Below are 85,695 nucleotides of genomic sequence, written 5' to 3' on the forward strand. Positions count from 1 at the left end.
GAGGCTGACGACGGACGGGCCCAGATGGTGGCGGATGAACCGAAGCTCCGTCAGTAACGTCCTGCTCGTGCGGCGGGAGACGGCAGCCGTCCCGGTGGATACGCGGAGTGGGACCGACCGCATGGCCGAGTTGACCGAGCCGACCGAGCCTGCCCTGCCGGACAACTGGGGCCGGTGGGGAGCCGACGACGAACTCGGTACGCTCAACCTGATCACCGCCGCCCCGCCGCGCATCCACGGCCTGACCGGCGCCCCGGTTTCACTTGGCCATGGTGACGTGGTGTCGAAGGAGTTCGACTCCGGGTTCCGAGTTGTACGCCGAGAACCCGCCGGACAGGTCGCGGATCTGCTGGACGCAGCGCGATGCGCCGATCTCTCTGGCGAGGGCGAGGGAACGGCAAGCCAGCTCCGCGGCCTGCTGGACCTCGCCCCCGGCCAGCAGGCTTTCCGCTTCGTAGGCGAGGAAGACCGCTTTTGTCTTGTCCCGGGTGCTGGGCAGGAGACTGACGCCCTGGGTGATCTCATCATGCGCGCGGCGCGGTCGGCCGAGATCGATCAGGCATCTGCCGGTGTCCACCGACAGGTCGGCGTGGCTCATCCAGGCGCACCAGCCGGGGGCCTCCTCGGCGGTCGAGTTGAGGAGTCTCTCGGCTCGCGCGAGTTCGCGGTAGCAGTCCCGGGCTTCGCCGAGCATCGCGTGTGCCCGCGCCTTGCGCAGAAACAGTAGGGAGCGGGCCGTGGGGTTCATGGTGCGCGAGAGCGCGTGGCCGAGGCAGTCGACGGCGGCGCGGGGCCGGCCGAGCCAGATGCTCTGGTAGGCGATGTCGGAGAGTGCCCCGGCGCCCATGTCGGTGTTTCCGGCCTCATGGGCGCAGTGCACGGCAGCATGCCAGTAACGGTTGGCCGCCGCGTGGCGCTCATGATCGAACCGATGCCAGGCGACGGTCTGGGCGAGGGCCGAGGCCAGGGTGTGCAGGCGCTTGCCCAAGGCGCGGTTGTAGCTGCTGTGCTCCAGCAGGTTGACGACGGTTTCCAGGTGCCCGTCCAGAAGGGAACCCGTGTGCTGACGGTGAGCCGTAGGCATGCTGGTGAGGCCGTGGGCCGATTCCTCCAGCCAGCCGACGAACGCGGGGTCCACCGGGCGTCCACCGGTCACGCCGCCGGCCGGCACTGGTTCGATCGTGGCCCACTGGAGGGCAAGAGAGCCGACGGCGGCCGGAGTGACGGCCAGGAAGGTACGGCGGTCGACGGCCATCAGTACGGCCTTTCTCAGAACGGCGACGGTCAGCCCGGCCCCGAGGGAGGCGGACGTCTCGTGGCCGGGAAGCCAGTGAGGCCAGCCCAGAGCCGTCGCCTGTTCGTAGGGGATGTCCAGGACATCGGACAGGAGCATCTGGGAGAAGTCGTCCGGGACCACGCGCTTCTCCCACAGGGACACGCGCTGCCGGGACGTGCCGGCGCGCAGACCGCGGCGCCGGGCGGCGTTCCTCATCTGCCGGGCGAGGTCGGACTGGGACCAGCCGCGCGTCCATCGCGCGTACGCCAGAGGATGCCGGATGAGTTCGTCCACTCTCTTATGAAAGCAGTCGGGTGCCCACCCCACCGGTCGATCCGAAGGAGGGAGACGACAGGGGGATGACACCCGAACGATGGTGCGAGCGCGGCCTGTTGCTCTGTAATCGGATGCGGATCACCGATTCCGCACAGGTGGCAGCCGCCCGGCCGACCGCCACTGCACAGAAGGGGAGGAACAGCGCATGGCGACGCGTGCACTCCAGGCTCCGTGGGCGATGCGGCTGGTCACCGACCGGCTTCCGGTCCGCCCGCCGTCGTACGCGACGGTGACGCTCGACCCGGTCACGCAGACCGCTCGCTACACCGACACCCTCGGCCAGGCCGTCGAGATGGGCAAGCACGGCACCTCGAAGACGAACGGCACCGCGTCGATGTCCGGGGGCGGTGACGGGCAGAGACCTCCGGAGCAGACACAGGACGACAACATCACCGACTACGAGTCGGACTGACCGATGGCCTTCACCGTCCTGGTCCTCACCGCGCTGGAAGACGTCACCGCGGACTGGGTCATCGCCGCGCTGAACGAGCGTGAGGTGGCTGTCGCGCGCGTCGATCCCGCCGACATCGGGCCCGGCCTGACCTTCGGGTTCCGCATCGGTGCTGACGGCCCGGCGTGGGGCGGCCGGCTGCGCACCGCGAGCCGGGAGGTGGAGCTGGATGAGGTGGCGGCGGTGTACTGCCGCCGCCCCACCCCGTACGGCGCACGGTTCGAGCACCTGCCGCGGCAACAGCGCGAGTTCGCCGCTGCCGAGGCAAGGCACGGGCTCGGTGGCGTCCTGTACCACCTGACCCGTGCGACGTATGTCAACCACCCCTCAGCGGTAACGCGCGCCGACTTCAAGCCCTCGCAGCTCCAGCGGTTCGTCGGGTTGGGCCTCGCGATCCCGCCAACCCTCGTCACCAACGATGTCGAGGCGGCGCGGAAGTTCGCAGCCGACCACGAACGCGTGATCTGCAAGACGTTCCGCGGCCTGCCTCCCGGCGGCGACGGGCGCACCGGGGCGATCTGGGCCCAGCGCGTCGATCCACAGACCTTCGACGCCGCACTCGCGGTGACCGCACATCTTTTCCAGGCCGAAGTCCCCAAAACGGCCGACGTGCGGGTGACCGTGGTCGGCCGCCGGGTGTTCGCCCAGCAGGTCGCCGCTCCGGACGGTGCCTTGGACTGGCGCAGAGGCGACTGGGGCGAGCTGGTTCACGCCCCGATCACCGTTCCGTCCCCGATCGAGGCCGCCCTGCACAGCTATCTGGAGTCGTTCGGCCTGATCTTCGGCTGCTTCGACTTCGCTCTCACCGGGGAGGGGGACGACCCGGCGCACTGGACCGCGATCGAGTGCAATCCCAATGGCCAGTGGGGCTGGCTTCCGGACGCGCCGGCCATCACGACCGCGTTCGCCGACATCCTGAGCACGGAAGGAGGCGGCAGACGATGACGATGCCGGCCGATCTGGAGCAGGACGCCCAACGGCTGCGGGAGGCGATGGCGGAGGCACTTGCCGAGGACGGCGTCCTTGCCGATCCGGCCTGGCGGCAGGCCGTGGAGACGGTGCCCAGGCATAGGTTCGTGCCGGGTTTCTATCTGCCCGCCGTCGAACGGGACGGGCATGGGCTGACGGTGTGGGAGCCGGTCACCGCGGGACTCGACCACGGCCGGTGGCTGGCCGCCGCGTACTCCGACACCACGCTCATCACGCAGTTCGACGGCGACGAACCCGACTGGACGCGGCCCGCCGCACGCCACGGTGGAGCACCGACCTCCTCTTCGACGCTGCCGTCGCTGGTCGTACGAATGTGGGCAGACGCCGAGGTCACCGAGGGGCACACGGTGTTGGAGATCGGTACCGGGACCGGCTACTCGACCGCGCTCGCCTGCGAACGGCTCGGCTCCGCCGATATCACGAGCATCGAGGTGGACCCGCGCCGGCTGGAGTCGGCCGCGAACGCGCTGTACGGGTGTGGTTACACCCCGACCCTCGCCGTGGCCGACGGACTGTACGGGTACTGGCCCGAAGCGAAGTTCGACCGGATCGTCGCCGTCTGCTCCTTCCGCGCGGTGCCCCCGGCCCTGCTCGGTCAGGTTCGGCCGGGCGGGAAAATCCTGCTCACCCTGTCGGGCTGGCTGTACGGGTACGCCCGTGTCCTGCTCACCGTCGCCGAGGACGGCACCGCTGAGGGCCATCTGCTGGGCGGCACCGTGTCCTTCATGCCGGCCCGCACGCACGCGGCGCCGGCATTCGGCAACCCCGCCCACTGGGCCGCGGAACTGCCCGGGAAGTCCCGCAGTGCGCGGCACAGCCCCGAGCGGGTCAGCGCCGCGACCGAGGAGGCGTTCCACCTGCGGTTCCTCGCCCAGAGTGCCGTGTCCGACGCCCAGATGACCACCATCGACGAGATCGTGCACCTGGTCGACGTCGTCACCGGCTCGGCCGCCACCCTCACCCCCCACGACGGCGCATGGCAGGTGCGTGAGTGTGGCCCGGTGAAGCTGTGGGAGTGCGTCGAGCGTGTCCTGGACGCCTACGACGCGGCCGGCCGGCCGGGGCCGGAGATGTTCAGACTGCACATCCACGACGGCGGGCAGCACCTGCGGCACCCGCGGATGCCCTGCCTGAAACTGCCCACCCCGTAGGGGCGGAGTACGTCGTTGTCGGAGGCGAGCCGGCCGTGTTCGGTCAGGCGGTGGAGCGTGCCCGGCACTCCGTGGAGGTGGGGCTTTCGTACGCGCAGTACGGCGTGCTCGGTCCTGCGCGGGAACGGCCACTGGCGGAGCGGCATTCGGACGTGTTCGGCGCACAGGGGTGGCAGGGAGTTGATGGATCTCCCCGGCCACGTCGGAGGAGAGTCGTCGCGGCGCCAGTCGATGACTGGCCGGCCCTGCTTGCACGCGAGCCGGGGGCCTTCGCGCCGAACCCGACGGTCAACTCGGCTTTGCGCGGCCCCGGATCGGTGCTTCGTGCCGCGGCGTAAGGGGTGGCGAGGCCGGCGCTGCACGGTCCGTACGTCGTGCCCGACCGTGCCCGCGACGATCTCGTGCGCGTTGTCCGCCATGGCGAGGGGCCGGCCGCGTGGCTCCTTCCGGTTCGGCCGGGAAAAACCGGCGGATGTGACATAGCGGTGGAACGATTTCCGCCCGCGGGCCGCGCAACAGAACTTTCTGAACCGCTCCGACCCGGCGCCGACCAGCAACTAAGCGCCTGGCACGGCCGGCTGGCCGTCAAGGCCCTCTTGTAATGAACGCGTCAGAAACCAGATCCTTCCGCTTGTCCGAGCAGCGCACCACCTAAGCAGGAGGACCTGACCATGGCAGTGACGCACGGAACCCGGCTGCGGATCGTCGCAGTGCTCTCGGCCGCAGCAACGGCGGCCGGCCTCGCTCTGACAGTCACCCCGGCCCAGGCCGCACCCGCCGAAGGCCGCATCATCGGCGCAGGCGCCCCGAATGCCGTGAAGGACAGCTACATCGTCATCCTCAGCGAGCGTTCCGGTACGAAGTCCTCGTCCAGCGAGGGCAGACGCCTCATGACCCGCTACGGCGGTGAGGTCTCGCACACCTACCGCGCCGCGCTCAACGGTTACGCCGCCAATCTGAGCGAGACCGAGGCCAAGCGGCTCGCCGCCGACCCCGCGGTGGCCCAGGTCGTCCAGGACACCACCGTCAAGGCCTCCGCCACCCAGGTCAATCCGCCGTCCTGGGGCCTCGACCGCATCGACCAGGCGAACCTGCCCCTCAACGGCAGCTACACCTACCCGGACTCGGCCGGCTCGGGCGTCACCGCCTACGTCATCGACACCGGCGTGCGCATCACGCACGTCGACTTCGGTGGCCGTGCCTCCTACGGTTACGACGCGATCGACAACGACATGATCGCCGACGACGGCCACGGCCACGGCACCCACGTCGCCGGCACCGTCGCGGGCACCAGCTACGGCGTCGCCAAGAAGGCCAGGATCGTCGGCGTACGCGTCCTCAACAACGCCGGATCCGGCACCACCGCACAGGTCGTCGCGGGCGTCGACTGGGTGACCGCCAACGCGGTGAAGCCCGCCGTCGCCAACATGAGCCTCGGCGGCGGCGCCAACACCGCCATCGACACCGCCGTCCGCAACTCGATCGCCTCCGGCATCACCTACGCGGTCGCCGCGGGCAACAACGGTCTCCCCGCGTCGAACTACTCGCCCGCGCGCGTCTCCGAGGCGATCACCGTAGGCGCCACCACCAGCACCGACGCCCGCGCCAGCTATTCCAACACCGGCTCGCTCGTGGACCTGTTCGCGCCGGGCTCGGCCATCACATCCGCCTGGCGGACGAGCGACACCGCCTCCAGCTCCATCTCCGGAACCTCGATGGCGAGCCCGCACGTCGCCGGCGCCGCCGCCATCTACCTCGGCAACCACACCACCTCGTCGCCCTCGCAGGTGTCGAGTGCCCTGGTCGCCGCCGCCACCCCGGGTGTTGTCACCAACCCCGGCACCGGCACGCCCAACCGGCTGCTGCGCGTCATCCCGTAGCCGGACTGGCCGGGGGTGCCACTGGGCTCCGGCCCCGTGGCACCCCCGGTGCGTTCCCCGGATCCGGACCCCCGTCCCCAGGTGGACCTCCCAGGTGGGGCGGGGGGCTCTGAGAGACTGTGGGGGATGACCGGAACCGTACCCACCTCCCCCCTGCGGGGGCGCGCCGAGATCGATCTCGGGGCGCTCCGCGGCAACGTCCGCGCCCTGCGGGCGCGCCTCGCGCCCGGCGCCGGCCTGATGGCCGTCGTGAAGTCCGACGCCTACGGCCACGGCGCGCTGCCCTGCGCGCGGGCCGCGCTCGACGCCGGGGCGGCCTGGCTCGGGACCGCGACACCGCACGAGGCGCTCGCGCTGCGTGACGCCGGGATCCGGGCCCCGATCCTGTGCTGGCTGTGGACCCCCGGCGACCCCTGGCGCGAGGGCGTCGAGGCCGGCCTCGACATGTCCGTGTCCGCGATGTGGGCCCTGCGCGAGGTGACAGAAGCCGCGCGGGAGGCCGGGCGCACCGCACGGATCCAGCTCAAGGCGGACACCGGGCTCGGCCGCAACGGGTGCCAGCCCGCCGACTGGCCCGAACTCGTCGCCGCCGCCCGCGCCGCCGAGGTCGCGGGCACCGTCCGCGTCACCGGCCTGTGGTCGCACTTCGCGTGCGCGGACGAGCCCGGCCACCCCTCGACGGCGGCGCAGCTGGAGGTGTTCCACGAGCTGGTCGGGTACGCCGAGAAGGCGGGCATCGAGCCCGAGGTCCGGCACATCGCGAACTCCCCGGCCGCCCTCACCCTCCCCGAGTCGCACTTCGATCTCGTACGGACCGGCATCGCGCTCTACGGCATCTCCCCCAGCCCCGAACTGGGCGTCCCCGCCGACTTCGGGCTGCGTCCCGTGATGACGCTCGCCGCTTCCGTGGCACTGGTGAAGCGGGTCCCCGAGGGGCACGGCGTCAGTTACGGCCACCGGTACCGCACCCCCGCCGAGACGACTCTCGGTCTGATCCCCCTCGGGTACGCGGACGGTGTCCCGCGCCACGCCTCCGGCCGGGGCCCCGTGCTCGTCGGCGGCGCGGTGCGGCGGGTGGCGGGGCGGATCGCCATGGACCAGTTCGTGGTGGACCTCGGTACCGGCCCGGACGCCGACGCCGTGCGAGAGGGCGCGCCCGCCGTCCTGTTCGGGCCCGGGGACAACGGCGAGCCGACCGCCGCCGACTGGGCGGAGGCGGCCGACACCATCGCATACGAGATCGTGACCCGGATCGGTCCCCGCGTTCCCCGCGTCTATGTGGACGCGGCGGATGGGCATGAAGAGGGTGTCGGCGGAGACGGACGAGGAGCGGGACGTTGAGCGAGCGCACAGCGGGGGACCTGGCGTCGGCCGCCGCGAGGGCGGCCGAGGCCGCCGACGGCGGAGGCAACTGGCGGCTGGCCGGTATCGCCGGCACGGCGATAGGCGTGATCGCCGCCGGCGCCGCCGCGGGCGTCGCCATCGAGCGGCTGACCGTGGGCCGGGGCATGCGGAAGAAGGCCCGGCTCGCACTCGACTCGGCGGGACCGTACGGCGCGCTGCGCGGCACCCCCGGCACGGCCGTCGCCGACGACGGCACCGAGCTGTACTTCGAGGTCGACGACGTCGACCCGCAGACCGGCGCGGGCGCCCCGCGCCGCCGCAGGCTCTTCGGCCGCAAGGCCCCGGCGCCCGTCACCGTCGTCTTCAGCCACGGCTACTGCCTCAGCCAGGACTCCTGGCACTTCCAGCGCGCCGCCCTGCGCGGTCTGGTGCGGACCGTCTTCTGGGACCAGCGCAGCCACGGCCGCTCCGGCCGGGGCGCGGCGCAGCAGGGCCCGGACGGTGTGCCCGTCTCGATCGACCAGCTCGGCCGCGACCTGAGGGCGGTCATCGACGAGGCGGCGCCCGAGGGCCCGATCGTCCTCGTCGGCCACTCCATGGGCGGTATGACGATGATGGCGCTCGCCGGCCACTGCCCCGAACTCGTACAAGACCGGGTCGTCGGCGCCGCGTTCGTCGGGTCCTCCAGCGGCAGGCTCGGCGAGGTCAGCTTCGGGCTGCCGGTGGCGGGTGTGAACGCCGTACGCCGCGTCCTGCCCGGCGTACTGAAGGCGCTCGGCTCGCAGACCGAGCTGGTCGAGCGGGGCCGGCGGGCCACCGCCGATCTCTTCGCGGGCCTGATCAAGCGCTACTCGTTCAGCTCGAAGGACGTGGACCCGGCGGTGGCGCGGTTCGCCGAGCGGCTGATCGAGGGGACGCCGATCGACGTCGTCGCGGAGTTCTATCCGGCGTTCACCGAACACGACAAGTCGGACGCGCTGCCGGTCTTCGCCGACGTCCCGGTGCTGGTGCTGGCCGGGGACCGCGACCTCGTCACCCCCAGCTCGCACAGCGAGGCCATCGCGGACCTGCTGCCGGACTCCGAGCTGGTGATCGTGCCCGACGCCGGCCATCTGGTGATGCTGGAGCATCCGGAGGCCGTCACCGACCGGCTCGCGGACCTGCTGGTACGGGTGGGCGCCGTCCCGTCAGCCACTAACGTGGGTCTCTATGGAAGCACCGCACAGCCCGGCAGCTGAGACCGGCGACCGCACGGCCGCGACGGCCCGTATCACCGCCCGTGTCACCGTCGACTCACCTGAACGCATGAGCGAGCTGGGCCGCAGGCTCGCCGCCCTGCTGCGCCCCGGTGACCTGGTGATGCTCACCGGCGAACTCGGCGCGGGGAAGACGACGCTGACCCGTGGTCTGGGCGCCGGGCTCGGCGTACGCGGCGCGGTCACGTCGCCGACCTTCGTCATCGCCCGGGTGCACCCCTCCCTGGCCTCGGGGCCGCCGCTCGTGCACGTGGACGCGTACCGGCTCGGCGGCGGTCTGGACGAGATGGAGGACCTGGACCTCGACGTGTCGCTGCCGGACTCGGTGGTGGTCGTGGAGTGGGGCGACGGGAAGGTCGAGGAGCTGTCGGACGACCGGCTGCACGTGGTGATCGACCGTCTCGTGGGGGCCGCGGATCCGCTCGTTCCCGAGGACGACCGGCGCGAGGTCACCCTGACGGGCATCGGCGGGCGCTGGTCCGGCGTCGACCTGGCAGCACTCGCCGGCTGAGCCGCTCGCGGCGGCGACGGGGGCTCTCACCACGACCGTGCGTCCGTGCTTTCCGACAAGACGTCGGTAAACTCTTGCATGTGCCGTGCGGCGCGTGGTCACATGGTAAACGAGATTTGGTTAGGTCTACCTAACCAAGCTTGCCCCCGGAGCCTCAGGAGGCATCCATGCCGGCATCAGAGAGCACCGAAACGCGACCGTCGCAGCCGGCGGTCCCGTCTCCCGATCCCTCGTCCGTGTCGATGAGCGATCTGCTGGCATCGTGCGCGGCGGCCAGCGCCGTATCGACCCCGCCGGCCGAGGCACGTGGCGACACGGAAGCGGAGGACGCCGCGTAGGCCCGTACCGGAAGCGCCACGGGACCACGCACCACGTACTGCGGACTAAGGGACCACGACGATCTTCGAACCGACCGTCGCGAACGCCCACATCGCGTCCCCGTCCGCCGTTCTCATCCGCACGCCGCCCGTCTTCAGCGCCGGGTCCGGGCTCGCCATCGACCCGTCGACCGCCGAACTGAACCCGATCGCGACCCGGTCCACGCTCGCGAACCGCACCACGTGCTCGATGTCCACACCGTCCGACCCGGTGACCTTCTCCGACCGCGACGTGACCTTGTACGTGCCCGGCGGCGGGCTCACCGTGCTCGGCATGACCGCGAAGGTCCGGGGCTTCTGCCCCGTTTTGCCCGCCAGCCACACGCGCTTGGCGTCCAGCGCGTAGACGACGCGGACACCGCTGCCCGACTTCGGGGGCAGCGCGTGCGCGTCCTTCTTCTTCTCCGGTGCGGGGGTGGCGGAGGCCGAGGAGCTGGGCTTCTTGGGCGATGCGAGCTGGTCCGGCACATTCGCCGACGCCTGGTACGCGAGGAAACCGACGCCGGCCACGGCCAGCGCGGTGAGCCCGGCCACGAATCCCGAGCTGCTCCTGGACACGTTGATCCACCTCTCGTACGTACGTCTCGGTGGTGACGGTAGCAGCAGGCGGGAGAGGGGACAGGGCGCCGTGCCCGGTGCCGGGAGCCGTAGGCTGTTTGTGTGCTCCTGCTCGCCGTTGATACCGCCACGCCAGCCGTCACCGTCGCCCTCCACGACGGTGTCTCCGTCCTCGCCGCCGAGAGCCAGGTCGACGCCCGCCGGCACGGGGAACTGCTGCTGCCCGCCGTCGACCGTGTACTCGCCGAGGCGGGTCGCGCGCTCGGCGCGGTGACGGACCTGGTCGTCGGTGTGGGCCCCGGCCCGTACACCGGACTGCGCGTCGGCCTCGTCACCGCCGCGGCCTTCGGCTCGACCCTCGGGGTGCCGGTCCGCGGACTGTGCACGCTGGACGGGCTCGCGTACGCCGCCGGACTCGACGAGCCCTTCGTGGTGGCGACCGACGCGCGCCGCAAGGAGGTCTACTGGGCGCGGTACGCCGACTCCCGCACGCGGCTGACCGAGCCCGCGGTCGACCGGCCGGCCGACATCGCGGCGGAGCTGGCCGGACTGCCGGTCGTCGGAGCGGGCGGCGCGCTCTACCCGGAGGCGTTCCCCGACACCCGTCCCCCCGGGCACCAGTCGGCCGCCGCGCTCGCGTCCCTCGCCGCGGAGAGGCTCGCGGCGGGCGACACCGACGGGTTCCTGCCGCCGCTGCCGCTCTATCTGCGCCGCCCCGACGCGCAGGTGCCCAAGAACTACAAGGTGGTCACTCCCCGGTGACCGACGCGACCGACGCCACCGATACGACCGGGCCGAGCGGGCCGACCGGACGGACCGGCCCGACGCTGCGCGAGATGCGCTGGTGGGACATCGAGACCGTGCTCGCCCTGGAGTACGACCTGTTCCCCGAGGACGCCTGGTCGCCCGGCATGTTCTGGTCCGAGCTGGCCCACGCGCGCGGCCCGGCCGCCACCCGCCGCTACGTCGTCGCCGAGACCCCCGAGGGCCGGATCGTCGGCTACGCCGGACTCGCCGCCGCCGGCGGTCTCGGTGACGTACAGACCATCGGCGCCGCCCGGGACCAGTGGGGGACCGGGCTCGGCTCGCGGCTGCTCACCGATCTCCTCCAGCACGCCACCGCCTTCGAGTGCGAGGAGGTGCTGCTCGAAGTACGGGTGGACAACCCCCGCGCGCAGAAACTCTACGAGCGTTTCGGCTTCGAGCCCGTTGGCTTCCGCCGGGGCTACTACCAGCCGGGCAACGTCGACGCGCTCGTCATGCGCCTGTCGTTGCTGGACGGCCCCCACGGACAAGGAAGAACTGAGATCCATGGCTGACGAACCCCTCGTCCTCGGCATCGAGACGTCGTGCGACGAGACGGGCGTGGGCATCGTCCGCGGTACGACCCTCCTCGCCGACGCCATCGCCTCCAGCGTCGACGAGCACGCCCGCTTCGGCGGTGTCGTCCCCGAGGTCGCCTCCCGCGCGCACCTGGAGGCGATGGTGCCGACCGTCGAGCGCGCGCTGAGGGAGGCGGGGGTGAGCGCCCGCGACCTCGACGGGATCGCGGTCACCGCCGGCCCCGGACTGGCCGGCGCGCTGCTGGTCGGGGTGTCGGCGGCGAAGGCGTACGCGTACGCGCTCGGCAAGCCGCTCTACGGCGTGAACCACCTCGCCTCCCACATCTGCGTCGACCAGCTCGAACACGGGCCGCTGCCCGAGCCGACGATGGCGCTGCTCGTCAGCGGCGGGCACTCGTCGCTGCTGCTCGCGCCGGACATCACCGCCGACGTGCGCCCCATGGGCGCGACCATCGACGACGCGGCGGGCGAGGCCTTCGACAAGATCGCGCGCGTGCTCCAGCTGGGCTTCCCGGGCGGCCCGGTGATCGACCGGCTCGCGCGCGAGGGCGACCCCGCGTCGATCGCCTTCCCGCGCGGACTGACCGGCCCGCGCGACGCCCCGTACGACTTCTCCTTCTCCGGGCTCAAGACGTCCGTGGCCCGCTGGATCGAGGCGAAGCGCGCGGCGGGGGAGGACGTGCCCGTACGGGACGTGGCGGCGTCCTTCCAGGAGGCGGTGGTGGACGTGCTGACGCGAAAGGCGGTGCGCGCCTGCAAGGACGAGGGCGTGGACCATCTGATGATCGGCGGCGGTGTCGCCGCCAACTCCCGGCTGCGCGCGCTGGCCGCCGAGCGGTGCGAGCGGGCGGGCATCCGGCTGCGGGTGCCCCGGCCCGGCCTGTGCACCGACAACGGCGCGATGGTCGCGGCGCTCGGCGCGGAGATGGTGGCGCGGAACCGGCCCGCGTCGGACTGGGACCTGTCGGCGGACTCCTCGCTGCCGGTGACCGAGACGCACGTACCGGGTCAGGGCCACGCGCACGGCCACGACCATGTGCACGAGGTCAGCAAGGACAACCTCTACACATGACGGTCGCGCTGATGTGGGAGGCCAAGGCCGCGCCCGGACGGGGCGCGGAGCTGCTGGCGTGGGCCCGGTCGTGTTCGCTCGACCCGGCCCCGGAGCGCCGCGAGACGCTCACCGCGCCGGGCGGCCGGGTGCTGGTGATGACCTGGTGGGACGCCCCGTACGACGCGGAACTGCCCGAGATCCCGGCCCCGGCGGGCGAGTTGGTGGCCCGCCCGGTGCACCGCTGGCGGTTCGAGACGGCGGAGTAGCGGCCGGGCCCGCCCGATCGGCCCGGCCCGCGCGGTCACGTCACGTCACGTCACGGAAAGCGGACGGTGACGGTGAGGCCGCCCGGCTGCCCGGTCCGGGAAAAGTTCCGGGAAAGGTCGCGGCGTGTGTCGATCCGGGCCCCGCCCGTTCGACGCAAGGGTGAGAGGCGGGGAACATCCCGCACACCGGCACACCCGCACACCGAGGAGTCACCATGCCGCGCTATCTGACCACCATCCACCTGGACGAGAACAACGTTCCCTCCGAGGGCCCCAGCGCCGAACTGATGGACCGCATGGGCGAGCTCATCGAGGAGATGAACAAGGCCGGCGTCATGCTGGAGACCGCCGGGCTCACCCCGTCCGCGCAGGGCACCCGTGTCCTGTGGTCCGGCGGGAAGATCTCCGTCACCGACGGGCCCTTCACCGAGGCCAAGGAAGTCATCGGCGGCTACTCGATCCTCCAGGCCAAGAACCAGGCCGAGGCCGTCGAGTGGAGCAAGCGGTTCCTCCAGATCCACGAGGACACCTGGACGATCTCGGTCCAGGTGCGCGAGATCGGCGAGTAACCGCGGGGCCGCACGCCCGCCACCCCGCGCTGGCGTCCGTCCGCCCTCGGTGTTCTGATGGGTGGCCGTGACGGCAGACAGTGGCAGCGCGGGCGCGGTGGAAGCGGTATTCAGGATCGAGCAGGCGAGGATCATCGCTGCCGTCGCGCGCATCGTGCGGGACGTCGGCATCGCCGAGGAACTGGCGCAGGACGCCCTGGTCGCCGCGTTGGAACAGTGGCCGGAGTCGGGTGTCCCGGACAGACCGGGAGCCTGGCTCATGGCCACGGCCAAGCACCGTGCCATCGATCTCGTACGCCGCCGTGAGACGTACTCGCGCAAGCTCGCCGAGGTCGGCCGCACCCTGGAGGAGACGGCCCCGCCGCCCGAGCCCGCCGAGCCGGACGACATCGACGACGACCTGCTGCGGCTCGTCTTCGTCTCCTGCCACCCCGTGCTGTCCACCGAGGCGCGCGTCGCGCTCACCCTGCGGCTGCTCGGCGGACTCACCACCGACGAGATCGCCCGCGCCTATCTGGTGCCGGAGTCCACCGTCGCCCAGCGCATCGTGCGCGCCAAGCGCAGCCTCGCCAAGGCCGGGGTGCCCTTCGAGGTGCCGTACGGCGCGGAGCGCGACGCGCGCCTGGCGTCCGTGCTGGAGGTCATCTACCTCGTCTTCAACGAGGGCTACTCCGCGACCGCCGGGGACGACCTGCTGCGCCCCGGCCTCTGTGAGGACGCGCTGCGGCTCGCGCGCGTACTGAGCGGGCTGATGCCCGGCGAGCCCGAAGTGCACGCCCTGGCGGCCCTGCTGGAGTTCCAGGCGTCCCGTACGGCCACCCGTACCGGACCCGACGGCGCGCCCGTCCTGCTCGCCGACCAGGACCGCTCGCGCTGGGACCGGCGGCTGATCCGCCGCGGCGCCGAGGCCCTGACCCGGGCGAGCGCGGTGGACGGGGCCCCCGGCCCGTACGCCCTCCAGGCCGCGATCGCCGCGTGCCACGCGCGGGCGGTGACGTACGAGTCCACGGACTGGGCCGCGATCGCCGCGCTGTACGGGCGTCTCGCCGCGCTCAACCCGTCGCCCGTCGTGGAGCTGAACCGCGCGGTGGCCGTCTCGATGGCCGACGGGCCCGAGGCCGGCCTGGCGCTGGTCGACGCGCTGGCGGCGGAGCCCGCGCTCAAGGGCTACCACCTGCTGCCGAGCGTGCGCGGGGATCTGCTGGCCAGGCTGGGCCGCACGGAGGAGGCGCGGGCGGAGTTCGTACGGGCGGCCGGACTGACCCGCAACGAACGGGAACGCGCGCTGCTGGAGGAGCGGGCGGCCCGGACCCGGTGAGCCCGCGGCCCCCGGACCCGGTGAGCGCGCTGCCGCGACCGTGGAGGCGGGGGCTCACTCCTCGGGCAGCGCCCGGCCCGTCTCCAGCAGCGTCTTGAGGCTCGACAGCAGCGCCGGCCAGCCCTCCCTGACGCTCGACAGGATGGTGGAGCCCGGCTGGAAGCCGTCGTGGATCACGGTCAGCTTGACCGTCGACCCCACCGGCTCGATCTCGAAGGTCACCGTCGACCGCCCCTCGGCCGCCGCCCTGACGCGGTACTCCTCGCCGAGGCCGGTCGCCTCGGCGAACTCCGGCGTCATGGTGTGCCAGGTGTAGGCCAGCCTGCGGTACGGCTCCGACTCCACCACGATCTGCCCGGGGTCGGTGATCTTGACGCCGAACTGCTCCCAGGACATCTCCGACCCGGCCCGCCAGTCCGACTCGAAGGTCACTCCCCAGTAGCGCCGGGTGAACGCCGGGTCGGTCAGCGCCCGCCACAGCTTCTCGGGGGTGGTGTTGATGTGGATGACGTACACGAACGCGGTGTCGTTGTCCTTCGTGGTCATGGTGCTGTCCTCCAGTGCCGTCTTGAGGTCCGCGAGGGCGCTCGCCCGCCCCCGGTCGTACTTGTCCATCCAGCGGTCGGCGATGGCGTTGATCGGTACGGCGTTGAGGTAGTGCAGCTTCTCCCTGCCGCGCCGGACCGTCGTGACGAGATGCGCCGCCTCCAGCACCGCCAGGTGCTTGCTGACCGACTGCCTGGCCATGTCCAGCCCGGCGCACAGCTCCCGCAGACTCTGCCCGTCGCGGGCGTCGAGACTGTCGAGCAGCCGGCGCCGGCCCGGGTCGGCCAGCGCTCTGAAGACTTCGTCCATCACCCGTCACCTTCAATATGCAGCCATCCGGCTGCCTATAATTTAGGCAGCCGGATGGCTGCATGTCAATCGACGCCAGCAGGGGGCAGGGCAGGACGGGACGGGGCGGGACCGGGCAATAAGCTCGCCGTATGTCTCGCCGCACCCCCGCGCTGCCGCCGCCCCCGCCGCCCGTACACATACGCACCTGGCCCGACGACCAGGCGATGCTCGCCGACCGCGCGGGCATCCTCGGCTGGCTCGTCGGGCGGAGCATGGGGTTCGCACGGCTCGCGCAGTTCCTGCTGCTCGTCGCCGGGGTGCAGTTCGGCTGGCTGATGGTGGGCGGGGCGCTGAAGGCACTGGACGATGAGGCCGTCGATCCGCTCGGCGTGATCATGGGCGGGCTCCTTGCGGCGTTCGGTCTCGGTGCCATGACCGCCGCCGGGATCGTCCTCGGCCTGCTGCTGCGCCGGGACCACGCGATGCGCGGGCTGACGCGGCAGTGGGCGGCGCTGGCGAGCGACCCGGTGCGCGACGCGCGCCTGCGGCTGCCTGGCGTGAGCCTGTGCTGGCTGCTCACCTCGTTCCTGACCGGGGCGTTCGGTCTGTGGCTGTCCCTGGACACGCCCGCGAGCGCGCGCCGGGGCCAGGACACGTACGCGGAGGTCGTGTACCTGATGGGCGCGGGCACCCTCTTCTGGATCGCCGGGCTGATCGGCGTCACCAAGGCCGTCACGCACTACCGGTGGGCCGTCCGGCTGGTCACGGCCAGGGCGACTCCCGCCGGGTGACCGTGCCGGGCGCGTACCGAGCTCCGTACCCCCAACGGGCTCAAGCGGTGCTCACCGCTGAAACCGCGAAAATCGTGGTATTCCGGGGGCGCGAGTGGCGCGTGTTGTCCGGATACGTCCCGAAGTCCGCACCCGCTCCCTGAGGCCGTTCCTACGCCTCCCGTTCTATCCTGGGTGGAACGCATGCGCCATTTCATGGGGTGAAGGGGCGGCGGATGAACTGGCTGTGGTGGATATTCGTCTTCTTCATGGTCGGTGGCTTCAGCTGGGTCGCCGATACGGGCCGGAGCGCGCTGCGCACCCGGCACGAGCGAAGAGTGGAGCGTCTCAAGCTCGTCGAGGGCGGCCGGCTCGCCCTGGAGGAGTCACACAAACCGCCGGAGCCCGTCTGCGGGTGCACGCACCATCTCGCCAAGCACGACAGGCAGGGCAAGTGCCACGAGCGCGTGGAAGTGGCGACGGCCTGGGACGAGAACAGGAAACCGAAGCGGTACGAGCCGGCGCAGTGCAACTGCCAGCAGTACATCGGCCCGCAGCCGCTCTCGCGGATCTACGCGGACGACATCACCGACCTGGACACGGCGATCCTGGACGCCCAGCTCAAGGCCACCGAGCCGAAGAAGCCGGCGGAGTCGGAGAAGACAGAACCGAGTAAGTCCCCGGAACCGAGTAAGCCGCCGGAACTGAAAAAACCGTCCAACGGGCCGACCGAGTCCACGGAGCCGAAGTCCGGCGGGCCCCGGATGGAGAAGGACGGGGACTGACACCGGCCGCCGCAGGGGTGTGGCGTCGGGGCGCTCTCAGTCGGCCGGGTCCGGGTCCGGCGCGCCGCTGACCGCCCCGAACAGCACCACGGGCTCCTCCGCGTCCGGCTGCCCCACCCCGACCGCGACCAGACGTCCGCCCACCCGCCATGTCTCCAGGTCGCCGAAGTAGCCCAGTTCGCACAGGGACGCGTAGAACGGCGGCACCGGCTCCCCGGCCAGATGACGGTCGGCGTACACCGACAGCCCGACGGTCCGGTGCGCGCCCCACCGGGCGTCGAGGGCGTGGACGACGCCCCACAGTTCGGTCTCGTACGCGTCGAGGACGGTGTCGTGGACCTCGAAGTCCTCGTCCTCGTAGAAATCCGCGCTGACCCGCAGCGCCACGATCGCGAAATCCGCCCCCGACCCGGACCTGCCCGGGTCCACGCCGTCCGGCCAGGGCGGGGCGTACGGGGCGGTGGCGAGGCGCTCGACGGCGGCGGTCCGCGCGTCGACCGCCGCCTTGAAGGCGAGCGCGTCGCGTGCCGCCGCGTCCGGAGCCCCGCCGGTCACAGCTTCGGCCGGTCCGCGGGGGTGGCCAGTGGTGCCAGCGCCCCCGCGTCGGCCAGCGTCTTGTGCGCGGCGAGCACCGCGTCCGTGGTGGTGCCCACATTCAGTACGACTCCGCCCGGCCCGGCCTTCAGGCGTGGCGCGGCGAAGTCCGCGGGCACCCGCGCGGCCCGGTTCGCCGACAGGAAGACGGACCAGCCGGCGCGCGGGTGCGAGGCCCGCAGACCGTAGGCGGACCTCAGGGCGCCGAACAGCTCACGGTCGTGGGCGCCGCCGGTGTCCGCGTCCCAGACCCCGGCCACGGCGGCCAGCGCCTCCGGGAGCCGGTCCGCGAGGGGCGCGGCGGCGTCCGGCGAGCCGGGGAAGAGCAGCAGTGTCGCGCCGAACGGTGTGTACCCGTCCGTACCGCCCGCCCCCACCCTGAGCTGCGCGTATCCGCCGTCCTGCCGCCTGGCCACGACGACGGCCGTGCGGCCGACGACGTCCGCGTCGTCCTGCGGGTTCGCCGCGTCCACCGCCGCCGCGAAGGCGCCGATGTCCCGTGGCACGGCCTCGCCCGGCGCGGCGCCGTCGGTGTCCCACCGCCAGTCCGCCAGGTCACCGGCCGACAGCTCGGTCAGCCGCCCCAGCAGGTCCAGCCAGCGGCCGGCCAGCTCCTCGCAGGACTCGGGCCTGGGGCCCCAGGACGCCTTCACGATGGTTTCGCTCGCCATGCCCGTCACTCCCGAGACTCCGATGGTGCTTCCGGCTGTCGCCGCTCGCCGCTGCCCGCCGCCGCGCACGTGCCGCTACGGTTTCCACGGCGTGTGTACGACATCCACGTCCACCCCAGCATCGTCGAACGCCTTCTGCGCTGCGTCGGCGGCCTGCTTGTTGGAGAAGTTCCACTCGACCGGCTTGCCGTTCGCCACCCGCACCTGGCGCCGCGCCTGTTCGACCCACTTGGTGGCCTGTGCGGGTTCCAGGGTGCCATCCGGACGGACCTTGCCCCCGTACCCGAACTTCGCCTCCTTGTACTTCTGCCCGGCGGAGTCCCAGCCGTCGAAGTCGACGTCGCGGCCGGTGTCCGGGTCCTTCACCCCGTACTCCTTGCCGCGCTTCACCCCGGAGACCTGCTCCTGGAACCGCATCCAGCGCTCCATCGCGGGGCCGTACGCGACCGACTTCTTCGTCTTCCACTTGCCGTCGCCGAGATCCTTCGAGCCCTTGCGCGGATTCTTCAGATCGCCGTACCAGGACGGCTTCTTCCACTTGGCGACCGCCTTCTGGCCGGCTTCGCGCTTGGCCGCCTGCGCGTCGGCGGCGTCCTTCTTCGCCTGCTCGGCGGCGTCGATCTCCTCCTGGCTCGCGCCGTCGCACTTCTTCTCGAACGGCAGGAGTACGGGGACGCCGCCCGCCCGGTAGACCGCCACGGTCCGCCCGGCCGCGTTGACGCCGCCGCCGAGCGAGGGCCGCTGGGCGGCCGGTCCGCCGGAGCCGCCCGTACCGCCGGGGAGGCCGCCGATCGGGCCGGAGCTGATCACACAGCCCTTCTCCGCCAGCTCCTTCTCGGCGTCGTCGGCGTGCTTCCGCGCCTCCTTCGCCGCCTCGTCGGCGGCCTTGACGTCGCCCTTCGCCGCGGCCTTGCGGGCGCGGTCGGCGGCCTCGCGGGCCTTGTCGGCCGCCTTGCCGAGTTTCCCGAGCTTGCCCAGCTTCCCGGCCTTGCCGAGTTTCCCGCCGACCTTCGCCGCGTTGTAGCCGGGGATGAAGATCGATCCGACGTTCCACACGACGTCGGTGACCGCCCGGGTCTTCTCCCCGTTGTTCCAGCGGTCGCGGACCTCGTCGCCGACGAACATGTCGTCGCCGGCCGTGATCACCGTGTTGACGGACGCGCCGCCCCAGTCGGTCAGGGCGTCGAGGTAGTCCCCCTTCGCCCACTTGTCACCGGCGTCCTTGGAGTCCTCGGACCACTTGTCGCCCAGGCCGCTGCCGTACTCCTTGAGGCCGTCCCAGGTGCCGCCCGGGTCGGTGACGAGGTCCCAGACGCCGGTGACGTCGCCCCAGACGCCGTCCACGAAGAGGCCCTTGACGACCTGGCCGCCGCGGTCGGCCGCGCAGGAGAAGAAGCTCCAGCCCCCGCAGTCCTCGGCCTTCTCCCCGCCGTCGCCGTCGTTGCCGGCCGCGGCCTCGTCGCCCTCCCAGCCGGGCTCGTCCGCCGCGGCCTCGTTGCGGTCCTCGTCGGTCTCGACGCCGACGGGGACGGTGCCGCCGTTGTCGTTCCGCGAATCGCCGGGGTCCCCGGGATCGCCGGGGCCGGCCGGGTCGCCGTCGGCGCCGTCCCGGCCGTCGCCCGCATCGGCGGAGTCGCCGCCGCCGGCCGGGCACGCCGCGCCCGTGATCGAACAGACCGCGGACCGGAGGCCGTTGGACATCTGCCCGCCGACACCGCTCGCCGTGAGCCCGACGATGATCGCGGCGACGAGGACGAACAGCCCGAGGTATTCGAGCGCCGTCTGGCCCCCGTCGCTCCGCCACCTGATGAACCGGGCGAACGAGAACGGCCGGTGCTCCGCACGCCGTTCGGGGGCGAGCCGCAGCCACTCCCGGCTGCCGGGGTGCCACAGGAAGACCAGGATCAGCACCGGCAGCACGAGTTGGGTGAAGCCCTGGAAGGAGCCCTCGGTGATGTTGGAGACGCCGCCCAGAACCAGCCACGCCTGTACGGCGATCAGGGCCCGCCACTCCCACGCGCCGCCGGTCCACAGCCGCCGGGACAGCAGCCATCCCGCGGTGCCGGGCGCCGCCGCCCACACGGTCAGACCGATGAGTTCGGCGTCCACCGCGTCCGCCGCGGCGGCCGACAGGAGCAGGCCGATTCCGCCCAGCACGGTGAAGCCGAAGAGCGCGTGGACCAACCACCGTGCGACATGCAGCAGTTGAGGCATGTCGCGCCGCCCGGCGGGATCGGGTGGCGTCCACGCGCCGTCGTACGCCGGTGTTCCCCCGTAAGAAGCCATTTCTCGCCCCAACCACCCTCGCGATACGCGGCGTTCCGGCGGCACACGTCAAACCGCCCCGACAGCGGAGCTTATGGCTGGAACACGTCAAAAGGCAGGGGTCCAGAGCCCAATAACGTCTCAAATACGCGCCGGCGCAAGGCGATTCGCGAGCAATTGGCCGGGATCGGGGTGGCTCAGGCAGGCCGGCCGAGCAGCATCGTGGGCGCGCCCGCGACCCGGGTCAGGAAGACCGTGGCCGATTCCCGCCCCTGGAGCTTCATCCTCCGCCGCAGCTCCTCCGGTTCGACCGGCGAGCCGCGCTTCTTGACCGTCAGGATGCCGACGCCGCGCTCGCGGAGCAGGGCCTTGAGGCGTTTGAGGTTGAACGGCAGCTCGTCGGTGATCTCGTACGCCGTGGCGTACGGCGTGGGGCGTCGTTCGTCCGCCGTGATGTACGCGATCGTCTCGTCGATCAGCCCGCCGTCCAGCTCGTCGGCGACCTCGGCGACCAGATGGGCGCGGATGACGGCGCCGTCGGGCTCGTACAGATAGCGCCCGACCTCTCTGACCGGCGGGTCCGGCAGGCCGCGGCCGGTCAGGGTGAGGCCGGCCGGGAGCAGGGTGGCGCGCCGGGCACCGGGCGTGATCGCACCCGGCCGGGACTCGGGCCCGGATCCCGGACCCGCTCCCTGCCCCGTCGCGTGGTGCCAGAGCACCGCCTCCTTCACGTCACCGCCGTCGGAGATCCACTCGGCCTCGAAGTCGTCGGGGACCAGCTCGTGCGGGATGCCGGGCGCGATCTTGATGCCGCCGGCGCCGACCGCGCGTACCGCATCGACCGCCCAGGACAACGGCGGCGAGTACGCCTCGGGATCGAAGATCCGCCCCCGGCCGCCACGTCTGGCCGGGTCGATGAAGAGGGCGTCGGGGGGCGGTGCGGCGGCCAGGTCGTACGTCATGACGTCCGCGCGCACGACCGTCGCCGGCGGGGCGTCCGGCGCCAGCGTACGGACGTTGAGCGCGGCGATCTCGCAGGTCACGGGGTCGCGGTCGACCGCCGTCACGGCGAACCCGGCGCGAGCCAGCTCGATCGCGTCGCCACCGACGCCGCAGCACAGGTCGGTGATCCGCGCGGGGCCGCCGGCCCGGAGGCCGATGTCCCGGAAGCGGCCCGCCCGGTGGGCGGCGACCGAGGTGCGGGTGGCCTGTTCCACGCCGTGCGGCGTGAAGTACATGCGGTACGCGTCCCGTTCGCCGAACTTCGCGACCGCCCGCTGCCGCAGCCGGGCCTGCGCGAGGGCGGCCGAGACCAGTTCGGCGGGGTGGTCGCGGCGCAGCCGGGTCGCCAGGGCCAGCTCCTGCGCCGGGTCGTGGTCGCGGAGGGCGGCGAGCAGGGCCTGGCCCTCGTCGGAGAGCAGCGGCGCGAGCGACGGCGGCGGCGGGGACGGCGGCGGTGCGGGGGAGGGGGTGCGGTCGGTCACCGGGCCATTGTGGGCCAGCCGGGGGACCGCCGGCGCTCCCCGGCGGTGTCGGCCGGGCGCGTGGGCCGCGCGCTGACAGGATGCGGCGCCATGCAACTAGTAAGACAAAACGAAGAAAAGGCCGCAGGGTGGCAGAAAAGTCACCCTGGCGTACGGACGCGCGCGGTCGTCGCCGTACTCCTGATCGCCGCACTCGGCTCCGCCTGTGCGGGGGAGCCTGGCGACCGGGGCGGCGGAGGCCGCAGCGGCGACGGCGGTGGCGGTGGCGGCGGACCCGTCGAGACCGCCTCCGAGAGACCGGGCGGCCGGGCGGGCCCCGACGCCGTGCGGAAAGCGGACGCCGCGAAGAAGGCCGAAGCCCTGAAGAAGGCCGACGCCCTGGAAAAGGCGGACGCGAAGAAGGCCGAGGCCGCCGTCGCCAAGGCCCAGGCGCGCCGCGCCGTGGCCGCGAAGAAGTGGAAACTCGCCAAGACCCCGCTCGCCGCGCCCCCGCCGCCCGCGGTGAAGCCGAGGGTCACCACGCGCAAGGGCTTCGAGGTCACGGGCGGCGCGACCCTCCCGCCGGTCTTCACCAGAGTCCCGACGAAGGAGAAGGTCGTCTTCCTGACGATCGACGACGGCGCCGAGAAGGACCCCGAACTGCTGCACATGATGACCGAGTTGAAGATCCCGTACAGCGCCTTCCTCAGTGACTACGTCATCCGCGACGACTACGCCTACTTCAAGAAGATGCAGGCCCGCGGTGTCTCCCTGCACAACCACACCCTCACCCACCCCTACCTCCCCGGACTCTCCTACGAGAAGCAGAAGCGGGAGATCTGCGGCCAGCAGGAGAAGATCGAGAAGCGGTACGGCAAGCGGCCCGAACTCTTCCGCCCGCCGTACGGCAACTACAACGCCGCCACCCTCCGCGCCGCCAAGTCCTGCGGCGTCAAGGCGGTGCCGCTCTGGTCGTCCGAGGCGTTCCCCGACCACATGGAGTGGCGCGAGTGGGACCGGGACCTGCACCCCGGCGACATCGTCCTCACGCATTTCCGCGGGAAGCAGGAGTGGAAGGGCTCGATGCCCGACATGATCCGGCACGTCATGAAGAAGATCACGGACAAGGGTTACGCGGTGGCGAAGCTGGAGGACTACGTCTAGGGAAGCGGGCGGGCGCGTCCGGAGGGGGGTCGTCCGAACGCACTGCCGCCGGGCCTCGACTGGCACTCAGCTTGACCGAGTGCTAATCGCGGTCATAGTGTCATGTCTGGCACTCCCCACTGGAGAGTGCCAATGCGTGACAGGACAGGTCCGGCACCCGCGACGACGGATCGTGCCCGGTCACGCCACCCAGACAGTTAACCCCGTGAGATCTCCGAAGGGGGAGGTCGGATCGTGACGACCGCCAGCACCAAGGTTGCCATCAAGCCGCTCGAGGACCGCATTGTGGTCCAGCCGCTCGACGCAGAGCAGACCACGGCCTCTGGCCTGGTTATTCCGGACACTGCCAAGGAGAAGCCCCAGGAGGGCGTCGTCCTGGCCGTCGGTCCGGGTCGCTTCGAGAACGGCGAGCGTCTTCCGCTCGACGTTTCCGTCGGCGACGTCGTTCTGTACAGCAAGTACGGCGGTACTGAGGTGAAGTACAGCGGCGAGGAGTACCTCGTCCTCTCGGCTCGCGACGTGCTCGCGATCATCGAGAAGTAATCCTCACAGTCCCGCTGTGAAACTGCGCCCCTGGCCCCCGCATCGCCGGGCGGTCCGGGGCGTAGTTCGTTGTTCGTTCGAGAGGACAAGAGAAAGCTCCCATGGCGAAGATCCTGAAGTTCGACGAGGACGCCCGTCGCGCCCTTGAGCGCGGCGTCAACAAGCTTGCCGACACGGTGAAGGTGACGATCGGCCCCAAGGGCCGCAACGTCGTCATCGACAAGAAGTTCGGCGCCCCCACCATCACCAACGACGGCGTCACGATCGCCCGCGAGGTCGAGCTCGACGACCCGTACGAGAACCTCGGCGCCCAGCTCGTGAAGGAGGTGGCGACCAAGACCAACGACATCGCGGGTGACGGCACCACCACCGCCACCGTGCTGGCCCAGGCGCTGGTCCGCGAGGGCCTGCGCAACGTCGCCGCCGGCGCCTCCCCGGCCGCCCTGAAGAAGGGCATCGACGCCGCCGTCGCCGCCGTCTCCAAGGAGCTCCTGGACACGGCCCGCCCGATCGACGACAAGTCCGACATCGCCGCCGTCGCCGGGCTCTCCGCCCAGGACTCGCAGGTCGGCGAGCTTATCGCCGAGGCGATGGACAAGGTCGGCAAGGACGGTGTCATCACCGTCGAGGAGTCCAACACCTTCGGCCTGGAGCTGGAGTTCACCGAGGGCATGGCCTTCGACAAGGGCTACCTCTCGCCGTACATGGTGACCGACCAGGAGCGTATGGAGGCCGTCCTCGACGACCCGTACATCCTGATCAACCAGGGCAAGATCGGCTCCATCCAGGACCTGCTCCCGCTGCTGGAGAAGGTCATCCAGGCGGGCGGCTCCCGGCCGCTGCTGATCATCGCCGAGGACGTCGAGGGCGAGGCGCTCTCCACCCTCGTCGTCAACAAGATCCGTGGCACGTTCAACGCCGTCGCGGTCAAGGCCCCCGGCTTCGGTGACCGCCGCAAGGCCATGCTCGGCGACATCGCCACCCTCACGGGCGCGACCGTCATCGCCGAGGAGGTCGGCCTCAAGCTCGACCAGGCCGGTCTCGACGTACTGGGCACCGCCCGCCGCGTCACCGTCTCCAAGGACGACACGACCATCGTCGACGGCGGTGGCGACAGCACCGAGGTCGCCGGCCGCGTCAACCAGATCAAGGCCGAGATCGAGTCCACGGACTCCGACTGGGACCGCGAGAAGCTCCAGGAGCGCCTCGCGAAGCTGGCCGGCGGCGTGTGCGTGATCAAGGTCGGCGCCGCCACCGAGGTGGAGCTCAAGGAGAAGAAGCACCGTCTGGAGGACGCCATCTCCGCGACCCGCGCCGCGGTCGAGGAGGGCATCGTCTCCGGTGGTGGCTCCGCCCTGGTGCACGCCGCCAAGGTGCTGGAGGACGGCCTGGGCAAGACGGGCGACGAGGCCACCGGTGTCGCGGTCGTCCGCCGCGCCGTGGTCGAGCCGCTGCGCTGGATCGCCGAGAACGCCGGCCTGGAGGGCTACGTCATCACGGCGAAGGTCGCCGAGCTGGACAAGGGCCACGGCTTCAACGCCTCCACCGGCGACTACGTCGACCTGGTGAAGGCCGGCGTCATCGACCCGGTCAAGGTCACCCGCTCCGCGCTGGAGAACGCCGCTTCCATCGCCGCGCTGCTCCTCACGACCGAGACCCTGGTCGTCGAGAAGCCCGCCGAGGAAGAGGCCGACGCCGGTCACGGCGGCCACGGCCACAGCCACTGACCTTCACCGGTCACCGGCACGCGGTACGCGACCGAGGCCCGGCGCCCCTTCGGGGGAGCCGGGCCTCGGCGCGTTCCGCCGTACGTACCGCGCGTCAGGCCGAGTGCGGCAGCGACGACGGGTGTACGGGATCCTCGAACGGCAGCCCCTTCGTGTACCGCTCCACCTCGTCCAGCGCCTGATCCGTCATCCGGTGGATCTCACCGCCCAGCGAGCCCGCGACATGCGGCGTCAGCAGCACGTTCGGCAGGTCGTACAACGGCGAGGCGGGGAGCGGCGGTTCGGGGTCCGTCACATCCAGCACCGCGTTCAGCCGGCCGGAGACCAGATGCGGCAGCAGCGCGTCCTCGTCGACCAGCGAGCCGCGCGCGGTGTTGATCAGCGTCGCCCCGTCCGGCATCGCGGCGAGCTGGGCGGCGCCGATCATACGGCGGGTCGCGGGGACCTGCGGCGCGTGGACCGACACCACGTGGGCGCGCGCGCACAGCTCGATCAGCGGCACCGGTTCGACGCCGAGCGCCGCCGCCTCGCCGGCGGACACGTACGGGTCGTACAGCAGGACGTCGAAGTCGAACGGCCGCAGCAGTTCGATCACCCGGCGGCCGATCCGGGACGCGCCGACGACGCCGACCGTACGGCGGTAGTTGCCCACCCCGGCCAGTTCCCCGTGCCAGTCGTGCGGACCGCGCACCTCCCGGTAGCGGTGCGCCGAACCGAGGACCCGCTTGCCCGCGAAGAGGATCGCGGCCAGCGTGTACTCCGCGACGGGATGGGCGTTGGCCGCCGCCGCCGAGGCGACCGTGATGCCCCGCTCCCAACAGGCGTCTGTGACATGGTGCTTGACGGTGCCCGCGGCGTGCACGACCGCCCGCAGCCGGGGGGCGGCCGCCAGCACCTCCGCGGTGATCGGGGGCGCGCCCCAGCAGGTGATCAGCAGTTCGGCGTCCGCGAGCGCGGCTGCGACGGCGGGGTCGAGCCCGGGACCGGTCAGCGTGTGCGCGACGAGCCGCGGATCGGTCCGTACGAGAGCGGTCAGCCGGTCGAGACGAGCGGGGGAGAACAGCTGTTCCGCGATGCCCGGACTCATCGAGAGCAGCGCGGACGGCCGGTTGTCGGTGGCGTCGTGCATGGTGGAAGTCGGTCTCCTCTGTGGGTCGTCCGCCGTGGGTCGTCCGCGTACGTCGAGCGCGCCCCCGCCGGTTACTGCGGGCCGTACTTCCGTCCCGTCTTCGACGTGAGCCCGCCGAGCAGCCCGCGCGGCGTGAGCTTCACCGCGCCCATCAGCGCCTTGTAGCGCGGATCGGGCACCGACACGGTCTTGCCGCGCGCCAGGTCGGCCAGCGCCGCCGTCACCAGCTTGTCCGCGTCCAGCCACATCCAGTTGGGGATGTTGTCCGTCCCCATCCCGGCCCGGTCGTGGAACTCGGTCCGGGTGAAGCCGGGGCAGAGCGCCATCAGCCGCACCCCGGTCCCGGTCAGATCCCGGGCGGCCCCCTGGGTGAACTGCACGACCCACGCCTTCGACGCGCCGTACGTCCCGCGCGGAACGAACGCCGCCACCGACGACACGTTCACCACACCTCCACGCCCGCGCTCCCTCATTCCGGCGACGGCGGCCGACGTCAGCCGCAGCACCGCCTCGCAGTGCACCTTCAGCATGGTCAGCTCGTCGGCCATCGAGACGTCGAGGAACCGGCCCTTGTTCCCGAACCCCGCGTTGTTGACCAGCAGATCGATGGGGTGCTTGCGGTCGTCGAGACGCTTCTCGACCGCCTCGATGCCCTCGTCCGTCGCGAGGTCGGCGGTCAGCACCTCCGCCTCGATGCCGTGCAGATCGTGGAGTTCGGTGGCCTGGCGCCGCAGGCGCTCGGTGTCGCGGGCGACAAGCACCAGGTTGTGGCCGCTTCCCACCCCGCCGGACTGGGAGGTACCGCCCGCGGCGAGCCGCCGGGCGAAGGCGGCGCCGATCCCCGCTGTCGCGCCCGTAATCAAAGCAGTCGTCATAGGGCGCACGTTAGACGGTCGCACGACCGGTGCGAGCGACCGTCCGACCGTCGGAAGCACGTACCGAATCGGAAGCACGTACCGAACCCCGCCGCGGGCACACGTCAGTTGTGCGGTACGCGCCCGGACGGCGCTATGTGTCGGAGACGGCCTGGAGAACGTCGGCGGTGTCCGCGCCGGCCCGGCCGTCGCCGTACTTGGCCACGTACTCCCGCGCGATCCTCAACCCCTCGGCGTGCAGGGCCTCTCCGGCGGCCAGCACCCGTGGCAGCAGTTCGCGCTCGGTGGTCACCGCCCGGAAGGCGAGCGCCACCGTCACGTCGTGGTCCGGCCGGTGCACGATCTCGATCGCGTCGCCCGCGCGGATCTCGCCGGGCACGACGACCCGGAAGTACGCGCCGGTGACGCCCTGCCGGGTGAACCGCCTGACCCAGCCCTTCTCGCCGAGGAAGCCCGCGAACGTACGGCACGGGATCCGGCCGCTGGTCGCCTCCAGTACCAGATCCGGGCCGATCCGCCAACGCTCCCCGATCTTCGTCCCGTTCAGATCGGCCCCGGACGTCGTGAGGTTCTCGCCGAAACCCCCGTTGGCCAGCGGACGCCCCAACTCCCGCTCCCAGAAGTCGAGATCCTCCCGCGCGTACGCGTAGACCGCCTGGTCGCTGCCGCCGTGATGGCGCAGATCGCATACGGCGTCGCCCACGACACCGCTGCCGCCGACGCCCTTGAGGCCGGGATCGCGCACCGCGACCGGGCCGTCCACCGGACGCTTGTCCATACCGGTCGCGCCGCCGGGCGCGTCCGTGTACCCGACGGCCCGGGGCCGCCCCACATTCACGGTCAGAACCTTCATGACCGGCACGCTAACTCCCCGGCCCCGCGTCGTGCCTCTCAAATGCTCCGCCCCTCATTTCTCGATGCCTCCAAGTTTCCCTTATGTTTGAGGGGTGATCGAAGCCCGTCACCTCCGTGTCCTGCGCGCCGTCGCCGCCACCGGCTCCTTCTCCGCCGCCGCGCGCGAGCTGGGGTGCACCCAGCCGGCCGTCAGCCAGCAGATGAAGGTCCTCGAAGCGTCGGTCGGCACGACCCTGCTGATCAGAACCGGCCGCGCGATGCGCCTCACCCAGGCCGGGGAGGCGCTGGTACGTCACGCGACGGGCATCCTGTCGGGGCTCACGGCCGCCGAGGAGGAGGTCGCGGCCATCGCGGGCCTGCGCGCCGGGCGGGTCCGGCTGGTCTCGTTCCCCAGCGGCAGCTCCACCCTGGTCCCCACCGCACTGGCCGCCCTGCGCGCCGCCCATCCGGGCACCCGCGTCTCGCTCGTCGACGCCGAACCGCCCCGCTCCGTCGAGATGCTGCGCGACGGCGACTGCGATCTGGCGTTGGCCTTCCGTTACGACTCCACCGGCGGCGCCGAGGAGTGGGACGATCTGGTCGTACGGCCGCTGCTCACCGACCGGCTGGTGGGGCTGCTCCCCGAGGGCCACCGGCTGGCCGGGGCCGGGACCGTCGCGATCGGGGACCTCGCCGACGAGGCCTGGATCGCGGGCTGCCCGCGCTGCCGCCACCAACTGGTGGACGCCTGCGAGAGGGCGGGGTTCACGCCCCGTATCGATTTCGCGACGGACGACTATCCCGCTGTGATCGGCCTTGTCGGGGCGGGGCTCGGGGTCGCCTTCCTGCCGGAGCTGGCCCTGGAGTCGGTGCTGCCGAAGAGCGCCCGTACCGTCACCGTCGAGCCCGCCGTCCGGCGGGAGATCGTCGCGCTCACCCTGCCCGATCTGGCGCGGGTCCCCGCGGTGGCGGCGACGCTGGACCAACTGGAACGGGCCGCCTCGCGCTGACGCGGTTCCTCCGGGCGGAGCCCCTTGCCGAGGTCCCTCCGAGGTTCCGTCAGGGTCCTGACGGGGTCCCGCCGGGAGTGCAGGAACGTTTCTGCATCGCTTTGTCGCGGGTCAGGCGCGGTCCGACCCGTTCGCCCCCGAGGTCGAGATCAGCCGGGTGCGGGCGCGTCCCATCAGTTCCTCGCGTTCGTCCTCCGTGAGCCCGCCCCACACGCCGTACGGCTCCCGCACCGCCATCGCGTGCGCCGCGCACTGCGCGCGTACCGGGCATCTCATGCAGACCTCCTTGGCCGATGTCTCGCGGGCGCTGCGTGCCGCGCCCCGTTCTCCCTCCGGGTGAAAGAACAGCGAACTGTCGACGCCGCGACAGGCCGCGAGGAGCTGCCAGTCCCACAGATCTGCGTTCGGTCCGGGAAGGCGTGAGAAATCTGCCATTGCTCATGTCCCCTTGAATCCGTGGAGGCGGATACGGGCCGTGAGGCCCTGTCTTCCTGGTCGGGCGCAGGGCCTCTGATGCGCCCTGGCGCGCCGGGTTACGAGCGCGGCGTGCTCACCACACCGTTCTCACGACCGTACATCTGCTGTGTAAGTAGATGTAAATATGACTCATTGCGAATCTAGCCACAGACACCAAAAAAAGGGAAGAAATGACGCTAAATGGGGCATAGCTCAGAGTGATCGGGTGGTGACCTGCGAGGCTCTGCTCTGTGTGCGCGTCCTCACGTAGAGTGCCGAAGGCGATTCCGGACCCGTAACTCTTTCGAGTGACCGTCGTTGAGTGGTCGAGGCGGTTGAAGGAAGAGGCGATCGGGCACATGTCCGATGGCGTCAATCGCACAGGTGACCACATGTACTCAGCCTGGAGGCTCAACGTGACGCGCATCAGCTGCGGAGGGCGGCCATGACATCCGTCCTCGTCTGCGACGACTCCCCGCTTGCCCGAGAGGCGCTGCGCCGCGCGGTTGCGACCGTGCCCGGTGTCGAGCGCGTGACGACGGCGGCCAACGGTGAGGAAGTTCTCCGCCGGTGGGGCGCCGACCGCTCGGACCTGATCCTGATGGACGTGCGCATGCCCGGTCTGGGCGGCGTCGAGACCGTCCGCCGACTGCTGTCCGCCGATCCCGGCGCCCGGATCATCATGCTCACGGTCGCCGAGGACCTGGATGGTGTCGCCCTCGCGGTCGCCGCCGGTGCCCGCGGCTATCTGCACAAGGACGCGTCCCGCGCCGAGTTGCGCGCGACCGTCACCCAGGCGCTCGCCGATCCGACGTGGCGGCTCGCCCCGCGCCGGCTCAGGTCGGCCGAGATGGGCGCCGCGCCCACGCTCACGGCGCGTGAGATCCAGGTTCTCGAAGGCATGAGCCACGGCCGGTCCAACGCGGAGATCGGGCGCGAGCTCTTCCTCTCCGAGGACACGGTGAAGACGCACGCCCGCCGGCTGTTCAAAAAGCTCGGCGCCTCGGACCGCGCGCATGCCGTGGCTCTCGGATTCCGCTGGGGCCTGGTCCGCTAGGTCCTGTCTTCAAAGTCCCGCCTGGCCCGCGACGCCTGGCACGGCACCTCGCCGCGTTGTCGGACTCGGCCGAGTACGCCCGGTACGACCCGGTCCTCCGCCTTGCGATGCACCGCACCAGACGCCGCCGGCCCCGCCCTGCGGGCGGACGGCGCTACTTTGAAGACAGGCCCTGGCTCCGACGCCGGCCGGGGCCCGAGGTTGCCTGGTCGCAGCGGTACGGACAGCTCGTCCGGAGAGTCGCGGAACCCCGTCCGCCGTGCGGTGGGCGGGGCGGCGTAGAGGGTCATCGGTGCCCGTACGCCACAGTTTCCCGCCCGATGCCGCATCCTTGAGTTGTGGAGTTCCTCGGGGACGAGTCGGGCGAGCGGAAGGGGAGGGCGCAGGAGATGGGTTCCTCCGCACCTACTCATAACGCTTCGGTGCACAACTATGAACGCGGTGCCACGGATCCGCAGCGGCCGAGGCACCATGGTCCGATGCGCGATGACGAGACCACGGTGATCGGTGCGCTCGTTCACCGTGCCGTCGAGGGGGACGGGCGTGCCACGCACGATCTCCTGGCTCATGTGCATCCACTCGCGCTGCGCTACTGCCGCACCCGGCTGAACCGACTGCCCGGTGACGCACGGCACTTCACGGAGGACCTCGCGCAGGAGGTCTGTGTCGCCGTGCTGATGGCGCTGCCGCGCTACAAGGACACCGGAAGGCCCTTCGAGGCCTTCGTCTTCGCCATCGCCGCGCACAAGGTCGCCGATCTCCAGCGGGCCGCCATGCGGCACCCGGGGTCGACGGCGGTGCCCTCGGACGAGATGCCCGAGCGGCCCGACGACTCCCTCGGCCCGGAGGAGCGCGCGCTGCTCAGCAGCGACGCAGAGTGGGCCAAGAAGCTCCTCGCCAACCTCCCGGACAACCAGCGCGAGCTGCTCGTGCTGCGGGTCGCCGTGGGGCTGACCGCCGAGGAGACCGGCCAGATGCTGGGGATGTCGCCGGGCGCGGTACGGGTCGCACAGCACCGGGCGCTCAGCAGACTGCGCGCGCTGGCCGAGCAGTAGGGCGCGGCCCGCGGGGCCCGATCGCGGCGGTCGCGGGATCCGATCACGGCGGCCGGGGGAACTGATCATGGCGACCGTGGAATGAGACCCCCGTGGCGCCCGTTAGCATGGACATCCGCACCGATCAAGGCCATCTGGGGAAGGTGTCATGACTGCAAACGTCGACGGAGTGCCCGAGAAGTTCGCGACGCTCGGGCTGACATACGACGACGTGCTGCTGCTGCCGGGCGCCTCGGAGGTGCTGCCCAACCAGGTCGACACCGCGTCCCAGGTCTCCCGCAACGTACGCGTGAACATCCCGCTGCTCTCGGCCGCGATGGACAAGGTCACCGAGGCGCGCATGGCCATCGCGATGGCCCGCCAGGGCGGTGTCGGTGTGCTGCACCGCAACCTCTCCATCGCCGACCAGGCCAACCAGGTCGACCTCGTGAAGCGCTCCGAGTCCGGCATGGTCAGCGACCCGATCACGGTCCACCCGGACGCCACGCTCGGCGAGGCGGACCAGCTCTGCGCCAAGTTCCGCATCAGCGGCGTCCCGGTCACCGACCGCTCGGGCAAGCTCCTCGGCATCGTCACCAACCGTGACATGGCCTTCGAGTCGGACCGCTCGCGCCAGGTGCGCGAGGTCATGACGCCGATGCCGCTGGTCACCGGCAAGGTCGGCATCTCCGGCGTGGACGCCATGGAGCTGCTGCGCCGGCACAAGATCGAGAAGCTGCCGCTGGTCGACGACGCGGGCATCCTCAAGGGCCTCATCACCGTCAAGGACTTCGTCAAGGCGGAGAAGTACCCGAACGCCGCCAAGGACGCCGAGGGCAGGCTGCTCGTCGGCGCCGCCGTGGGCGCGAGCCAGGAGGCGCTGGACCGCGCCCAGGCGCTGGCCGAGGCCGGGGTCGACTTCCTCGTCGTCGACACCTCGCACGGCCACAACAGCAACGCGCTGAGCTGGATGTCCAAGATCAAGTCGAGCGTCGGCGTGGATGTCATCGGTGGCAACATCGCCACCAGTGACGGCGCCAAGGCGCTCATCGACGCCGGTGTCGACGGCGTCAAGGTGGGTGTCGGCCCCGGATCCATCTGCACCACGCGCGTGGTCGCCGGCATCGGTGTCCCGCAGGTCACGGCGATCTACGAGGCGGCGACCGTCTGTATCGGCGCCGGTGTCCCCGTCATCGGCGACGGCGGCCTCCAGTACTCGGGCGACATCGGCAAGGCGCTCGCCGCCGGCGCCAGCACCGTCATGCTCGGCAGCCTGCTCGCGGGGTGCGAGGAGTCGCCCGGCGAGCTGCAGTTCATCAACGGCAAGCAGTTCAAGTCCTACCGCGGCATGGGCTCGCTCGGCGCGATGCAGTCGCGTGGCCAGGCCCGCTCGTACTCCAAGGACCGCTACTTCCAGTCCGACGTCTCCTCGGACGACAAGCTCGTGCCCGAGGGCATCGAGGGCCAGGTGCCCTACCGGGGCCCGCTCGGCGCCGTACTGCACCAGCTCATCGGCGGGCTGCGGCAGACGATGGGCTATGTGGGCGCGGCCTCCATCGACGAGATGGAGCGCAAGGGGCGGTTCGTCCGGATCACGGCGGCCGGTCTCAAGGAGAGCCACCCGCACGACATCCAGATGACGGTCGAGGCACCGAACTACAACCAGCACTGAACCCCCTCCCCATGCCGCCGGTGGCCACTCACCGGCGGCATCGGTGTGTCGGGGATACTGGGACGGCTGACGCAAGAGGAAAGGCCCCACATCGTGACTGAGATCGAGATCGGCCGCGGCAAGCGCGGACGCCGCGCGTACGCCTTCGACGACATCGCCGTCGTCCCCAGCCGGCGCACCCGCGACCCGAAGGAGGTCTCGATCGCCTGGCAGATCGACGCCTACCGCTTCGAACTGCCGTTCCTGGCCGCCCCCATGGACTCCGTGGTCTCGCCGAGCACCGCGATCCGCATCGGTGAGCTCGGCGGTCTTGGTGTGCTCAACCTCGAAGGCCTGTGGACCCGTTACGAGGACCCGCAGCCGCTGCTGGACGAGATCGCCGAGCTGGACGAGGCGACCGCCAACCGCAGGCTCCAGGAGATCTACTCCGCGCCGATCCAGGAAGAGCTGATCGGGCGGCGCATCAAGGAGGTGCGCGACTCGGGCGTGGTCACGGCCGCCGCGCTCTCGCCGCAGCGCACCGCGCAGTTCTCCAAGGCCGTCGTCGACGCCGGGGTGGACATCTTCGTCATCCGCGGGACCACGGTCTCCGCCGAGCACGTCTCGGGCGCGGCCGAGCCGCTGAACCTGAAGCAGTTCATCTACGAGCTGGACGTCCCGGTCATCGTCGGCGGCTGCGCCACGTACACCGCGTCGCTGCACCTGATGCGCACCGGCGCCGCCGGTGTGCTGGTGGGCTTCGGCGGCGGCGCCGCGCACACCACCCGTAACGTGCTGGGCATCCAGGTGCCGATGGCGACGGCGGTCGCGGATGTGGCCGCCGCCCGGCGCGACTACATGGACGAGTCCGGCGGCCGGTACGTGCACGTGATCGCGGACGGCGGTGTCGGCTGGTCCGGCGACCTGCCCAAGGCCGTCGCCTGCGGGGCCGACGCGGTGATGATGGGCTCCCCGCTGGCGCGGGCGAACGACGCGCCGGGCAAGGGGCACCACTGGGGCATGGAGGCCGTCCACGAGGACGTGCCGCGCGGCAAGCTGGTGGACCTGGGCATCGCCGGGACGACCGAGGAGATCCTGACCGGTCCCTCGCACAGCCCGGACGGCTCGATGAACTTCTTCGGCGCGCTCAAGAGGGCGATGGCGACGACCGGTTACAGCGAGCTGAAGGAGTTCCAGCGCGTCGAGGTGACGGTCGCGGACTCGCAGCACAGCCGCTGAGAGTGACGGGAGGGTGCCCCGGACCGCACGCGGTCCGGGGCACCCTCGTCCCGTCTCTCAGGCCCTGTGCGGCGAACGTCGACCGGACGGGCCCCGGTTGACGATCAGGCCTTCTTGGCGCCCGAGAACGCGGCGAAGGCGGCGAGGGCGAAGAAGAGGAACGTCATCGCCTCCTTGCCCGCGTTCCACGCGTCCGTCAGCAGGCTGAAGTGGTCGAACAGCATCTCCGTCGTCGACAGGTCCAGCTCCTGCGCACCGATGATCGCGATGCCGAAGATCTGGCCCAGGTAGACGGCGGCGAGCGCGAACACGGCGCTGACCACGGCGAGGATCGGGTTGCGTCCGCCGACCTTGCCCGCGACCAGACCGATGACGAAGCCGACACCGATGGCGGCGAAACCGATCTCGCTCTCGATGGCGCCGGCGATTCCGCCGTAGATGGCGGCGGCGGCGATCGCGGTACCGGCCGCGGCGGCCAGACCGAGGCCCACGTTGTCGCGGACCGGCGGCGCCGGGGCGAACGGGTTGCCGGGGCCGGGCGGGACGGCGCCGCCGGCGAACGGGTTTCCGGGCGGCGGAACAGACTGGCTCATGTGAAGAATCCCCCAAGGAATGCCCGCACCGTTGTGCGAGCGCCCTGGACCATAGCAGTCCGCCACGACAGCGCCGCAGGCATTTCCCGGGCGGTGGAGGGCGGGTGCGCGGCGGGGGAGGTCCAGGGCGTCGTCGCCTCAGAGGCGGTACGCCGCGCCCGCCGGGCTCGCTCCCCGGGTGTCGAGCAGCAACTGCGCCTTCACGGCGAGACCTTGGAGGTCGTACGTGCGGTGGTGCTGGAGCAGCACCGTCAGATCCGCCTGCGCGGCGGCCTCGTAAAGAGAGTCGGCGCGCGGGACCGGCAGATCCCGTACGCGCCAGTCGAGGACGTACGGGTCCTGGTAGCTGACGGTCGCGCCGAGGTCCATCAGCCGGCAGGCGATCTCGGTGGCCGGTGAGCTCTCCTGGTCCGCGTGGTCCGGCTTGTAGGTGACGCCGAGCAGCAGGACGCGGGCGCCGCGGGCGGACTTGCCGTGCTCGTTGAGGAGCGTGGCGCAGCGCTGGATCACGTACTGCGGCATACGGCCGTTGATCTCCTGGGCGAGACCGACCATCCGCAGCGGGTGGCCGGGGGTGCGGCCCGCGTGCGGGAGGTAGCTGGGGTCCATGGGGACGCCGTGGCCGCCGACGCCGGGGCCGGGGCGGAAGGCCTGGAAGCCGAACGGTTTGGTCTCGGCGCACCGGATGACGTCCCAGAGGTCGACGCCGAGGTCGTGGCAGAGCACGGCCATCTCGTTGACGAGGGCGATGTTGACGTGCCTGAAGTTGGTTTCGAGGAGCTTGACGGTCTCCGCCTCGCGCGGTCCGCGCGCGCGGACGACCTTGTCGGTGAGACGTCCGTAGAAGGCGGCGGCCGATTCGGTGCAGGCGGGGGTGAGTCCGCCGATCACCTTGGGGGTACCGGCGTGACTGTGGGTCCGGCGGCCCGGGTCGAGGCGGCTGGGGGAGTAGGCGAGGTGGAAGTCGCGTCCGGCGCGCAGACCGGAGCCCTCTTCCAGGATGGTGCGCAGGAAGCCCTCCGTGGTGCCGGGGACGGCCGGTGATTCGAGCAGCACGGTGGTGTGCGGGCGCAGCCGGGCGGCGAGGGCGCGCGCGGCCTCGCCGACGGCGCTGAGGTCGAGCGTGCGGTCGGGGCCGAGCGGGGTCGGCGCGCAGATGACGGCGGTGCGGACCCGGCCGAGTTCGGTCGGGTCGGTGGTGGGCCGGAAGCCGCCGGAGAGCATGCGCCGGACGTCGGAGGGGGTGAGTGAGCCGTCGACCGGGGTGCGGCCCGCGGCCAGTTCGGCGACGGGGCGTGGATCGGTGTCGTACCCGATGGTCTCGATGCCGGCGGCCACGGCGGCCTGGGCGAGGGGCAGGCCGAGATGACCGAGTCCGATGACGGCGAGGTCTGCGGGCATGTGGGCCGTCCTTTCCCATAACCGGAGGAGACAGGGGGCGCAACCCGTGTGGACAGAACGAGGGAGCGCAATGTCAGACTAGGCGTAAATATGACCGATATGCGTCATTACATGGCCGTACATGGCGGGACATATCTGCGGATTTCCTGGGCCTGATCCGATCTTCGGCCGGCGTTGTCCACAGCCGGTGGCTGAAGTCGTTGAGTCCGGACAGAATCGAAGAGCCCGAACAACACGGGGGGAGACGGGAGGCAGCGGTGAGGACAGCGACACTGGGACCGGAGGAGCGCGCCACGGCTCTGGCAGGTATGGCCGAGCGTGAACTGGACGTGCTGGTCGTGGGCGCGGGTGTGGTGGGCGCGGGGACCGCGCTCGACTCCGTGACCCGCGGGCTGGCGACGGGGCTCGTGGAGGCCCGCGACTGGGCTTCCGGCACATCGAGCCGGTCGAGCAAGCTGATCCACGGCGGACTGCGCTATCTGGAGATGCTCGACTTCGGGCTCGTCAGGGAGGCGCTGAAGGAGCGCGGACTGCTGCTGGAGCGGCTGGCCCCGCATCTGGTGAAGCCGGTGCCGTTCCTCTACCCGTTGCAGCACAAGGGCTGGGAGCGGCTCTACGCGGGATCGGGCGTCGCGCTGTACGACGCGATGTCGGTCTCCTCGGGCCACGGCCGTGGCCTGCCGGCGCACCGGCATCTCTCCCGCCGGCACGCGCTGCGCGTCGCGCCCGCGCTCAAGAAGGACGCGCTGGTCGGCGCGTTGCAGTACTACGACGCGCAGATGGACGACGCGCGCTATGTGGCCACCCTGGTGCGTACGGCGGCGAGCTACGGCGCGCATGTCGCCAGCCGGGCCCGGGTGGTCGGCTTCCTGCGGGAGGGCGAGCGGGTCGTCGGAGCCCGCGTGCGGGACGTGGACGGCGGCGGTGAGTACGAGATCCGCGCCAAGCAGATCGTCAACGCGACCGGTGTGTGGACGGACGACACGCAGGCGCTGATAGGTGAGCGCGGACAGTTCCACGTCCGGGCGTCCAAGGGCATCCATCTGGTCGTCCCCAAGGACCGTATCCACTCCTCGACCGGACTGATCCTGCGGACCGAGAAGTCGGTGCTCTTCGTCATTCCCTGGGGCAGGCACTGGATCGTCGGCACCACCGACACCGACTGGGACCTCGACAAGGCCCACCCGGCGGCCTCCAGCGCGGACATCGACTATCTCCTCGAACACGTCAACTCGGTCCTCTCCGTACCGCTGACGCGTGACGACGTGGAGGGGGTGTACGCCGGGCTGCGCCCGCTACTGGCCGGCGAGTCCGACGCGACGAGCAAGCTGTCACGCGAGCACACGGTGGCGCACCCGGTGCCGGGCATGGTCGTCGTGGCGGGCGGCAAGTACACGACGTACCGGGTCATGGCCAAGGACGCGGTGGACGAGGCGGTGCACGGGCTGGACCAGCGGGTCGCCGCCTGCGTGACGGAGGACACCCCGCTGCTCGGCGCCGAGGGCTACCGCGCCCTGTGGAACGCGCGAGCGGGGATCGCCGCGCGGACCGGACTCCACGTGGTGCGCGTGGAGCATCTGCTCAACCGGTACGGGGCGATGGTCGAGGAGCTGCTGGAGCTCATCGCGGCCGACCCCCGGCTCGGCGAGCCGCTGGCCGCGGCCGAGGACTATCTGCGGGCCGAGGTCGTCTACGCGGCGTCGCACGAGGGGGCGCGCCATCTCGACGACGTCCTGACGAGGCGCACGCGGATCTCGATCGAGACGTTCGACCGCGGGACGCGCAGCGCGCGCGAGTGCGCCGAGCTGATGGCGCCGGTGCTCGGCTGGGACAAGGACCAGATCGAGAAGGAGGTCGAGCACTACCGCAAGCGGGTGGAGGCGGAGCGCGAGTCGCAGCGCCAGCCGGACGACCTGACGGCGGACGCGGCGCGGCTCGGGGCGCCGGACATCGTGCCGCTGTGAGGTGCGGGAGTGCCCCGGAGGGGCTTTTGAGGTGATGTGAGGCGACAGGGGTGCCTGATGCGATCCTTCAGGGGATTGTTTCGGGCGCCCCTGTTCGAGCCCCGAACAGGGGCATGACCAGCGGCGCCATCCCCCGCACCCGGCCCAACGGCCCCTCACCGCGCCCCGCGTGGGTCCTCGTCCCGGCTGATGCCGGACCCGGGACCATCGCATACGCCGGAGTGAGGGACAATGAAGGCTCTGTCAGGGCGCGTTACCGCGCCGAGCGCGGGCAGGCGTCAGGCGCGGGCGGACACCAGGGATCGCAGAGGGGACGCATGGCGGAGGCGGAGCAGTCACGGGACACGGTGCGAAAGCCCCGGAACGGCACTGACGGCACTGACGGTGCGGACAACACGGACGACACCGGGAGCGGCGCCGACGGGACCACCGAGGGGCGCCTCCTCGCGGGACGGTACCGGCTCGGCGAGGTGCTCGGCCGCGGCGGAATGGGCACGGTGTGGCGGGCTGTCGACGAGACGCTGGGCCGTACGGTCGCCGTCAAGGAACTGCGCTTCCCCACCAGCATCGACGAGGACGAGAAGCGCCGGCTGATCACGCGGACGCTGCGCGAGGCCAAGGCGATCGCCCGTATCCGTAACAACGGGGCCGTCACCGTCTACGACGTCGTCGACGAGGACGACCGGCCGTGGATCGTCATGGAGCTCATCGAGGGCAAGTCCCTCGCCGAAGTCGTCCGCGAGGACGGGGTCCTGACCCCGAAGCGCGCCGCCGAGGTCGCGCTCGCGATCCTCGACGTGCTGCGCTCGGCGCACCGCGAGGGCATCCTGCACCGCGACGTGAAGCCGTCCAACGTACTGATCTCCGAGGACGGACGCGTCGTCCTCACCGACTTCGGCATCGCGCAGGTGGAGGGCGACCCCTCGGTCACCTCGACCGGCATGCTCGTCGGCGCTCCCTCGTACATCTCGCCGGAGCGCGCCCGCGGCAAGAAGCCCGGCCCCGCCGCCGACCTGTGGTCGCTGGGCGGGCTGATCTACGCGTCGGTCGAGGGCTGCCCGCCGTACGACAAGGGGTCGGCCATCGCGACCCTCACCGCCGTCATGACCGAACCGCTCGACCCGCCGAAGAACGCGGGCGCGCTGGAAGAGGTCATCTACGGCCTGCTGGCCAAGGACCCGGCGCTGCGGCTCGACGACGCGGGCGCGCGGGCGCTGCTCCAGGACGTCATCGACACCCCCGACCCCTCTGAGCTGCCCGAGCCGGCGGCCGACGCGACGCGGGTGGTGGAGCTGCCGCCGCTTCCCCCGGAGCCCGCTCCCCGGTCGAAGGGCCGGACCAGGAAAGGCGCCGGGGGCGTCGGCGTGGCCGCCGCCTCGGGCGCGTCCGGTGCGTCCGGTGCCGGGTCGAAGCCGGGCAGGGCGCCGGTCGCGGGTGCGGGAGCCGGGGCGGGGGCCGGCGGTTCGGCCGCCGCCATGTCGAGCTCCGCACCGGGTGCCGCCCCGGCGCCGGCCACCGGCACGGCCGGGACCACGACCACGCGGGCGTCGCTCACCGATGTCGTCCCGCGCCGCACGCTGATGATCATCGCGGCGGTCGTCGCGCTGGCGGTCCTGTCCGTCGTCCTGGTCGTCGCGCTCAACGGCGACTCCGACAAGGGGGCCGGGGGAGAGACGGGCAAGGACGACACCGCGGCGTCGGCCGGCGCGACAGCGGGTGACGACGCCAAGGGCGGCACCGGCGACACGTCGGGCAAGGACGAGCAGCAGGATTCGGCCAAGGACAGCGGTGGCGACAAGCCGTCGGACGGCAAGCCCTCCGACGGTGAAACCGGCACCGACAACTCCGGGCCGGGCTCCGACGGCTCGGACTCCGGCCCGGGTTCGGACGGCAAGGGCGTGCCCGAGGACTTCAAGACGGTCACGGACAAGCAGTTCCACTTCTCCATGGCGATGCCCGAGGACTTCAGGCGTACCGGTACGGCCGGGCAGAGTTCGGGCGGCATCTACAGCGAGGACGGTGAATTCCCCCGTATCCAGGTCGACTTCAACGCCAAGCCGAGCAACGACGCGAAGCGCGCCTGGGAGCAGCTCGAAACCCAGATAAAAGGCAGCCTCGGCAACTACAAGCGCCTCGGCATCACGTCCGTCGAGTTCAACGGATATCCCACCGTCGCCGACTGGGGATTCGAACGCGATCAGGGCGGCGAGCGCGTGCGGGTGCTCAACCGCGGCTTCAAGGCCGACGCCACCCACGGCTACGCGATCATGATCACCTGCAAGGCGAGCGACTGGGACGACGACGAGTGCCGGACGCTCCGTGAGACGGCGTACAGCACTTTCAAGCCGACCGACTGACAGCGGCTCGCGGCGTGAACGTGACGCGGTGGCGAGAACTCGTGGGCGGTACAACCCGTTCCGGTGATTGATGCGACTCTCTGTGAGACCGCCCGCGTCATGACCCGGAACGGGCCGTGGCCGGTACCGGCCCGGTGCGCCGGGGCGTACGGGCCCGGGTTGCCGGGAAGGTTAGGACCTGTGTTGCCCTGACCCGGCGGCATATTTGTGTGCGGCCACGTATCGTGAGAACTCGCGGACCGTACGCAGTCACAATGGGCCGGTAAACGACCGGAATTGGCGGTTTCGCGAGGTCTCCGATGACCCGGGGACCCAGGGACAGCGCGCTTGGTGGGAGGCGTCGTGGACGACTACGCGGGACGGGTGCTTGCCGACCGCTACCGCCTGCCCCTGCCTCCGTCCGACGAGTTCGACCTCGTCGAGACGCGTGCGTTCGACACGTACAGCGGGCAGGAAGTCCTCGTCAGGCAGGTGCCGTTGCCCGAGGTCGTGGACGCCGAGATGGTGGACCCGGACGGTGCGGCGGCCGCGCGGCGGGTCTCGGGCGGCCGTACGACCCGCAGGCCCACCGACCCGGCGGTCCGGCGCGCGATCGACGCCGCGCAGAGCGCCGCCCAGATCCCCGACCACCCACGGCTCGACCAGGTCTTCGACGTGTTCGCCGAGAGCGGGTCGCTGTGGATAGTGAGTGAACTCGTCGCGGCCAGGCCGCTGGCGGCCCTGCTCGCGGAGAAGCCGCTCAACCCCTACCGCGCGGCCGAGATCGCCTCGGACGTGCTCACCGCCGTACGGGTGCTGCACGCCCACGGCTGGACCCACCGGAACATCACCATCCGCACCGTGCTCGTCTGCGACGACGGGCGCGTGGTGCTCACCGGCCTCGCGGCGGGCGCCGCCGAGGAAGCGCTGTGCGGCTACATGCCGGTCCCGCCCACGCCGGGCGAGGGCGGTTTCGAGGCCGGCCACCGACCCGCCGGTGAGATTCCGGGTCCCGTGCCGGGCGCCGCGCGGACGCCGGGCCCCGAGCTGGGACCGGCCACGGACGGCCCCGAGACGGCGGGCCTGCCGGGCGCGGGCCCGGGTGTCGTGGGCATCCCGGGCGGGCGTACGGGCACCTCCGAGGCGCTGCCGCCGGGCACCGGGGCGCTGGGCGTACCGGTGGGGCCCGCGTCGCCGGGCCGTGCCGCGCTGGAGACGGCCCGCTCCGCCGACGGTCCGTACGGGGACGGCTCGTACGGCGACGGGTCGTACGGTGACCGCTCGTACGGCGAAGTCCCCTACGGAACCGACGCGTTCGGGCGGCCCGTCGCGGGCCGCGGCCCGGACACCGGTGGCCCGGACACGGACACCGAAGGCGGTCAGGACGGCCCCGACGGCCCCGACACGCGGGGCGGTACGGCTCCGGCCCCCGTCGTCCCGTACACCGGACAGCCCGCCCTGCCGGCCAACCCTTCCCGCAGCGGCCCGGCGGACACCCGCGCCGCGCGCGCCGGAGCCATCGCCGCCTACCGCGCCGGTGCGCGCGCCGCCGCCCGCGTCACCGAGGACCAGCAGCGCGACACCGGCACCCTGCCCGTCCAGCGCCCCGTGCATCTGTCGGACCCCTCGGCGCCCGGCCGGAGCGGTTCGCCGGACAATCCGCCGGGCGGCCCTTCGGCCGGTGCCGCCGGACCGTCGCAGGGCGAGGGCCGCGACCCCGACTGGTGGGCGATGCCGCCCCGCGAGATCGACCCCTCCGGCCACCGGCCGTACGACGACCGGGCCGACGACGACCACGACACGGACGACGACGACCCGCACCCGCCCCGCCGTGTCCAGCTGGCCGGCACCTGGCACGACGGTCCCACCGGCGCCGGTGACGGCTCCCGCCCGCTCTCCGCGGGCGGCGGCGACCCCTACCGCCGGTCGCCGGGCGGCCACGACGCTCCCGCGCTGCCCCCGGCCGGCGGCTCGTCCCCGTACCTCCGCCAGGCGGACGCGGGCGGCACCGGCGGAACAGGCGGCGGCGGAACGGGCGGTGGCAGCTGGCACGGCTCAGGCACCGGCGACGCCATGCGCGCCGACTCCCGGCGGCAGTCCCCGAACCTGCCCGCGGTCCCCGGCCCCGCCGTACCGGCCGGCCGCTGGGACGAGGTCGTCGCGGGCGGCACGACCCCCGCGTACCGGGGTCCCGCGACCCCGCTCGCCGCCGAACGCGCCCGCCAGGCACGGATAGCCGTCGTCGGCGCCGTCACCGAGCGCTGGGCACCCGAGCAGGCCGGCCCGGTGCACGAGAACTGGCAACTCGCCCCGCCCATCGGCCCGTCCACCGACCTGTGGGCACTGGGCGCGCTGCTCTACCGCGCCGTCCAGGGCCACGCCCCGTATCCGGAGGAGAGCGCGGCCGAGCTGGTCCAGCTCGTCTGTGCCGAGCCGCCCGCCTTCGCCGAGGAGTGCGGCCCGCTGCGCCCCGTCGTGGAGTCGCTGCTCCGCCAGGACCCCACGGAGCGGCCGGACTTCGAGGAGCTGCGCGGCTGGCTGCGTTCGCTGGTGCGCTCGGCCCCCGAGCCCGACGCCGGTCTCGACGTGGTCGCCGTGCCCTCCGTGGACGAGCGGCTGCCCATCGTGCGCCGCAAGGGCGAGCTGGTCCGCAAGCGCCGTGGCCGCCGTGGCGACGGCAGGCACCGCCACAAGAAGGGCAGGGAACGCAAGGAGAGGGGCGGCAGGTCCGAGCAGCGCGGGGCGCCGCGCGCCTCGCACGGCGAGACGTACGTCGAGCCGCGCCGCGAGCACGAGGAGCGCGCCTACGGCCAACGGGACCACCGGGACGAGGACTTCGGCGACAGGGAGTACCGCGAGCCGCGCGAGCGGTCGGGCGGCGGCGGTTCGCGCGGGCCGCGCTCGCTCGGACGCGTCCTGCTCGTCGTGATCCTCGCGCTGATGGTCGCGGCCATCGCCTTCGCCGTGATGTTCCTGCCGAAGGCGGGCGAGGAGGGCTCGGGGGACGGCGCCGCGTCGAACCCGAGCGCGCCGGGCACACCGCAGCCGCAGAACCCCGACACGACTCCGGACAGCGGCGGCGACAAGCCCGGTGACCCCGACTCCTCGAAGACGCCGCAGACCTCCGGGCCGCCGGCGGACCTCGCGGACGGCTACGTCCTGCGCGAGGACGCCGAGGGCTTCGACATCGGCGTGGACAAGAGCTGGCAGCGCCGCCCGATCAACGACAGCGGTCAAGTCCGCTACGGACGGGGCGACTTCACACTCATCGTGGTGCCGGGCCGGGACACCGTGGCCGACAACGGTGACGATCCCCTGGCCTACCAGCGGGAGAAGGAGCGGGAGTTGCAGCCCTTCCGGGACTCCTCCTGGGCCACCTCCTCGGGGCTGCGCCGGATCGACGTCGGCCAACAGCCGATGGCTGAGGGCCAGTTCACCTGGCAGAACAGCAGCGGTCAGGAGGTCTACGTCCGCAATCTCGCCATGATCGTCAAGGACAGCTACCACATCATCCAGGTCATCGGCCCGGAGGACGAGCGGGACAAGGTCTCCGAGATCTACCAGCAGGCCATCGGCTCCTACCGGATCACCGGCTGACGGACCGACAGGCCGCAGGGCGACGGGCCGAGTACGCCCTGTTCCGAACCCCCCCCGCCCGTTCCCTCGTCTGTGTCACGGTGCGGTTTCAGGCGCGGGGCCCTGGTTCCGTGTCCGCGCGTCCGCTCCGTAACCTGTGATTCCGAGGAACAGGCGGGGGCACGTGGAAGAGTCTGTGGAAACACGCGCGGGACTGGTGCTCGCCGGGCGCTACAAACTGGCCGAGGCCATCGGCAGCGGCGGCATGGGCCAGGTGTGGCGGGCCGACGACGAACTGCTCAACAGGACCGTGGCGATCAAGGAGTTGACCGCCGCCCTGTACGTCACCTCCGCCGACCGCGCCGTACTGCACGCCCGCACCCAGAAAGAGGCCAGGGCCGCGGCCCGGATCAGCCACCCCGCCGTCGTGACGGTCCACGACGTGCTCGACCACGGCGGCCGGCCCTGGATCGTCATGCAGTACGTCGACGGCCCCTCGCTCGCCGACGCGGTCGCCGACGGCCCCGTCGTGGTGAGGGAAGCGGCCCGGATCGGCCTCCAGGTGCTCGACGCGCTGCGCGCGGCGCACGGGGCCGGGGTCCTGCACCGCGACGTGAAGCCCGGCAACGTCCTGCTGGCGCGGGACGGCCGGGTACTGCTCACCGACTTCGGGATCGCCGCCATCGAGGGCGACTCGGCCATCACCCGCACCGGTGAGATCGTCGGCTCCATCGACTACCTCGCGCCCGAGCGGGTGCGCGGCCACGATCCCGGACCGGCCTCCGACCTCTGGGCGCTGGGCGCGACGCTGCACACGGCGGTCGAGGGCACGTCACCGTTCCGCCGTACGTCCGCGGTGGCCACCATGCAGGCCGTCGTCACCGAGGACCCGCCGGCCCCCGTACGCGCCGGGCTGCTCACCCCGGTGATCGCCGCGCTGCTCCACAAGGACCCCGAGGCCCGCCCGGACGCCGCCGAGACCGAGCGGATGCTGCGGGACGTGCTCGACGGACGGGAGCCCGAGGCGCCGACGTCGAGGGTGACGGAGGGGGAGCGGCGGCAGGCCGCGGGTCCCGTGCCGTCCCCGTCCCACACACCGCCTCCCGGGGGCCACCACCCGCAGTACCAGCACCAGCAGGCCCCGGCGCCGTACCCCTCGCCGTACGGTCACACGCCCCCGAACGCCTATCAGCAGCCGACCGGGCCGCAGACCAACCCGTCCGCCGGGAAGGGCCGTTGGCGGGCCGTGCTCGTCGCGGTCGTCGCCGCCGCGCTGATCGGCGGTGGCGTCGGCTACTACGCGCTCCAGCAGGCCGGTGACAAGGACGATCCCGGCACGAGCGCCGGTGCGAACCCGGACGACGGCAAGGACCAGAACGCGAACGGCGACTCCGGTTCCGGCTCGGACTCCGGCTCCGGTGACGAGGCCGACTCGTCCGGGACCGACACCGACACCGACACCGACACCGACACCGACACCGACTCCGCCCCCGTCCCGGACGGATGGAAGCGGGTGGACGATCCCGCCGGCTTCAGTCTCCTCGTCCCCGAGGGCTGGGAGCGGCAGATGAACGGCGACCAGATCGACTACACCCCCGACGACGGCGTCCACTTCCTGCGGATCGCCGTGGACACCTCGCCGGACTTCCAGGACCCGTACCACCACATGAAGGACATGGAGAAGAACGTCGACGGCCTGCCCGGGTACCAGCGGATCGAGCTGGGTCCCAACACCTTCCGGGGCCAGACGAAGGCCGCGCTGTGGGAGTTCACCTGGACCGAGAAGGACGAGAAGGAGGTCTACGTCGGCCCGCGCCGCGCGATCGACCAGATGTTCTTCTCGGCCGACGGCTCGACCGAGTACGCGCTCTACATGTCGGGCCCCGCCGCGGACTGGTCCCGGTCGCAGTTCGACATCATCCTGGGCGGCTGGCAGGCGGGCACCTCCGGCGGCTAGGGCCTGTCTTTCGGATCAGGCCGGGCTCGCGGTCCCTGGCACGCACGTTCGCCGCGTTGTCGTCGGTCGGCATGGCTCCGCCATGCCTCCCTCCTCCGCCTTGCGATCGCACGCACCAGACCCCGCTCCCTGATCCGGCCTGATCCGAAAGACAGGCCCTGGCGGAGCCGATGTCACGGCTCTGCACCCGCTGTCGTCCCCCGGTGGCTATCGCGGCGCGCCATCCGTAAGGATGTGGGCATGACGAACGATGGGGGACGGGCGAACGAGCCCACCAGCTACGGACTCCGCCCGCCGCAGCCGCCGGGGCAGCACCAGCCGCCGCAGGGGCAACAGCAGCCGCCGTACCAGCCGCACCACGGGCAGTCGCAGCCGCCGCAGGTGCCGCCCCAGGCCCCCCACGGTTCCCCGTACCAGCCGACGCAGGCGAACCGGCACCACACCCCCGCCGAACCCGACCCGTCGGTGGGCCGTCTGCTGGGCGGTCGCTACCGGCTCGTCTCCCGGCTCGGGCACGGCGGCATGGGAACGGTCTGGCTGGCGCACGACGAGATCGTGGACCGCGACGTCGCGGTCAAGGAGCCGCGCGTCCCCGAGCATCTGGGCGCCCAGGAGCGCGACACCGTACACCGGCGGATGCGGCGCGAGGCCAGCTCCGCGGCCAGGATCGACCATCCGTCCGTCGTCACCATGCACGACGTCGTCGTCGAGGACGACAAGCCGTGGATCGTCATGGAGCTGGTGCGCGGCCAGTCGCTCGCCGACCGTCTTCAGGAGGGCACGCTCGACCCCCGCGAGGCCGCCAGGATCGGGCTCGACGTACTGAACGCGCTCAACGCCGCCCACGAGGCGGGGGTGCTGCACCGCGACGTGAAGCCGGACAACGTCCTGCTCGGGCGCGGCGACCGGGTGGTGCTGAGCGACTTCGGCATCGCCCAGGTCGAGGGCCAGCAGGGACTCACCGAGACCGGCGCGTTCGTCGGCTCACCGGAGTTCATCTCGCCCGAGCGGGTGCTCGGCCAGCGCCCCGGGCCCGAGTCGGACCTGTGGTCGCTGGGCGTCGTGCTGTACGCGGCGGTCGAGGGGATGTCCCCGTACCGCCGCTCGAACATCCCTGCGACGCTCCAGGCCGTGCTGTCCGCCGAGCCGCAGATGCCGGCCCGCGGGTCGGGCGCCTTCGGCACGGTCGTGATGCAGCTCCTGCGGAAGGACCCGGCGGCACGGCCCACCGCCGCCGAGGTGCGGGCGGTGCTGGAGTCGGTGGCACGTCCGCCGCAGCTCTTGCCGGAGGCGACCAGGCTCTACCAGGGCGCGGGCACTGCGGGCGGACCGGCCGGCAGCAAGTGGGTCCCGCCGGTGCTGCACCGCAACCGCCCCGCCCAGTACGGTCTCGGCGCTGGCGTGCTCGCGGTGGCCCTCGTGCTGGGACTGGTCTTCTTCAACCCGTTCGCGGGCGACGAACTGCCGGAGGGCTGGGAGGTCCGCTCCGAGGTGGAGATCCTCGACGCCAAGATCGCCGTGCCGGAGGACTACCGGCGCTCCCAGGAGAGCCTGACCGAGGACAGCCGCGTCACCTTCCGGGATCCGAGCGGCGTCTTCACCGTCTCCATGGACCAGGTCCAGAAGAAGCCGGACAACGAGATCCTGCCGGCCGAGAAGGCGGCGTGGGAGAAGTACTACGAGGACGGCGGCGACAACGGTACGGAGATCAAGGAGGCGGAGTACGAGAGCCGGGAATCGTCGTTCGCGGGCTCGGACAAGGCCTTCGACAACGTCGTCGACTTCGTGCCGTACGGGGACTCCTCCGAGGATCCGATCCGCTACCGCTACCACGAGCTGATCGTCCCGGGCACCGACGAGGTGCACTGGCGGCTGCGGGTGGCGATGCCGGCCGAGGGGGACGCGGTGACGGACGGGGAGGAACTCTTCTCCGACGTGGTCGAGCATCTGCAGATCGAGAGCAAGTACCTGCCCTGAGTACCTGATCAGGGCTTATGTGCCAGTGATCACTGGCGCGTTCACGGCCGCCCGCCCGATGGTCGGCGGGTGGCCGGCGAGCAGGTGGCGAAAAGGTGTTACCCGCGGGTACCCAAAGTCCCGGAGGCGGCATACTCTCGCCCTCATGACGGACTCACAGGCCCCCACGACCAATCCCGTGGCTCCGGTGCCCGCGGGCGTGCGCACCGCCGCCGACGTGGTCACTCCCGAAGTGCTCGCCCAGCTCGTCAGGGGTGTCGTGGGTTCCGGGCTCACCGCGAACCACACCCCGTCCACCGGCGAGAAGCTGGCCGACCTGCCCGAGTCCACCCCCGAGGACGTCGCCAAGGCGTTCGCGCGCGCCCGCGCCGCCCAGCCCGTGTGGGCGGCGACCTCCGTACGACGGCGGGCCGCCGTCCTGCTCCGCTTCCACGACCTGCTGCTGGAGCGCCAGGCCGAGGTGCTCGACCTCGTCCAGCTGGAGACCGGCAAGGCGAGGCTGCACGCGCACGAGGAGGTCCAGGCCGTCGCCGTCGCCGCGCGCCACTACGGGCTCAAGGCCGCCTCGTATCTGAGGCCGCGGCGGCACACCGGCGCCGTACCCCTGCTGACCAAGGTCACCGAGCAGCGCCAGCCGCGCGGCGTGGTCGGCCAGATCGCCCCCTGGAACTACCCGCTGGAGCTCTCCGTCGGCGACGCCCTGCCCGCCTTCGTCGCGGGCAACGCCGTGGTGATGAAGCCCGACACCGAGACCGCGCTCACCGCGCTGTGGGCGCGTGATCTGCTGATCGAGGCCGGACTGCCCGCCGGGGTGTTCCAGGTGGTGCTCGGTGAAGGGCCCGTCATCGGGCCCGAGGTCGTCGAGCGCGGCGACTACGTCTCCTTCACCGGCTCCACGCGCACCGGCCGCGAGGTCGCCCAGCGCGCGGCGAGCCGGCTGGTCGGCGCCTCGCTCGAACTCGGCGGCAAGAACGCCATGCTGGTCCTGCACGACGCCGACATCGAGAAGGCGGCGGCCGGCGCGGTGCGCGCCTGCTTCTCCACCGCCGGTCAGCTCTGCATCTCCATCGAGCGGCTGTACGTCCACGAGTCGGTCGCCGACGCGTTCGTGGAGCGGTTCGTCGCCCGTACGAAGGCGATGCGGCTGGGCAGCGCGCTCGCCTACGGCGCTGACATGGGCTCCCTCGTCAGCGAACGCCAGCTGCGGACCGTGACCAGCCATGTCGAGGAGGCCGTCGCCAAGGGCGCCACGGTCCTCGCGGGCGGCGTGGCGCGGCCCGACATCGGACCGTACTTCTACGAGCCCACCATCCTGGAGGGTGTCGAGGCGCCCATGTCGGTCTGCACGGAGGAGACCTTCGGGCCGCTCGTCTCCGTCTACCGGTTCGGCGACGAGGACGAGGCCGTCGAGCTGGCCAACTCCACGCCGTACGGCCTCAATTCGAGCGTCTGGACGCGCGACGGCAGACGCGGGCACGCGGTCGCCGCCCGGCTGCGCACCGGCACGGTCAACATCAACGAGGGATACGCCCCGGCGTACGGCAGCGTCCGGGCCCCGATGGGCGGCATGAAGGAATCCGGCCTCGGCCGCAGGCACGGCTCCGAGGGCATTCTCAAATACACCGAGGTACAGACCGTCGCGCAGCAGCGCGTGCTGCCGATGGCTCCGTCGATGGGCATGGACGACGAGAAGTACGCGGCGTTCATGACCAGGAGCCTGCGCGCGCTCAAGGCCTTCCGGCTGCGCTGATCCGACGAAGGAGAGCCGATGTCACGGGACACCCATGCCGACGAGCGGGGCGAACACGGCCACCAAGACGGCCACGACTACGACGTCATCGTCGTCGGGTCCGGCTTCGGCGGCGCGGTCTCCGCGCTGCGGCTGACCGAGAAGGGGTACCGCGTCGGTGTCCTCGAAGCCGGCCGCCGCTTCACACCGGGCACCCTCCCCAGGAACTCCTGGGACATCAAGAACTATCTGTGGGCCCCGGCCCTCGGTCTCTTCGGCATCCAGCGGGTCCATCTGCTCGGCAACGTCATGGTCCTCGCGGGCGCCGGTGTCGGCGGCGGCTCGCTCAACTACGCGAACACGCTGTACGTGCCCCCGAAGCCGTTCTTCGAGGACAAGCAGTGGGCCGGCATCACCGACTGGCAGGCCGAACTCGCCCCGTACTACGACCAGGCGCGGCGCATGCTCGGTGTCCGGCTCAATCCGACCATGACGCCCTCGGACGTCCATCTCAAGGCGACCGCACAGGCGATGGGCGTGGGTGACACCTTCCATCTGGCGCCGGTCGGCGTCTTCTTCGGCGACGGCCAGGACGCCGACGGTACGGCGGTGGCCGAGCCGGGCGCGTCCGTCGGCGACCCGTACTTCGGCGGCGCGGGCCCCTCCCGCAAGGCCTGCGCCCAGTGCGGCGAGTGCATGACCGGCTGCCGCCACGGCGCCAAGAACACCCTCAACGAGAACTATCTGTACCTCGCCGAACAGGCCGGCGCGGCGATCCGCCCCATGACGACCGTCGTCGACATCACCGAGGACCCGGCCGGCGGCCATCGCGTCTCGACCGTCCCCACCCACCGCCGCAAGTCGGCGCCACGGGTACTGACGGCCCGTCATGTCGTCGTCGCGGCGGGGACGTACGGGACGCAGACGCTGCTGCACACGATGAAGGACCGGGGCCGGCTGCCCCGGCTTTCCGACCGGCTCGGCGAGCTGACCCGTACCAACTCCGAGGCCCTGGTGGGCGCCCAGACCACCGGCCGGCGCTACCGGAAGAAGCACGGTCACGGCGCGGGAGCTCCGGGCGGACCGGACTTCACCCGCGGCGTCGCGATCACCTCCTCCTTCCACCCGGACGCCGACACCCATGTGGAGCCGGTGCGTTACGGCAAGGGCTCGAACGCGATGGGCTCGCTCTCGATCCTCCAGGTCCCCTACAGCGAGAACGGGCGCCGGATCGCGGGGTGGCTCGGCGGCATGGTCAGACACCCCGTCATGGCGGCCCGTTCACTGTCCAACCGGCGCTGGTCTGAGCGGACCATCATCGGTCTGGTCATGCAGTCGGTCGACAACTCCCTGACGACGTACCGCAAGCGGGCCGGGGTCGGGAAGGGTCTGCTGACGGCGCGCCAGGGGCACGGCGCGCCCAACCCCAAGCAGATAGCGGAGGGCACGCGGACGGCGACCCTGCTCGCCGAGGAGATCAACGGCTTCGCGGGCTCGAACGTCGGCGAGCTGATGGGTACGCCGCTGACCGCGCACTTCCTCGGTGGCTGCCCCATCGGCGCCGACGCGGAGCACGGTGTCATCGACCCGTATCACCGGCTCCACGGCCACCCGGGCATCTCGGTCGTCGACGGCTCGGCGGTCTCGGCCAACCTCGGGGTCAATCCGTCGCTCACCATCACCGCGCAGGCCGAGCGCGCGATGTCCTTCTGGCCCAACAAGGGGGAGGAGGACCCGCGTCCGGAGCAGTCGGCCGGGACTGCGTACGTACGGCTGGAGCCGGTCGCGCCGAAGTCCCCGGCGGTCCCGGCGTCCGCCTTCGGGGCGCTGAAGCTGCCGTTCCTCGGAATGCCGGCGGTCCCGCCGAAGAAGAAGCGGTAGCGGCGGCTCGCCCGGCAGCGGGGAGGCGCTGCACCCCCCTCCGAGTGCAGCGCCTCCACGCGGTCCCGCCCAGGATCTGGAACAGGCGAGTCCGTTGTGTCGCAAGGAGGACCCGTGACCTGGGGAGATGGTTGCCCTTTTCTTCACGAATTCCTTATGTGGCGCGCGTCACATGGGCGGGGCGCGGCAAAGTGTCCGGGCGCGACAAGGGCCCCGCGGGCCCGGTCCGAGGTGAGTCGGACGGGCGCCTGCGGGGCCCTTGTCGCCGGCACCGCGGCGTCAGGGCGGCGCGCGGTGTCGGATCGCGGCGCCGGGGGGGGGTGAGCGCCGCGAGTACGGGACGGTGGACGGGTGAGCGGGAGGAGCGGGAGGAGCGGTCGGGCGAGCGGGTGGACACGGGGGGATCCGTATCCGTATGCGGTCGGCGCCGGGCGTCCCCGGTGCCGACCGCTCTTGGGGTGACCGGGCATGCTGTCCCCTGCCGACCGGCCACTCGCGCTGGGGCGAGGTCCCACGACGTACCAGCGGTACGCCACACGCCCCAGCGAAGCCACGCGTGGTTTGTTCGGGCCCGCCCCTGGCTGACACGGACATCGGGACCAACGAAGGCCCGGCGGGTCCGGTCACGCGCCGTACGGGTGAGGATGCGCCCGAACCCATGTCCGTACGGCCCGGCCCGCTCAGATCCGGCCGCGCGAGAGCTCCAGCAGTGTCATCGCGAGCGCGGTGCCCGGGGTGCCGAGCGCGTCCCTGAAGCGGCCCAGGATCTCGTTCTCACGGGACAGGTTGACCCGGCGCCCGCCGGAGGCGATGCGGGCGTCCTGGATGACGGCCGAGACGGCCATCCGTTCCTGCACGAGACCGATGATCCGGTCGTCGAGCGCGTCGATCCGCTCACGCGCGCCGTCGATCAGGGTGGCGGCCTCGTCGGTGCGGGCGCCGGTGCGGTCGGTGACGGTCATGAAGGGCTCCTCTGTACGAAGGGGAGACCCCGGGCGGCGGACTTTTGGCCCGGACAACACAGAACGCCCCGAGCCTTGTCGGCCCGGGGCGCCTGGGAAGTCGCTTGTCAGCTCAAGCGGCACGACCATGGCAGCCGGACGGGCCGGTGCCATAGGTAAAGAAGGTCGAGTGCTCGCGCATGGCAGCCAGTATGCCCGAGGGGTCCGGCTGCCCCGCCCGGGGTTCGGATGCTGAGACGAAAAGCTGTCTCCGGGCGCCGTTAGAATCGGTGTACAGAACCCCTTCACCGCCGGAAGGCCGCGCCCGTGCCAGCAGTACCCCCCGCCGCCCCCGACGCCGTACTCGTCGTCGACTTCGGCGCGCAGTACGCCCAGCTCATCGCCCGCCGCGTCCGTGAGGCCCGGGTCTACAGCGAGATCGTCCCCTCGACGATGCCGGTGGCCGAGATGCTGGCCAAGAACCCCAAGGCGATCATCCTCTCCGGCGGCCCGTCCTCCGTGTACGCGCAGGGCGCCCCGACCGTCGACCGCGCGCTCTTCGAGGCCGGGGTCCCGGTCTTCGGCATGTGCTACGGCTTCCAGCTCATGGCCACGACGCTCGGCGGAACGGTCGACAACACGGGCTCGCGCGAGTACGGCCGCACCGTGCTGCACGTCTCCAAGACGGGCTCCACCCTCTTCGAGGGCACCCCGGCCGAACAGCAGGTCTGGATGTCGCACGGCGACGCCTGCTCGGCAGCGCCCGAGGGCTTCACCGTCACCGGCTCGACCGACGTGGTGCCGGTCGCCGCGTTCGAGAACGACGAGAAGAAGCTCTACGGCGTCCAGCACCACCCCGAGGTCCTGCACTCCACGCACGGCCAGCAGGTCCTCGAACACTTCCTCTACCGAGGCGCCGGCATCGAGCCGACGTGGACCACCGGCAACGTCATCGAGGAGCAGGTCGCCGCGATCCGCGAGCAGGTCGGCGGCAGCAGGGCGATCTGCGGTCTCTCCGGCGGTGTGGACTCGGCCGTCGCCGCCGCCCTCGTACAGAAGGCGATCGGCTCGCAGCTCACCTGCGTCTACGTCGACCACGGTCTGATGCGCAAGGGCGAGACCGAGCAGGTCGAGAAGGACTTCGTCGCCGCGACCGGCGTCCAGCTGAAGGTCGTCGACGCGCAGGAGCGCTTCCTGGCCGCGCTGGCCGGGGTCAGTGACCCGGAGCAGAAGCGCAAGATCATCGGCCGTGAGTTCATCCGGGTCTTCGAGCAGGCCCAGGCGGAGATCATCGCCGAGGCCGAGCCCGGCGAGCCCGTCGAGTTCCTGGTCCAGGGCACGCTCTACCCGGACGTGGTCGAGTCCGGCGGCGGCAGCGGCACCGCCAACATCAAGTCCCACCACAACGTGGGCGGGCTCCCCGAGGACCTGGAGTTCTCCCTCGTCGAGCCGCTGCGCCAGCTGTTCAAGGACGAGGTCCGGATGGTCGGCCAGGAGCTCGGCCTGCCGGAGGAGATCGTCCAGCGCCAGCCCTTCCCGGGGCCGGGCCTCGGCATCCGCATCGTCGGCGACATCACGCGCGAGCGGCTCGACCTGCTGCGCGAGGCGGACGCGATCGCCCGCGAGGAACTGACGGCGGCCGGCCTCGACCGCGACATCTGGCAGTGCCCGGTGGTCCTGCTCGCGGACGTCCGCTCGGTGGGAGTCCAGGGCGACGGCCGCACCTACGGCCACCCGATCGTGCTGCGCCCGGTGTCGTCGGAGGACGCGATGACGGCGGACTGGACGCGGATGCCGTACGACGTACTGGCGAAGATCTCCACCCGCATCACGAACGAGGTCTCGGACGTGAACCGCGTGGTCCTGGACGTGACGAGCAAGCCGCCGGGCACGATCGAGTGGGAGTGACCGTCTCTCCCAGGTCAACGCCGATGCCGTCGCTCATTTGTTTGGGTGGCGGCATTGGCATATGCCCTGGGTAGGCTGCTGGTAGAGGTCAGACTCCGTCGCATGGGAGTAATCATGAGCGCCGCGCCTGAACACGGTCTCGAACCGCGCTACCAGTGGCCGATTCCGCCCGCCGGGGGTTGGACGGCGGACGATCTCGACCGGATTCCGGGCCTCCCGCCGCACAGTGAGCTGATCGACGGGAGCCTTGTCCTGATGAGTCCGCAGACTGCATTCCACGCCCGCACCATGCGGTTGCTGGAGAACGCGCTGCTGGATCTGGCGCCGCCAGAGCTTGATGTCATGCGGGAGATGACGATCAGACTCGACGCCAAGAATCGCCCGGAGCCGGACATCCTGGTCTTCAGGGAAGAAGCGAATACCGGCCCGGACCAGACTTGGTACGAACCCGAGGACGTTGTTCTCGCCATCGAGGTCGTTTCCCCGGATTCGGTCGAGCGGGACCGTGACGTCAAACCGGCGAAGTACGCGGCGGCGGGCGTGCTCCACTTCTGGCGCGTCGAGGAGGAGCGCGGTCTTCCGATCATTTACAGCTACGAGCTGGACCCCGCCACGAAGGCATATAGCACGCCTACTGTCCATCGCGAGCGTCTGGAACTGAAGGTCCCATTCCCCATCGAGATTGATCTGACCTCGATCGATCGCCGCCGCAGCTCCGCACGTTCAATCGGCTCCGACAACTCCGCCGAATAATTCGCTCGCACCCCGCCGACCCCCTGTGCGAGTCTCTGCCACCATGTCCGACGACGCGCTGAACTCCATCCTCGCCGCCCCCAACAACCCCCTCCTGACCTGGAACGCCCCTCTCTCCGAAGAGCACGCCCGCTCGCTGATCGACGCCTGTGCCGTGCCCGAGGGTGGGCGGGTGGTCGATCTCGGGTGTGGCTGGGGCGAGTTGCTGCTGAGGCTGGTCCAAGGGGCTCCCGGCAGCACCGGGGACGGTGTGGAGAAGGACCCCGCCGCCGTGGCGCGCGGACAGCGGCTCGCGCGGGAGCGGGGGCTGGACGGCCGGGTCACGTTCCATGAGAGCTCCGCCGACGTGTGGCCGGGGACCGGTTACGACCTCGCCGTCTGCATCGGGGCCGTCCACGCCTGGCCCGGCTCGACCCGGGAGGCCCTGCGCGCCCTGCGCGCGACCGTCGAACCCGGTGGGCGGGTGCTCTTCGCCGATGGATTCTGGACGGAGAAGCCGACCCCCGCCGCGCTCAAGGGACTCGGCGCCGAGGAGGACGAACTCGTCGGCTCGCTGGACGATCTGGTCCGGGCCGCCGCCGACGCGGGCTTCGCCCCGCTCCGTACGACCGTCGCCGACCAGCGCGAATGGGACGTCTTCGAGTCCAGTGGCCGGGCCGGCTGGGGCGAGCGCTGGGCCCTGGAGAACCCGCACCATCCGCTGCACGCGGACGCCCGCGCCACCGCCGCCCGGCACCGGGAGGGCTATCTCGGCGGCTACCGGGGGTACCTCGGCTTCGCGTATCTCGTCCTCGGCGTCTGACACCCTCCCGGATACGGCACAATTCCCAGTCACAGCAAGGAAGTTCACCCAAGAGGATCCACGGGTGCGGGGCGGGGAAGGCGGCATTCGGCGTGGCGGTGCAAGTGGTGGGACAAGGCATCCACGGCGGGGGCTGTACCTGCGGGAACTGCCCGGTCGGGGCTCCCGAGGGGCATCGGCTGGCGGTCGCGGCGTTCCTCGCCAAACGGGAGGAGTTCGCGGCCGGTCACGGCCTGCCCGCCGCGCTCGCCCACTCCCCGGGCGCGTCCCGGCAGTGGGTGTCCGACGAACTCACCCAGTCCGCGCGCGCCGTCGCCGACCGCAGCCGGGAGGCCGGCGAGGCCTGGCTGCTGGCCGTCTGGCGGCACACGCTGATCGTGGTGTGGGGCGGCGTCGCGGTGTTCGCCCTCGCGCTGGCCGGGACCGCGATCGGCGCGGGCTGGACCGTCGCGCGGACGGCGGGGCTCCTCGCCGCGCTCGCCGTGGCCGGGCTGCTGACCGGCGCGGCCAGGCTGCACCGTACGCGCGGCGGCCTCCTCGCCCCGGTCATCGGCGAGGACAACCGGCTCTCCACCTCCCGTACCGTCGCCTCCGCCTGGGTGCTGCTGCTCGTCTTCGCCGTGCTGGTGCTCGCGCTCCAGCTCGCCGGCGCGTCCGACCACGGGGCCCGCGACGAACTGATCGCCGGGCTCGAACTCGCCCGTGGCGCGGGCATGCTGACCGTGCTGGCCGTGGTGTGCGCGATCGCCGTCGTCGTACGCCGTGTGGTGGGCGTACGCGTCGCGGACCGGCGCCTGCAGAAGGTACGGGCCGAGCGCCCGCGCCTCGCCGACCTGCTCTGCGACGACGCCGGGCGCGGCAGCTTCGCCGACGTCCAGTACACGCTGGTGACGGCCGTCGCCGTGCTCTTCTCGGCGGTACGCCTGGCCCGCCGCCCCGAGCAGCTGCCCGACCTGCCGTGGGCGCTCGCCCTGCTGGTGACGGTCTCGGCCGCGACGTACTTCGCGGCGAAGTGGGCGGAGGGCGGTCGCCCGGTCGTGCTGTCGGTCGTACGGGCGAGGGAGGCCGGGGACCTGGACGCGCCGATCCGCACCGGTGACGACATCGAGATCCGGGGGACGGGTTTCGTGCCGCCCGGGGCGGGCACGCCGGACCGGCTCGGCGCGATGGTCGTACGGATCGGGCCCGTCCATGTCCACGTACCGCTGATCCCCGTCCCCGGCGGCTTCCGGAACCCGTCGGACACGGTGCTCACCGTGCCCGTGCCGGTGGACGTCGAGCCCGGGCGCCTCGATGTGCAGGTCGTGACGGCGGCGGGCGTCGAGACGAACCGGATGGCCATCGACGTCCTGGACTGACCCGCCGGTGCCCGGACGTATCCGCTGAGCGCGAGCCGCGTCCCATCCGTATGCATGTACGAGGCACGCGGGCACAATCAAGCCCTGCGAGCGACGTGGGCAGCGGAAAGGCAGGCGCGCGATGGCGCACGGATACCGGACAGACACCTACGGGACGATCGGCGGTGAGGGGCAGGGCCGGAAGGACACGGCGACCAGGTACGCCCTGGTGCCGCTGCGGATCTTCCTCGGTGTGACCTTCATATACGCCGGACTCGACAAGCTCACCGACAGTGCCTTCATGTCGGCGACCGGGCCCGGCTCCGTCGGCGAGCTGATGCGGAGCGTGCGGGACAGCTCGGCCGTTCCCGCGCTCGTCGACCTCTCCCTCAAGAACCCCGAGGGCTTCGGCTACGCCATCGGCCTCGGTGAAGTGGCCGTCGGCCTCGGCACCCTCGTCGGGCTGCTGGCCCGGGTCGCGGCCCTCGGCGGCGCGCTGATCTCGCTGAGCCTGTGGCTGACGGTGAGCTGGCAGACGGAGCCCTACTACTACGGCAACGACCTCGCCTACCTCATGGCCTGGCTGCCGCTCGTACTCGCCGGCGCCTCGGTGTTCTCCCTGGACGCGGCCCTGGCCGACAGGCGGCGCCGAATGCGGTAGTCCACCAACGACACCGCGGAGGCCAGACACAGGCCGCCGCAGATGATCGGGACGATCACGTACCAGGGGGCGTCCCACCAGCCCCCGGCGTCACCGGCGAACACGGTGGCCGCGCCCATCACGGCCAGGCCGGCCACCAGCTTGCCCGGTTTGAACTCATGCAGCGGCACGGGTCACCTCCACCTGTCCGACACCGACCTCCAGCCGAAGGTCCAGTGTGCCCGCGGGCTCCACGCCCTTGGGCGGGGCCACCGTACGCGTCCGCTCCTGTGCCGGTGAGAGGTCGATGTCGTTCGGCGGCTCTCCGGGGAGCCGGATGTCGCCGAGCCCCGCCTGCGCGTGCACCTTCAGCGTCACGTCCCGCGGCACGACGACCTTCAGCTTCCCGGCGCCGACCTCCGCCTTCGTACGGAGGGTGTCGCCCGCCGGGACGCCGACAGAGGTGAGGTCCAGCTTCCCGACCCCGGTGCCCAGTTCGTACACCGGTGCCACCGACGCGACCTCCGCCGGGGACCAGGTCTTGCGCACCCACTGCGTGCCGATGTCCTTGGGGATGGCCGCCGAGGCCGCGAGCAGCCCGGCGGTGAGGAGGGTCAGGAAGATCGTGCCGAAGCCCGTACGTCCCAGGAAGGCGCTCACCGCGAGCCCGAGTCCGAACACGCCCAGCGCCGAGGCCAGGCCGATCTGGAGGCTCGTACCGAGCGGCTGGGAGTCCCACGACAGCCTCAGCGCGAGGCCGCCCGCGAGCAGCGCCAGCAGGAAGATCCGCCCGCCGATCCCGCGCGGACCGTGCCGCCCGCACGAGTGCCCGGACGACTTCCGCTTCCCCGCCCTCCGGCGCTTGGAGCCCCGGCCCGCCTCGTCGTCCTCGTCGTCAGGACCCCACAGATACCCGGACGGCGCCGGCCCCGTCGTACCGTCCTTGACGATCGGGTCGCGCCACCACGACGGACTGCCCGGCGTCGGCGGCGCCTTCGTCTCCGGCGGAGCCTCGGCGGCGGCCGCCGCCCTGCCCGGGTCGAGCGGGCCGCCCTCCTGCGTGGTGGTGTACCGGCGCTGCGACCAGACCGCCGCGCCGATCACGGCGATCGACAGCAGCGTCGCGAAACCCAGCGTCTCGCCGTTGTTGAGCATCGACAGGAACAGGCCGCAGCCCACGAGCGCGAGCAGCACGGCGATCAGGGAGGCGCCGTCGACGCGGCCCGAAAGCAGCCGGCGCAGTTCGTTCTCGTCCTCGCCGTCGAGCGGGACGAGCAGCCAGGCGAAGCCGTAGAAGATCAGCCCGATGCCACCGGTCAGCGTGAGCACGACGACGACGATGCGGAAGATGACCGGGTCCAGGTCGCAGTACCGGCCCAGACCGCCGCAGACGCCCGCGACGACCTTCTGCCGCGGCGCGCGCACCAGCTGAGGAGGCCGCGACGGCGGCGGCTGCGTCGAGGTGTGCGGGGCGGACTGAGTCATGGGTCCATGGTGACCGCACGCCCGCCCCGTCTCCACCCGTGCCGACCCTGGCCCGTCCCTGATATTCCGCCGGGGGCGGCCGGGGGGTGTCAGGGTCGTTCTCGGGGCCGCTCTCAGGGCGCAGCCCTGATGCCACGGCCCGCACCTCCGTGTGACCATCAGTGGCATGCCGGTCGCCACGCCAACCCCGCCCCCGCCGTCCTCCTCGTCCTCGGGCGCGGGAGCGCCGAGCGCGCCCCGGAGCCGGAGCCGGGCGTCGGGGACGGCACCGGGGGCCGACGAGCAGCCCCTGCGCAAGCTCTACCGCAGCGCGGACGGCAGACTGCTGGGCGGCGTCGCACGCGGCCTCGCGGGCCACATGGGGCTCCCGGTCGGCTGGGTACGGCTCGTCTTCCTCGCCCTGTTCCTGGCGCAGGGGCTCGGCGCGCTGCTGTACGCCATCTTCTGGATCGTCGTGCCGCTCGGCGTCGGCGGCACCCCGACCGAGACGCGCCCGCTCTTCGAGACGACGGACGACGGGCGGCGCCGGCTCCGTAAACCCGACCGGGGACAGACCTTCGCGATCATCGCGCTGTTCGTCGTCGGGACCGTCTTCGTCGGCAGCGCCGACCTCGGGCGCGGCGGCGCGGGCAACTACATCTGGCCGACGCTGCTCATCGGCGCCGGCGTCGTCCTGGTCTGGCGCCAGGCCGACAACGCGCGCCGTGCCCAGTGGGCCTCGCTCTCGACCGACAGCAGGCGCCGCAGGGTCTTCCAGATCGCCCGCGGACTCGCGGGCGTCGCCCTCGTCGGCATGGGCCTGACCGTCTTCATGGTCGTACGCGGCTCGGCGGCCCAGCTCGGCAACGTCCTCACGGCGGCCATCGCCGTCGTGGCCGGCGTCGCGCTGCTCGCCGGCCCCTGGCTCGTACGGATGACCCAGGACCTCTCCGACGAGCGCCTGATGCGCATCCGCGCCCAGGAACGCGCCGAGGTCGCCGCGCACGTCCACGACTCCGTCCTGCACACGCTCACGCTGATACAGCGCAATGCGGACGACGGCGGCGAGGTGCGGCGGCTCGCCCGCGCGCAGGAGCGCGAGCTGCGCGCCTGGCTCTACAAGCCCGGGGGCACGGGCAAGGACGAGGAGAACGAACCCGACACCCTCGCCGAGGCCGTGAAGGCGACCGCCGCCGAGGTGGAGGACTACCACGGCGTACCGATCGAGGTCGTGGTCGTCGGCGACTGCCCGCTCGACGAGAAACTGGCCGCACAGATGCAGGCAGCGCGCGAGGCAATGGTCAACGCCGCCAAGTACGGTGGCGAGGGCGGCGCCGTACAGGTCTACGCGGAGGTCGAGGGCCGGACGGTCTTCGTCTCCGTACGGGACCGCGGGCCCGGGTTCGATCTGGACGCGGTGCCCGAGGACCGGATGGGCGTACGGGAGTCGATCTTCGGCCGGATGGAACGCAACGGCGGTACGGCGAGGGTGCGTTCGGCGCCCGACGGGGGCACGGAAGTGGAGCTTGAGATGGAGAGGGCGGCGGACGCATGACCGGCACCAGCGGGACGACCGGCACGAGCGGCGACGGGGGAGAGGCGGAAGCCCGGCGCGTGCGCGTCGTGCTGGTCGACGACCACCGGATGTTCCGCACCGGTGTCCAGGCCGAGATCGGGCAGACCTCGACCACGGGTGTGGAGGTCGTCGGCGAGGCCGCCGACGTCGACCAGGCGGTCACGGTCATCACGGCGACCCGCCCCGAGGTCGTCCTGCTCGACGTCCATCTCCCCGGCGGCGGCGGCGTGGAGGTCCTGCGCCGCTGCGCGCCGCTGATGGCGGCGGCCGAGGACCCGGTACGTTTCCTGGCGCTGTCGGTGTCCGACGCGGCGGAGGACGTGATCGGCGTGATCCGCGGCGGTGCGCGCGGCTATGTCACCAAGACGATCACCGGCACCGACCTGGTGGACTCGGTCTTCCGCGTCCAGGACGGCGACGCCGTCTTCTCACCGAGGCTGGCGGGCTTCGTGCTCGACGCGTTCGCGTCGACGGACGCGCCGCCGGTGGACGAGGACATGGACCGCCTCACGCAGCGCGAGCGCGAGGTGCTGCGGCTGATCGCGCGCGGTTACGCGTACAAGGAGATCGCGAAGCAGCTCTTCATCTCGGTGAAGACGGTCGAGTCGCACGTCTCGGCGGTGCTGCGCAAGCTCCAGCTCTCCAACCGGCACGAACTGACCCGGTGGGCGACGGCGCGCAGGCTGGTGTGAGCCGGCGGGCGGGCGGGCCGGTCAGTGCGGGCAGAGCCACTCGGTGACGTACTCCCGCCCGTCGTGGTGCAGCAGGCCCCGGACGCATTCACCGGGCTCCGTGTCGAGCCTGCCGCTCAGCGCGGCTGAGCCGTCCTTCGTAACGAGGGTGCCGTACCAGCCGGGGAACGCGGTGATCCGCGCGTCCTTGCGCTGGTAGCCCAGCCGGACGGTGGGCGCGTGGCCGTTGTCGGCACCCGTGCCGTGTCGTACGTAGCGCGTCGTGAACTCCCCCTCGCCGCCCACCGGGCCCTCGACGCAGAGCCGGCCGCCGGAGAGGTCGCCGCAGCCGTCCGGGGTGGAACCCACTGGTGCCAGGACGAGCACCGCGCCGAGGGTGAGCGCCGCCGCGCGGGCCCGTCCGTGTCTCATGGCGTCATCGTCGTGCGGCGGGGGCGGGACGGCATCCCGGCTTGGGCCGGGTGGGCGCCTCCGGCGCCTTAGGCCGTGTTTCGAAAGTAGCGCCGTCCGCCCGCAGGGCGGGGCTCGCGGCGAGCGTGCGTGCCGGCGCCGCGAGCCGGGCGGGACTTTCCAAACAGGGCCTAGGCGGGGCGGGTGGCGCCCGCGAAGGGCATCTGGTCGATCGGGGCCAGCCGCACCCCGGCGCCCGGCCGAGGGGCGTGGATCATCTGCCCGCCGCCGACGTAGAGCCCGACGTGCGAGATCCCGGAGTAGAAGAACACCAGGTCTCCCGGGGCGAGCTGGGAGCGGGAGACGCGTTGGCCCGCGTTGATCTGCGTGTACGTGGTGCGCGGGAGGGAGACCCCGGCCGCGCGCCAGGCGGCCTGGGTGAGCCCGGAGCAGTCGAACCCGTCGGGCCCGGTCGCGCCCCACACGTAGGGCTTGCCGATCGCCCCGCGCGCGTAGGAGATCGCGGCGGCGGCGCGGGCGCCGGGCGCCGTCGCACCCTGGCTCCGCGAGCGGTCGGCGCGCGGGCCGGCCGTATCGGCGGCCCCGTCGTACCGCGCGCGCTCGGCGGCGGAGAGCCGGCCGAGGAGCCGCCGGGCGTCGTCGAGCTTCCCGCGGACGGTCGACTTGTGCGTGGCCAGCTCGGCCTGACGGCTCTTCAGGCCGGCGAGTTCGCCGTCGGCCTTCGTACGGAGGCGGTCGATGTCCCCGAGCTGCGTACGCATCCTGCTGACGGCCCGCGCCTGCTGGAAGCCGGCCCGTTCGGCGAGCGCGGCCCCGCGCAGATAGCTGTCGGGGTCGGAGCTGAGGGCGAGCTGCACGGCGGGGTCGAGGCCGCCCGCGCGGTACTGGGCGGCGGCGATCGAACCGAGCGCGTTGCGCGAGGCGTTGAGCCGTTCCGTCCGCCGGGCGGCCTCGTCGCGCAGCTTGTCCAGCGAGGCGCGCGCGTCGTCGGCCTTCTCCTTCGCCCCGTTGTACTTCTCGGTGGCGACCTCGGCCTCGTGGTAGAGCTTGTCGACCTTCGCCTTCACCTGCGCCGGAGTGAGGCGCGGCTCGGCGTGTGCGGAGCCGTCGAGCCCGGTGGCCGTCGCGGCGCCCGCGAGGGCGAGAGTGGCCGCCGTACGGCCGTACTGGCCGCTGAACGGCCGGTGCTTGGAGCGGGGTCGGCGGTGCGCTGCCACGGGGGCGTCCACATCCTTCTTCACGGCTCTGTTCCCGTACGGGTTCCTGACGGGAGGACGCTAGGCGCGGTGGTCACGCCGGTGCGGCGCCATGGCCGCAATTGCCCGGAGCCGGTGGCCCGGTGACGGATTGTGGCCGCCGGGACCCCACCGGATTCGACAGTCCCGGACAGAATCCGACCGATCCGATGACACCGGCACATGCGGCGCGGGAGCGGTGGTACAGAGGCCCGGGGCCGGGCCCGGACTGTCAGTGGACGCGCGTAGGTTCTTCCCATGACCACTCTCGGGGAAATGCTGAAGGGACCGTCCTCCAGGTCACTTTGGGATCGGCTGTGCCCGCTGCTCGAAGCCCTGGACGAGTCGGCGGCGGCCACCGCGGCCACCGGTCTGCGGAGCTGGCCGCCGGAGCGGCGGCCGATGCCGGACCGGTGGTGGGCCGAGTGGCTGGCGGGTGACGTACGGCCCTACCACGCGCTCGCGGGGACGCGCAGGCTCGGCCGGCTGGTCGACGTGGAGTCGGCGCGGGTGCCGGCCGAGCCGCGGGCGGACCGGGACGAGTACGAGGAGGCGAACGACCGGGTGCTCACGCCCTCCGGGTACGCGCTGACCGACGTCGTGGCCTTCCCTTACGGCGCGATGGCGGTGGCGGCCCCCTCCGACCTGCGCCGGCTGGTGCTCGGCGCGGTGGCCGAGTGGCATCACAACGGCGGTGACGTCGTCGGCTGGAGCACGATGGCGAGCGGTCCCCTGACCACGTTCCTCGACGGCGCCGACTACCACGACAATCCGCTGGACATCCAGATCTCCCCGGACGGCGCGACCGTCGCCGCCTCGGTGGAGTGCCGCTGGCACGCCTGGTCGTCGGCCGGGCAGGCGCTCTGGACGCTCGACCCGGAGTCCATCTGGCCGGACGGGCCGGCCGGGGCCGCGTCCGACGACGGGGACGAGGAGGAGCCCGACGACGACCTCGTGGGCATCGACGTCCCCGTGCGGTTCTCCTTCGACGCGGAGGGCCGGAGGGTGGCCGTGGGGCGGCTGCGCGGCGGCCCCGTGGCCGTCCTGGACGCGCGGACCGGACAGGTCCTGGCGGGTTCGCCCGGTCCGGACGGGGCGCGCTGGGAGGGTGAGGGCCCCGTCGCCCTGGACGCGGCCGGGAGGCTGCTGGCGCACGCCCGGGGCAGCGGGCTGGTCGTGCGCGAGGCGGACGGCGGCGCGGTGCTCGCCGAGGCGGACACCGGGCTGGTCACGATCCACGCGCTGGCCGCGGCTCCGGACGGCACCCGATTCCTCGCCGTCGGGGCGGACGGCAAGGACGACCCCGCGGTGTGCGTACTGACGCTGTCAGCGCCCTCGACCCTCACCGCGGGTGAGCTGATACGGCCGGACCGGGCGCCCGACGGCATGGTCGCCACCGACCCGATGTCGGTGATCACCGCGCGGGCGGTGTGGACCGACGGCGGACCGCTCGCCTTCATGTCGTCGGACGTCGGCGACGTCCTGTTCGGCGACGACGGCCGCGTGCTGCGGCTGTCGTCCGGGCCGAGCGTCGCCGCGTTCACCCCGGACGGCCGCGCGCTCGTCACCGTCGGATGCGCCGAACAGGACGAGATGGACCCGATCGACGTCTGGTTCCTCGACGGCCCCGACGGCCCGGCCGCACCGCACCGCGCGCCCTGAGCCGCCGTTCTGGGCGTCCGGCTCAGGCCGGGCGCACGCTGCCGTAGATCGGCATGTAGTAGATGGACTCCTCGCGGACGTTCGCACCCGGCTTCGGCGCGTGGATCATCTTGCCGTCGCCCTTGTAGATGCCGACGTGGCTGATGTCGTCGTAGAAGAACACCAGGTCGCCGGGGAGCAGGTCCGCCGTGGCGACCCGCTTGCCGACCTTCACCTGGTCCCAGGTCGTACGCGGCAGCTGGACACCCGCCTCCTTCCAGGCGGCGCCCGTCAGCCCCGAGCAGTCGTACGAGCTGGGGCCGGTGGCGCCCCACACGTACGGCTTGCCGATCTGGGCGCGGGCGAACGCGAGGACCTTCTCGGCCTTGGCCGCGTACGTACCGTCCGTGACCCCCGAACCGCCGCCCGAGCCCGTGTCCGTGCCGCCTCCGGTGGCGGGCGCCTCCTCCTGCCGCGCCTCCTCCTGCCGCTTGCGCTCCGCGGCCTCCTCCTTGGCCTTCGCCTCGGCCTTGCGGCGCGCCTCCTCCTCCTTCTTCCGCTCCAGCGCGGCGAGCCGCGCCTTCTCCTCGGCCGTCAGGTCCGCCAGCAGGGACCGCGCCGCCGCGAGCTTGTTCTGGACCTTCTGCTTGCCCGCCTTGAGCGACGCCTGCGACTCCGTCAGCGTCTCCAGGCTCTTCGTCGCCTTGACGCGCTGCTTCGCCGCGGACCGCTGCTCCTTCTGGAAGTCCTCGACGGCCTCCTGCTGGCGGTCGGTCAGCCGGCCCATCAGCTGGGTCTGCTCGAAGTACGACTCCGGGCTGTCGGCGAACATCAGGGCGGCCGTGGGACCGACCGCGCCCGCGCGGTACTGCGCCGCCGCGTACGTACCGAGGGCGCGTCGCGCCTCGTTGACCTTGTCGGCGCTCTTGGCGACGTCGTCCAGGACCCGGTCGACCGACCTGCGCTGCGTGTCGGTCGCCTCCTTCGCCTTGTTGTACTCCTGCGTCGCCGTACCGGCCTGCCGGTACAGGTCGTCGACCTTCTTCTGCACCTCTTCTACGGAGGGCTTGGGCTCGGCCGGCGCGGCGGTGGCGCTCTGCGTCGACAGCAGCGTGACCGAGGCGAGCGCGGCCGTCGTGAAGCCGACGGCCGGTGTGTTCGCGCGCACCCCGGTGCGAGTGCGCGATTTGCGATGCGACGCCAAGGCCGGCATCTCCTTCCGTGGACCGCCTACCGGGTTAGCTGTCGGGTTCGGGCGGAACGGAAGGCTGCCCTACGGGCCGGGAACGCGGCCCGATTCACCCCGGTGGAACGTGGTGGGTCCCCGGTTCCGGACTCCCTTCGGGAAGCCCGGATTCGGCGCAGGCAGCCCGCTTGGCGCTGATCGCCGATGGAGTACGGGCGGCCTCGGCGTGCACGGTAGCCAATCCGTGGTGCCGCTGTGAAGGTTGATGGCCGATATGCCCGATACGTTTTCGTGACCTTTGACGCACACGCTCGTTGTCGCCCCGGCGAGGCCATGTGGCGGCGGGCTGTCAGTGCGGCACCCTAGACTCGGGAAGCGATGAGCAGCCTCTTTGACGACAGCTTCCTGGCGGACCTCCAGCCCTCGGCCGAGGAGCCCCCGCCGCCGCCCGAGGACACCGCTCCGGAACAGGTGCCCGACGATCTCTTCGGAGGGAAGTTCGACGTGCCCCCGCCCAGGGATGCGTACCACCGAGACGGTGCCCCGCGCACGGTCGTGGACCCGGCGGCGCTGCTCGAAGGGCTGAACGACGAGCAGCGCGCCGCCGTCGTGCACACCGGATCGCCGCTGCTCATCGTGGCGGGCGCGGGCTCCGGCAAGACCCGGGTGCTGACGCACCGGATCGCGCATCTGCTCGGGACCCGCAGCGTGCATCCGGGCGAGGTACTGGCGATCACGTTCACCAACAAGGCCGCGGGCGAGATGAAGGAGCGCGTCGGACAGCTCGTCGGACCGCGCGCCAACGCCATGTGGGTGATGACGTTCCACAGCGCCTGCGTGCGGATCCTGCGCCGCGAGTCCAAGCGGCTCGGGTTCACGTCGTCGTTCTCGATCTACGACGCGGCCGACTCCAAGCGCCTCATGGCCCTGGTCTGCCGCGATCTGGACCTCGACCCCAAGCGCCACCCCCCGAAGGCGTTCAGCGCCAAGATCTCGAACCTGAAGAACGAGCTGATCGACGAGGAGACCTTCGCCGGCCAGGCGACGGACCCCTTCGAGAAGACGCTGGCCGAGGCGTACCGGATGTACCAGGCGCGGCTGCGCGAGGCCAACGCGCTGGACTTCGACGACATCATCATGACGACGGTCCATCTGCTCCAAGCGTTCGGGGACGTCGCCGAGCACTACCGCCGCCGGTTCCGCCACGTCCTGGTGGACGAGTACCAGGACACCAACCACGCGCAGTACACCCTGGTGCGTGAGCTGGTCGGCCCCTCGGGCGAGGGGGACGACCCGGCCGAGCTGTGCGTCGTCGGTGACGCGGACCAGTCCATCTACGCCTTCCGGGGCGCCACGATCCGCAACATCCTCCAGTTCGAGGAGGACTACCCGGACGCGACGACGATCCTGCTGGAGCAGAACTACCGCTCCACCCAGACGATCCTCAGCGCGGCCAACGCGGTCATCGAGCGCAACGAGAGCCGGCGGCCCAAGAATCTCTGGACGAACGCCGGAGCGGGCGCCCTGATCACCGGGTACGTGGCGGACACCGAGCACGACGAGGCGCAGTTCGTCGCCGACGAGATCGACCGGATGACGGACGCGTCGGAGGCCAGGGCGGGCGACGTCGCCGTCTTCTACCGGACGAACGCGCAGTCGCGTGTCTTCGAGGAGATCTTCATCCGCGTCGGCCTGCCCTACAAGGTCGTCGGCGGTGTGCGCTTCTACGAGCGCAAGGAGGTCCGCGATGTGCTCGCCTACCTGCGCGTCCTCGCCAATCCGGAGGACAGCGTCCCGCTGCGCCGGATCCTGAACGTGCCCAAGCGCGGCATCGGCGACCGGGCCGAGGCGATGATCGACGCGCTCTCGGTGCGGGAGAAGATCTCCTTCGCGCAGGCGCTGCGCCGGGTCGACGAGGCGTACGGCATGGCGGCCCGCTCGTCGAACGCCGTGAAGCGCTTCAACACGCTGATGGAGGAGTTGCGCACGGTCGTCGAGTCCGGCGCCGGTCCGGCGACGGTCCTGGAGGCCGTGCTGGAACGGACCGGCTATCTGGCGGAGTTGCAGGCCTCGACCGACCCGCAGGACGAGACGCGGATCGAGAACTTGCAGGAACTGGCCGCTGTGGCCCTGGAGTTCGAGCAGGAGCGGGCGCAGGCGGCCGGGGCTCAGACGCCGGGGACGGCGGCTGCGGACACCGCAGCGGAGGCGGGCGGTGCCGGCGCCGACGAGGCGCCCGCCGCGGCCCCGTCCGGGACGCTCGCCGAGTTCCTGGAGCGGGTCGCGCTGGTCGCCGACTCCGACCAGATCCCCGACGAGGACGAGGACGGCTCCGGTGTCATCACGCTGATGACGCTGCACACCGCGAAGGGGCTGGAATTCCCGGTCGTCTTCCTGACCGGCATGGAGGACGGCGTCTTCCCGCACATGCGCGCGCTCGGCCAGGCGAAGGAGCTGGAGGAGGAGCGCAGGCTGGCGTACGTCGGCATCACGCGCGCCCGCGAACGGCTCTATCTGACCCGGTCCTCGATGCGCAGCGCGTGGGGCCAGCCCTCGTACAACCCGCCGTCGCGCTTCCTGGAGGAGATCCCGGGCGAGCATCTGGCGTGGAAGCGCACCGGCCCGATGGCCGCCCCCGCCGGGCCGACGTCGGGGATCACGTCCTCGCTGTCCGCGTCCCGCTCACGATCGGGGCCCGCCGGATTCGCCACGCGGCGCGCGACCGAGAAGCCGGTCATCTCGCTGGCGGTGGGGGACAGGGTCACGCACGACCAGTTCGGGCTCGGGACGGTCGTCACGGTGACGGGTTCGGGCGCCGACGCGCAGGCGACCATCGACTTCGGCGACTCGAAGCCGAAGCGGCTGCTGCTGCGGTACGCGCCGGTCGACAAGCTGTAGCGGGCGGCCGGGGCGCGAGAAGCGAGGGCATGAGGATGCGGCGGGCCGGGAAGGCCCGCCGCTTCGGTGCCAGGGGGAGCCGTCAGCGGCGCGGACCGCTTACGACAGTGAGAGACCGTGGCTGCGGAACCAGGCCAGCGGGTCGATCGCCGCGCCGCCGCCCGGCCGTACCTCGAAGTGCAGGTGCGGACCGGTGGAGTTGCCCGAGTTCCCGGAGTACGCGATCTCGTCACCGGCCTTGACCGTTCCGGAGCGGATCTTCGTGCTGCTGAGGTGGCAGTACCAGGTCTCGGTGCCGTCGGCGGCGGTCACGATCGCCATGTTGCCGTAGGCGTCGTTCCACTGCGTCCGGACGGTGCCGTCCGTCGCCGCCATCACCGGTGTGCCGTACGAGACGGGGAAGTCGATACCCGTGTGCATCGACATCCAGTTGACGCCGGCCTGGCCGTAGTACGCGCTGAGGGCGTGATTGGCGACGGGGATGGCGAACTTGGGGCGTGCGGCCTCGCGGGCCGCGGCCTCCGCCTCGCGCTTCTTCTTCTCCGCCGCCTGGCGTTCCTTGAGGTCGATGCGCTCCTGGGTGCGGCTGGCGCGGTCCCCGAAGTCACGCGCGTCGGCGTCGAGAGCGGCGAGTTGGGTGTCGAGCTTGTTGTTGACCGCGGCGGGCTTGACCGCGGTCGCCTCCGAGGCGGTGACCGTCGTCGAGTCGGCCTTGGTCTCCTCGGCACCGAGCCCGCCGACCGACGCGGCGGCGATACCGGCGACGCCCATCACACAGGCGGAGGGGACGGCGACGGTCAGCATGGCCGAACGCTTCGCAGGCGTACGGCGCCTGCCACGACTGCCCCCGGCCGCCCGGCGGACCGGACGCGGGCTGATCGTCGCGGCGGTGACGGTGGCGGCGGCCCCGACGAGATGGTCCGCGTGCGGGTGTTCCGCGTGCTCGGAGTGCTCCCACTCGGGCGCCGGCTCCGATTCCGACACCTGTTCAGGTTCCGGACCGGGCGTGTCGTACTCGTGCTCGTGGCCGCTCTCGTACTCGGGCTGCGCGTACTCGTCCGGCGTGAACTCCGCCTGGCCGTACGCGGGTTCGTGCTGGTGCTCGGCGACGGCGTCGTAGGCGGCCGGCTCGTGGGCGGCTGGCTCGTACGACGCCGCGTCGTGGGACTCGTACGTCGTGGTGTCGCCGTAGTACTGGTCCGCCGCCGGGGCCTCGGTCTGGAACGGTACGTCCGGCTGGACCGCCGGTGCTCCCGAGTTCCAGGCGGTGGCGTCGTAGGCGCCGGTGTCGGCGACGGGCTCCGCCCACTGGTCGGCCGGGGCGCCCTGGCCGGTCGCGTCGTATCCGTAATTGGCCGCCTGGTTCGCCTCGTTCCAGGCGTTGGCGTCCCACTGCCCCGTCGTGTCGTACGACTGCTGGGGCTGTGCCGCGTAGGCGTCGTACGCCTCGTACTGAGCCTGGGGTGCCTGCGGCGCCTGTGTCGCGTAGGGGTCGTAACCCTCGTAACCCGCGTTCCACTGCGCCGAGTCGTACTGACCGCTGTGGTCCGTCTCGTAAGTGACCGTGCCCGCCGGGCTCGTGCCCGGAAGCGCGCCGAAGAGCGGGTCACTGTCGAAGCTGCCTGTGGAGTAGCCGTCATGGGCGGCGTATCCGGCGTGGGGGTGCTGGTCGTTCACCAACTTCTCTCTCGCCTCGGCAGCAGGACCAGGCTCCTGGGGCCGCCTTGACGAACAGAGGGACCCAGAAGGGAAAGCAGTGGCCGCGACTGTACCCGGCGGTATGCGACGGCGACAATCTTCGGCGGCTTCCGGGCGCTCTGGAAACGGGCATTCGGCCGTCTTTCGGCGAACTGCGGGCGCACCTTTGGTAGTACGTTCGAAGTCCGTTCGATTTCAACGGTGTCGGTGAGGTGTCGAACCGACATCGAATCGGGCGTGGCCGCAACCAAATTCCGATGTCGGCGTTTGGGGCGTCACGCCACGGATATCGCCCCGCCCGCCTGGTCCTCCGTGCTCTGAGTGCCGCCGCCCGCCCATTCGGCCGACTCGATGAGGCCCGCGAGGTCGTCGTCGCCGTCGTGCTCCAGGACATACCGGATACCGGCGGCGACGGCCGGGTGCACCGGCAGTGCGAGGTGGCCGATACCGGTCACTCCCACGTTCTCCGCGACGAGGTCCGGGTGCTCGACGCGGGCGGCGCCGACCGGTGACATGACCTGGTCGAGATCGCTCCAGAAGCTGACGAACCGGGTCCGGCAGCCGGGCGCCGGCTCCCGCAGCTCCTCGATCAGGTCCGAGCCGGGCCGCATCTGCCGGACGACGGGGTGCGCGCTCGCGAGCGGGATGGCGGCGGTGCCGGCGTGCGGGGTGCCCATGGTGACCAGGGTCCGCACCCGTGCGTCGCCGTCCAGTCGCTGTACGTAATACCTGCCGATCAGGCCGCCGAGGCTGTGGCCGACGATGTCGACCTCGCGGTGCCCCGTACGGGCGCAGATCTCCTCGATGTGGCGGCCCAGTACCTCGGCCGCCAGCCGGATGTCGCTGGTCAGAGGCGAGAAATTGAGGGATTCGAGATGCCGCCAGCCGTGCCTGGCCAGTGAGCGGCGCAGCAGGACGAAGACGGAGCGGTTGTCCACGAAGCCGTGCAGGAGCAGGACCGGCGGCCGTGAGCGGCCCTCCGTGGGCAGGGTGGCCGCCTCGGGCGGCAGCTCGGACGCGGGGCGCTCATTGGCGATACCACCCGGATAGAGGACCAGGTGCCCGGCGAGGATCGCCAGCTCAAGGGCCGAGGCCCGCAGGAGGGTGACGGGCAGCTCCCAGGCCGCCGGCCGACGCACCACGGACGGAAAGGGCGAGAAGAGCTCGGAGAAAGGCGGGATCTTCATTGACCTACCTCCCTACGCCACACGGGAAGCGGCTCCCTTGCGGCTCCCGTGCCGGGTGGGGCCGGCACAGCGCAGAGTGAACATGTCCCAATGTGTGATTTCCCCCTCCCCGGCCACCGCGAAACAGCCGCGTGAGAGATGCTGGAGATAACGTTCGTTCACTCTCCGTCCCTCGCCGGTACGGGGACCCGTGCCAATGACGACGAAGTCGGTATGTGGAGGCAGTGATGGGTGTGACCGGTCCGATCCGTGTGGTGGTGGCGAAACCGGGTCTCGACGGCCACGATCGCGGGGCCAAGGTCATCGCGCGAGCGTTGCGGGATGCGGGTATGGAGGTCATCTACACCGGGCTGCACCAGACGCCCGAGCAGATCGTGGACACCGCGCTCCAGGAGGACGCCGACGCGATCGGCCTGTCGATCCTGTCCGGCGCGCACAACACGCTGTTCGCGAAGGTCATCGATCTGCTGGACCAGCACGACGCGCTGGACATCAAGGTCTTCGGCGGCGGCATCATCCCGGAGGCGGACATCGCGCCCCTGAAGGAGAAGGGCGTGGCGGAGATCTTCACGCCGGGCGCGACGACGACGTCGATCGTCGACTGGGTGAACGCGAACGTCCGGCAGCCCGCGGGGGCGTAGCGCGCGGTGCGGCGGCCGGGCCGCACGGCTCGCGGGCGCGCGGGCCTCAGTCGCCCGCCGGGCCGCTCGCTCCCGCCGGGTCCTCACCCGCCAGTTCCGACAGCATCGCGGCGCGCAGCCGCAGCGTGGAGACCAGGCGCTGGAACGCCTCCGACCAGTAGCCGCCCGCTCCCGGTGACGAGCCCTCCGACTCGTCCGGGGTGGCGGTGAGGATCTCCAGACGGGACGCCTCCGCCGGGTTCAGGCAGCGTTCGGCCAGGCCCATCACACCGCTGAAGCTCCACGGGTAACTCCCCCCGTCCCGCGCGATGTCGAGCGCGTCGACCACCGCGCGGCCCAGCGGTCCGGACCACGGCACCGCGCAGACCCCGAGGAGCTGGAACGCCTCCGAGAGGCCGTGCGCCGCGATGAACCCGGCCACCCAATCGGCCCGTTCCGCCGCGGGCAGGGTGGCGAGCAGCTTCGCCCGTTCCGCGAGGGACGACGCCCCCGGGCCGGTGGCCGGGGACGCGGCCGGCGGGCCGAGCAGGGCGTGGGCCCAGTGGGCGTCCCGCTGGCGGACGGCGGCGCGGCACCACGCCGCATGCAGTTCGTCCCTCCAGCCGTCGAGGACCGGCAGCGTCACGATCTCCTCGGGCGTACGGCCCCCCAGCCGGTCCGGCCAGACCGAGAGCGGCGTCGCCTCCACCAACTGGCCCAGCCACCAGGAGCGTTCGCCCCGGCCGCTGGGCGGTGTCGGGCTCACCCCGTCGCGCTGCATCTCCGCGTCGCACTCGTGCGGCGCCTCGACGACGACGGTCGCGGCCGTGGGGCCGCCGGCGCGGTCCAGGCTCACGCACGTGGCCGCCCGTGCCGCCATCCGCGCGGCCAGCGCGGAGTTCGGCAGCGCGGACAGCAACTCGGCGGCGGTCGCGCGGACATTGCGGCTGCGGTCGGAGAGCGACTCCTCCAGGAAGGGCTCGTCGAGGTCGGAGAGTCCGGCGCGCAGCGAGTCGAGGAACATCAGCCGGTCCTCGGCGCGCTCGGTCGGCCATGTCGTGGCGAGCAGCGCCCGCGCCGCGTTCGCGTCCCGGGCCCGGACGGCCGCCAGCAGGGCGACGCGCTCGGCGAACAGCCCCTGCTCCCACAACTGCCGTACGGCTTCCGTGTCCTGGGCGTCCGGCAGGACGGCGCCGCCGGACCCGCCGCGCAGCGCGAACTTCCAGTCCGGGTTGAGGCGCGCGAGCCAGAGCCCGCGCGGTCCGGCGAACGCGAGGACGCGCGGCCGCAGGTCGTTGCGCACGTGCGCGGCGTCGAGCAGCGCGGGCAGTGCGGCGGCGGGGGCGCGGTAACCGTGGTCGTTGGCCGCGGTGAGCCACTGGGGGAGCAGTTCGGTCAGGTCGGGGGCCGTACCGCGTCTGCCGCCCGAACCGGCGGGAGCCGTACGGTCGGCCAGCAGCTGGGTGAGGCGCCGGCGCGCGGGCGCCGGAAGTTCGCGGCGGTCGTCGTGCGGCGCGGGCTCCGGCCGGGCGGCGGCACGTGCGGGCAGCAGCCCCGCCCGCCGCCGCAGCGTGTGGAGTGCGGCGGCGTCGAGCAGCGCGACGGGCGCGTCCTGGCCGGAGGCCCCGATGTCCGCGGGCGGCGTGCGCCGGTCGGTGCCGAGCAGGGCCGACGTGACGAGTTCTTCCCAGGGGGTGGTGCCGGTCATCGGGTGCCTCCGTACGTATGGATAAGGGGACGGCGTTGGGTCTTGCCGGACCAGGTGGCGTCGGCTGGGGAGGGTTGGCCGGGTCGCGGGGCCGGGGCGTGGTTGAGAAGTTCCGCCTGCCCTGCGGCGCCCGGCACGCTCGCCGTCCGAGGACGGCGGGTCCATCCATGACGCCGATCCTCCGCCTCGCGATCGCACGCACCTGACGCCGCGGGTCCCGCCCTTCGGGCGCGGACGGCGCCACTTCTGAAACACGCCCCTCGTGGGCCGCTCGTTCTCAATTGCCGGGCGGGCTGGACGCGGTCCGTCCGACGGGCGTTTCAAGCCCGTCCGGCAATTGAGGACGGACCGGTTGCCGGGGGCCGGTCATGTCAGCCGGACCGTTTCCGGGGAGTCCGCGGACCACGCGGAGAGCGGTGTGAATCCGCGATGGCCGCACTCACCGAAGACCGTGACCGGCCCGCCGCCGGACAGCGCGACGAGTCTCCACATCCCCGACCACGAGACCGGCGCGATCGGCAGGGCCGACTCCCCGTCCGCGTCGGCGAGCTGCCACTCGCCCTTGCCCGGGTCCCCGGCGGGCACGGTGACGACATCGGTCAGCGTCACCGGCCAGGACTCCAGCCACGGATCGTCCCGCAGCGCCGTGCCGTACGCCTCCACCGCCGCCGTGGTCGTCCCGCCCGGTGGCGGCGGCCCGCCCGGCTCCCCGATGCCCGTCTCCTCGCCCAGGTCGGCCCGCAACTGCCCCGCTCCCGTGTGCGGCGTCAGCTCGGCCTCGATCACCCGGCCCACCGGCAGCGCCGGCTGCGGTGAACGCCCCGCGGCGCCGAACCCCAGCACCAGAGCCGTACGCCCCGACTCCCGCCCGTGCAGCCAGATCCGGCGTGTGGTGATCTTGCCGTCCGACCTGTCGTACTGCGAGAGGACCAGCCAGCGGTCCTTGACCGGCGTGCCGTCGGCGGGGGAGGGGAGACCGACCCGCGTACGGACCGTCGTCGCCAGCGGCGCGGGCAGCCGGTCGATCCCCAGCCAGCCCACGACCAGCAGACGCAGCAGCGCCGACTCCTCGAGCAGCCGCACCGGCCAGCCCGCCCCCGAACCCGGGATCGACCCCAACTCCCGCACCCGCGCGGCCAGTCCGGGCGCCTGCGCGTCCACCATGCGGGCGGCCGTCTCCTCCCACAGCCCGTAGCCCGACCGCTCGGCCGCCGCCAGTCCGCCGCGCAGCAGATCCGTCAGCCGCTGTTCGAGCTCGCGCGCCCCGGCCGTGATCCGGGCCGCCCTGCGCTCCGCCCGGCGCCTGGCCGCCTCCGGGTCGGCCTGCCCGGCGGCCCCGGCGGCCTCGTCCTTCGCCTTCCGCTCCTTGGCGTCGGCCCGCTCCCGGCGGCCCCCCAGCCACTCCTCCGCCCAGTCGGGCGCGGCCCCGTCCCCGACGTCCACGACCTGTCCGACGGCCGGTGTCCCGTCGTCCGCCCAGAGCAGCAGCAGCCCCAGAGCGTGCTTGCACGGGAACTTCCGGCTCGGGCAACTGCACGTGTACGCCGGGCCTTTCGTATCTATCACCGTCTGATACGGCTTCTTCCCGCTCCCCTTGCACAGCCCCCACACGGCCCCCTCGCCGCTGCTGCCCATGTCCGACCACGGCCCGGCCTCGCTGAGCCTGGCGCCCGCCTTGCGTGACGCGGCGTCAGGCGCCAGGGCCAGCACCTGTTCCACCGTCCAGCGCACCCCCGCTTCATCCATGCCCACGACGTTAGGCCGTACCACTGACAATCGGCTCCGACCTGCGAAGAGGTCCGATTGTCAGTGGCATGGTGCACGGTGGATCCCACACCCGGTCGAACGATCTGGAGGGGGATCCATGACCATGCCCGAGACGAGTGCGCCGACCGACGGGGCGGTCGGCGAGGCCGTCGGCGCGGAGGTCCTGCGACCGCACGCCGAGGACGCGTTCGCCGGTGAACTGAAGGCGCTCGCCGCCGCCGACGACCGGCCCCGGCCGGCCCGGTGGCGGCTCTCGCCGTGGGCGGTCGCGACGTATCTCCTCGGCGGGACGCTCCCCGACGGCACGGTCATCACGCCGAAGTACGTGGGCCCGCGCAGGATCATCGAGGTCGCCGTCACCACACTCGCCACCGACCGGGCACTGCTGCTCCTCGGCGTTCCGGGTACGGCGAAGACCTGGGTGTCCGAGCATCTGGCCGCCGCCGTCAGCGGTGACTCGACGCTGCTGGTGCAGGGGACGGCGGGCACGCCCGAGGAGGCCATCCGATACGGGTGGAACTACGCGCAGTTGCTCGCCCACGGCCCCAGCCGGGACGCGCTCGTGTCCAGTCCCGTCATGCGGGCCATGGCGGACGGCATGACCGCCCGGATCGAGGAGCTGACGCGCATCCCGGCCGACGTGCAGGACTCGCTCATCACGATCCTGTCCGAGAAGACGCTGCCGGTCCCGGAGCTGGGGCAGGAGATCCAGGCGGTGCGCGGGTTCAACGTGATCGCCACGGCCAACGACCGCGACCGGGGGATCAACGACCTGTCGAGCGCCTTGCGCCGCCGCTTCAACACCGTCGTCCTGCCACTGCCCGCCACCGCCGAGGCGGAGGTCGACATCGTCTCGCGGCGCGTCGACCAGATCGGGCGCTCGCTCGACTTGCCGGGCGGCCTCGAAGGCATCGCCGAGATCCGACGGGTCGTCACGGTCTTCCGCGAACTGCGCGACGGCGTCACGTCCGACGGGCGTACGAAGATCAAGTCCCCGTCCGGGACGCTCTCCACGGCGGAGGCGATCTCCGTCGTCACCAACGGCCTCGCGCTCGCCGCGCACTTCGGCGACGGCGTCCTGCGCCCCGGAGACGTCGCGTCCGGCATTCTCGGCGCCGTCGTCCGCGACCCTGCGGCCGACCGGGTGATCTGGCAGGAGTACGTGGAAACGGTCGTGCGCGAGCGGGACGGCTGGAAGGACTTCTACCGCGCCTGCCGAGAGGCCGGCGCGTGACGACGCCCGTCCGGGACACGGACAGGAACACGGACAGGGACGCGGACACGTCGGCGTTCGTGCCCCCGGCGGCCGGCGCGACCCCGGCGCGGCCGGCCGGCAGCGGTCCGCTGCTGCTCGGCGTCCGGCACCACGGGCCCGGTTCGGCCCGCGCCGTACAGGCGGCGCTCGACGCCGCCCGGCCGTCGGCCGTCCTGATCGAAGGACCGCCCGAGGGCGACGCGTTGGTGTCACTCGCGGGCGACACACAGATGCGCCCGCCGGTCGCGCTGCTCGCCCATGCCGTGGACGATCCGGGGCGCGCGGCGTTCTGGCCGCTGGCCGAGTTCTCCCCGGAGTGGGTCGCGATCCGCTGGGCGCTCGCCCACGACGCCCCGGTCCGCTTCATCGACCTTCCCGCGACGCACTCCCTGGCCCTCACGGACGGGGACGGGACGGCGGACGGCGAGACCGCGGATCCCGATTACGGCCCCGACTCCGACCCCGGAACCGGCCCCGATTCCGGCGTCTCCGCACGGGCGCTGCGCATCGATCCGCTCGCCGTCCTGGCCGAAGCCGCCGGGTACGACGACGCCGAACGGTGGTGGGAGGACGTCGTGGAGCACCGCGGCGCGGCCACCGACCCGTTCGCGCCGTTCGACGCCGTCGGCGAGGCGATGACAGCCCTGCGCGAGGAGTACGGCGACGGCGGGCACCCGCGCGACCTGGTCCGCGAGGCATACATGCGGATCCAACTCCGCGCGGCCCGGAAGGAGTTCGGGGACGACCGGGTCGCCGTCGTCTGCGGGGCGTGGCACGTGCCCGCACTCGGCGCGAAGACCACGGCCACCGCCGACCGCGCCCTCCTCAAGGGACTGCCCAAGGTCAAGTCCGAGATGACCTGGGTGCCGTGGACCCACCACCGGCTGGCCAGACACAGCGGATACGGCGCCGGAATCGACTCTCCCGGCTGGTACGGCCACCTCTTCGGAGCGCCCGACCGCCCCGTGGAGCGCTGGATGACCAAGGTCGCCGGTCTGCTGCGCGACGAGGACCAGCCCGTCTCCTCCGCCCATGTCATCGAGGCCGTGCGGCTCGCCGAGACCCTGGCCGCCATGCGCGGCAGGCCGCTCGCCGGGCTGACCGAGACGACCGACGCGATCCGTGCCGTCATGTGCGACGGGTCCGACGTACCGCTCGGACTCATCAGGGACAAGCTCATTGTCGGGGACGTCCTCGGCGAGGTCCCCGACTCCGCGCCCGCCGTGCCGTTGCAGCGCGACCTGACCCGGCTCCAGCGCTCGCTCCGGCTGAAGCCGGAAGCCCGGGAGCGCGATCTGGACCTCGACCTCCGCAAGGAGACCGACGCAGGGCGGAGCAGGATGCTGCACCGGCTGAGGCTGCTCGGCATCAACTGGGGCGAACCGGCCGCCGGGCGCGGCAGCACGGGCACCTTCCGCGAGAGCTGGCGGCTGCGCTGGGAGCCCGAGCTGTACGTACGGGTCGCCGAGGCCGGGGTCTGGGGCACCACCGTCCTGTCGGCCGCCACCGCAATGGCCGAGTCGCGGGCGGTGTCGGCGACCGCGCTCGCCGACGTCACGGCCCTGGCCGAGCAGTGCCTCCTGGCCGAACTGACCGACGCACTGCCCGTGGTGATGACCGCCCTCGCCGACCGCGCCGCGCTCGACGCCGACGTCGCGCATCTCGCCCACGCCCTGCCCGCGCTCGCCCGCTCGCTGCGCTACGGAGACGTACGGTCCACCGACACGGCGGCCCTCGGTGAGGTCGCCGCCGGGCTCGCCGAGCGGATCTGCGTCGGACTGCCGCCCGCCTGCGCGGCGCTCGACGCGGACGGCGCGGCCGAGATGAGAGAGCACATCGACAGCGTCCACACCGCGATCGGCCTGCTGCCCGACGCCCCCGGCCGCCCCGCCGGGGACCTGGCCGGCCGCTGGGGCGCCGTCCTGCGCAAACTGGCCGCGCGGGACACCGTGCCCGGTGTCATCCGGGGCAGAGCCACCCGGCTGCTCCTGGACGACGGACGCCTCCCCGAGGACGAGGCCGCGCGCCTCATGGGCCTCGCCCTGTCACCCGCCACGCCACCGGCCGACGCGGCGGCCTGGATCGAGGGGTTCGTCGGAGGAGCGTCCGGCGGCGGAATGCTCCTGGTCCACGACGAACGGCTGCTCGGACTGGTGGACACCTGGCTGACCGGGGTGCCGGACGGGTCCTTCACCGACGTACTGCCCCTGCTGCGCCGTACGTTCTCCGCGTACGAACCGGGAGTGCGGCGCACGCTCGGCGAGCTGGTCCGGCGCGGACCGGCGGGCGGCGACGCGCGGTCCGACGGTTCCGAGACGGGAGTACCCGGCTTCGGAGCGGGTATCGACGAGACCCGCGCGGACGCGGTCCTCCCGGTCCTGCGCCTCCTGCTCGGCGCACCGGCGGCCCGGGACTTCGCGTCCGGCCCTGAACACGGCAACGACAACGACCTCGCGGGGGCGGCCCGATGACAACGACCGGCGGCACCGGCACGACGACCGAGACGACGACCGGCACGACGACCGACACGACGGGCGACGCGGCCGACGAGCGGCTGCGGCGCTGGCGGCTGGTCCTCGGCGGCGCCTCCGCCGACGGCACCGGCCGCATGCTCACCGGCCAGGACGCCGCGATGGACGGCGCGCTGACCGCTCTGTACGGAGGAGGGGACACCGGCAAGTCCAGGAAGGGCACCGGCAACCGCTCCGCGGGGCTCGGCGCCTCCGCCCCCTCGGTCGCCCGCTGGCTCGGCGACATCCGGACGTACTTCCCCCGCTCCGTCGTCCAGGTCATGCAGCGCGACGCGATCCAGCGGCTCGGTCTCTCCGCGCTCCTGCTCGAACCGGAGATGCTGGAGGCCGTCGAGGCGGACGTCCATCTCGTCGGCACGCTCCTCTCGCTCAACAAGGCCATGCCCGAGACGACCAAGGAGACCGCGCGCGCCGTCGTACGGAAGGTCGTCGCGGACATCGAGAAGCGGCTCGCCACCCGCACCCGCGCCACGCTCACCGGCGCCCTCGACCGCTCCGCGCGGATCAACCGGCCGCGCCACCGGGACATCGACTGGGACCGCACGATCCGGGCGAACCTCAAGAACTACCTGCCGGAGTACGGCACGGTCGTCCCCGAACGCCTCGTCGGATACGGCCGCGCCTCACAGTCCGTGAAGAAGGAGGTCGTCCTCTGCATCGACCAGTCCGGCTCGATGGCGGCGTCCGTCGTCTACGCCTCCGTCTTCGGCGCCGTCCTCGCCTCGATGCGCTCCCTCTCCACCCGCCTCGTCGTCTTCGACACCGCGGTCGTCGACCTCACCGACCAGCTGGACGACCCCGTCGACGTCCTGTTCGGCACCCAGCTCGGCGGCGGCACGGACATCAACCGGGCGCTCGCCTACTGCCAGTCGCGGATCACCCGGCCCGCCGACACCGTCGTCGTGCTGATCAGCGACCTCTACGAAGGCGGAATCCGCCACGAGATGCTGAAACGGGTCGCCGCGATGAAGGCGTCCGGCACGCAGTTCGTGGCGCTGCTCGCGCTGTCCGACGAGGGCGCGCCCGCCTACGACCGTGACCACGCGGCGGCCCTCGCCGCACTCGGCGCCCCGGCCTTCGCCTGCACCCCCGACCTGTTCCCGGAGGTGATGGCGGCGGCGATCGAGAAGCGCCCTCTCCCGATACCGGACACCGCCACCCCCTGACCCCCCGGATTCCGGTGTCTGTGACAGGTATCACCGCTCAGGGGTGATCTGCGATTTAGGGGTCCACGGCCCACGGGGATAACCTGCGAGACGGACATGCCGCGCTCCGGGCCTCCGTTTGCGCCTTCCTTGTGACAAGTGCAGTCACGTTGCCCATCGCGGCACGCCCACGCAGATTACGAACCGCGATCACTGCGAATCTTAGAAGACAGACAAGGGACGGACGCGCGTGGACCTGTTCGAGTACCAGGCGAGGGACCTCTTCGCCAAGCACGGTGTACCGGTGCTGGCCGGTGAAGTCATCGAAACGCCTGAGGCGGCGCGCGAGGTGACGACGCGTCTCGGCGGCAAGGCCGTCGTCAAGGCGCAGGTCAAGGTCGGCGGCCGAGGCAAGGCCGGCGGCGTGAAGCTGGCCTCCGACCCGGCAGACGCGGTCGCCAAGGCCGACGCCATTCTGGGCATGGACATCAAGGGCCACACGGTCCACAAGGTGATGCTGGCCCAGACGGCGGACATCGCGGAGGAGTACTACGTCTCCTTCCTCCTCGACCGCACCAACCGCACCTTCCTGGCCATGGCCTCCGTCGAGGGCGGTGTCGAGATCGAGGTCGTCGCCGAGGAGAAGCCCGAGGCGCTCGCCAAGATCCCGGTCGACGCCAACGAGGGCTGCACCCCGGAGAAGGCCGCCGAGATCGTCGCCGCCGCGAAGTTCCCGGCCGAGATCGCCGGACAGGTCGCCGACGTCCTCCAGCAGCTGTGGACCGTCTTCATCAAGGAAGACGCCCTGCTCGTCGAGGTCAACCCGCTGATCAAGTCCGGCGACGGCAAGATCATCGCGCTGGACGGCAAGGTCTCGCTCGACGAGAACGCCGACTTCCGCCAGCCCGGCCACGAGGCCCTTGAGGACAAGGCCGCGGCCAACCCCCTCGAAGCCGCCGCCAAGGCCAAGAACCTCAACTACGTCAAGCTCGAGGGCGAGGTCGGCATCATCGGCAACGGCGCGGGGCTCGTCATGAGCACCCTCGACGTCGTCGCCTACGCGGGCGAGGCCCACGGCGGCGTGAAGCCCGCCAACTTCCTCGACATCGGCGGCGGCGCCTCGGCCGAGGTCATGGCCAACGGCCTGGAGATCATCCTCGGCGACCCGGACGTCAAGTCCGTCTTCGTCAACGTCTTCGGCGGCATCACCGCGTGCGACGAGGTCGCCAACGGCATCGTCCAAGCCCTTGAGCTGCTCAAGTCCAAGGGCGAGACCGTCAGCAAGCCCCTGGTCGTTCGCCTCGACGGCAACAACGCGGAGCTGGGTCGCAAGATCCTGTCGGACGCCAACCACCCGCTCGTACAGCGCGTGGACACCATGGACGGCGCGGCCGACAAGGCCGCCGAGCTCGCGGCTGCGAAGTAAAGGTAAAGGTCACCAACACCATGGCTATTTTCCTGACCAAGGAAAGCAAGGTCATCGTCCAGGGGATGACCGGTGCCACCGGCATGAAGCACACCAAGCTCATGCTCGCTGACGGCACCAACATCGTCGGCGGTGTCAACCCGCGCAAGGCGGGCACGTCCGTCGACTTCGACGGCACCGACGTCCCGGTCTTCGGCTCCGTCAAGGAAGCCATCGAGAAGACCGGCGCCGACGTGTCCGTCCTCTTCGTGCCGCCGGCCCACGCCAAGGCCGCGGTCGTCGAGGCCATCGACGCCGAGATCGGTCTCGCCGTCGTGATCACCGAGGGCATCGCGGTCCACGACTCCGCCGCCTTCTGGGCCTACGCGTCGAGCAAGGGCAACAAGACCCGGATCATCGGCCCGAACTGCCCCGGTCTCATCACGCCCGGCCAGTCCAACGCCGGCATCATCCCGGGCGACATCACCAAGCCCGGCCGCATCGGTCTCGTGTCCAAGTCCGGCACGCTGACCTACCAGATGATGTACGAGCTGCGCGACATCGGCTTCTCGTCCGCCATCGGCATCGGCGGCGACCCGGTCATCGGTACGACGCACATCGACGCCCTCAAGGCGTTCGAGGCCGACCCCGACACCGACCTCATCGTGATGATCGGCGAGATCGGCGGCGACGCCGAGGAGCGCGCGGCCGACTTCATCGCCAAGCACGTGACCAAGCCGGTCGTCGGCTATGTCGCGGGCTTCACGGCGCCCGAGGGCAAGACGATGGGCCACGCCGGCGCCATCGTCTCCGGCTCGTCGGGCACCGCGGCGGCCAAGAAGGAGGCCCTTGAGGCCGCGGGCGTCAAGGTCGGCAAGACGCCGACCGAGACCGCCGGTCTCGCCCGGGCGATCCTCGCGGGCTGACGCGGATCGACTCTTGGCGGTACGGTCGTAACGAGTACGGCGGTCGTACTGCCGCACAACGCGCGTGGGCCCGCACCTTTCAGGTGGTGCGGGCCCACGCGCGTGCGCCGGCACGGCGCCCGGCCGTACGTCAAGGGATCCGGGGCAGCAGCCGCCCCGGTCCGTTCAGGGGTACGGCCCGGAGCATGTCGCGCAGCTTCAGATCCTGCTTGTCGAGCTTCTGCGGCCCCTTCGGGGCCGGGACACCGCCGACCCGCTGGCCGGGCGCGGGCGTGGGTTCGTACCGCGTCGGCGCCGTGACGGCGGTGAAGGCCGTCGCCCCGATGATCAGCACGGTGACGACGATCGCGACCCGCGTCCAGAACTCGGCGCGGCGCTCGCTCGCCAGCCGTACGGCGGGCGCGGTCGCGACGGCCGGGGCGGACACCGTCGCCGCCAGCTCCCGCATCCGCGCGAGGAGGACCGCCTCGTCCCCCAGGTCGGGCAACTGCTCGACGACGGCCTCACGCGCGTGCAGCAGCCGGTTCGTGGTGGCCGTGGTGGTGGCCTCCGTCTCGGCGGCGGTCTCCGGCAGGCCGATCCCCAGACCGTCGTGAAGCAGCAGCGTGCGCCGGTACATCGGCGGCAGATCGAGCAGCGTCCGGCGCAGCGCGCGGCCGTCGCGTTCGCCGGTGAACGGGTCCGGGTGCCGGCAGGCGCGCCGGAACCGGTGCCAGGGCGCGGTCGCGTAGTCGTAGGCCGCGCCCCGTACCCAGCCCGCCGGGTCGGCGTCGACGGCGACCTCCGGCCACCGGTGCCAGGCCTGCTGGAAGGCGCGCTCGACGGACTCCTGGGCGAGCGTGCGCCGCCCGGTGAGCAGATACGTCTGGCGTACGAGGGAGGGGGAGGCGTGCGCGTACAGCTCGTCGAAGGCCTGAGCGGGTGTCAGTCTGGCCGCCTCGGCCGCGGCGGCCCCGGCCAGTGCCTCGGCCTTCTCCTTGCGGCGCCGGGCGCTCTGCCGGGACCGGCCGTCCTCCTCGACCGTGCGGACGGGGCGGCGGCTGAGGGGCTTCTTCTGTGAGGGCGTGGGCCGACGCCCGGGCGAGGGCTCGCCGGGGAGGACGTCCTTGAGGGAGGCGTCGCGGGTGAGGGGCTCCGGCGCGGGTGCGGGAGCGGGAGCGGGTGCCTCGGCGGAAGGCGTGGCCGGCTTCTTCGCCTGGGCGGTCCGTGAATTCTCCGGCCGGCGCTCTTTCTTCGCGCGCTTCTTCCCGTCGAGTTCCGCCGCGTACGCGGCCAGCAGCCGCGCGTACGCCTCGCGCTTGCGCCCCACGGGTGTCGTACGCCCGGTCTCCCAGGACCTGACGGTCCTTCGGGTGACCCCCACCGCCGTCGCGACCTCTCTCTCCGTCACGGCCATGGCCTCGCGCAGTCTGCGGCGCTCCCTGAGGGAGGGAAGCGTCGGCACCGAAGAGGAATCGGTGGTGCTCTGCGTCATGAAGAACTCCCCGCGGCACTGTACTGGCCGAAAAAGTACATAAACGTATATTGGGCGACACAACGGCTATCTGCCTGTTACGCGGTTTAAGCGCGTGTCGTTGGCAGCATGGCGCCGTGACCCAAGTGAGCGAGCGCGGCACCACGTTGTCCTCGGCCTCGGCCACCGAGCGGGGCCGGGCCGCCGCGCTGACCTCCGCGTTCCTCCGGGGGGTGTTCGCGGCGGCCCTCGGCCTCGCATCCATCGCCGCGCTCGTCATCGCGGCCTGGATCACCTCCCCGTACCCCGACAGCGGCG

At 71.9% G+C, this 85,695-nt stretch carries 67 protein-coding genes, 2 pseudogenes and 1 riboswitch; of the genes and pseudogenes, 46 read left to right on the forward strand and 23 right to left on the reverse strand.

Features of this window, described 5'->3' with window-relative positions; genetic code table 11:
* Positions 1 to 259 precede the first annotated feature (259 nt).
* Positions 260 to 1,570, reverse strand: coding sequence for an XRE family transcriptional regulator (locus tag GXP76_RS02195; RefSeq protein ID WP_242569670.1), 1,311 nt, complete (start codon positions 1,568 to 1,570; stop codon positions 260 to 262).
* Positions 1,571 to 1,790: 220 nt separating this feature from the next.
* Between GXP76_RS02195 and GXP76_RS02200 the strand changes: the two genes are divergently transcribed.
* The 7 genes from GXP76_RS02200 (at position 1,791) to tsaE (ending at position 9,195) form a co-directional block, all read left to right on the forward strand.
* Entirely contained in the window at positions 1,791 to 2,024 is a 234-nt protein-coding gene (locus tag GXP76_RS02200; protein WP_242569728.1) for a putative ATP-grasp-modified RiPP, read from the forward strand.
* A gap of 3 nt (positions 2,025 to 2,027) precedes the next feature.
* Positions 2,028 to 3,008 carry an ATP-grasp ribosomal peptide maturase gene (gene tgmB, locus GXP76_RS02205; RefSeq protein ID WP_242569671.1) on the forward strand — a complete coding sequence of 327 codons (981 nt, stop codon included), beginning with the start codon at positions 2,028 to 2,030 and terminating at the stop codon, positions 3,006 to 3,008.
* The gene (tgmC, locus tag GXP76_RS02210; protein ID WP_242569672.1) at positions 3,005 to 4,204 is read left to right on the forward strand and encodes an ATP-grasp peptide maturase system methyltransferase; all 1,200 of its coding nucleotides are present in this window, start codon (positions 3,005 to 3,007) and stop codon (positions 4,202 to 4,204) included. Before tgmB ends, tgmC begins: the two co-directional genes overlap by 4 nt.
* A 671-nt stretch (positions 4,205 to 4,875) precedes the next feature.
* Positions 4,876 to 6,084 (forward strand): S8 family peptidase, encoded by a 1,209-nt coding sequence (locus tag GXP76_RS02215; protein WP_242569673.1) that lies wholly within the window; start codon positions 4,876 to 4,878, stop codon positions 6,082 to 6,084.
* 126 nt (positions 6,085 to 6,210) lie between these two features.
* Positions 6,211 to 7,425 (forward strand): alanine racemase, encoded by a 1,215-nt coding sequence (alr, locus tag GXP76_RS02220; protein ID WP_242569674.1) that lies wholly within the window; start codon positions 6,211 to 6,213, stop codon positions 7,423 to 7,425.
* A complete protein-coding gene (locus GXP76_RS02225; protein WP_242569675.1) occupies positions 7,422 to 8,666 on the forward strand; it encodes an alpha/beta fold hydrolase in 1,245 nt (414 codons plus the stop codon). Before alr ends, GXP76_RS02225 begins: the two co-directional genes overlap by 4 nt.
* Positions 8,638 to 9,195, forward strand: a complete 558-nt coding sequence (gene tsaE, locus GXP76_RS02230; protein ID WP_242569676.1) for a tRNA (adenosine(37)-N6)-threonylcarbamoyltransferase complex ATPase subunit type 1 TsaE — start codon at positions 8,638 to 8,640, stop codon at positions 9,193 to 9,195. Before GXP76_RS02225 ends, tsaE begins: the two co-directional genes overlap by 29 nt.
* Positions 9,196 to 9,578: 383 nt before the next feature.
* Here tsaE and GXP76_RS02235 read toward each other — a convergent pair whose 3' ends face one another.
* Positions 9,579 to 10,106: a hypothetical protein gene (locus tag GXP76_RS02235; protein WP_242569729.1), complete on the reverse strand. Its 528-nt coding sequence runs from the start codon at positions 10,104 to 10,106 to the stop codon at positions 9,579 to 9,581.
* A 126-nt stretch (positions 10,107 to 10,232) separates the two neighbouring features.
* Between GXP76_RS02235 and tsaB the strand changes: the two genes are divergently transcribed.
* The 6 genes from tsaB (at position 10,233) to GXP76_RS02265 (ending at position 14,680) form a co-directional block, all read left to right on the forward strand.
* The gene (tsaB, locus tag GXP76_RS02240; RefSeq protein ID WP_242569677.1) at positions 10,233 to 10,892 is read left to right on the forward strand and encodes a tRNA (adenosine(37)-N6)-threonylcarbamoyltransferase complex dimerization subunit type 1 TsaB; all 660 of its coding nucleotides are present in this window, start codon (positions 10,233 to 10,235) and stop codon (positions 10,890 to 10,892) included.
* 74 nt (positions 10,893 to 10,966) lie between these two features.
* Positions 10,967 to 11,449: a ribosomal protein S18-alanine N-acetyltransferase gene (rimI, locus tag GXP76_RS02245; RefSeq protein WP_242569730.1), complete on the forward strand. Its 483-nt coding sequence runs from the start codon at positions 10,967 to 10,969 to the stop codon at positions 11,447 to 11,449.
* Positions 11,442 to 12,545 (forward strand): tRNA (adenosine(37)-N6)-threonylcarbamoyltransferase complex transferase subunit TsaD, encoded by a 1,104-nt coding sequence (gene tsaD, locus GXP76_RS02250; RefSeq protein WP_242569678.1) that lies wholly within the window; start codon positions 11,442 to 11,444, stop codon positions 12,543 to 12,545. The genes rimI and tsaD overlap by 8 nt, the downstream gene beginning before the upstream one ends.
* A complete protein-coding gene (locus GXP76_RS02255) occupies positions 12,542 to 12,793 on the forward strand; it encodes a hypothetical protein (RefSeq protein ID WP_242569679.1) in 252 nt (83 codons plus the stop codon). The genes tsaD and GXP76_RS02255 overlap by 4 nt, the downstream gene beginning before the upstream one ends.
* 215 nt (positions 12,794 to 13,008) lie before the next feature.
* Complete coding sequence (locus tag GXP76_RS02260; protein WP_242569680.1) at positions 13,009 to 13,362, forward strand: YciI family protein; 354 nt, start codon at positions 13,009 to 13,011, stop codon at positions 13,360 to 13,362.
* A gap of 61 nt (positions 13,363 to 13,423) precedes the next feature.
* Complete coding sequence (locus tag GXP76_RS02265; protein ID WP_242569681.1) at positions 13,424 to 14,680, forward strand: RNA polymerase sigma factor; 1,257 nt, start codon at positions 13,424 to 13,426, stop codon at positions 14,678 to 14,680.
* A gap of 54 nt (positions 14,681 to 14,734) precedes the next feature.
* Here the strand turns inward: GXP76_RS02265 and GXP76_RS02270 are convergent, their stop codons facing one another.
* Positions 14,735 to 15,535, reverse strand: coding sequence for a metalloregulator ArsR/SmtB family transcription factor (locus tag GXP76_RS02270; RefSeq protein ID WP_242569682.1), 801 nt, complete (start codon positions 15,533 to 15,535; stop codon positions 14,735 to 14,737).
* Positions 15,536 to 15,666: 131 nt separating this feature from the next.
* Between GXP76_RS02270 and GXP76_RS02275 the strand changes: the two genes are divergently transcribed.
* Positions 15,667 to 16,308, forward strand: coding sequence for a hypothetical protein (locus GXP76_RS02275; RefSeq protein WP_242569683.1), 642 nt, complete (start codon positions 15,667 to 15,669; stop codon positions 16,306 to 16,308).
* Positions 16,309 to 16,523: 215 nt separating this feature from the next.
* Positions 16,524 to 16,880 (forward strand): annotated as a pseudogene (locus tag GXP76_RS02280) (hypothetical protein); the annotation flags it as partial.
* Positions 16,881 to 17,108: 228 nt separating this feature from the next.
* Here GXP76_RS02280 and GXP76_RS02285 read toward each other — a convergent pair.
* From GXP76_RS02285 to GXP76_RS02300, 4 genes are all read right to left on the reverse strand, one after another.
* Positions 17,109 to 17,627 (reverse strand): hypothetical protein, encoded by a 519-nt coding sequence (locus GXP76_RS02285; protein ID WP_242569684.1) that lies wholly within the window; start codon positions 17,625 to 17,627, stop codon positions 17,109 to 17,111.
* A complete protein-coding gene (locus tag GXP76_RS02290; RefSeq protein ID WP_242569685.1) occupies positions 17,624 to 18,337 on the reverse strand; it encodes a hypothetical protein in 714 nt (237 codons plus the stop codon). Before GXP76_RS02290 ends, GXP76_RS02285 begins: the two co-directional genes overlap by 4 nt.
* 75 nt (positions 18,338 to 18,412) lie before the next feature.
* On the reverse strand, positions 18,413 to 20,623 hold the full coding sequence (locus GXP76_RS02295; RefSeq protein WP_242569686.1) for a Tox-REase-5 domain-containing protein: 2,211 nt from the start codon (positions 20,621 to 20,623) through the stop codon (positions 18,413 to 18,415).
* A gap of 176 nt (positions 20,624 to 20,799) precedes the next feature.
* Entirely contained in the window at positions 20,800 to 22,182 is a 1,383-nt protein-coding gene (locus GXP76_RS02300) for a class I SAM-dependent methyltransferase (protein ID WP_374359651.1), read from the reverse strand.
* On the opposite strand from GXP76_RS02300, the gene GXP76_RS02305 reads away from it, so the two are divergent.
* The 3 genes from GXP76_RS02305 to groL all read left to right on the forward strand — a co-directional run bounded on the left by GXP76_RS02305 (position 22,177) and on the right by groL (position 25,499).
* Complete coding sequence (locus GXP76_RS02305) at positions 22,177 to 23,229, forward strand: polysaccharide deacetylase family protein (RefSeq protein WP_242569688.1); 1,053 nt, start codon at positions 22,177 to 22,179, stop codon at positions 23,227 to 23,229. The genes GXP76_RS02300 and GXP76_RS02305 overlap by 6 nt on opposite strands.
* A gap of 234 nt (positions 23,230 to 23,463) precedes the next feature.
* A complete protein-coding gene (gene groES / locus GXP76_RS02310; RefSeq protein WP_023539274.1) occupies positions 23,464 to 23,772 on the forward strand; it encodes a co-chaperone GroES in 309 nt (102 codons plus the stop codon).
* A gap of 101 nt (positions 23,773 to 23,873) precedes the next feature.
* On the forward strand, positions 23,874 to 25,499 hold the full coding sequence (gene groL, locus GXP76_RS02315) for a chaperonin GroEL (RefSeq protein ID WP_242569689.1): 1,626 nt from the start codon (positions 23,874 to 23,876) through the stop codon (positions 25,497 to 25,499).
* Positions 25,500 to 25,593: 94 nt separating this feature from the next.
* On the opposite strand, the gene GXP76_RS02320 is transcribed toward groL, so the two are convergent.
* From GXP76_RS02320 to GXP76_RS02330, 3 genes are all read right to left on the reverse strand, one after another.
* Positions 25,594 to 26,628 carry a hydroxyacid dehydrogenase gene (locus tag GXP76_RS02320; protein WP_242569690.1) on the reverse strand — a complete coding sequence of 345 codons (1,035 nt, stop codon included), beginning with the start codon at positions 26,626 to 26,628 and terminating at the stop codon, positions 25,594 to 25,596.
* A 71-nt stretch (positions 26,629 to 26,699) separates the two neighbouring features.
* Positions 26,700 to 27,503, reverse strand: coding sequence for an SDR family oxidoreductase (locus GXP76_RS02325; RefSeq protein ID WP_242569691.1), 804 nt, complete (start codon positions 27,501 to 27,503; stop codon positions 26,700 to 26,702).
* 133 nt (positions 27,504 to 27,636) lie between these two features.
* Positions 27,637 to 28,356: an MOSC domain-containing protein gene (locus tag GXP76_RS02330; protein ID WP_242569692.1), complete on the reverse strand. Its 720-nt coding sequence runs from the start codon at positions 28,354 to 28,356 to the stop codon at positions 27,637 to 27,639.
* A gap of 94 nt (positions 28,357 to 28,450) precedes the next feature.
* Here GXP76_RS02330 and GXP76_RS02335 point away from each other — a divergent pair, with 94 nt between their 5' ends.
* Positions 28,451 to 29,347, forward strand: a complete 897-nt coding sequence (locus GXP76_RS02335; protein ID WP_242569693.1) for a LysR family transcriptional regulator — start codon at positions 28,451 to 28,453, stop codon at positions 29,345 to 29,347.
* A gap of 111 nt (positions 29,348 to 29,458) precedes the next feature.
* On the opposite strand, the gene GXP76_RS02340 is transcribed toward GXP76_RS02335, so the two are convergent.
* Positions 29,459 to 29,782: a WhiB family transcriptional regulator gene (locus GXP76_RS02340; protein WP_242569694.1), complete on the reverse strand. Its 324-nt coding sequence runs from the start codon at positions 29,780 to 29,782 to the stop codon at positions 29,459 to 29,461.
* Positions 29,783 to 30,248: 466 nt separating this feature from the next.
* Here GXP76_RS02340 and GXP76_RS02345 point away from each other — a divergent pair, with 466 nt between their 5' ends.
* From GXP76_RS02345 to GXP76_RS02360, 4 genes are all read left to right on the forward strand, one after another.
* Positions 30,249 to 30,860, forward strand: a complete 612-nt coding sequence (locus GXP76_RS02345) for a response regulator transcription factor (RefSeq protein WP_003948568.1) — start codon at positions 30,249 to 30,251, stop codon at positions 30,858 to 30,860.
* Positions 30,861 to 31,339: 479 nt separating this feature from the next.
* On the forward strand, positions 31,340 to 31,915 hold the full coding sequence (locus GXP76_RS02350; RefSeq protein WP_078075496.1) for a sigma-70 family RNA polymerase sigma factor: 576 nt from the start codon (positions 31,340 to 31,342) through the stop codon (positions 31,913 to 31,915).
* A 148-nt stretch (positions 31,916 to 32,063) separates the two neighbouring features.
* Positions 32,064 to 33,566 carry an IMP dehydrogenase gene (gene guaB / locus GXP76_RS02355; RefSeq protein ID WP_242569695.1) on the forward strand — a complete coding sequence of 501 codons (1,503 nt, stop codon included), beginning with the start codon at positions 32,064 to 32,066 and terminating at the stop codon, positions 33,564 to 33,566.
* A 93-nt stretch (positions 33,567 to 33,659) separates the two neighbouring features.
* Positions 33,660 to 34,784, forward strand: a complete 1,125-nt coding sequence (locus tag GXP76_RS02360; RefSeq protein WP_147874298.1) for a GuaB3 family IMP dehydrogenase-related protein — start codon at positions 33,660 to 33,662, stop codon at positions 34,782 to 34,784.
* Positions 34,785 to 34,888: 104 nt separating this feature from the next.
* Here GXP76_RS02360 and GXP76_RS02365 read toward each other — a convergent pair whose 3' ends face one another.
* Together GXP76_RS02365 and GXP76_RS02370 are read right to left on the reverse strand one after the other, a co-directional pair.
* Positions 34,889 to 35,377, reverse strand: a complete 489-nt coding sequence (locus GXP76_RS02365) for a hypothetical protein (protein ID WP_242569696.1) — start codon at positions 35,375 to 35,377, stop codon at positions 34,889 to 34,891.
* 138 nt (positions 35,378 to 35,515) lie between these two features.
* Positions 35,516 to 36,778, reverse strand: coding sequence for a nucleotide sugar dehydrogenase (locus GXP76_RS02370; protein ID WP_242569697.1), 1,263 nt, complete (start codon positions 36,776 to 36,778; stop codon positions 35,516 to 35,518).
* Between the two features lie 257 nt (positions 36,779 to 37,035).
* Here GXP76_RS02370 and GXP76_RS02375 point away from each other — a divergent pair, with 257 nt between their 5' ends.
* The 7 genes from GXP76_RS02375 (at position 37,036) to GXP76_RS02405 (ending at position 52,198) form a co-directional block, all read left to right on the forward strand.
* Complete coding sequence (locus tag GXP76_RS02375) at positions 37,036 to 38,742, forward strand: glycerol-3-phosphate dehydrogenase/oxidase (protein ID WP_242569698.1); 1,707 nt, start codon at positions 37,036 to 37,038, stop codon at positions 38,740 to 38,742.
* 317 nt (positions 38,743 to 39,059) lie between these two features.
* A complete protein-coding gene (locus GXP76_RS02380) occupies positions 39,060 to 41,099 on the forward strand; it encodes a serine/threonine-protein kinase (RefSeq protein ID WP_242569699.1) in 2,040 nt (679 codons plus the stop codon).
* Positions 41,100 to 41,441: 342 nt separating this feature from the next.
* Complete coding sequence (locus GXP76_RS02385; protein ID WP_242569700.1) at positions 41,442 to 44,675, forward strand: protein kinase; 3,234 nt, start codon at positions 41,442 to 41,444, stop codon at positions 44,673 to 44,675.
* A 163-nt stretch (positions 44,676 to 44,838) separates the two neighbouring features.
* Positions 44,839 to 46,611 (forward strand): protein kinase, encoded by a 1,773-nt coding sequence (locus GXP76_RS02390; protein ID WP_242569701.1) that lies wholly within the window; start codon positions 44,839 to 44,841, stop codon positions 46,609 to 46,611.
* A 240-nt stretch (positions 46,612 to 46,851) separates the two neighbouring features.
* A complete protein-coding gene (locus GXP76_RS02395; RefSeq protein ID WP_242569702.1) occupies positions 46,852 to 48,588 on the forward strand; it encodes a serine/threonine-protein kinase in 1,737 nt (578 codons plus the stop codon).
* A 145-nt stretch (positions 48,589 to 48,733) separates the two neighbouring features.
* Positions 48,734 to 50,338, forward strand: coding sequence for a succinic semialdehyde dehydrogenase (locus GXP76_RS02400; protein WP_242569703.1), 1,605 nt, complete (start codon positions 48,734 to 48,736; stop codon positions 50,336 to 50,338).
* Positions 50,339 to 50,356: 18 nt separating this feature from the next.
* Positions 50,357 to 52,198 (forward strand): GMC oxidoreductase, encoded by a 1,842-nt coding sequence (locus tag GXP76_RS02405; RefSeq protein WP_242569704.1) that lies wholly within the window; start codon positions 50,357 to 50,359, stop codon positions 52,196 to 52,198.
* Between the two features lie 680 nt (positions 52,199 to 52,878).
* On the opposite strand, the gene GXP76_RS02410 is transcribed toward GXP76_RS02405, so the two are convergent.
* The gene (locus GXP76_RS02410; RefSeq protein WP_242569705.1) at positions 52,879 to 53,160 is read right to left on the reverse strand and encodes a chorismate mutase; all 282 of its coding nucleotides are present in this window, start codon (positions 53,158 to 53,160) and stop codon (positions 52,879 to 52,881) included.
* Positions 53,161 to 53,466: 306 nt separating this feature from the next.
* Between GXP76_RS02410 and guaA the strand changes: the two genes are divergently transcribed.
* The 5 genes from guaA (at position 53,467) to GXP76_RS02435 (ending at position 58,600) form a co-directional block, all read left to right on the forward strand.
* On the forward strand, positions 53,467 to 55,047 hold the full coding sequence (guaA, locus tag GXP76_RS02415; protein WP_242569706.1) for a glutamine-hydrolyzing GMP synthase: 1,581 nt from the start codon (positions 53,467 to 53,469) through the stop codon (positions 55,045 to 55,047).
* 114 nt (positions 55,048 to 55,161) lie between these two features.
* Entirely contained in the window at positions 55,162 to 55,800 is a 639-nt protein-coding gene (locus tag GXP76_RS02420; RefSeq protein WP_242569707.1) for a Uma2 family endonuclease, read from the forward strand.
* A 43-nt stretch (positions 55,801 to 55,843) separates the two neighbouring features.
* On the forward strand, positions 55,844 to 56,602 hold the full coding sequence (locus GXP76_RS02425) for a cyclopropane-fatty-acyl-phospholipid synthase family protein (protein ID WP_242569708.1): 759 nt from the start codon (positions 55,844 to 55,846) through the stop codon (positions 56,600 to 56,602).
* 92 nt (positions 56,603 to 56,694) lie between these two features.
* Positions 56,695 to 57,960: a hypothetical protein gene (locus tag GXP76_RS02430; protein ID WP_242569709.1), complete on the forward strand. Its 1,266-nt coding sequence runs from the start codon at positions 56,695 to 56,697 to the stop codon at positions 57,958 to 57,960.
* Between the two features lie 121 nt (positions 57,961 to 58,081).
* The gene (locus GXP76_RS02435; protein ID WP_242569710.1) at positions 58,082 to 58,600 is read left to right on the forward strand and encodes a DoxX family protein; all 519 of its coding nucleotides are present in this window, start codon (positions 58,082 to 58,084) and stop codon (positions 58,598 to 58,600) included.
* 156 nt (positions 58,601 to 58,756) lie between these two features.
* On the opposite strand, the gene GXP76_RS02440 is transcribed toward GXP76_RS02435, so the two are convergent.
* On the reverse strand, positions 58,757 to 60,064 hold the full coding sequence (locus GXP76_RS02440; RefSeq protein ID WP_242569711.1) for a PspC domain-containing protein: 1,308 nt from the start codon (positions 60,062 to 60,064) through the stop codon (positions 58,757 to 58,759).
* Between the two features lie 166 nt (positions 60,065 to 60,230).
* Between GXP76_RS02440 and GXP76_RS02445 the strand changes: the two genes are divergently transcribed.
* Together GXP76_RS02445 and GXP76_RS02450 are read left to right on the forward strand one after the other, a co-directional pair.
* Positions 60,231 to 61,598: an ATP-binding protein gene (locus tag GXP76_RS02445; RefSeq protein ID WP_242569712.1), complete on the forward strand. Its 1,368-nt coding sequence runs from the start codon at positions 60,231 to 60,233 to the stop codon at positions 61,596 to 61,598.
* The gene (locus GXP76_RS02450; RefSeq protein ID WP_242569713.1) at positions 61,595 to 62,311 is read left to right on the forward strand and encodes a response regulator transcription factor; all 717 of its coding nucleotides are present in this window, start codon (positions 61,595 to 61,597) and stop codon (positions 62,309 to 62,311) included. The genes GXP76_RS02445 and GXP76_RS02450 overlap by 4 nt, the downstream gene beginning before the upstream one ends.
* A gap of 21 nt (positions 62,312 to 62,332) precedes the next feature.
* Here GXP76_RS02450 and GXP76_RS02455 read toward each other — a convergent pair whose 3' ends face one another.
* Positions 62,333 to 62,722, reverse strand: coding sequence for a hypothetical protein (locus GXP76_RS02455; protein ID WP_242569714.1), 390 nt, complete (start codon positions 62,720 to 62,722; stop codon positions 62,333 to 62,335).
* Between the two features lie 170 nt (positions 62,723 to 62,892).
* Complete coding sequence (locus tag GXP76_RS02460; protein ID WP_242569715.1) at positions 62,893 to 63,939, reverse strand: C40 family peptidase; 1,047 nt, start codon at positions 63,937 to 63,939, stop codon at positions 62,893 to 62,895.
* 276 nt (positions 63,940 to 64,215) lie between these two features.
* Here GXP76_RS02460 and GXP76_RS02465 point away from each other — a divergent pair, with 276 nt between their 5' ends.
* Positions 64,216 to 65,619: a WD40 repeat domain-containing protein gene (locus GXP76_RS02465; RefSeq protein WP_242569716.1), complete on the forward strand. Its 1,404-nt coding sequence runs from the start codon at positions 64,216 to 64,218 to the stop codon at positions 65,617 to 65,619.
* Between the two features lie 22 nt (positions 65,620 to 65,641).
* Here GXP76_RS02465 and GXP76_RS02470 read toward each other — a convergent pair whose 3' ends face one another.
* Positions 65,642 to 66,811, reverse strand: coding sequence for a C40 family peptidase (locus GXP76_RS02470; RefSeq protein WP_242569717.1), 1,170 nt, complete (start codon positions 66,809 to 66,811; stop codon positions 65,642 to 65,644).
* A riboswitch (cyclic di-AMP (ydaO/yuaA leader) is annotated at positions 66,810 to 66,970 on the reverse strand. Its footprint overlaps the gene before it by 2 nt.
* Positions 66,971 to 67,162: 192 nt before the next feature.
* On the opposite strand from GXP76_RS02470, the gene GXP76_RS02475 reads away from it, so the two are divergent.
* The gene (locus GXP76_RS02475; RefSeq protein WP_242569718.1) at positions 67,163 to 69,682 is read left to right on the forward strand and encodes an ATP-dependent DNA helicase; all 2,520 of its coding nucleotides are present in this window, start codon (positions 67,163 to 67,165) and stop codon (positions 69,680 to 69,682) included.
* Between the two features lie 99 nt (positions 69,683 to 69,781).
* Here GXP76_RS02475 and GXP76_RS02480 read toward each other — a convergent pair whose 3' ends face one another.
* The gene (locus GXP76_RS02480; RefSeq protein ID WP_242569719.1) at positions 69,782 to 71,359 is read right to left on the reverse strand and encodes a peptidoglycan DD-metalloendopeptidase family protein; all 1,578 of its coding nucleotides are present in this window, start codon (positions 71,357 to 71,359) and stop codon (positions 69,782 to 69,784) included.
* Between the two features lie 296 nt (positions 71,360 to 71,655).
* Positions 71,656 to 72,567 (reverse strand): triacylglycerol lipase, encoded by a 912-nt coding sequence (locus GXP76_RS02485; RefSeq protein WP_242569720.1) that lies wholly within the window; start codon positions 72,565 to 72,567, stop codon positions 71,656 to 71,658.
* A gap of 227 nt (positions 72,568 to 72,794) precedes the next feature.
* On the opposite strand from GXP76_RS02485, the gene GXP76_RS02490 reads away from it, so the two are divergent.
* A complete protein-coding gene (locus GXP76_RS02490; protein ID WP_242569721.1) occupies positions 72,795 to 73,208 on the forward strand; it encodes a cobalamin B12-binding domain-containing protein in 414 nt (137 codons plus the stop codon).
* A gap of 46 nt (positions 73,209 to 73,254) precedes the next feature.
* Here GXP76_RS02490 and GXP76_RS02495 read toward each other — a convergent pair whose 3' ends face one another.
* Positions 73,255 to 74,895 carry a DUF5691 domain-containing protein gene (locus GXP76_RS02495; protein WP_242569722.1) on the reverse strand — a complete coding sequence of 547 codons (1,641 nt, stop codon included), beginning with the start codon at positions 74,893 to 74,895 and terminating at the stop codon, positions 73,255 to 73,257.
* Positions 74,896 to 75,261: 366 nt separating this feature from the next.
* Positions 75,262 to 76,641, reverse strand: coding sequence for an SWIM zinc finger family protein (locus GXP76_RS02500; protein WP_242569723.1), 1,380 nt, complete (start codon positions 76,639 to 76,641; stop codon positions 75,262 to 75,264).
* 124 nt (positions 76,642 to 76,765) lie between these two features.
* On the opposite strand from GXP76_RS02500, the gene GXP76_RS02505 reads away from it, so the two are divergent.
* The 5 genes from GXP76_RS02505 (at position 76,766) to sucD (ending at position 83,924) form a co-directional block, all read left to right on the forward strand.
* Entirely contained in the window at positions 76,766 to 77,896 is a 1,131-nt protein-coding gene (locus GXP76_RS02505) for an AAA family ATPase (protein ID WP_374359667.1), read from the forward strand.
* A 59-nt stretch (positions 77,897 to 77,955) separates the two neighbouring features.
* Positions 77,956 to 80,388: a DUF5682 family protein gene (locus GXP76_RS02510; protein WP_242569731.1), complete on the forward strand. Its 2,433-nt coding sequence runs from the start codon at positions 77,956 to 77,958 to the stop codon at positions 80,386 to 80,388.
* On the forward strand, positions 80,385 to 81,614 hold the full coding sequence (locus GXP76_RS02515) for a VWA domain-containing protein (RefSeq protein ID WP_242569725.1): 1,230 nt from the start codon (positions 80,385 to 80,387) through the stop codon (positions 81,612 to 81,614). The genes GXP76_RS02510 and GXP76_RS02515 overlap by 4 nt, the downstream gene beginning before the upstream one ends.
* Before the next feature lie 229 nt (positions 81,615 to 81,843).
* A complete protein-coding gene (gene sucC, locus GXP76_RS02520; protein WP_242569726.1) occupies positions 81,844 to 83,019 on the forward strand; it encodes an ADP-forming succinate--CoA ligase subunit beta in 1,176 nt (391 codons plus the stop codon).
* Between the two features lie 20 nt (positions 83,020 to 83,039).
* A complete protein-coding gene (sucD, locus tag GXP76_RS02525; protein WP_078075465.1) occupies positions 83,040 to 83,924 on the forward strand; it encodes a succinate--CoA ligase subunit alpha in 885 nt (294 codons plus the stop codon).
* A gap of 130 nt (positions 83,925 to 84,054) precedes the next feature.
* Here the strand turns inward: sucD and GXP76_RS02530 are convergent, their stop codons facing one another.
* A complete protein-coding gene (locus GXP76_RS02530) occupies positions 84,055 to 85,398 on the reverse strand; it encodes a helix-turn-helix domain-containing protein (RefSeq protein ID WP_242569727.1) in 1,344 nt (447 codons plus the stop codon).
* 116 nt (positions 85,399 to 85,514) lie between these two features.
* Here GXP76_RS02530 and GXP76_RS02535 point away from each other — a divergent pair.
* Positions 85,515 to 85,695 (forward strand): annotated as a pseudogene (locus GXP76_RS02535) (hypothetical protein); the annotation flags it as partial.

Source organism: Streptomyces sp. NP-1717 (assembly GCF_022695985.1).
Lineage (GTDB): Bacteria > Actinomycetota > Actinomycetes > Streptomycetales > Streptomycetaceae > Streptomyces.

What these genes read in the sequence shown, in the direction of transcription:
- tsaE (WP_242569676.1), top strand. Translation starts at nt 8,638, where the DNA reads ATGGAAGCACCGCACAGCCCGGCAGCTGAGACCGGCGACCGCACGGCC.
- GXP76_RS02445 (WP_242569712.1), top strand. Translation starts at nt 60,231, where the DNA reads ATGCCGGTCGCCACGCCAACCCCGCCCCCGCCGTCCTCCTCGTCCTCG.
- tsaD (WP_242569678.1), top strand. Translation starts at nt 11,442, where the DNA reads ATGGCTGACGAACCCCTCGTCCTCGGCATCGAGACGTCGTGCGACGAG.
- GXP76_RS02260 (WP_242569680.1), top strand. Translation starts at nt 13,009, where the DNA reads ATGCCGCGCTATCTGACCACCATCCACCTGGACGAGAACAACGTTCCC.
- GXP76_RS02365 (WP_242569696.1), bottom strand. Translation starts at nt 35,377, where the DNA reads ATGAGCCAGTCTGTTCCGCCGCCCGGAAACCCGTTCGCCGGCGGCGCC.
- guaB (WP_242569695.1), top strand. Translation starts at nt 32,064, where the DNA reads ATGACTGCAAACGTCGACGGAGTGCCCGAGAAGTTCGCGACGCTCGGG.
- GXP76_RS02290 (WP_242569685.1), bottom strand. Translation starts at nt 18,337, where the DNA reads ATGGCGAGCGAAACCATCGTGAAGGCGTCCTGGGGCCCCAGGCCCGAG.
- GXP76_RS02405 (WP_242569704.1), top strand. Translation starts at nt 50,357, where the DNA reads ATGTCACGGGACACCCATGCCGACGAGCGGGGCGAACACGGCCACCAA.
- tgmC (WP_242569672.1), top strand. Translation starts at nt 3,005, where the DNA reads ATGACGATGCCGGCCGATCTGGAGCAGGACGCCCAACGGCTGCGGGAG.
- GXP76_RS02400 (WP_242569703.1), top strand. Translation starts at nt 48,734, where the DNA reads ATGACGGACTCACAGGCCCCCACGACCAATCCCGTGGCTCCGGTGCCC.
- GXP76_RS02465 (WP_242569716.1), top strand. Translation starts at nt 64,216, where the DNA reads ATGACCACTCTCGGGGAAATGCTGAAGGGACCGTCCTCCAGGTCACTT.
- GXP76_RS02475 (WP_242569718.1), top strand. Translation starts at nt 67,163, where the DNA reads ATGAGCAGCCTCTTTGACGACAGCTTCCTGGCGGACCTCCAGCCCTCG.
- GXP76_RS02395 (WP_242569702.1), top strand. Translation starts at nt 46,852, where the DNA reads ATGACGAACGATGGGGGACGGGCGAACGAGCCCACCAGCTACGGACTC.
- GXP76_RS02485 (WP_242569720.1), bottom strand. Translation starts at nt 72,567, where the DNA reads ATGAAGATCCCGCCTTTCTCCGAGCTCTTCTCGCCCTTTCCGTCCGTG.
- GXP76_RS02325 (WP_242569691.1), bottom strand. Translation starts at nt 27,503, where the DNA reads ATGACGACTGCTTTGATTACGGGCGCGACAGCGGGGATCGGCGCCGCC.
- GXP76_RS02435 (WP_242569710.1), top strand. Translation starts at nt 58,082, where the DNA reads ATGGCGCACGGATACCGGACAGACACCTACGGGACGATCGGCGGTGAG.
- GXP76_RS02215 (WP_242569673.1), top strand. Translation starts at nt 4,876, where the DNA reads ATGGCAGTGACGCACGGAACCCGGCTGCGGATCGTCGCAGTGCTCTCG.
- GXP76_RS02370 (WP_242569697.1), bottom strand. Translation starts at nt 36,778, where the DNA reads ATGCCCGCAGACCTCGCCGTCATCGGACTCGGTCATCTCGGCCTGCCC.
- GXP76_RS02200 (WP_242569728.1), top strand. Translation starts at nt 1,791, where the DNA reads ATGCGGCTGGTCACCGACCGGCTTCCGGTCCGCCCGCCGTCGTACGCG.
- GXP76_RS02420 (WP_242569707.1), top strand. Translation starts at nt 55,162, where the DNA reads ATGAGCGCCGCGCCTGAACACGGTCTCGAACCGCGCTACCAGTGGCCG.
- groL (WP_242569689.1), top strand. Translation starts at nt 23,874, where the DNA reads ATGGCGAAGATCCTGAAGTTCGACGAGGACGCCCGTCGCGCCCTTGAG.
- sucD (WP_078075465.1), top strand. Translation starts at nt 83,040, where the DNA reads ATGGCTATTTTCCTGACCAAGGAAAGCAAGGTCATCGTCCAGGGGATG.
- GXP76_RS02470 (WP_242569717.1), bottom strand. Translation starts at nt 66,811, where the DNA reads ATGCCGGCCTTGGCGTCGCATCGCAAATCGCGCACTCGCACCGGGGTG.
- GXP76_RS02505 (WP_374359667.1), top strand. Translation starts at nt 76,766, where the DNA reads ATGCCCGAGACGAGTGCGCCGACCGACGGGGCGGTCGGCGAGGCCGTC.
- GXP76_RS02450 (WP_242569713.1), top strand. Translation starts at nt 61,595, where the DNA reads ATGACCGGCACCAGCGGGACGACCGGCACGAGCGGCGACGGGGGAGAG.
- GXP76_RS02330 (WP_242569692.1), bottom strand. Translation starts at nt 28,356, where the DNA reads ATGAAGGTTCTGACCGTGAATGTGGGGCGGCCCCGGGCCGTCGGGTAC.
- GXP76_RS02515 (WP_242569725.1), top strand. Translation starts at nt 80,385, where the DNA reads ATGACAACGACCGGCGGCACCGGCACGACGACCGAGACGACGACCGGC.
- rimI (WP_242569730.1), top strand. Translation starts at nt 10,967, where the DNA reads ATGCGCTGGTGGGACATCGAGACCGTGCTCGCCCTGGAGTACGACCTG.
- GXP76_RS02340 (WP_242569694.1), bottom strand. Translation starts at nt 29,782, where the DNA reads ATGGCAGATTTCTCACGCCTTCCCGGACCGAACGCAGATCTGTGGGAC.
- GXP76_RS02295 (WP_242569686.1), bottom strand. Translation starts at nt 20,623, where the DNA reads ATGGCTTCTTACGGGGGAACACCGGCGTACGACGGCGCGTGGACGCCA.
- GXP76_RS02495 (WP_242569722.1), bottom strand. Translation starts at nt 74,895, where the DNA reads ATGACCGGCACCACCCCCTGGGAAGAACTCGTCACGTCGGCCCTGCTC.
- GXP76_RS02305 (WP_242569688.1), top strand. Translation starts at nt 22,177, where the DNA reads ATGCAACTAGTAAGACAAAACGAAGAAAAGGCCGCAGGGTGGCAGAAA.
- GXP76_RS02380 (WP_242569699.1), top strand. Translation starts at nt 39,060, where the DNA reads ATGGCGGAGGCGGAGCAGTCACGGGACACGGTGCGAAAGCCCCGGAAC.
- GXP76_RS02320 (WP_242569690.1), bottom strand. Translation starts at nt 26,628, where the DNA reads ATGCACGACGCCACCGACAACCGGCCGTCCGCGCTGCTCTCGATGAGT.
- GXP76_RS02345 (WP_003948568.1), top strand. Translation starts at nt 30,249, where the DNA reads ATGACATCCGTCCTCGTCTGCGACGACTCCCCGCTTGCCCGAGAGGCG.
- GXP76_RS02530 (WP_242569727.1), bottom strand. Translation starts at nt 85,398, where the DNA reads ATGACGCAGAGCACCACCGATTCCTCTTCGGTGCCGACGCTTCCCTCC.
- GXP76_RS02255 (WP_242569679.1), top strand. Translation starts at nt 12,542, where the DNA reads ATGACGGTCGCGCTGATGTGGGAGGCCAAGGCCGCGCCCGGACGGGGC.
- GXP76_RS02350 (WP_078075496.1), top strand. Translation starts at nt 31,340, where the DNA reads ATGCGCGATGACGAGACCACGGTGATCGGTGCGCTCGTTCACCGTGCC.
- GXP76_RS02270 (WP_242569682.1), bottom strand. Translation starts at nt 15,535, where the DNA reads ATGGACGAAGTCTTCAGAGCGCTGGCCGACCCGGGCCGGCGCCGGCTG.
- alr (WP_242569674.1), top strand. Translation starts at nt 6,211, where the DNA reads ATGACCGGAACCGTACCCACCTCCCCCCTGCGGGGGCGCGCCGAGATC.
- GXP76_RS02410 (WP_242569705.1), bottom strand. Translation starts at nt 53,160, where the DNA reads ATGACCGTCACCGACCGCACCGGCGCCCGCACCGACGAGGCCGCCACC.
- tgmB (WP_242569671.1), top strand. Translation starts at nt 2,028, where the DNA reads ATGGCCTTCACCGTCCTGGTCCTCACCGCGCTGGAAGACGTCACCGCG.
- GXP76_RS02455 (WP_242569714.1), bottom strand. Translation starts at nt 62,722, where the DNA reads ATGAGACACGGACGGGCCCGCGCGGCGGCGCTCACCCTCGGCGCGGTG.
- GXP76_RS02500 (WP_242569723.1), bottom strand. Translation starts at nt 76,641, where the DNA reads ATGGATGAAGCGGGGGTGCGCTGGACGGTGGAACAGGTGCTGGCCCTG.
- GXP76_RS02490 (WP_242569721.1), top strand. Translation starts at nt 72,795, where the DNA reads ATGGGTGTGACCGGTCCGATCCGTGTGGTGGTGGCGAAACCGGGTCTC.
- GXP76_RS02275 (WP_242569683.1), top strand. Translation starts at nt 15,667, where the DNA reads ATGTCTCGCCGCACCCCCGCGCTGCCGCCGCCCCCGCCGCCCGTACAC.
- GXP76_RS02425 (WP_242569708.1), top strand. Translation starts at nt 55,844, where the DNA reads ATGTCCGACGACGCGCTGAACTCCATCCTCGCCGCCCCCAACAACCCC.
- GXP76_RS02440 (WP_242569711.1), bottom strand. Translation starts at nt 60,064, where the DNA reads ATGACTCAGTCCGCCCCGCACACCTCGACGCAGCCGCCGCCGTCGCGG.